We start from the raw sequence: 115343 nt of genomic DNA on the forward strand, positions 1-115343 counted from the left end.
TAGATCATCAAATTAGAAACGCTTACAATTATATTATAAAGGGTTCAAAATAAATGTCTATACTTTATATAAATTAGAATAGACATTTAAGTTTCATCCTACTTCCAAAGATGTATGCTGAGACGTATAAAGATGCCAATATTGTCCTTTTCTTTCCATTAATTCATCATGTGTGCCTTCCTCTGCAATTCGTCCCTTATCAATGAACAAAATTCTTGTTGCACTTTGAATGGTAGAAAGGCGGTGAGCAATAATGAAGGACGTTCTTTTTGCAAGCAGTGTTCCTAAGCCTTTTTGGAGAGCAAGCTCTGTTTCTGTATCAATGGAAGAAGTTGCTTCATCTAATATTAAAATTCTTGGGTCTGCCAGCAGTGCTCTTGCAAAGGAAATAAGCTGCCTTTGTCCTGCAGAAAGCCTTGTTCCTCGCTCATTTACCTCTGTTTCATAGCCATCCTTTAATGTCATAATGAAAGCATCGGCCTGAACCGCTTTTGCTGCTTCTATTACTTCCTCATCGCTTGCATCGAGACGTCCGTAGCGGATATTATCCATAATTGTTCCCGAAAAGATAAACGGATCCTGAAGCATAATGCCCATTTGCCTTCTGAGTGAAGGGATTGTTACTGTGCTGATATCCACCCCGTCTATTTTAATTTTGCCTCCATTCAAGTCATAGAAGCGGCTGATTAAACTAACAATGGATGTTTTCCCAGATCCTGTCGCCCCGACAAGCGCAATCGTCTCTCCAGGCTCAGCCCTGAAATGCACATCCTTCAAAACCCTTTCCTCTCCTTCATAACCAAACTCAACATGCTCAAACTCGACTTTTCCGTTAATTTGCTGAAGCACTTTTCCATCTGGATTATTGCGCACTGTCGGCTTTTCATCCATCATTTCAAAAATTCGCTCCAAATAAGCCATTGCATTAATGATTGCATTATAGAAGTTGCCGATATTGGAGATCGGCGTCCAGAACATCCAAATATACCCGACGAACGCTACTAAAGCACCGACGGTTACTCCTTGCCCAATCATTGAAATCCCTGCAACATAGATGAAAGATACTGTCAAAACAGAGATGTTTTCAATCGATGGCCAAAGAAGAAACTGAATATAGACAGCTTTCATCCATGACTTTTTGTAGCCTTTAGATACATCTTCAAAGATTTTCTTGTTCTCTTCCTCCCTTGCGAATGCTTGGGTTACCTTCATGCCATTGATGCTTTCATGGATATAGGCGTTCATATTAGACTGTTTATTGCTTAAGTCCTGCCAAGCCTTGCGTTGAGCATTTTTTATAAAAAAGATAACAATGGCTAACAGAGGGAAACCAACCATTGCATAAATAGCCAAACGTACGTCGATGGCAAACATAAACCCGATAATGACAATCAAGCTAAATATATCCGTAATCAAGTTGATAAGCCCATTAGAAAGAAGATCACTAAGTGAATTCACATAATTGACGACCCGCACCAATATTTTTCCGTGGGGACGATTATCATAAAAGGAAAAGGACAGTGATTGTATATGTGTAAACAAGTCCTTGCGAATGGTCTTAATAACATCCTGACCAATCTGGGCCATCATCCTGATCCGGTACTTCATACAAATTCCTGTGATAATCAGCGCTCCTAAATATATACCTGCAAGCAGCGACAGTCCGCCGATATTCCCTTCTGGAATTTCTTTATCGATTGCCTGCTTGATGAGATAAGGACCAATTAGATTAGCACCGCTTGCCACAAGCATGATAAGAATCGTGACGATGATTTTTTTCTTATATGGCTTTATATAACCAAACAAGCGCTTTAGATGAGCAAAACTAAACGGTGTTTCTAACTCCTCATCCACATCGAACTTATTCCGTGCCACTAGATCACATCCTCATCTCTGTGCTTTTGTTCGAAGTTTCCATATTGATTTTTATACACATTAAAGTAATAACCCTTCTTTCGCAGGAGTTCATCATGTGTGCCTCGCTCCATAATTGCGCCATTATTCATCACCAGTATTTGATCTGCATCTTTTACAGAAGAAATTCTATGGGCAATGATAAAGCATGTTTTGTTTTTTTGAATAGATTTCAATGTTTGCTGAATTCGGTGCTCTGTTTCCATGTCAAGGCTTGATGTTGTATCATCAAGAATCAGGATGGACGGATCTTTTAAGATAGCTCTTGCCAGTGCAATCCGCTGCCTTTGTCCGCCAGACAGTCCGACACCTCTTTCCCCGACAATGGTGTCATAGCCTTCTGGCAAATCTTTAATAAAATCATGGGCATCTGCTAATTTTGCAGCAAGTTTAACTGCTTCATTAGATGTATTGGGATCACCGTAAGCAATATTGCCTTCAATCGTATCAGAAAACAGGAAGATATCTTGCATAACCATTGCCATTCCTGTGCGGAGCTGCTGCAGCTCCCAGTCCTTCACATTTCTGCCGTCAATCTTGACCTCACCGCTTGTCGCATCATAAAAGCGGCTAAGCAAATTAACCATTGTTGACTTGCCTGCTCCTGTCGGTCCAATGATGGCTAGTGTTTGACCTGGCTTCACTTTAAAGCTGATATCCTTCAAGATGGGTTCCTCACCATAGCTAAAGGACACCTTATTAAACTCCACGACGCCTTTATAGTCGCCAATTGGAACAACGTTATCGAGACTGGCTATTTTTGGCTTTGTCTCTAGGAGATCCTCCACCTTTTCGGCAGATGCTATAAAGCGCTGTACATCATTTAGCAGCCAGCCAGCCATTTTCATTGGGTTGCTTAACGCCCATATGAATGAATTAAACATTACTAGCTCTCCAAATGTGAGTGTGCCTTTAATAACCATCACACCACCGGCAAAAATCATCAGCACTGTCAGCACACCAGCCAAGGAATCCAAAATCGGCAAGTATTTTTCCCAAATTTTTGATGATTTTAAGTTCTTATCTTTAAATCCTTCATTGGCAATCGAAAATTTAGCGATTTCATAATCTTCTTTCGCAAAAGCCTTTACTACCCTGTTTCCACTGATATTCTCTTGAACGACTGAATTTAATTTCGCAAACTGGTTGCGAATCTCCGTAAAGGTCGGCCGGACATCCCTTGTCAGCCTGAAAGCGAAGAAGCCAATCACTGGTGTTACAATCAGGAGAGTAAGCGCCAAGGGCGGATGTATATAAAACATAAAGGCAACTGCAAACAGTAAAATGGTGGCGTTTTCAAAAATCATGTAAATCGTCCATGCTGTGAAATGCCTGACCGCTTCCATATCCCCTGTCATTCTTGCCATAATATCGCCTGTTTTAGTACGGTCGTAAAAGCTGAAATCCAATCTGTGCAGGCGGTCATACAATTGTTCTCGTATATTGTAAATAACATTTTGTGAAACATTCTCAAAAATCATCTGATACGTATAGCGGATTATCGTCCTAATAAATGTTCCAGCAATCATGATACCAAGTATCGGCCACAGCAAATGAAGCTGCTTGCCATACATAACATCATCCACCATCTTCCCAGCCAAATAAGGGTTTAACACACTTAAAGCTGATACGATGACTGCGCAAAAAAGGCCGATAGCTATCTTAAGACGATAAGTATGTAGAAACCCCCATATCCATCGCAGACTATGCATCTAGTCGGCTCCCCCTTCTATCTTTTTTTCCTTTACAGCATCATGTATTTTTTAGCTCCCTCCCTTAAAACAAACATTACCGAATAATCATATTAGCGTTACTTGCTTTCTATGTATGTCCTCCAAATAAAATCTATCATTTTTTTAATAGACCAAATTACACAGCAACCTCTGCTTTCTTTTTCTTCCATTTAAATGCAAATATAAATCTCGCACACGTCCCGTAGATGGCAGGAGCGAAGAATAGGAAAAAAATGAAATTAACATAAATCAACAAATAGATAATTAAAATCACTAAAAGCAAGATAAAGGAACGAAAGGGTTTCTTCACAACTAGAAAAAGACTGACCAGCACAGTGCTCTTTATTGGCAATTGCAGGTGCACTAAATTCCAAGCTAAGTAAGTAAAGAAAATAATGGATAGCAAAAAAGCATATATGCACACAAATTTAAGGACTGCTGCCGCAAACGAGTCAATTGTTTGTGGAAACGGCAGAATGATGAAGGTTCCGATATAGATAAATAAACCAAACATAATCGCAGACAGTCTTTTATTGTTGGCATATTTAGGGCTGATCTCTTGAAACAGCTTGCGCACAGAAGTGCCGTTTCCTTTGAATATCTCATCAATAACCGCCAGTAATGTGGATGTGGAAGAAATCAATCCGCATACAAAAAAGCCTTTTCCTGCATAAAACCAAAATAATAAACTTGCCCTGACTAAACGGTATGTAATGTCCATAAAAGAAAAAAACTTGCTGTCGATGAATCGGCTTTTATACAAGATACTCCCTCCTTATAAAAAAAGGCTGCCTGAAACCAGGCCGACCAATACAAGGTTTCCCGTATTAGGTCAAAGCATTTCCAGACAGCCTCTTTATTGTTATTTCAAGCCATATTCTTTGCGGATTTGATCTGCTACTTCCTTCAGCCGTTTCTCTGCATCCTTGCTGCCATTAAGATTGATGTTATCAATGACAGGCTGGATTTTACTTACAATTTCAGCATACTCAGGAATGTAAGGAGCGTTCATAACCGTTCTGCCTTCTGCTAAAATTGTTGACAATGCTTTCGCATTTTCAGGCGCATTTGCCATTGACTCAATTTTATCTGCATTCCTTTTTACGACAGGCACTGCTGATATTGTGTCTACCTGCAGGTCTTGACCTTTTCCAGTAGTCAAGAATTCAAGAAGCTTATATGCTTCGTCAGGATGCTTCGTCTTTGAGCCAATTCCGATTGGAAGATAAGAAGCCGCTGCTACATTTCCTGCTTTTCCTGCCGGAAGTGGAACAACATCCCATTTGAAGTTAGCGTTTTTCGATGTATCAGACCAATCCCATGGTCCCATCATTTTCATTGCTGCTTGACCAGCGAGGAACATATTGGATAAACCTTGGCTTTGAGCAGAAGTTGGCTGCACATGATATTTATTGATCAAGTCTGCCCCAAATTTAATTGCCTCAATAGATTCAGGCGAATCAACGATAACTTCCTTGCCATCCTGGCTGACAAAACCTCCGCCATTTTCAACAAGCAATTCATTTGTATAGAAGTTTTCCATACCGAACTGAACTGTTTTGCCGTTTTTCTCGACTGTCAGCTTTTGAGCTGCTGCAAGGAAATCATCCCATGTCCAGTCATCCTTAGGATATTCAAGACCAGCAGCATCAAACATATCCTTGTTGTATCCAAGCATGAAGGCAGATGCATCACGAATAAGTGCATACTGTTTTCCATCCACTTGGCCTAGTGAAAGAACATTTGGCATATACTCTTCTTCATTGATTTCTTTATCAGATAAATCCATCAACACATCTTTACCCACAAATTGACCGAATGCAGAAGGCTGAAGCCAAACTAAATCAGGCTGATCGCCGCCAGCAGACATTGTCAGGAATTTATCATTGAATTTATCATATGGTGCATAGACTTGCTTTACTTTAATTCCAGGGTTCTCTTTTTCAAATTCCTTAAAAATTTCCCCTTCCAGCTTTGTTCCTTCTGGATTATTATTCCATACGAGAATGCGCAGTGTTACATCTCCTGATTCCCCGCTAGCAGACTCAGAATCTGAGCCAGAACAGCCTGCTAAAAATGCAGATAGAGCTAATACAAAAGTTAACAGTAAAGCACTTAATTTCTTTTTCTTTCTCACGTGATTTACCCCCTTAGGTAATGTTTTTGTATGGATAACGGATAAATGAGATTCATTTATCCAAGTGATACCATAGATTAGCCCTTTCCGCCTGTTGTAGCAATTCCTTGGACAAAGTACTTTTGACCAACAAAGAAAATGATAATAAGCGGTAAGATAATAAAGACGCTCGCTGCCATCATCGGTCCCCATTGAATTAAGAGAGCCCCTTTAAATTGCAGAATTCCCAGTGCAAGCGTATATTTGGAATCATCATTTAAATAGATTAATGGATTAAGAAAGTCATTCCACGTCCACATAAAGCTCAACAAAGCGACAGTAATAATAGAAGGAACTGATAACGGAACGATAATTCTCCAGAAAATACCGAAAGGACCACAGCCATCGAGATAGGCACTCTCTTCTAGCTCCTTTGGGATTGTCTTAAAAAATTGACGCAGTAAAAAGATGAAGTAAGCGCTACCAAAGAAAGATGGAACAATTAGCGGCAGGAACGTATTAACCCACCCCAGCTTAGAAAAAATCATATAGACAGGAATCATCGTTACTTGTGGCGGAAGCATCATTGTTCCAAGCAAAAGCACAAACCAGAAATTCCGTCCTTTCCCTTTTATCCTTGCAAAACCGTATGCGACGATTGTAGAAGAAACAACTGTCCCAATAACTACACATACAGTGACAATAATAGAGTTCATGTAATACTGCCCAAAGTCCACTAATGTAAATACTTCTTTATAGTTCGCTAAATCCCATTCCTTTGGCAGCAATGTCGGTGGAAATGCCATTGCTTCATTTTCCGGTTTTACAGAAGTTCCAATCAGCCACAAAAAAGGGAATAAAAAGAGAATAGAAAGTGCAATAAGTAAAAAGTAAGTAAGTGCCTTTTCCGCTTTTCTTCCTTTCTTCATGCTGCGCAGTTTCTTTGCTTTCATTGCAGCAGTCGGCTTCGCAGGTGTTATTTCCATAACTGCCCCTCACTTTCCTTATTCATCGTATTCGTAATACACCTTTTTCCCAAATACTTTAAACTGAATTAATGTGAAGATAAGAATGATAATGAATAAAATCCAGGCGAGTGCAGACGCATACCCCATCTTAAAGAACTTAAAGGCATCCTGGTATAAATAGAATACATAAAACAGAGATTTATAGTTTGGTCCGCCATTGCCGCTGCTGACAACATAGGCTTGTGTGAATATCTGAAAAGAACCAATCAGCCCCATAATCAGATTGAAGAAGATAACATTAGAAGTCATCGGGATGGTAATATTCCAGAACTTATGGAATTTACCTGCCCCATCCAGTTCGGCTGCTTCATACAGAGATGCGGGAACACTTTGAAGTCCTGCGAGATAAATAACCATACCGCCGCCAGCACCCCATAAGCTCATAATAATCAGTGTGGGCTTTACCATGCTTTCACTTAACAGCCAATTTGATGTCGGCAAATGAAAAAAGGACAGGATGCTGTTCGCAATACCGAAATCCGGCTGAAAGATTAATATCCATAGCAACGAGCTGGCAACTGTTGGCACTAAGGAAGGTAAATAAAAGATTGTCCGGAATACCCCCATAAATCTCACCTTTGTGTTCAGCAAGACAGCAAGCATGTAACCGACAACTAAACCAAGAGGAACGCCGACAATTGTATAAAAGAAGGTATTCCATAATGACTGCCAAAACAGCGGATCTTCAGTAAACAGCTTTTTATAGTTTTCTAATCCGACCCAATTCGCTGCCCCAAGTCCTGAGTAATCAGTAAAGGACATGTATAGGGAATACACCATCGGGCCAGCCGTAAAGACGAAAAAGCCGATCAGCCATGGCAAAATAAATAAGTAAAACAATAAAGTTCTCGATTTATTCATTTGCTTCACCTTCCATTTGATAAAATCACCAACTGCAATTCTTGCTTGCTAAATCACTCCCCCCTTTTTCTTTATCTTAAAAAACGCAATACTTTAACCATCATGTAACTACTTTTTGTCAGTTATTTAACTTACAAATAAAGTTATGTAAGCCTTTTCAACTACAATTACATATTAACTTCTTAATTCAAAATTATCAATATATTTTTAAAGTATTTTACCTAAAATTTTTAAACTTATTAAGTAATTAAATTAGTTTAGTAACCTAAAATAGTCAGTACAACCCTCGTACTTCGCCAACATGCGTATTTATACCTATAACAAAAAAGCTTTTATATATAGGAGATTATCTATACACTTAAGCCAATTTCTACAGTTAAGTTAATGATACTTTCTATAAGATTACCGATTACTTAAATTAATTCAAATACTTATTGTCTTCCATATTTATAATTGATACAATCAAACATATAATGTTGTAAGGGTTTTCATTCCAAATGGCGAGGTGCAGTGATAATGGCAATCCATGTAAATCTAGAAACGAAGGAATTTCATTTGTGTAACGACAAAATCAGCTATATTTTCAGAGTGCTAGAGAAATCCAACCAGCTTGAGCATTTGTATTATGGAAAAAGAATTCGTCACCGTGCGTCTTTTAGGCATTTAATTGAAAGGGAGATACGGCCATCCTGCAATTTATTTGAACATGATCATACTTCCTCCTTCGAGCATATTAAGCAGGAATATCCGAGCTTTGGAACAACTGACTACAGGCAGCCAGCCCATATGATCACAGATAACATCGGCAGCAAGGTAACAAACTTTTGTTATGAAAGCTATAAGCTTATCAAAGGTAAACCAGCACTTGAAAACCTCCCTGCTGTGTATACAGAGGCAGAAGCCGAAGCAGACACATTAGAAATAACTCTTTACGACAGCGTGCTTCAGGCAAGTCTCATCCTCAGCTATACGATATTTCGTGATCGCAATGTTATTTGCAGAAGTGCGAGGTTCCATAATACATCTGGCAGTCCCTTCTTTCTCGATTCAGCGATGAGTGCATCTGTCGATTTGCCTGATGACCAATTCGAGATGATTAGTCTTGCAGGTGCATGGGCAAGAGAGGCACATATGGAAATCCGTCCTTTATCCCCCGGGATTCAATCGGTGTACAGCTCAAGAGGTGCAAGCAGTCATGCCCATAATCCCTTTGCCGCATTTAAGCGCTTCGACACGACAGAGCATACAGGGGATGTTTATGGTTTCAGCCTTTGTTACAGCGGTAATTTCCTTGCACAAGCAGAGGTTGATACATATGGAGTTTCCCGTATTATGATGGGCATTAATCCGTTCCAATTCAGCTGGAAGCTTAATCCTGGCGAAACATTCCAGACACCAGAATGTATTATGGTATATACAGATGAAGGCTTAAATGGAATGAGCCAAACATTTCATCAGTTATATCGCGAGCGTCTGGCGAGAGGTTATTGGCGGGATCGTGCCAGACCTATTCTTATTAACAATTGGGAAGCTACTTATTTTGATTTCAATGAAGAAAAGATTCTTTCTATAGCTGAAACAGCCCAAAAGTTGGGTATTGAGCTGTTTGTCCTTGATGATGGCTGGTTTGGCAACAGGAATGACGATACCTCCTCTCTTGGTGACTGGTTTGCAAATGATCAGAAGCTTCCCGGCGGTATTAAAGGATTGTCTGAGAAAATTAACCTACTGGGAATGAAATTCGGTTTATGGTTCGAACCAGAAATGGTATGTAAAGATACTAAGCTGTTTAAAGAACATCCTGACTGGATTATTGCAACACCTGGCCGCATGTCTTCACATGGGCGCAACCAATTTATTCTAGATTTCAGCAGAGATGAAGTGGTGCAGCATATTTTCAAACTCATGGATGAGATAATTGAAAATGCTGAAATTAGCTATATCAAATGGGATATGAACAGATACATGACAGAAGCCTACTCAACTAACCTGCCAATTGATCAGCAAGGAGAAGTGAGCCATCGCTACATCCTTGGTGTATACAAACTGTACGAGATGCTTCTGGCGAAATACCCAAAAATCCTGTTTGAATCTTGTGCCGGCGGAGGCGCCCGATTTGATCCCGGTTTGCTTTATTACGCACCGCAAGCTTGGGCGAGCGATAATACAGACGCTGTCGAGCGTTTAAAAATTCAGTATGGCACAAGCTTCGTCTATCCGCTCTCTTCCATTGGCAGCCATGTGTCTACTGTTCCAAACCACCAAGTTGGACGGATGACACCATTGGACACACGGGCGAATGTCGCTTACTTTGGCACATTTGGTTACGAATTGGACATAACCAAGCTTAACGATGAAGAGAAAGAAAAAGTCAAACAGCAGACTGCTTTCATGAAAGAACACAGAGACTTTATCCAAAAGGGAAATTTCCACCGTATATTATCACCGTTTGATTCCAACGAGGTATCTTGGATGGTTGTCGCAAACGATAAGAAAAAAGCAATTGTCGGCTATTATAAAATCCTCGCTAAGCCAAACGAACGTTATCACAGGCTTAAGCTGACAGGACTTGATCCTGACAAACTATATTCCATTGAAGGCAGAAACACACAGCATTATGGGGATGAGCTCATGAATGTCGGCATTCTGCTTTCCGAGGATTATACTGACCGTGCACAAGACTACTGGCAGCGGGAGAAGCCTAGCGACTTTGCTTCCTGCTTGTTTATCTTGACTGAAGCTTAAAATAAACAACTCGATTTTTAGGAGGACATCACATGACGAATTATATGGTTTTCGACGTTGGAGGCAGTATGATTAAATTCGCTGTTATGAAGGACGATGGCGAATTTATCGAAAAAGGCGAACTGCCAGTTTCCGACTCAGATTTCAGCCTGTTCCAGGAAACAATCATTGAGACAGTGCTGGAGAACAAGGTAAAGCATCACGTTGCAGGGATTGCCTTCAGCTGTCCAGGTGGAGTCGAAAGCGATACAGGCATTATCGGCGGTTCCAGCGCACTTCCCTGTATTCACGGACCTAATTTTAAAACCATTTTCAGTGAGGCGACAGGACTTCCTGTTGAGCTGGAAAATGATGCGAATTGCGCTGCATTAGGAGAAGTCTGGAAGGGTGCGGCAAAGGAAAACGAAAATGTGCTGTTTACAATCATTGGCACAGGGATAGGCGGAGCGATTATTAAAAACCGCCGCATTCATAAAGGCGCCAATCTCCATGGCGGAGAAATAGGCTATATGGTGCTGCAAGTAGTAAAGGAAGACGGAAAAACAGCCTTCCAAACATGGAGCCAGCTAGCTGCCACAGGCGCTTTAGTTAAAAATGTCGCCAAACGCAAAGGCATGAAGCCAAGTGAACTGAATGGAAAATTAATCTTCGAGAAAGCTGCAGAAGGGGATGAGATTTGCCTAGAAGAAATTGATGAATTTTATCTCCGCTTGGCGCAAGGTATTTATAATATCCAGTATGTGTACGATCCAGAAAAGATTATCCTCGGCGGAGCCATCAGCAATAGAGATGATTTGATTGAGCAAATCTACAAAAAAATCGATCTTCTGCTCGAATCTGTGCAGGCTGCAAAAATTAGACCAATCATTGAGTCCTGCCAATTTAAAAATGATGCTAACCTGCTTGGAGCACTATATCACTATTTGCAATGCCAAGCACCTGAATCGGTGGAAGCATAACAAAAAGAGGGGGTTTATAAGCGATAGCTTACAGACTCCCCTCTTTTTGTTTACTTAAGGCTTTTCACTGAATTGCGATGAATAATCTTGCCATTAATTAAGGTTCTGCCGTATTTTTCATTAGGATTATGAAGCTTTTCCATTATTATTTTTACAGCAGCCTTTGACATTTCTTTAATATTTACCTCAACCGTTGTGAGCAGCGGCTCCGTTAAAGCAGCGTAAATCGAATTATCAAAGCCGACAACTGAGCAGTCATCCGGTACTTGATAGCCGTTTTTTTGCAGGTTGTTAATCAGATTATAGGCAATCTCATCATTATTGCATACAAACGCTGTCGGCATGTCATCAGGAAAGCTTATATCAATATATCTGCCTCGCTCATCACGATCATTAATAATATAATCCTGCCTCAATTCAATTCGATGCTCTAACAGCGACTTGTAGTAGCCTAGAAATCTGTCTTGTATGCTGCTAGTCGCATATATGTTGCCGACATAGGCAATTTTTTTGTGGCCGTTTTCCACAAGGTAATTCGTTAATTCAAAACCGCCGAAGAAATTGTCTGTCAGCACAGAATCAATTTCGTTTTGATCTGTGTAAAAGTCTAAAAAGATTACAGGACTGTCAATCTTCTGTATCTCTTTCACATAATCGTTGCCGATCTGCCCAAGAATAATGAAGCCGTCGACCTTTTTCTCACTGTAGATTCGCGGCAATACTAGCTGGTCCTCATCCTCCTGACCCAAAATATAAAGGATGCCAGAGTAATGATAGCCATCAAGGATTCTTGTCAACATTTGATAAAATTGCAGATAGAATGATTGTGTCTTCCCTGTGAAGCGCTCTGGAATGACAATACCTAAATTGTAAGACAGCCCATCCTTGATTGACTTTGCATGTGTATTAAAACGGTAGCCCATCTCATCTGCCAATTGCTTTATTTTCTCTTTTAATTCTTCACTGACCCCATCTTTATCATTTAGCGCTTTGGAGACAGTCACACTGCTGACACCTAATTTATTGGCGATGTCACGCATCGTAACATTGCTTCTCACAAAAATTCCTCCGATATAAAATAGTTCTAACAACATAATACATTCATGGAAATACTATACTATAAGATTCGCATTTTCTACATCCAAAAGCAAATCATGCAGACTACATATCCGCAAAAAAGGCATGTACTTTGTCTCCTAATGTCCTTATATACTCATGGCCATACTCAAAATAGATCAGCATCTTCTTATCTGATTGAATTTTATTGTAGGCTGCAAATTGCGTAGAAGGCGGACAAATCTCATCCTCCATCCCTGTTGCCCACAATACATCCGCCTTGATTCTGTCAGCAAGATGCTGGATATCTATATACCCTAATTTTTCGAATACCGCTTCCTCCCGCTCATGATTAGGATCAATAAATTTGAAGTAATAATGAATTTCTTCATAAGCAGAACTCGCTATATCAAGCTCCCATGCCCTTTTAAAGTCGGAAAGAAACGGGTAGACAGCAGCTGTTTTCCTGATTCGAGGCTCAAGACTTGAACAAGCAACCGCCAGGGCTCCGCCTTGTGAGGCACCGTAAGCGCCAACTCTTGATTCATCAACCTTCTCCATCGCAAACAAAATTCTAGCTGCCTGAACCGTATCTAAATAAACATTGCGGTAATACAGTTTGGCTGTATCCTCTTCGTCTATCCCTCTGATGATATGCCCTTTTAATGTTGTGCCCTTTACTTGAAGAGTATCTTCAGAAAGCCCGCCTTGTCCGCGGCAATCCATCGCCAGAATCGTATAGCCTTCAGCAGCATAGCCGATTTTATCAATCCAGTCACCGCTGTTCACATGATAGCCATGAAACCAAAGCAAACCAGGACCTTTCTCTGTTTGCCCTTTTGGTCGGACAAGCTGGCAATGCACTTTCGCACCATTGATACCTGTAAAGTATAAATGATAACATTCTGCCACCCTGCTTTCGAATGCAGCTGGGATTAACTCGTATTCTAACGAGTGCTCATTTAATTCTTGCAGGCCTAAGTTCCAATAAGCATCAAAATCAGCTGGCTTTGGATTTATTCCTTTGTATTGATTCAGTGCATCCAAGGGCATATCGAATTTCATCAGGCATTCCTCCATTTTATTTTCGCGATTTTATGTATGCGTTATCATTTTGTTTAACTTAAACGATAACTTAATTATAAAACGTTATGAAGTTAACCGTCAATAGAGAGAAAGTTTCCTAGAATGCAAAATAAAAAAGTGATTTCTATGTGAAATCACTTCTGACTGCCGACAAACCTAGTGTTTTTAAGTTATTTTTATTTTAAAGCGGTTGAGAGTTCTCCGAAGTCTACGCTCGCTTTCCGCGGATAAGCACCGCTTCTCCGCAAACTTTCTGCTTCAAGGGGCCTTTTTTACTTCATTGTGCATTCTATTATTTTTTCCCTTTAAATCGCTCTAAAATATCATTTCCAAATAATATAGCTAGGATAAAACTACAAACATATAACTCAATATTTTTAGGCAAAAATTTCAATACCCATATAGACATCATAATAGTAGATATGGTTAGAAGATTAATTTTTTCCTCTTGTTTAAGTTTTTTTAAATTTGTCACCAATACAATATAGCCAATTGGTGGCGTAAGAATGCAAATGCAATATAGAAATTTTTTTCTTAAATACCAAGGAGATTTTCCCACCATGCAAATCCTTCCAATAAACTATATTTTATTAAAAATTAAATGGGAATAACCATCGTTAACGTTTTTGCAATTTCCGTTTGCCACCCAATTAGGCATACTAGATACCAATGTATTGATTCCACGGTATGCCTTATTTTCAATAGTATCAGTAACTCCTATAAAATTATTTGTTACTTTAATTAGAAGAAATACTTTAATAGCTTTTTTCCATTTCCTTATTGACTCTTTCATATCAAATAGTTTCTTTCTCTCCCTACCCAAATCCTTTGCGTTCACAAAAAGGTCATAATGTTTCGTAAGCTTGATTTCACAAATAAGTCATATTAAATTAGACCAAGGCTGGATATAAATTAATCACTTTAACATGTTATATTTTAATACCGGTCAATAAGATTAAAAGAACTTCCATTTATGACATAATACACCTGTTTGGATTTTAGGCTTAAAGCTAAAAAGCCCCAGTCGAATGTTTAATTCGACTGGGGCTTTGCTACTCAACCATATTAGAAGCCGTTATTTTCTGCGACTGTTTTAAACCATTGTCCACTCTTTTTAATTGTGCGTTCTCCGTCTTTTTCAAGATTAACAGACACAAAGCCATATCTGTTCTTGTAAGCATTTGTCCAAGACCAGTTATCCATGAATGTCCATAGATGATATCCTTTTACGTTAGAACCTTCCTCGATTGCTTGATGAACCCATTTAAGATGGCCTGAAATGAATTCAATCCGGTAATCATCCTGAATGATTCCATTAGGATCACGGAACTTTTCTTCTCCTTCAACACCCATCCCATTTTCTGAGATAAAGCATTCAATATTGCCGTAGTTATCTTTCAAATTAATAAGAATATCATATATTCCTTTTTCATAGATTTCCCAGCCGCGGTGAGGATTCATTTTTCTGCCTGGCATCACATAGTTATCAAAATAGCGATCTGGCATAAACGGAGCTTCTGGATTTGGAAGATGCTCTTTTGCTTTCACTCGTCTTGGCTGGTAGTAATTGACACCAAGCAAGTCGACTGTATTGTTGCGGATGATTTCCAAATCTCCATCCTCTATTTCAGGCATAAAGCCTTCCTCTTTAAGAATATCAACAAGCTCCTGCGGGAATTCCCCTTTCACAGACGGATCAAGAAACGATCTGTTAAAGAAAGCATCAGCAAGCACAGAGGCTTTTACATCTGCCGGATTTTGGCTGCGCGGATATGATGGTGTTAAGTTTAGAACGATACCAATTTTTCCATCTTGTCCTTGTTTTTTATAGGCTTGAATTGCTTTTGCACTTGCAAGTATTGTATGATAGCCGACTTGGACAGCCTTCTTAAAGTCTACTTCATTTGGATAGTGGAAGTCATACAAATAACCGCCTTCTACTGGAACGATTGGTTCATTATGAGTAAACCATTTTTTCACACGGTCCCCAAACAGCTCGAAGCAAGTGCCAGTATAAGCTACATATGCATCAACCACTTCTCTGTTTGCCCAACCTCCGATTTTCTGCAGTTCCATTGGCATATCGAAGTGAAACAAGCCGACAAATGGCTCTACGCCATTTTCAATGAATTCATTAATAACATTATTGTAGAATTCTACTGCTTTCGGGTTTATTTCTCCTTTACCCTCTGGGAAAAGCCTTGACCAAGAAATAGACATGCGGAAGGAGTTATGGCCAATTTCCTTCATTAGTTTAATATCTTCCTTATACTTTACATAAAATTGTGATGTATCTGATGGCCCAACTCCATCAAAAAAACGTTCTGGCTGTTGTTCGTACCAGTAATCCCATATATTTTGTCCTTTTCCGTCAACATTAGCTGCTCCCTCTGTTTGTGTTGCAGATGCAGCAGATCCCCACCAAAAATTATCTGGAAAACGATATTTCACTTCATTATTTACAGTCATTGCGTAATTCCCCTTTCAAAAACCTATCTAAGATGTATTGCTTATAGGAAAAAGCAGGAATACTGCGCTTTGCTGCCGCTAAAGCCAATACTCTGCTTCCTCCCTTCTACAATTGAGTTATATTAAGATGCTTTATTCATTTCTTCTTCTTCCTTCTTCACATTGACACGGTCAATGACTTTCAGGAATGGGAACCAGATTGCAAATACAATCGCCATATTGACAAGCTGCATCAGTCCTCCTGCAAGGGAGTTAGTAGCCATGATGCCGTTGATGAAGAATGGCACAGTCCATGGCACGGTAACGCCAGTAGGCGGCGGAACAATTCCAGTTGACATTGCAAAATAGGTTACTAATGTAACAATCATTGGCGAAATAATCCAAGGCACTACAATCAATGGGTTCATAACTATTGGCAAACCGAAGATAATCGGTTCATTTACGTTGAAAATACCAGGTCCAAGTCCAAGTTTTGCTACTTGCTTCATCTGCTTGCTCTTCATGAATACAAGGATTGCAAATACTACTGCAAGTGTCATACCTGTACCACCCATGCCGACTGTATAAATCTCCATGAACGGTTTTGAAATGATATGAGGGATTTCTTGTCCGCTCGTATATGCAGTCAAGTTTTCCACTTGAAGTGTGTTCCAAATTGGATCCATTACAGAGTTGATGATAATTTGACCATGAAGACCAAAGAACCATAGAATCTGAATGAAGAATACGGCAATAAGTGTCGGAATGATGCCGCTGCCCAAGCCTACAAGCGGTGCTTGAATTGCTTTATAAATAACATCATGCAGATTTGTATCGAAAGCTGCTGTTACAATAACATTCACAAGCAAGAAGAAAGTCAATGTAAGAACGGCAGGAATCAATGCTGCAAACGATTTTGCCACTGCTGGCGGTACACCAGGAGGCATCTTAATTGTGATATTCTTTTGCACGATTGTACGATAAATTTCACCGGCAATAAATGCTGTAATCATACCAAGGAACATGCCCTTCGCACCGAGGCGATCGACAGGAATAACCCCGGAAATAGCATCACCTGTCTCAGGCTGAACGACGAATGGCGTTAATAATAAGAAAGAAACAAGTGCGATTGCACCGCCAAACACAGCCTCCACATTATAGCTTTTGGACAGGTAATAACCGATACCAAACACGACGAACACAGACATGATGCCCATTGTTGCAGAGTTGGCAATTCCAAATAATGATTGGAAGGTTGCAATAGAATCAGCACTCATGAATTTTTTCAAGAATGGCAGGTTTGTCAGTACGACAAAAATGGAACCGAAAATTGTCAACGGAAATGACAGCATAAATGCGTCACGCAGAACAGTTAAATAACGGTTGTTATTTAATTTCCCTGCTATTGGCACCAAATATTTGCTTAATTTTTCAAACACAGGATTCTCCCCCTTTGGATATACAGTAATGTTTATAATTTCTTTTCTTTAAAAATTTCCAGCAATTCCTTAACAAGCTCCTTCATGGAAAGCGTAGACATTAAATGGTCTTCTGCATGCATTAGAAGAAGAGCGAATTCCACCTTGTTTCCAGATGCCTCCTGCTGAACAAGCTTAAAGTGAATTTCATGAGCAACACTTAAATCTGCCTCTGCCTGTACAAGCAGCTCGTCTGCTGCTTCCGGGTTACCAGAACGATACTCACGGAGTGCTTCAATGATTTTGCTTCTTGCATTGCCGCTGTGAAGGATAAGCATGAAATTGATTTGTTCTGCCGTTAATGTATTAACATCAATCTTTTCCATTACTTATCACCCATTAAAGCAAGTGCTTGTTCATACGCTTTTTTACCGTCTGCCAAGCCATATGCCATCATGTCGATAACATCTACTTTAATTCCATATTGATCTGCTGCTTTTTGAAGTTCACCCTTCAAGAAGCTCATTTGCGGCCCAATCAAAACTACATCTGCTTCAGCCATATCTTGCTTAGCTTTGTCCTGACCGACAGCCCAAATTTTTGCATCTTCTCCAACTGATTTTGCATGTTCTTCCATCTTTGTAACTAGTAAACTAGTAGACATTCCTGCACTGCAAGCTAGTAATATCTTTTTCATATCGATCATGCTCCTTTATCTTTTATATATTCTATTTCACTAAATCGTTTTCAAAAACCGCTTACATTTATTATTATAATCATTTAATACTATTTGTCTATACATTTAAAAAATAAAATGTAATCATTTTCATTATTTGAAAATAGACAAAAAAAAGATGCCAAGATGGCACCCTTCTGTAGTTCTCTTTCTTCCTATTGTATCTGCTGCAGTCCTTTTATCATCACCCGTAAACTTAATAGGAAGTCATCCTTTGACTTCAAACCTTCATTTGGCGAAAGGAAATGGTGATAAATATATGGAGCTTCTTCTTTTGAAATTTCGGCAATAGCTTGGGAGAACTTCTCTTGGATTGCTTCAAATCCAATTTCTTCAAGCAGTCTTTGCTGTTTTTGCTCGTCGAGTACGTATGCCGTCACATATGTATTGATATTGTTAACGGCCTGAAAAATTTTGTCCTCTTGCAAGCCTGCTCGGTGAAAAATGGCGAATGTCCTGTCAATCAGCAGCAACCGCTGCCTTGTTACAGGCAATGTATCCATCATTATTTCTGCTCCATCGGGAACAGACAATAATACTCTCCTTAATTCAAGGGAGAATAACTCAATTTCTTCCTCCCAGCTTTTGCATTCTTCCGGAAATTCAAATTGGCTTGATATGTATTCAGCAAGCAGCTGCAATAGCTCCTGTTTATTTTTTATATACCAATATAAGGCTGGGGCCTTTATTTTCAGCTTAGCTGCAACATTTCGCATCGTCACATGCGATAAGCCGTTTTCATGAAGCAGCTCAAGGGCCGCATCTGTTATCGTTTCTTTGCTGACATTTTTTCTCGTCATGAAAGTCACCTCTTATACTTATATTGTATATTATTTGTGGCAATAATTCTTTACTAACCTATTTAACCATGTTAAACTGCATATTGTTCATTTAACACTGTTAAATAAGAAAAGAGGGTTATACTGTATGTCTTCTAATCAGACAAAATTAGTTCCTGTTATGATTGCTTTAATGCTTGGTATTTTTGTTGCGTCTCTTGACAACACAATCGTAGCCACTAGCATGGGTTCCATTATCGGTGACTTAGGCGGAATGGATAAATATGTTTGGGTTACTTCCGCTTATTTAGTTGCAGAGATGGCAGGTATGCCGATATTCGGGAAATTATCAGATATGTATGGCAGAAAGAAGTTTTTTGTATTTGGAATTCTCCTATTTCTAGCTGGCTCTGTCCTTTGCGGAATGGCAGACTCGATGATACAGCTATGTATTTACAGGGCAATTCAAGGAATTGGCGGAAGCGCCTTGATGCCTATCGCTTTCACTATTATCTGGGATGTCGTGCCTCGTGAGGTCCGCGGTAAAATGAGCGGTATTTTCGGAGCTGTCTTTGGGTTATCGAGCATCGCCGGTCCTTTATTAGGATCCTTTATTACAGAGCAATTCGATTGGCGCTGGATCTTCTTTATTAACATTCCAATCGGAATTATCGCATTAGCATTAATCGTTATTTTTTATAAAGAATCTAAAACACATACGAAACAATTCATTGATTGGTTCGGATTCATATTTTTGCTCGGCTTTACAATAGCTTTAATGTTTGGACTGGAACTAGGCGGAGAATCCTATTCATGGATTTCATGGCAAATCATTTCCCTGTTTTGTCTATCTGCTGTCTGCTTTATCATCTTTCTTGTAGTGGAAAGATTGGCGAAAGATCCGATTTTGCCATTCAACTTATTTAAAGAACGTCTTTATACAACAACTGTATTAACAGGCATGTTTTACGGCGGTGTATTTATGGTCTCAACTATCTATATCCCCCTTTATATCCAAGGAGTAACTGGTGGAACGGCTACCAACTCAGGGCTGCTTCTTTTGCCAATGATGGTAACATCAAGTATTGCAGCAGCACTTGGCGGATCACTTGCCAATAAATTCAGCTATCGATCCATCATGCTTACTTCCGGAATCATCATGGCTGTCGGAACATATTTGTTAAGCACCCTTGAACCAAGCACACCACGCTTAGCTGTTACTATCTATATGATGGTAATTGGACTTGGAGTAGGACCGTCATTCTCGGTGCTTGGGATGGCTGCGCTGCAGAAAGCTTTACCGCAGCAGCGCGGAATTGCCAGCTCGACAAGCAATTTTCTCCGGTCACTTGGCATGACACTGGGAATTACTGTTTTCGGAGTAATTCAAAGAAACAGCTTTACAGACGGACTTCCGGCAGCAATGCAGGAAGGAGCAGGCAGCGCAGAAAGCGGAAGTATTCTCTCACCTGAAGCAAGAGCACATATCCCTGCAGATATTCTGAAGCAGATTACAGATGTACTCGCAGACTCAATCAGCACAACTTTCCTGTGGACCTTTGTTCCCCTGCTGCTGTCATTTGTGTTTATCCTGTTCATGAGCAAAGAAAAAATTACCGATTCGAAATTAAATCAACAAGGCTAAAAAGCAGAAAGGGACCACTGTACAGAAACAGTGGTCCTTTTGCTGTTAAATCTTTTTCTCTCTTATTGACACTCGGTGGATATGAATCATGAAGTAGGCAAGCTCATCCTTCGTCATTTTCATGGAATATTCCTTTTCCAAGTAATCGGCAACCTTCATTGTACATTTATATGCTTCGGCATATTGTCTTTTGACTTGGTTATAAAGAGCGTCATTATGCTCATCATTTATTTCTCCGCGCAGCATACGGTAGGCAAAATAGCGCAAATGTGTAACGAACCGGCTGTAATTGACTGATTCCTCATTAAAGTCTATTCCATAATGATATTTAACGATATTCGTCACATCTTTAACGATATTTGTCATCGTTACGGTTTCTTCCAAGCCAGTATTATCTTGCCTTGCATTAAAGATATGCAGTGCGATGGAGGCAACCTCATCTTCCGGGAGCTCCATACCTGTTCTTTCCTTAATCAGTCCAAGAGCAATGCGGGCAACATGATATTCGGCTTTATAAAACTTCTTCACTTCCCACATTAATGCGTTTTTGATGGGGATGTCATTTTTAATTCTCGTAATGGCAAAGTGGATATGATCCGATAACGATAAATACAACGAATCGTTCAGCTCTGTATGCAATTCCCTCTCTGCAAGCTCAATAATGTCTTTTGAAAGTGACATAATCTCATAAGGAATTTCATTTAAAAGCTCAGAAAGCTTGGCCGCGAAGTTTTCCGAAGGCGAGACAAATACCTTTTGCACTTTCTCTTCATCTATTTCATCTCCGACCTTTTTCTGAAATGCAAGTCCCTTGCCCATCACTACCATTTCCGTAGAATTAAGGTCTCTAGTCAAAGCGACGTTATTATTAAATACTTTTAAAATTTTCATTCTAATCACTTTTCCTTCGAATTTTATCATAAAAAAACCCGAACCAAATAAACTCATAGATAAACTGCTTTGCTCCATAAGTTTAGTTGATTCAGGTTTTGCCTGCCTAACAGTAACAATCCTTACTAAACCTATTATAGATGATAACGTTTTCTATTGCAAGAATATTATGCATCAATATTACTAGAAAAAACCGCTTTTTCCCTTCTAAATTATTCCACTAATCATTTAGAAGAACGCAAAAAGAATTTCAAAAAGGTATTTCTTTTGGTGCGTCGAATAAGTTACTTAAAACAATCATTATCCTTAAAAAAAAGCAAAGTGAGGGTTTGTTTTGCTAATAAACGACCAACAAAATAAGCTTATGTTATTTCTAATAGAACACCAGTCTACATTTATCAATGAATGGATTAATATGTCCGTCATTGAAAACGATGATCCTCATAAGGCGGAAATTGAGAAAAATGCTGTGACGATGTATGGACTTCTCATAAAGGCATTGTCAGATACTTATTCCGAAGCTGAGCTCCAAGAGTTTGCCTATAAGGTTGGCAAACAACGGCTTGAAGCCGGCATTAATATTGGCGATTTCATCTTTAACGTAAATACAGGCAGAAGCATTCTGATTAAATATTGCTTTCAGGCACAGCTGCCGCACCATGAATTAGAATCTTTCGTCAACAATCTAAACAGTCTATTTGATTCTTTCTGCTATCATGCAGTGAAAAGGTACACCCAGCTAAAAAATCGGGAACTGCATACGAAAACTAAATATATCAATGAAAACCATATGGATAAGCTTGCGATTCTTGGACAAATTTCCTCCAGCTTTGTTCATGAATTTAGAAACCCCCTTACAGCCATAATCGGGTTCAATAAAATCTTGCGCGACGAATACCCTGATTTAAAATACTTGGATATTATTCAACATGAACTGAACGAATTGAATTTCAGAATTACACAATTTCTTCATACCTCCAAAACGGAAATCGTTAAAAAAGGGAAGGAGAATGTTGCGATTGATCTGCTTTTTGATAATTTAAAGCAGCTTTGCTATGCGAGCACAGTTGATAACAAAATTAATCTGACAATCGATAAAGCGAAGCCGCTCTTCCTTTATACGTTTAAAGACGAATTAAAACAGGTGTTGCTCAACCTGATAATGAATTCAATTGATGCATTAAAGCAAAGGTCCTCCAGCAGAGAATTAAGGATAAGCACCACAAAGAATGCTAAAGAAGTAATCTTTGTTATTTCCAATAATGGCCCGATGATTGAAGAGGAAAACACAAAGACTATTTTCGAACCGTTCTACACAACAAAAGAGCTTGGGACAGGGATTGGCTTATTCGTATGTAAACAAATTATTGAAAAAATCGGCGGCACTATTTATTGTAAGTCTGACGAGAATTGGACCTCTTTTTTCATTCATCACCCGATATCATCTTAAAGTAAGAAGCAAAAAAGTGTGCAGAGACTCTGCACACTCTTCTTTTATTATTTGTAGAATTTCACACGATCTTCTAATGGCTTGAATTCTTTTTCACCTGGTTGTGCAGTTGGTTTACCGAATGGCATTTGAGCGATAAGCTTCCATGTAGAAGGTATATTCCACTCTGCTGCAACAGCTTCGTCAATCAATGGGTTGTAGTGCTGCAAGGATGCACCAAATCCAACCTCTTCAAGCGCTGTCCAAATTACTAATTGATGCATTGCATTTGTTTGGTTTGCCCATACTGGGAAGTTTTCTGCATACAATTCAAATGCTTTTTGCAAGCCTTCAATAACTTCTTGGTCTTCGAAGAACAATACTGTTCCGTAGCCAGCCTTAAAGCTGTTCAGCTTTTCTTCTGTTGATGCAAAGTTCTCTGCAGGTACAATTTTCTTTAGCTCTGCTGCTGTAATATCCCAAACTTTATCATGATTATCGTTCAAAAGAACAACCACTCTTGTGCTTTGAGAATTGAAAGAAGAAGGAGTATGAAGTACTGCTTCATTCACAATTTGTTGAATTTTTTCATCAGATACAACCTGTTCTTTGCTGATTGCATAATAAGAACGGCGGTTTTTAATTGTTTCTAAAATACTCATTTTGATTACCCTCCAAAAGTTATTTCGTTACTACCTTTAACTATGTAAATGTAAATAACGGTTATCATTCATAATTACTCAGCGAGATATCTCAACATAACATATCTCTACTTCAAGATAAAATTATTATAACACTCTAGAAAATAATGTCAACTTTTTCTTCTTACAGACAGAAAAAACCTGAAAAAATTTTTCTTTCAGGTTTTTTACTCCCTTAAAAGTCTATTTCTGCCAACAGTTCATAAGATCTCACCTTATCTTCAAACTCGTAAACATTAGTCAAAACCATAAATTCCTCTGTGTTATAAAGCTCACTAAGACGAAGAAGCTCTGACCGAACAGTTTCTTTAGTACCGATAATCATTCTCCGGCGATTTTCCTTTATCGCTTTTTTATCGTCTGGTGACAGAACTTTGCGGTTAACCTGTTCCGGACTGAGAATTTCTGCATTCGCTTCCCCTTTACCAAGTGCCAGCAGCCATAAATCTAGACTCGCAGCCATTTGTTCTGCTTTTTCAGTAGTATCTGCACATATAACAAAAGTGCAAATATTGGCTTTCGGCTTGCTTGCATGAACAGACGGCTGGAAATATTTGTAATAATAATCCATTGCCCTTCTTCCATTCAATGGTGCAATGAAATGACCAAAGGTAAAAGCTAACCCCAGTTCTGCTGCTAGTCTTGCACCGCGATGGGACACTCCAAGCATCCACATTTCAGGAAAGCTTTCATGAACAGGGTAAGCAGTAACAGTATGCTTATCCTGTTGATTTCCGACAATGAATTTCTGCAAATCCTGCACTTGCCTTGGGAATTCATTTAAGCTTTTCCGAATGCCATCCGTTAAGGCTAGCCGTGTCTCAGGAGATCCTCCTGGGGACCTGCCAATTCCTAAATCGATACGATTTGGATACAAAGCTTCGAGCACCTTAAAGTTCTCTGCTACTTTATAAGGACTGTATTGGGGCAGCAGTACACCGCCTGAGCCTACTTTAATGCGCTTTGTCTTTGCGGCTAGATGGGAAATCAGCACTTCTGGTGAGGTGCCTGCAATGCCGTTCGCATTATGATGCTCTGCCACCCAAAAACGTTCAAATCCTAGTTCTTCCGTTATTTGTGCTAATGCTGCTGTATTCTTTAAGGCAGTATGAGCTGTCGACCCACTGCTGATCACGGATTGATCTAATACACTTAATCTCAATCTCCCTGCTCCTCCGATCAACTTTTATTTGCTTCTATTATTATAAACTGATTTGCAGGGATATACTTAAAACGTGCTCATGTAAAAAAAACCCTTAAGCAGGCCTGCTTAAAGGTTTAAACTTTTTCTTATTTCTTTTCGACCGCATGCCCGCCGAACTCATTGCGAAGTGCCGCTACAACTTTACCTGTAAATGTATCGTTCTCAAGTGAACGGTAGCGCATTAGAAGCGACATGGCAATAACAGGAGTTGCTGCTTGTAAATCAAGTGCTGTTTCAACTGTCCATTTTCCTTCTCCTGAAGAATGCATAATCCCTTTAATCTCATCTAATTTAGCATCTTTAGAGAATGCATTCTCTGTCAATTCCATCAGCCATGAGCGAATAACAGAACCGTTGTTCCAAACCTTTGCAACCTTTTCATAATCGTAGTCGAATTCACTTTTCTCCAGTACTTCAAATCCTTCTCCGATAGCTGCCATCATGCCGTATTCAATTCCATTATGGACCATTTTCAAGAAGTGTCCGCTGCCGGCTTTACCAGCAAAGAAATAGCCATTTTCAACAGCAGTATCACGGAATATCGGTTCAACTACATCCCATGCAGCTTGATCGCCGCCAATCATGTAGCATGCGCCGTTTCTTGCTCCTGCCATACCGCCGGATGTACCAACATCCATAAAGTGCACACCAAATTCCTTCAGCTCATTATATCTGCGGATTGATTCTTTGTAATGGGAATTTCCAGCCTCAATTACAATATCTCCTTTAGCTAATAATGGAGCCATCTCACCTATTACAGAATCGACCACATTATGAGGTACCATAATCCAAAGCACTCTCGGTGTTTCCAATGATTGAACAAGCTCTGTTAAGCTAGTCGTTCCATCCGCACCATATTCCTTCATTTCGGATACAGCGCTTGGATTTAAATCGAAGGCTGAAACTTGATGTTTATTATCCAATAAATTTTTCCCTAAATTTAGACCCATCTTCCCTAAACCAATTAAACCAACTTTCATTATTAAACCCCTCCTGATTAACTGTGAAAAAAATGTATTATTACGAAGCCTAACATATTGGCAATGTTTGAAACCTTATACGAACAATGTGAGACAGTTGATAATACCTATATCATGTTCCAATTCCAATGCCGCTATGTTATGTCATCGAAACTAATTTACTTAAGCTTTCCGGCTTGCTGTCCAACCACCATTTATATCCATTTTCGGCAAGCAGTTTATCAGATGCTTCTGGTCCATTTGAGCCAGCTGGATAGAAATGAAGCGGAACCTCATTTTGTTCAAATGCATCTAAAATCGGCTGTACCCATTCCCAAGATAATTCCACTTCATTCCAATGAGCAAAGAAAGTAGAATCTCCCTTAATTGCATCAAAAATCAACCGTTCATATGCCTCTGGAACGTCTTTTGGAACATCTGAGAGATCAATTTCAACCTGATCCATTTTTCCATTTTCGAATGGGCTCTTGCTGTTAAGTGTTAATTTAATATTTTCATTCGGGCTGATTTCAATAATCAACAGATTAGGTGCAACTTGATCCTTTTTCTCTTCATAGAGATTTTTAAGGGTATCCTTGAATTCAATGACAATACGGGTTGATTTTTCCTGCATCTTCTTCCCTGTTCTAATATAGAATGGGACCCCTTCCCACATCTCATTGTCAATCCAAATCCGCGCTGCTATAAATGTATCTGTATGAGAATTTTCTTTAATATTCGGCTCATCTCGATAGCTCACAGAAGCTTGGCCATTCACTTCGCCACTGCTGTATTGTCCCCTGACAATATTTTCGGCAATATCCTCTCCCTTGACTGGACGAAGAGCTTCCATTACTTTTCGCTTCTCTGCACGAATTTGCTCTGGACCTACCTTTTCTGGAGTATGCATAGCAGTCATCATCAGCATTTGCAGCATATGGTTTTGCACCATATCACGAAGAGCACCGACATGATCGTAATAGCCAGCCCTTTCTTCTACTCCTACCATCTCACTTGCTGTTATTTGGACATTTGCAATATGCTGTTTATTCCATAATGCCTGCAAAACAGGATTCGCAAATTCCAATGCTTCAAGATTTTGAACCATAGGCTTCCCTAAATAATGGTCAATGCGATAGATTTCTTCCTCTTGGAATGCTTTACTCAATCTCTCATTCAACTCTCTAGCTGACGCAAGGTCATGACCGAATGGCTTTTCAATAATCAATTTCTTCCATCCAGCCGTATTACCCAAACCGCTTTCCTTCAGGTTTAAGGCGATGAGATCAAAGAACTCTGGCCCAACAGACAGATAGAACATGCGATTTTGTGGTATGTTCCGTTCAGCTTCCCGCTTTTCCACCTTTTCCAACAGTGTTTGATAATCCTCTATTTTCGTTGCATCCAGGATGCTGTAACGGAAGCTTTCAATAAATGCCTCCAATTGTTCTTCGTCCGCAGCTTTTCTTCTCGAAAAAGTTTCGATTGAGTTTCGCACATGCTCTTGGAAAGTAGCATCCGTGAATTCTTTTCTTCCTAATCCGAAAACGGAGATGGCCTGCGGCAGCTTATTGTCTAAATATAAATTGAAAAGTGCAGGATATATTTTTCTCTTCGCAAGATCACCTGTCGCACCAAACAACACAAATGTCATTGATTCCATCACTTAAACCTCCATATCTAAAACCATTGATTGGTTATATGAGTTACTTTTTATTACCTTAGTTATTTATCATAACAATAATAAGCCTGTTAGTTTTTCATGTCAATTACAACAACTTCGCTACGCGAAGTATTTTCCCCAAACGGACACTTCCTCATTCTTGGTAAGATATTGCTTACTTATCAAGTATTATTAACAAATAATTCCCATTAGAAATTAAAGGAAGTTTTTTTACGGCAAAATGAAGCTGCTTTCTAACATAGTTTCCGTTTAAGTCACTTTTTTAATAATGGTTATTAATAGTAACAATTTATGTACAATATAAAAGAACGGCTTTTAGGAGCCGCTCTAATCATTATTTGTCTTTACTCTTAACTTTAAATTTATTTACCTCTGCAGTTAATTCTTCTGCGAGCATTTGCAAGTCTTTTGAAGAGGCAGCAATCAGCTCTGTGGATGCTAGCTGTTCTTGACCTGAAGCAGATATTTCTTCTGTATTAGCAGCAAATTCCTCGGCTGTGTCCGTCATCTGCTGGATTTGCTCTGAAATACCTCTCGATTTGCTATTTATTGAATTTATATGAGCAGCTGTCTGCTTGAAGTTATGAACAATCCCGTCATAGGTGATTTTAATGTTAGTGAATGCTTCTTCCGTTATCTTTAATGCATCTTTTTGCTCATCAATTAAAGTATGTGCTTTATTAATATGTGAAACAGCTTCGTTTGTTTTTTCTGTTGTATCATGAATAATACCTGTAATTTCCTTCGCTGCTCTTGAGGATTCCTCGGCTAGATTTCTGATTTCCTCGGCTACTACACCAAACCCTCTGCCAGCTTCTCCTGCTCTTGCTGCTTCAATGGCTGCATTCAGTGCAAGCAAGTTCGTCTGTTCCGCAATATTCCTAATGACTGCTACGAAATTGCCAACTTGTCCAATCATTGTGCTTAATTCATGGATAGAGGATGTTGCTTCTGCTGACACAGAGATATTTTCATCCATCTTATTGCCTTGCAGTTCAACAGTGTTTTGACCTTCGACAATCGAATCAATGGATGCTGCTGCCTTATCGGCACCTGCAGAAGCCTCCGTCGTTATAGTTTCCATCAGACCGACCACCTCAAGCAATGTCGAGTTCACTTCACTTATTGTTTGAGCTTGACTATTGTTTCCAACTGCAATTTCTTCAATAGTTGCCACTACTTGATTAATATTTCTCGCATTTTCCTCTGTGTTTTTCGTAAGACTGCTCGAATGAGCTGCAACTGTTGACGAAACATACTTCAATTGAGTTGCCATTGACTTTAGCGAATTTCTGGTTTCAAGCAGGGCTCTTGCCATTTCTCCGGTTTCATCCTTTGATGCAAGTGTACGGCCAAAAATACTTTCATCCTCACTCAATTCAAGCTCTGATGTTTTTTGGGCTATTTCTGTCAGTTGGACAATTGGCTTCGAAATCAATTTCCCTAAGAAGTAAGACAAGATAACACCAAGCACGATAGAAACGGCAAGTCCTATGAGTACTTGCGTTGGCGGCAAATGGCCAAGCAGCCCGCTTTGCGCTTGCTCAGCACCTGTTCCCTCTGTATTGCTTCCTTGGCTGCTGCTCATAAAGAGTGAGGCACAAACATTGATCGCTGCCACAAACATCGAATTAATTAATGATAATATAATAATTTTTGTAGATATCTTTTTCACAGTAATTTCCCCTAATCTTTTTATTGTCGGTTTGTTATAGGACTTACTATAGAAGAGAAATCTTAAAATTCCCTTAAGCTAGTTATAAACTCCTGAATAAAAAGACCTGCAACTAACTTTTTTTCTTATAATCCTGTTTTTTTGTTATAGTTAATGAAATAAACTTTTTAATAGCTTAATACAGGAGGGTAACAAATCGTGATAAGACCTATTCAAGAAAAGGATTTGCCCCAGATTCTAAACATCTATAATGATGCAATCCTTAATACAACTGCAGTGTATACATATAAACCAGATACTTTAGAAAACAGACGCATATGGTACGAACAAAAGATGAAAGACGGCTATCCGGTGATTGTGTATGAACTTGACGATAAGGCAGTTGGTTTCGCAACCTTTGGACCATTCCGAGCTTGGCCTGCTTATAAGTACTCTATCGAACATTCGGTATATGTTGACAATAATTATCGAAGAAAGGGTATTGGCGCAGCACTATTGAAGGAGATTATCTCAATTGCTACTGAAAAGGAATATGCCACATTGATTGCGGGTATAGATGCAGCGAACGATAAAAGCATAGCATTGCATGAGCATTTCGGTTTTGTCCACTCAGGCACGATTGAGAAAGCTGGTTTTAAATTCGATAGATGGCTGGATCTTGCTTTCTATCAATTACACCTGCCAGGACCAAATAATCCAGTCGGCGAATAAGACATAATAACAGGCTTTTAGGATAAAAATTCTTAAATGGAGGTTAAGTCCATGTTAATAGGTCATATTGAAGAAATTGTCCGTCATCCTGTCAAATCCTTTCGTGGCGAAAGTGTACAAGCAACAAATGTGATGGAATACGGCTTGTATGGGGACAGGAGTCACACTTTTAGAGATGACACAAGAAACGACAAATATTTAACCATCACGCAATTTCCAGAGATGGTCCGTTATGCAGCCAAATTTGCAGGCGTGGAATCGACTCAAGAGTACCCAAAAGTGGAAATAACAACACCTGAAGGAAAAGTGTTGGAATGGGGAGACCCAGCTCTTCTCTCTGAACTGGAGGAGAAATCCAAACGAAAGGTTTCTTTTTTATCCTATACACCTGAGAATGTCCCACTAGGAGCCATTGAAGAGGAGCATATTCAGCTTGTGACAGACGCCTCCCTTGATAAACTCCATGAGCTATGGGGAGAATCAGTTGATCAGCGCCGCTTCCGTCCTAATCTTGTACTTTCTTTGAAGGACAAGATTCCGTTCATTGAAGAAAGCTGGTTCGGCAAACAGATAAAAATCGGCTCAGAGGTCGTACTGAGATTGAACAGGCATTGTGAAAGATGCATGATTATTACAGTGGACCCTGACAGTTCAGAAAAAGCTCCTTCTCTTCTTAAAACCGTTTATAAGGAAAGAAAAAATAATTTTGGCATCTATGCTTCTGTAATTAAAACAGGAAAAATTCATGTTGGAGATGAAATATATTTGGTTGATTGAAGGCTAACAAACTGCATCTATCTAAAAGATGCGGTTTTTTTGTGTCTTTCCTTCCAATCCTGTTCATATCTTTAATTGATTATGTCTAAGGGAGGGAAATGAATGAAAGCCATTGTTTCAAACAAATATGGTACACCAGATAGTCTCCAATTATTAGAAGTAGAACGAGCTGTTCCTAAGGAAGGGGAAGTGCTTGTAAAGATTCAAGCTGCCTCTCTCAATTACGGCAATCTTGTTTTACTGAGTGGCACTCCCTTTCTTGCCCGCTTCGCCTTCGGTTTGTTTAAACCAAAATATACGATTCCTGGGGGAGATATTGCAGGGATTGTGGAAGCTGTTGGCATGGGAGTTACACAATTTAAGAAGGGAGATGAAGTATTCGGCGATCTTTCTCAAAGTGGTTGGGGCGGCTTTGCAGAATATGTCTCAGTTTCAGTCAAAGCATTGGTACATAAGCCAGCAAATATCTCCTTTGCGGAGGCTGCAGCTGTTCCGATGGCAGGAACGACCGCATTACAGGCGTTGCGACATAAGGGAGTAATTCAGCCAGGGCAAAAGGTGTTAATTAATGGGGCATCTGGCGGTGTAGGCACCTTTGCTGTGCAAATCGCCAAAGCATTTGGTGCAGAAGTTACAGGTGTATGCAGCACTGGAAATGTGGAGATACTCCAAGCAATTGGTGCGGATCATGTTATTGATTATAACAAGGAAGATTTTACTCAAAGCTCCGACAAATATGATCTTATCCTTGCAGTAAATGGATATCAGCCAATTCTTTCTTATATGCGGGCATTGAAGGACCATGGTAGATATATTATGGTCGGCGGCCAAGGGAAACAGATGAGTGAAGCCATGATGCTTGGTCCTTGTCTTTCCGTCACAAGCAGTAAAAAGCTGGGCAATATGCTGCAGCGGGCAAACCAGGAAGATTTGCATTTACTCAAGGAGCTTCTTGAAGAGGAAAAGCTGCAACCGATTATTGATAAACAATTTAAGCTGAGCGAAGTACCTGAAGCATTTCGGTATTTTGCAGAAGGTCACGCCAAGGGAAAAGTTGTTATTACAATGTCAGAAGACTAGAGAACGCTGCAAAGCGTTCTCTTTTAAAAAAAGATGGAAATAGCACTGTAAACAAGCAGCAATGCCATCACGATATTGAACTGGCTCTTATATTTGGACAAGAACCTTTGAAACATGCTGCCAAACAAACTCCAGCTGAATGTGCTTAAAAACCCAACAAAAGCAAGTATCACAGCAAACAGCAGCAAACTAAGCTGAGATTGATAGTATGGAAGAATAAATGTTGCGATGACCGTTATCCCGTACAGTATCCCTTTTGGGTTAATGAACTGCAGCAGCATTCCTGCCAGGAAGCTGTTATTCTTGTCTTCTTCCTTTTCACCTCCATTATCCTTGCTGGAAACAATTTTATAGGCTAGATACAACATATAGACTGCACCAAGTATCGTCATTACAAACTCAATCTTAGGCATAAAGCTTTTCAGCATTAAATTAAAATAGCTGCAGATAAGCATAATCACAAAGAAACCGGCACTTACACCTGCACAGAAGCCAATGGTTTTCTTCAGCCCATATTTGTTGGCAAAAGCCATTGCCATTATATTATTAGGGCCAGGAGTAAAACTAGTTACAGTCACGTACAGCAAAAACGATAACAACGGCATACTTTTTCTCCCCCTTTATATGTATGTTATAATGTTCATATTAGACAATATAACGATTTACGTTTTATTGTACAATATGGTCGCTATATTGTACATATGACAGGAGTGTTTTTTATGGAAGAAATTCAGCTTATTTTGGCAAAAAACTTAAAAGCGATTCGGGAAAAGAAAAAGCTTAGTCTTGAAAAAACCGCAGACTTGACCGGAGTAAGCAAAACGATGATTGGCCAGATTGAAAGAGGGGAATCTAGTCCAACACTTAATACTATTTGGAAAATCGCCAATGGCTTGAAAATCTCCTTCACCTCTCTTATTCAGCACCAGCAGCCTGAAGCAAAGGTTGTAAAAAGAGACGAAGTGCAAGTCCTATCAGAGGATGATGGCAAGTACAACATCTATCCTTACTTTCCATTTGAAGAAGATAAACGCTTTGAGATTTACTCAGTAGAAATCAAAAAGGGCGGCTATTTAAGTGCCGAGGCACATCAGGAAGGTACGGTAGAGTATATTACCGTTTTTGATGGAGAGCTGACAGTTCGGGTAAATGACAATGATTACTTAATATCTGCCGGTGACTCCATCCAGTTTAATGCAGACAAACCTCATACGTATCATAACTCAGGAGATAAGCTGACAAAGCTCAGCATGACTATATACTATCCTGGATAACCTAGCCGCCTCCTTATTGGGATGCGGTTTTTTAACATAAAATCCATGCTTGTCCTCCTACAGCTACCCATGTCATTCTTTATTACTTGAATAAAATGATAAGTGAATAATGAAAAAGGAGGATTTCTTATGAGCAAAGTATGGTATCCAGGTGAAGGGGATAATGACCAAAGCAATAAATCCAAATCTCGTTCTGGTGACAGTGACAGCCGCTCTGATGCGAATGTGGATTTCGAAAGTGACAATCGCTTAAAATCAGACACAAATGTAGACAACGACAATGATTTAAAAAACATCGACAAAAATACGAATGTCGCTAAAGTCAGCCGTTCTGGCAATGCAAAAATTGATCTTTGCATTGATGTTGAATCTGATTCAAAAGCTCGCGTTCGTTCTCGTTCAAAAGCGAATGCTGATTCTGATCAGGATCAGGACAACGATCAAGACAACAGCCAAGATCAAGACGAAGATTAATAATTGTGAGACGAGAATGGTCAAGCCCATTCTCGTTCTTTCGCAGTAAAGGAGGGGTAATCATGTATCCAAACCGCAAGCCAAGAGGCAGAGATAACATGAACTATGAGTTTCGCAACAACGGTCATACAGAGCTTGATGCGAATGCGGCGCAAATTGGGGAAAGCGGAAACTCAGATGTAGATGTTTATGTAAATGTTGAGGTTAATACAAACCCGATTGCCTACGCAATGCTATGTTCCTTATTGGCTACTAGACAAATAACAAGACCAGAATTTGATGAAGCAATAAAGCATTTAGACAGACTGATGAAAGAAACAAACAACAGCAATAACAGTACAGGAAGACTGCAAGGTCCTCCGCCGAGAAACCGCTAATGAATATCTCATAAAAAAAGAATTAACCTGTCACGAAATAACGTTAATTCTTTTTTTATTTGCTTTATAAGTTAAATTTAGTAGCCTCGTCGATTTCCTTTTTTGACGTTCTCCCAATCTACCTCAATATTTTCTCTGACCTTTTTCAGGAGTTCATAAAGAACCTCTGTTTGTTCATGAGACAATCCAGCAAGTGCAGTTTTGTCTGAATGATCTGCCTCCCTTTTTAGAAAAGGATATACCTCCATTCCTTTTTCTGTAGGAAACAGCAGCTTGTTTTTTTTATTTGTCTCATCCTGTCTTTTTTCTATAAAGCCGTTCATTTCAAGCTTTTTAATAGCTCTGGCTGCAGTCGTGCGGTCAACTTTTATCATTTCTGCCAGCTTTTCTTGAATGATTCCCGGATTCTCGTATATTCGGACAAGGTATAAATATTGGCCCTTCGTCAAATCGTATTCCTTAAATTCAATATTGCTGATAGAATCAAGTGCTCTGGCAATCATGCCAACTTCACGAAGAATTTCCTTCATAAAAATAATAAACCTCCAATAATTGTTGTATTTACAACAATATATTTTTCCTATACACTGTTTAAAGATGATAAATAAATTATGACTTGTTTCTCATAATAAATCCAGAAAGGAATGAATAGCGATGGAAGCAAAAAAAATTACAACAACAGACGAACTAGAGCAGGCATTACATATAAGAAGGACAGTATTTGTGGAGGAACAGGGTGTTCCGTTAGACGACGAATACGATGAATTCGATAAACTTGATGGTAAATGTGAGCATATTCTTGTTTATTATCATAATGAGCCAGTCGGCACTGGACGGGTTAGATCGGTTGAAGGCTACGGCAAACTAGAAAGAATCTGTATCTTACAGGAATACCGTAAATTTGGTCTTGGGAAAGTTATTATTGCCAAGCTTGAAGAAATCGCCGCAGACCGAGGAGATTTAAAGGTAAAGCTGCATGGCCAAACACACGCAGAGGGCTTTTATAATAAGCTAGGCTACGAAACTTCTTCCGATGTATTTATGGAAGATGGCATCGCTCACGTGCTGATGGTGAAAAATATCGCAGAAAAGAGCCAGTCATCATGAACTGGCTCTTTCTTTGCTAGTTAATTTATATTTTACAGCCTGTATGTCTGTTTTCCCGTTATACGCAAAAAAACGGATATCCTGACTGTTTTGATCTGGGAATATTCTTGCAGTGAACACTTCTGCTCCGTCGTTCACAAATACCTCAACAGAAGAAACATCCACAAATATTCGGAAGGAAATTTTGTCTGTTTCTACTAAACATTTTCGGACCGCTCCATATTGTATGCCTGCTGCTTGCCCAGACTCGCTTCTGTCAAAAATCACTTTTTTCTCCTGCGTGTCATATTTCAGGACTGTTTTCTCCTTGTCACTAGCTCGAAGCTCTATACCGAACTGCTCTGCCGTAAAATTGGAAAACTCTGCAGATAATTCATAGACATCACCAGCAAATCCTTCTATCCCCTTCGTCTCGTTATCTATTGTTATATGAGCTTCTGTTTCTTCCCCTCTAAGCAGCTCCAATTCCTTAACTGGATTTTGCCATAGTCGCCCGTTCTTAACAGTCAGTTCGCGCGGCAATGTTAAACAATGGGCCCAGCCGTTACTGTCTGTCGGATACTCTATTTCAGGCAGACCCATCCACCCTACTAATATTCTTCTGCCGTCAGGTGCTTCCATTGTCTGTGGTGCATAAAAGTCAAACCCTCTGTCTAATTCATGAAACCCACTGTGCACAAGCGTCCGCTCTTGAACATTCAGCCTGCTGCCGAGCACATAGCCTGATTGATAAATATTATGATAGCTGTCTCTGTCTCTCTCCAAGCCCTGTGGACAAAACAGCAGCACACCATGATTATCTAATTCGAAATAATCCGGACACTCCCACATATATCCGAATTCATTAAGGCCTATATCTACTTCGCCTTCTAAGTCCCATTCCAGCAAATTCTGCGAACGATACAGCATAATTGTACCTGTCTCGTTTTTACGCTGTGCTCCAATCACAGCAAAAAAACAATCATTATCTTTCCAAACCTTAGGATCACGGTAATGATCCGTATACCCGTTAGGAACTGCAGGAATCACTGGTTTTTCAAGCTTTTTAATTTGTCCCTCCTTATTCATGACAGCTAGTATCTGATAAGGATGTCTTACCCAGTTCTCGTCACGGTTGTTTCCAGTATACATAAGGAATAATTCGCCGTTATGCTCGATTCCGCTGCCTGAGTAAACACCGTGACTGTCAAACTCATTTGTCGGCTCAAGCGCAACGCCGACATTTTCCCAGTGAACGAGGTCCTTTGATTTAGTATGATACCAGTTTTTTAATCCATGAACAGGGCCAAGGGGAAACCATTGATAGAACAAATGATATTCACCATTATAATAGGAGAAACCGTTTGGATCATTGAGAAGCCCTGTCACAGGCTGAATATGAAAGGTTTGTCTCCAGTTACACTGCTTGACGAGATTTTCAAGTTTCCTCCGTTCTGTCTTTGAGGCATCCTCCCATCTTCTGTACCGTTGTTCTCTGCTCCAATTCATTGATGCTTCACTCCCTAAAAAGAAAGGAGACAAGAGTCCCCTCCTATGCTTATCGATTTTTTATGCAACGATGCCTTCTTTTTTTACACTCGCTTCCTTTTTAGCCGCTCTTTTCGCCAATACGATGGTTACCGTAAATCCGACTACAAATGCGACTGCCATTCCAATAATATAAGGCACAATTTTATCTGGACGAATGGAGATGATGCCAGGCAATCCAGCAGCACCTAATGCGACTGCCTTCACTTTAAACAAAGTAACAAAACCAGAACCAACTGCAGACCCTACGATAGCACCAATAAACGGATACCTTAATTTCAGGTTTACCCCAAACATCGCCGGCTCTGTAATACCAAGCAATGCAGAGATGCCCGCAGCAGAAGCTGTTCCCTTAACTTTTGCATCCTTTGTTAGCTTCAAGACAGCCAATGTTGCTGCACCTTGAGCGATGTTAGACATGGTAGCAATCGCAAACAAGAAGGAGCCGCCTGTTTTTGCGATATCTGCTAACAGTTGAGTTTCAACAGCAATAAAGCTGTGATGCATGCCAGTGATAACGATCGGTGCATACAAGAGGCCGAAAATTAACCCGCCGATTACTCCTGTTGTGTCATACATCCAGACAATGCCATCAGTAAGAAGATTTCCAGCCGTTCTTGTTAACGGGCCGACTAACGTAAATGTCAAAAAACCAGTAATAAAAATAGATAAAAGCGGTGTCAATAAGTTATCCAAAGCCGAGGGCACAATCCTTCTGAGATATGTTTCAATCTTAGCCAAAATAAACGATGCTGCTAGTACAGGCAGCACTGTTCCTTGGTAAGCTACCTTCTCAATCTCCAAACCGAATATATTCCAGACAGGCACTTCATTTTTCAGCATGGCATCTGCATAATTATAGCCATTCAGCAAATCCGGATGAACCATCAGCATACCAAGTGCTGCTCCGAGATAAGGATTTCCGCCAAACCGCTGGGTAGCAGAAAAGCCAATCAGAATTGGCAGAAATACAAAGGCAGCGTTTGCAAAAGTATTAATAAGTGCAGCTAAATCTGCCATGTTTGGATATGCATCAACCAATGATTTGCTCTCTATAAATAAATCTTGAGCAGTCAGGACATTATTTAGTCCCATTAGTAAACCGCCGGCAACAATAGCTGGAATAATCGGCACAAAGATATCAGACAGCATTTTCACAAATCGCTGAATCGGATTAAGCTTCTTTGCTCCAGCCTCATTTACTTCCTTCGTCGACATTTCTGAAAGACCTGTCATCCCTGCAAAATGCTTATACACTTCATTAACAGTGCCTGATCCTAAAATAATTTGATATTGACCGCCTGTAGAGAATGTTCCCTTCACCACATCCATCTTATCAAGCACATCTTGATTAACTGCTGATTCATCATGCAGTACTAAACGAAGCCGTGTTGCACAGTGAGCTGCTGCAGACACATTCTCTTTTCCGCCGATTGCCGCGAGAATTTCTTCTGCGATTTTTTTATGGTTCATTTTACGTTCCTCCCTATTATATCCGGCAATATAGAACCGGTTCCAAAATTACTCAAAAAGTAAAACCGTTTAAGGAACCGGTTCCAAATAAAAGCTAAAAAAATATGATTCTAACGAAACCGATTATAAATTTAATTGGAATCGGTTTCATTAGAATTATAATTCATCATGCTAGATTGTGTCAACGCTTTCTCTTTTAATTATTTCAAAATTCATTGTTGTCAGTATTTCTACTGGCCGCTCATGTACTAGCTCCACCATATTAACTGCGGCCTTTTTCCCTGCTTCTTTATAATGAAATTTTGCTGTTGTAATGCCAGGATGAATGGCTTCCGTGACATCATAACCGCCAAAGCCAGTAACAGACAAAGTATCTGGTACAGCTATCCCCAGTTTGTATGCTGCCTTCAGACAGCCAAGGGCAATATTGTCTGTAGCACAAACGACAATACTCTGGTTGGAATTTCTTAAGATTTCCATGGCGGCAGCTTGGGCAGCAGGAATATTAAATTCTGTCTCATAATAATGGACATCAATATCTTCCTTCCCCTCCAATGCTTTTGTAAAGCCTTGTTTTCGTTTTATTCCAACAGCAATATCAAGCTCTGTCACTCCTAAGTAAGCAATGTTGCGATGCCCCTTTTCCAGCACATATTGCCCTATTGCCATACCGGCATGATAATCATCATGAATAACACTATGAATCTCTTCATGCTCTTGACCAATCAGTAAGACTGGAATATTAATATCAGCTATTGCTTGAAGATGCCTGTCCGTAATCACGGTCGCAAGCAAGATAATACCCGCCATCTTCTGGTTTGCCAGGCTGTATATACTCTCAATTTCCCTGTTTAAATCTTGGCTCGTATTGGATATTAACATCTGATAGTTCAGTTCTTTCAAGCGCTCATCGATTCCAATCAACGTCTGTGATGACGCAAAAGAATCCAGCCTTGGAACAATCGTGCCAATGATATTTGTCTTTTTTGCTTTTAAACTTTGAGCAAAAGGGTTTGGCGTGTAGCCAGTCTCTTGAATTGCCTTTTCAATCTTCTTCCTTGTTGCCTCTCCGACAGAGCCTCCATTCAGGTAGCGGGATACCGTGCTTTTGGCGACTCCGGCGATTTTAGCAATATCCGCAATGGTCCGAATCATTAGTTTACCAACCTCATAATTGTATTTATGGTTATATTATATACTACTCATTCAAGCTTTTTGGGCAGCTGTTTCAAATTTAAGCCTAGACCCCTACATTACTGCCTGTTAATTGATTCACGAAATCTTTTTATATCACTGACTGGAGGAGCTCCAAACATTCTGCTGTATTCTCTGCTGAATTGGGATGGACTTTCATAGCCGACTTGAAAAGCCGCTTCACCTGCTTCCATCGGTTCAGATAACAAAAGCTTCCGTGCTTCCTGCAGCCGAATCATCTTTTGATACTTTAATGGGCTCATTGCTGTCACTTGTTTAAAATAATGATGGAAAGAGGAAACACTCATTTTAGCTATTTTTGCAAGCATATCTATCCGCAGCGGCTGGTTATATTCCTCATTGATTATGCGGATTACCTCTTTGATTGCCTGCGCTTGACTTCCCATTACTGCAAACTCTCTCATTTGATCTCCGTCTTCATTATTCCAAATTCTATAAAGAATTTCTTTTTTATAAAGAGGTGCCAGTGCTGAAATGTCTTGGGGCGTATCAAGCAAGCCTATCAGCCTGATAACTGCATCGAGTATATTGGATGTTGTCTTATTCACCATGATGGCTCTTTGTGCGGGAAATGAGTGATCTTGCTTCATCTTAATAACATCGAGAATCTCTTCTGTTGTGAAGCGGAGTTTGACTCCTAGATAGGGGCTGTCACTCGTCGCCTTCATGATTTTCCCTGTTATCGGCAGATGGACAGAGGCAATAAGGTAGTGATTGGGGTCATAATGAAAGATGTCATCCTCCAGCATCACGATTTTTGAGCCTTGGGCAATAAAGCAGACAGACGGCTCGAACAAGGAATGAAGAGGCTCTGATAAAGTCGATGAGCGGATAAAGCTCAATGTATCAATTTCCGCATCAAATGTCCCATCCCTATTTGTATGTTTTTCAATTAAAGTCACTAACTGCTGCTGCCTGTCTTTCATGCCATTCACCGCCTTTTTTATATATTTTAACGTTTATTTGGAGAAATAGGCAAAAATAATAGACGATTCAGCTATCTCGTTATTCGTAACTTTATTTATAATTTAGAGGAAAATAGAGCTTGGAGGAATAAAATGATGACAAACTTACAGGATAAAGTCGCAATAATTACAGGCGCATCAAGAGGAATAGGCGCTCAAAGTGCAATAAAATTAGCAGAACTGGGAGCTAAGGTTGTTGTTAATTATGCTAACAGCCCACAAGCAGCAGAGGCAGTGACCTCATCTATCATGGAAAAGGGTGGCCAGGCGATAGCTGTTAAAGCAGATGTGAGCAGCCTTAAGGAAATAGAGTATTTATTTGAAACGACCATTAGCCATTTCGGCAAGGTCGATATCCTTGTGAATAATGCAGGTATCATGCATACCATTCCAATCAGTGAAGTGACAGAGGAACAATTTGACCAACATTTTGCGATTAATGTTAAAGGCACCTATTTCGCCTGCCAACAAGCCTTTAAGCATATGGCACCGAACGGACGAATCGTTAATTTCTCTACTTCTGTTGCAGGAGTAATGTTCCCAGGCTACAGCATTTATGCAGCTACTAAAGGGGCTGTTGAACAAATCAGCAGACAGCTGGCCAGAGAATTCGGACCAAAGAATATAACGATAAATACAATCGCCCCAGGTCCGACAACAACAGAACTATTCTTGGAAGGAAAAACTCCCGAACAATTGCAGGCATTAAAAGGAAACAACGCCTTCGGAAGATTCGGAGAAACAAACGATATCGCCGATGCATTAGCCTTTTTAGTAAGTGACGAATCCCGCTGGATTACAGGACAAACAATCCGTGTTAATGGCGGTATGATCTAGAATATTGAAAAGAAAAGATAGAGGTAGTGCTCTATCTTTTCTTTATACAGACTTCCTCTTCTAATTGAAAACAATTCTCATTTATGATACGTTTGTTGTAAATAATTTGAAGAGAAGGTGTCTAACTTGTATTACGTTGAAACATACACAGCAACGAAAAAGGAATCTAAGGAACTTATCAGTAAACTGCATACATACTTCCATCAATATAATAGTCAGTTCTTATTCAATAGAATTTACCGGCGGAAACTGACTTTCTCCACTGAAGAAAAGAGTCAGCTATGGAATGTCCTTGTGATGATGAAAGCAGCAGATGGGAAGCAATATGAACATTTCCAAAATATTTTCAAGGACTATCATACACTGTTAATCAGACAAGAAAACATGCTGCCAACACCAGGCTCCTTCCTCCCTTCTAACGAAAAGAACGGCTTCATACATATCGTTGAATACGTTCATGTTCAACCCGATTATCTAGCAGAATTTAAAGAAATAATGATTCAAAATAATGGCCCTGCTATGGAGCATATTATCCAATCAAAAAAGTGGTGCAAGGAATTTATCGCCCTTGAAACGGCAGAAGTAATATTCCATAAGGCTGATTATCCCGCATGGAATCAAATCCATCTAATCGCAATGCTTCCATCTGGAGTTTTTCACTTCAAAAAAGACTTTAATGAAGGGTTAATAAAAGTAAACGCTCCGAACTTTGCCGAAAACTTTGAAAGACTTGGACAAATTCGGAAGTTTACTTCAAAGGTAAGTGCAGCCCGCGAGTTATAATTAATTACGTCAGCTGCCCTCCATATTTAAAATTCTCCTGTACGCTCATTAAATGCTATAATTTAATATATTGCTATTTTCATTTTGACAAGATAACAGGAGTTTTTGTATGAATGTAAACAATGTATTGCCTCATTTACATAAAGAACTGCTTCACGGAATGTATTTTGACTATGATGATACCAGCACGAAATTTCTAGACATTATTACGATTACAACCAGTCTATTCTTATTTGCGCCCGAGATAAAAAAAGGTCAAAAAGATCTTTCCATTTCCATTCCCGTTTTTCATTATTCTGTTTGGGAGAAGGAAAAAGCTGCGGCAGAAGCGTTTTTTTCCTGGATGACAGACACGCATGTGTCACTTCAATTTACAAATAACATTCCGCCAGATACGGAAGAAGGATTTTTATTGTCATTGCCAGCCTATCAAAACATTGCATTGTTCTATGATGATATCGAATCAATTGCCGGCATAAATCACCAGTTAGTATGTGATTATATACGCATTCCCAACAAAAATAATGAAAAAACAAAACAGCAGAAACTAGCTGCTTTTTTAAGAAAGACAGCATCCGATTCGAGCGAAATAATAAATATAGATATTAAATTACTCAACAAAAGAAAATCCAAAACTACTCCTGCGGCCATTTCCTTAGTATTGGCGATAGCTGCTGCCAAAGCCTATTTTAACGGCGGAACAAAAGTATATTATTATCAAAGCCAAAAGATAGATGCAGATTCTCTAAACCTAGCTAAGACTGCTCATCCGAAAACATATCAACTGCTGAATGCACTTTATCAATGCATTTCTGCAGATATGCAGATTGAGACACCCCTCTTGCATAAAACAAGGGTAGCTATCCTCAAAGAAATGCCTAAAGAGCATAAATTACAAATTAAAAATACAAATGAATGTTTGAGAATGAAAAGAAAAACAGCATTAGCGGCTGCAAATACTCCTTGTGGCATTTGCACAGCTTGCTTCCAACGAAAGATTGCCTTAGCTGCAGCAAACAGTGAAGTATATGATGGTTTTTACCAATATGACTATGGCCAAAAGATAGCCGAAATAACGGACGAACACGATCAACAAATTTATCGAGACACTCTGGAATTAATGGAAACTCTCAGTCAGGAACGAAAAACCACAGAAGAAGACGAGTATTTAGCTGATGATCTTAGGTCAGCTTTTGCGTGTTTTGTTGATAGGTATAATCCGTACTGAAACCACGAAATCTAATAAACTCAAAGACCTCCTTTTTCGGAAGGTTTTGTTCTAGGCTTCCTTTGCCCTTAAAAAATGTAAATCTAGCAAAAAAGAGCCGCCAAACGGCAGCTCTTTTGTTTAAAAAATGGTCGGAACCATTCCGCCATCCATACGGATTGGTGATCCTCTAAATGCAGATGCATAGGGACTGCATAGGAATGTGGCTAATCGTCCTATTTCAATCGGTCTGATAAATCGCTGTATTTCTGATTGAGGCAAATTAGTGACCATAAATTGTGTTTCTTTTTCTGTAAAGGTCATGTTTTCATCACTGTAAATACCCTCAATTATGGCTTGCACATTCTCAGAAAGTGTTGGTCCAGGCATAATGGTATTGACTGTAACTTCTGTACCTTTTGTTAGAAAAGACAAGCTTTTTGCTAATGATAGCAGCATTGATTTTGTCATACAATACTGAGGCATTTGTCCAGAAGGCATTACGGCTTCTTCACTAGCAATAAAAATGATTCGGCCATCATTTTTATTCAGCATTTTTGGAAGATAATGTTTACAAAGCCCATTTGCAGCTAATACATTCGTTTCAAAGTATTTTTGCCAGACTTCATCTGTAACATCTTCGTATTGCATGATTTCGTATATCCCCATATTGTTAACTAAAATATCGACATTAGGATATTTCCTAAATAGTTCCTCTCTTTGTTGCACATCGACAATATCAGCTGCAGCATTTTGAGGGGAAGTTAACGGGAATTCTGATTTAATTTCCTGTACAGTTCGTTCTACCTCGTCATAGTTGCGGCCATTGATGAGAACATTAACTCCTTCTTTAGCCAATTCTTTTGCTATTGCTTTCCCGATTCCTTTTGTTGAGCCTGTAACTAAAGCGGTTTTATTTACTAATTCCATTTCCAAGATACATTTCTCCTTTAAGTAGGTTATCCTTGTCGTTCGTCTATAAGTGCATGTTCAGTACGCCAATTTAAAGGAGTGTCACCTTCCCAACAACGGAAGGCACGATAGAACGAGCTATGGTCTTTATATCCAACGAGAAAAGCGACTTCTTTAATATCTAGGTCAGGATCAGCCAAGTACTGTCGTGCCTGTTCATGACGGACTTCCTTTAAGAGATCCTTAAAGCTGGTTTTTTCATCAGTAAGCCGTCGCTGTAAGGTACGTTCGCTCATGCCCAACTCACTTGCAACATCTTGTATGTCAAGTCGTTCTCCTGTTAAATTGCGTTTTAAAATCCACTTAACTATCTCCGTTATTGAGTGACTGTGGCGCTGCTCCTCCAATGTTTGCTCCAATACTGGTGTTAGTATCTGCAGTAATTCAGCATTATAGGAAGTAAAAGGACGATCAAGATCTTCTCTTTGCAATATCAGTCTATTATGTTTTGCTCCGATATGGATCGGGCAACCAAAATAATCTTCCAGTGCTTGGACTTGACCAAAAGAATGTGTAAATTCTACTAAGCTCGCTTTTATAGGATATCCGGTGCCTCTTCGTCCTAGTTCCAGTAAAAACGCAAGTGTTGTTCCGACAAGCAGGGCTGGTCCTGCTTGCTCGGTTTCCAACCATTTCAGTTCAATTACACAATTTGTATCTTGTTCCACAATGCGTAATTTTTCAGGAGGGCACATTTCTTTGTAACGCGCCATTCTGTTAAGCGCATCCCGATAATCACGGGCATGGTAAGCAGCCAGTACAGATGGGGGATACTGTGTTGTTTCAAATACTGTCGGAAGCTGCAACATGCCAGCTTCACTATCACCGATCATATCGGAATATGCTTGCCATAATGCATAATATTGTTCAACAGTGACAACTGATTCACTGATTACAGTCAGCGGCATTTTTGCTTTTCGAACTAAATCCTGCGCATTAAATCCTAGTTTTTTTAATCCAGTCCAAAGTCCATCCGGTATTCTAATACGAGTATTTGCAGTCATATTTATTTACACCTCTCTATCTATCAGCACATTACAGCTAATTCTGTTAACGGGATAGTTATTTCATTTTACTTTTATATTGTCTTACTGTAATTAGCAGGGAACGACAATCAATTAGCCAAAGACGCCAAGAGAAAAAATCTATGTTCATTATATCAATTTCGTTAAAGCTACTTTAACTAAAATTAAGCTCAAACTCAAAAAATGAAGTGTAATTTTAAACTAAATATTACATTAAACTCTAAATCAAGGATGATAAGCGGGAAAATCGTGAACATAAATTTTTGCTTGACCTCAAGAAAACTCTAAGTCATATGATTAAAAAGTACAAAAAAATCTATTATTGGAGTGAAGAACATGAAAGTAAGAAGACTTGGAAATAGTGAGTTGGAAGTATCATCCATTGGCCTAGGGTTGATGGGGATGTCACCAGGAATATATGGTCAGACAAATGATGAGGAATCAATTAGAACGATTCATACTGCAATGGAATTGGGTGTGACATTATTAGATACGGCAGATGTTTATGGAAATGGTCATAATGAAAGTTTGCTCGGCAAGGCTTTGCAAGGTAAACGAGATAAAGCAATTGTTGCTACTAAGTTTGCTTATACAACAAATTATGAAAAAATCGTCGGTCACCCTGATTATATCCAAAAAGCTGTTGAAGACAGTCTGCGCCGATTAAATATTGACTATATTGACCTTTATTATCAACATCGTGTCGATCCAAATGTTCCGATTGAAGAGACAATCGGCGCAATGTCCGATTTAGTTACGGCAGGAAAAGTTCGAGCAATTGGATTATCCGAAGCATCAGTTGATACCATAAAACGGGCACACAACATACATCCTATTTCTGCATTACAAACAGAATACTCCTTGTGGAGCAGAGATATTGAGGAGGAAATCTTACCTGTTGTAAGAGATCTAGGAATTACACATGTAGCTTACAGTCCATTAAGCAGAGGATTTATAACCGGAGAAATAAGTAATTTCAAAGATTTTGGCGATGATGATTTGCGCAGATTTATGCCGCGGTTCCAAGGAGAGAACTTCCAAAAAAATCTTGATATAGTCAGTGAAATTCAGAATATGGCTAAAGAAAAGAATGTTACACCTTCTCAATTAGCTATCGCTTGGACAATTGCAAATGGTGCCCTGCCAATCCCTGGGACAAAGCGTCAAAAATACTTAGAGGAAAATGTCGGCGCTTTAGAAGTCGAATTAACTCCTCAAGATTTAGTACGTCTTGACAGTATAAATCCCAAAAATACGGTCTATGGAAATCGCTATGATGATAATAATATGAAGGATCTTAGTCTGTAAGTTTTTATGGGCACTACTCTTTTACGCAGTGCCCTTTTATTATGGCAGTATCTTTAAATCTTTTTCATGAATATCATAAAAAGCTAATTTATAATTTATTTTCTCCAGATAGCTATAAGTTTCTTGCAGCTGTTCTTCTACTTTTTTCTTATGCTTAAGCATCATTTCTTTTCTTTCCCTAATAGAGTCCTTGCCATACTGTGTTAATTCCACATATTTCTTCATTTCACTCAGCGGCATATTCGTTGCACGCAAACACACCATAAAGCTTAGCCACTCTAAGTGATAATCCTCATAAATTCGAATTCCATTATGATCTCTATTAACAGCAGGAACAAGTCCTTCTTTTTCATAAAAACGCAGTGTGTGCGGAGATATTCCTGTTTTTTCAGCAACCTCGCTTATCGTAAGCCCCATATGGCCCCTCCTCTTATACCTCATTCTATTTTCATGTATTTTACTTTATATCTATTTATTTCCGCAATTAAAAGCATATTCCTATAAATATGTTCATATTGAGAAAAGACCTATTAACGAATAATAGGCCTCTCCCTTTCATTCACATAATAATCTTATTACTGCATATACTTCTCCACTAATTCAAAGCATCTTTCTTCCGTAAGATTTCCTAGCACAGCCACGTATTCCAACTCTTCCATCGTACCGCCTTCATATTTTAAAGAAGCCTCTTTTGCAGTACTATCTCTGTATTCAATCCACTTACGCTGTTCATTTCTCAACTGCTCCATTTCGTCAGAAGGCAGTTGCTTCTGTAAGACACCATAAATTTCATTTACTAAGCCATCCCACGTGTCATATCTGTCACCTTCAACCTTTTTCATGGCATATGTTGAGTCATCTTCTGGATTGTTCCGCCGTTCATCCATTTCTTTTTTTGTATCATTTAATTTCTTGAGATACACTTCCTTTTGACTCTCTGCAGTATCATTAGCAGCTGTGTTTTTTTCCGTTTTATTTGTACCAGTATTTTCTTTAGGTGCCTCACCATTTGCTGTTTGAGAACTGCTGTTATGTTCAGCTTGTTTATCTGCTGAATTGCTTGATTCTGTGGATGAGTTATTACAAGCAGCCAAAATCAGTACCGCAACTAAAGAGAAAATCACCTCAAAAGTTTTCATTATGAAAGTCCTCCTTTTATGGAAGTGAATGACGTTCCTCCTTTTATTCCCTTTATTTAACAATATAACAATTACAATTATTGTTAATCAATTTATATGTATATTTCTCGGTTTATTTTTAGAAGCAAGACAGCAGCATAAATAAAAAAGCACCAAACCCCCAACCGGGAATTTGATGCTTCATATCTCTAAGTATGTGACGTAAACCATAACCTTTCCACCTAATAAAGCATAACCTTTCCACGCTTAGAGCCACTTGGCTTCAAGGCACTTTTCGTGAAAATTTCCACACTTCTTTTCATTAATATTTTTAAGGAATTGAGTAGAATAGCTCCCTTTAAATATTTCTAGGAAAGCTTATGCTTTATTTTTTTGTTCTAGGAAATTTTATGGTTTATTCAATTTTTACAAATGGCTCTGTTATCGTTTGTTGTTGATACTTGTTATTCGCGAACAATTAAAACTCGTTAATAACAAAATCAATCAACGCCATATCATCATCTGACAAATTAAACTTTCCTCGTAACTCTGCCTGCGTATACCCTTTTCTAATCAGTTCAATTGCTTTTTCTAAGGTTTCATCATCACTATAATCGTATTCTTGTACTTCTTGGTTCATTTTAATTTCACCTCAACCTAATTATACAAAAATCAACAATTTAGTTTAACAGAGCCTTACAAATAAAAAAAGCCACTTCTTAACACCGTCGCTATTCTTCTTCTCAATAAAAAAGCTTCTTATTTCTATTTTTACGTTATTGTAAATCCATTGCATTCTTCTGCTTATTTAAGAGTGATTTTTTTATTAACATTGAGCTTTAACATACTCGTATTGAAATAACTCTAACCATTCCATAAAATCAGGTACTAAAGGATCTACTCTATAAAAGCCGGAATGAAAGGAACCTGTTCTTTCTCTTCCACAGAATAAGGTGTAATTATACCTTTTAGTAAGACTGCTATGATAACAAACACCATTATAGCCTTTCAATCTAATATACTCTGATAGAATTTGGGTTGGTATATATTCTATAGGAGCAACCCCTTCATCAACTGGCTTTGATATTTCAGTGCAAAATAATAATAAGAAATCCCTTGCCCAATTCATGTCATGATCATAGTGAGAAGAAAATATAGAGATAGAAGGCATCTTGGGAACCCTACTTAGATCAATAAGTTTCAGACTACATTTAGTGCGAAATTGCCCAAATACCACATTTTCCGTTTCGACAGCTCTGATTTCTTTCATGCAGGTATCCTTATCTTCAGCCCCGTAGAAATATGAGATACCAGCAGGATTCATACGAAAAGATTTAGCATAGTTGGCTGGTGGAGGTCCACACTCTAAAGTTCGCTCCCTCATACTCTCAAACGGTCCTTCTGATTTAGAACGCGCTCTCCAAATTAACGATCCTGTCTCGAGTTCTACTTCCATGAGTTCAAAGAAAACATCAAATATCGATAACATACTTTCTCTGGAATTATTTCTATTTAAATCAAAAAAGCGATTCCCATGTTTAACGGTTTCTTTGAATCCATCCCACGTATAGGCAAATCGATTATTATCTGGGGCATAAAATCCATCTCTAAGAACAACTTCTGCATCTCCATTTTCCCACTCATCAATAGCTCCTTGAGAAATATCTCGCCCTGATGGTCCACTGTATTCAAACAAATCCTCCATAAGCTTTTCACATATATCGTTATTGTCTATTTCTGCTGAAAAAATACATTCTGAATAACGTAAAACATCCTTAATTCTTTCCGCTGAAGCTCGGTGTAAATGGTATGGGATATCATCTGTTGTTGCATTTACATAAGCCCTTGAAAGAGATGCACGAATGAATTCGCCCATTGCTGCTACATCAATGACAGGTAAATCACAGCTCATACAGTAATTACAATCTCCACACTCTTTTTCGCTTTTTATAGACTCAATTATATATTCATCATCAAAACAGTTGATACAACAAAACATATAATCACCTTACTTTTCCTTGAATTCTTTTCTCATACTCCAGAATTTTAAATACTACTATTCCATTATTATTCTTTGAACTAGAAATTCCATTTCTTTATTATAAACCTTTTTATCATATCTTTTTCTAAAATTATTTAATGTTAAATCTTCTCCGTTTTGAATAATAGCTGATTTAATTTCTCGTATTTCATTCTCAATGTCTCCTATACGATTAACTCTTAGCTTTGTTCTGTGGTCTTTATATCTAGAAGTAATAATTTCACAGAGATCTCTAGCATAAGTATAAGCACCATATTCAGATAGACTTAAAGAAGTTAATACAGCAGCCAAGCTTCTAGGAGTCTTCTCATTGTTAATAATTTCGTTCTCTAATGCAGCTCTCAATTTGTTCACATTATGTTGGTTATAGGGTTTCTCTTGGTAAAACAATGATTTTGCCTCACAATTTATATCTTCTAGTAATGTTGTTCTTTTCAATTCTATACTTAGCAACTCAATTATATCCATGTTAAGATAATACGAGAACTTTAATAAAGTTTGAAATGGAATAAACGTATCTCCCCTTTTCCATCTCGCAACGGTTCCGGGATCAAACCCAAATTCTTTTGCAAACTCTGACCTGTTTCCATTTGAAAACATATCTATCAAGTACCCAACGATGTTTGTTAACACTGTTTTAATTGGATAATTCGTCAAACTTGAAGAATTTGATAAAAGTTTACCAACATTATTATTAACTGATTTTATCCAATTAACATCTATTTTTTCTTCGACTCTATAAATTGGATCTTCCCCTAACCACCCCATACAATTACTACAGTAACCTAGAATGATATTCGTTTTAATAATAGGTACTGCTTTGCAACAATGCGGGCAAACCGAACTTAGTGAAACATTATGTTTAAAACAACTTTCTGTTAGATTAATATACCAGTACAAAGGCTCATAGATAGGGTCTCCATCCTCCCGCCACTCATTTAAACAAAGTTTACACCAACACTTTTTTGTTCGTGTGATACCTTTTTGAATAATCCCTCTCCAAGAAATTAAAGTAAGATTTATTAAATCATTTCTACTTGTTAAGGGGTTTATGCTATCTACAAAGTCTAAAGCCACATGATTACCACTATTTATATAGTACGAACTTGCAAAAACACTTTCTCTAAATACTTTTTTCAACCAATCAATGGATAGTTCTTTAGCAATTTCTTGATTAAGTAGTTTTCCTACTGGAACACAATGAGCAAATGCCAATCGAGAAATATAGCTAGTAAGTGATTCAACATAAGGTGTTCCAATGCCTATCGGTTCTAAATTATATAAGTAACTTCTGGAAGATAATAAATTGTCAAGTTTACTCTCGTTTTCTCTAACTCTATCAATTAAATAATTCATGATTGAACCCCCTGTATTTTGAAAAGAAAAAAATTGAGCAGCTTAAAGTTCAAGCCACTCAATTATTTTGTTTTTTAAATCATTATTGACCTACAACATCCCTCTCAGGATTTCGGTTTCCGGGAAGGGAATTTCTTTTTTGTTTTGTAGGTTTTTCTACCTTTTCTTCTTTCTTAGTACCTAAAAGAGATTTTAACTGATCTCTATCTTCTTCTTTTTCAGTAAAAATCGATTCGCCAGTTAATGCTTCCTCAGCTAATGTTAGCAATTTCTGAGTTTGTAAAGCATTCTTTTTCAAATTATCAAACGTAATGGTATTCTCATCATTTTCAATCGCATATGAAAGGCATCTCTGTAGCCAATCTTTTAAGATTCCTGCACATCCCACACAGTTTTCATAAATAAATTCTTCATACTCAGTGAGATTAGGCTCTTCATGGACAGGTAACAATTTTTGAAAAGTTACTAATACACTTCTAAACATTTTCTTCTCTTTTTTATTCCTATAGTCATACCTTGGAAAGTGAACTTCTTTTACCCTTCTTGATAACTGTCCGTCAAGATTTATTACAGCATTTAAGGCATAAGTTCCGAATAAAACTATTTTGGTGTTAGCCATATTTGCAAGTGACTTCAATGAGTTAAATTGTCTTGTAATACCAACCCCTGTCCAGATATCAGCATTTCTTCCATTTACAATCTTGAAAAAATGTTGAGCCTCATCAATTAACAAAGCCTTTGTCTTCCTATAATAAAAAGCCTTCTCTATTGATCTTCTTAGTTCTGATGCTGTTTCAGCTTTTCTTGTACTTATTTTTTCCTTTGGAACTAGGCTGCGAAATTTTTGATAATCGATCTTATGATTAATTAATGGCTCATTTAGTCCCGTAAGAACCCGATAATAAAAATCCTTCCAATTAAATTTACCTAAATCCGGATTTGGAAGTTCAATTCCAGTAATAGGGATAATACTTTTGTCAACTTCCATTTGTTCCGCCATATCCAGATAGACCGAATTTAGTGTTCTTTCAAATAATCTAGATTTTCCATCCCCAGATGGTCCCACAACTAATATAACGTTGCAATCCCCTGTATATATTTCTTTTTTTAATTCCTTTAATACTAACCCCATCTTTGGATGTCCCACAGTATAGTTTTTAAAGAATTCTACACGTTCTTCCTTTGATTTTTCCAAAAGCTCTTCAGGAAATAACCTTTTATCGTTTTCACTTTTCATTATATTAACTCCCCGTAAATCTCTAATTCATCTTCATCTTCTTCTGATTCTTCTAAGTTGATATTAACCACGTTTTTTGTAGCATTATTGTCAACAACCTTTAAAGCTGGTTTAGTTTCTATCGGTTTATACTTTTCCGAAGCAAGCCCTTCTTCAATATTTTCAGAATCCAAAATAAATTTACCAATCATCTTCGCGGTGATTACGCCATTAGTTGAACGAAGTTTCTTCTTTTGTCTAAACTCTTCGGCTATTACTTTAAGTTGCTTTTCCGTTTTTCCATTGAAGATTGAATATTCTTCGGATAGGCATTGCTCCCAAGTATTATTTATTAATGCATATGCTACACCGATATTAAAAGGGGCATACCTTACCTCTACTTGAGAATTTTCGACTTTTGGATCTCTAAATTTTGCACACCAATAATATGAATAAGTTAACTTTATCCCCTTACCCGGATGAACTTTTCTAGTTTTTCCAGATACTGATGGTAGGGTCATTAAAATAAAAGTTTCATCATAAGGAATATACGTATTAGGACGGTTTCCGGACATTTCTAATGATTCCTTAAAAGCTTCTTTTGCAGTTTGATTTAACGATGGATTTTCTAAATTGTCATAAACCTCATTAATCCAGACTTCAAGTCTTTCATACAAACTTTCCATTGTCCAAACAGCATGATTTTTTGGGTTTACAGATTTGGTAACTTGACGAACATTTTTCATAATTTGTGTATTACCTATTAAATTATGAATGAATAGCTTATTTGCCATACCAAATAAACGCTCAACGACATTACCGAATCTTGCTTTTGCTGCTGGCCGCTCCTTCTTATGGACCCCGTATAAAGCAAGAAGGGATTCAAAATAAATACTTCTAAATTCCTTCCCTCCATCAACCACTATATAATTTGGCAGTCGGTTATATTTTTTAACGCATTCCCTAAGCACCATCTTACAAGAGCGGTAGGATGGTGGTTCGAATGTTAAATAAAAGGCAAGTATTCTTCTTGAAAAAGCATCAACCATAAAAGTACACCACGGCCTGATAGTTTCGTTCTTATTAATAACTAACTCTATATCCAATTCAGTATGGTCAATATGGGCAGTTTCAAAAACTCGTTCCCCATGCCTTGGGGTAGTAAGTTCCAATTCCCAATAAAATTCTTCATGTTTATATGCAGCCCGGCTTCCTTCCCTATTCAATTTCGTTTCATATACACTGCGTTTTTTTATTGCTTCGCAAAACGTTGCGTATGAAACGGGATCAAGATCTCTCTCTTCACACTTAACAACAAATTCACCATAAACCGCTCTTGCTGTCTTTAATTTAATCGTCTCATAACTACCTTCGATCATCTCTATCATTAAATCTAAGGTTTCAGGTTGAATTCTTGTTTTACGATTTCCTCTTTTTTTAATAGACGGCAATAAACCAATATAACCGTTTCCGTGCAACACTTCCGCATCTCGATACTTTTTAACCCAGTTCCTTATTGTTCTATCTGTAACATTTTCAATTTCAATTTTTTCTCCGTTTAGATACTTAACTACAACATCATATCTTTCATTTGCAATTGATAAATCAGATTCAGTTGCTTGAGAGATTATCTTATAAATGCTACTATCAATTTCACTCTCAACATCAATTCCTTTGATATATCCATCTGTAATATATCCTTCAAAAATATGAATTGGTAAGGTTACAGGGTTTTGATCATCATTTGAATATAAAAAAATCTCTTTATTACCGTAGTCATAATTTAGAATGCTCCACGTTTTTTCTCCCCATAAAATCCTATTACCACTTTTCAATTCAATTTGATTTGTTTTCCTATCTTGATTTTTGGATTTTGCTACAATCGAAAATACTTTGCTTTGTTCTTTATTTAAAAAAACCTTTACACTCTCTGGTTCAGTTATTACTGAATCGTATAAATCGATATATATAATCTTTTTAGCGATTAAAGCATAAATATCATCGAGAGAATATTGGTCATCCGCATACTGAATCAGTTCGAGCAATGTCAAACCGGGAGATGATAAAATAATTTCTTTAATCCGCGAAATCGTTTGATTTTCAGAAGCATATTCATTTACAATGTAGTCTTCCAGAAAAGTAAGATTCCTTTGAAGCTTCCAATTAATATCTGCTGATGAACTGACTAAGAATTCTAAATTTAGTTCTTTTGCATAATATATTCCCGGAGCAAACATCCATTGCCCATCTTCTTTAAAATACCTATCGGGCCTTTCTTGTGACAACTTAATTAATTGTTCTTCTGTTTTCCACTCAACCCAATAGGCTCTACTTTTTTCAATCACAAAAAAGTCTGGAGTGTACAGATAAGCCATTTTCCTCTCTTTCCCATTTTTACTTTGAAAATAAATCACCTTCAATGAAGGAGGTTGATCGTAATATTCAAGAACATTATCATCAAATTCCATCATATAAATTGCGGGTAATTCAACCTTTTGACTTTCAAACTGTATCGTAACTCCCATTTTTCTACTACTAAACTTTCCGGATACATTGTTTTTCCCACCGCCAACTCTTCTAGATGGTGGAGAATTTCTAATTCGTTGTATTTCTTTTATATCCTCTTCATTAAAATCAAGTCTTTTTGCCCATTGGTCAAATTCTTCTAGATTCATCATGAAAATATCCTCCTTTTTTTTGTAATGAGTTTTAATAGTATGGAAAAATTCCTCTTGAGTTTGTTCTTCCCAGTTAGAAATTGAATAATATCTTAAAACAGTCCATACTGGATTTGAAAATATCCTCAGATTTATTCTGTAAATCCATTCTTAGTTAATAGAGTTTTCCAATAGTCTTGAAGTACTTTTTCTTTTAGCAATCCATTTTTATTTACCGTTTGTTCCATTTTCCTACGACTTGGGTAAACGCCCTCCTTTGTTAAAAAAAGAAAGGCATTATTAATTTCTTCTTTTATCGTTTCAATTCTTTGATTTGATTTATTAACTACAAATTCCCTATATCTTGCTGAGATCTGCTTACACTGATCAGGAAAGTTTCTATAAAGAACGCGCTTATCATGACCAATTTGATTTGCAGCTGAACTCATAGATATTGCTGGTTCGCTTATTAAAAGCTCTTTAAGTTGTTTATCAATATCAACTAAGTTAAGTGGTTTGCGAGACTTTTTTCCTTTATCAACAATCAACGGATTGTCAATTTGAAATATCCTACCACATGTGTTTTTTCTTTCGAATAGTAAATCTAATATATTTTTATTTAATTTAAAACAAATTAAGAGTAGGGTTTCGAGGGTTGGAAAATTTTCACGAGATAACCAGCAGCGTAACGTGGTTTTAGGAATGGTAAGGAACTTGGAGAAGTTTGATACGTTTCCGGCAAAATATTCTTCATTGATTAAATTTAATTGGCTTATTACTTGACCTGAAAGACTATTTGAAGAGATTGATCTCTTTTCTAATGTTAATATGTCTTTAATATTTTGAATTACAAACGTTTGCCACGTTAACTCAAATTTTTCAGGTCTTTCACAATTTGCATTAACAGATAATGAAGCAAAACAATTTGGACAATATCCGCATATCATTTGCCTGCGTAGTATATCTACTTTTTTATGACAAACTTGGCACTCTTCTATGAGGTAACAATTATGTTCTATGCAAACTTTTACTGTTTTCATGTGCCAAATTAGAGGATAGTAAACAATTGAATTAGATTGCCAAATTTTAACACACTCCGGACACCATGAAAGTTTTTCTTTTAAAAGATTTCGTAATGGGATAAAATCTTTTAAGTTATTCAAAGTTAGACCGAATAGATCACTTCTAGATGTTAATGTTTCCACTACCTTTACTAAATCTTCTGCGTTTTCCATATAGCCGTTAATGGTTTTAGCTCCATCATAAAAGCGATTACCCCCATATGTAATACTTCTTAACAAATATTCTTTATTAACTTGGGGGGCTATTAATTTTTTAATTAAACAACCAATAGTAATGTTATGTTCATATGCAATTCTCATTATGTAACTGGTCAGGCTTTCTACATATTTAGTTCCCACACCTATTGGCTTTAAATTATATAAGATACTTCTTTCACTCAATTGATTGGTCAAAATAACCACACTTCTATCTAAATTTTATAATGATGAAACAACATCAACACATTTTTCAAGCCATTTCTTCCGGTTTGCATGGAACTCTGAAAGTATCATTCCTTCAGATTATATTGAATCCAAGACGTTGTATCCCATTGATAATATTTTTTCACCTCAGCCAAAATACCTTTTCTAGACAAACCTTGCTTTTCTAGCTTCCTATATAAATTATAGAATTCAATTGTCTCCTTATAAGCTTCACAACTTAATTCTCCAGCCAAGTAACATTTACATTTTGATTTTTGAATAAATCCTTGGCCAGCTTTGTTCGCATAACAGAAAACAGAGTCTTCAATCGTTTTCTTTATAATATCGATGGTATCTTTCTTAGTTTCCACCCCAAGACACCCCTTCTCATATTTTCATATTTAAGGTACTACCTCCTGATTTTTAAGCAGAAGGTGGTATTATTACACAACCTCCATACCAAACCGAACCTAGCCAAGCATTGCCGAGCGGTATCGTACCCCACTTACTAAATGTGCCATGTTCTCATCAGTGACCAAGCAGCACGACTTGATCATACAAGGGAGAAGAGGTAGGCCTCTCCACCTTGTTTCGAATGTTTTAATCCTCCCACGTTTGTTGCCTCCAGTCAGGAGGAATTAATCCATCTCTAATCGCATTTGCTGTGAGTCCTCTATGTCTATTGCAGTGTCTTAATGAATGATATACAGAGAGTTCTAAGATTAGAAAGCCGATTGCTTCCAAACCTTCCACTAATAATGTGATCTATATGACATTTATCGTGGCTTACTAATTTCGAGCAACTTGTACACCTATAGTTGTCTCGCTTTAAAACTGCTGGCCTAATATTCTGATACCAGACAACATAAGGAAGCCTAGATTTAGGCACTTTGACTGGACAATCTCTCTGCTTTAAATTCTAAAACATCAAACCTTCCAAAACCGTTCACTCTGTTATCACCAATTCCCACAAGCAATCCAGCATCATAACAAACTGACTCCATAAGTTCTTTACCTACAACGGTAGCTTCCCAGATGATAGAAAATTCTAGTTCCCACCCTTTTGATAAAGCTAAATGATAACTAATATGTCTTCCAGATGTTCTTTGTATTTTTAGACTTCTTACATCGATGTAGACATCATGGCTAGGATTTCGTGTAATTGAGTTCAAGTCTTGGCAGAAACCTATTAGTGAAATGAATATAATCGTCAACAGTTTCAAGGGTAGCTGCCAATTGTGATTGGAAACCTCTTTTAGTAAATTTTGCAGCATTAATAAGACAGCGATGAATATAGCTACCACTTATAAATAACTGACCATCAGCAGTTGCGTTAAATGTCTTTTTCCATTCTTCAGGATTCTTCCCTGCGACTCCTTGTCGCTCCTTCTTTTCATGGGGGAGAGAAATTGATTCTTCTGTGAAGCGGTTGAAGATAAATGGGCGAGTCCCTCTAATACGAACCTTCGCTGAATATAGAGCCACTAAACAAACCTCCTTGTATATCACTAATAGTAATAATATCCAATAATAATTATTACTATTCGTTATAAAACTGAAAAAATATTGCTTACTAATAATATGGAGTTGTAGTCTGATTTTAACAACTGCGATAGGAGGGGAGATATGCTTACTATTGAAGACATTGGAAATCGTATACGCACACTAAGAAAAGAAAATAATATAACATCAGTGGAGCTTGCCCAAAGAATCCAAATTTCTCAGCCTTATTTATCAAAATTAGAGCAGGGAAAACAACCTATCTCAGTAGATATTTTAATTGATATCTGTCAGGTATTTGGAATAACGCTTGAACAGTTCTTTTCTCAGAAAACCAGTTTTACTGATATGATAAGTTTAAATAAAGTAATGAAGGCAGCAGGTAAATTAAACGACGAAGAATTAGAAGCATTACATAAGTTTCTTGAAGTAATAACAAAAAATGAAGGAAAGAAAAAAAGCGATTTATCCGTTAATTGATAAATCGCTTTTTATATAAAGTCTAATTTTAAATAAAGTCCCATCAGGGCGAACGAACTTTAACAGAGTACATAAAAAATCCACCTCTACGCTGTAAACCGTTAGGTGGATTTTTTGCCCTGTTTCCACAATAGCCGTACATTAGTAGGATACCCAACTATAATCCAATCAACATAGAATGCATCACTTCTGCCATGTTTTTTACCGCCGATTATCACAATATTTACCACTTTTCACCAACAGGTTTACTATTTGAGGAATGTCAAGAAAACCGCAGATTTACAATGTTAAGGATTTTGAGAGATAAAAAAGTCTAATTCCTCTGCATTTTTACCGAGGAATTAGACTAATGATCTTCCACAATCGCGCTCGTATGTAGAATAAACCATGTTATCAGATTGAATAAAATTCCTAATTTACATCTTTGTTTAGAAACTAGAAGGACATGAAATTATAAAAAACAATCATGAAGAAACCTTCTCTTGAGCAGTAGGTATATGTAAAATCCATTCCTTAACACTTTTTGTTAATTCAAATTCGTCGAATGTATTAATATTCATCGACAGCCTTAAAGATTCCTCTGTCTTAACATCGTCAAAATCATTTCTATTTGTTTTGATAATTGCTGTAATTATTGATATCAAATCATGGCCATTAGTAACTTGCCTTTTACTTTCGATGTCTACATTTTCAATTTCTTGAATTAAATTTTCCAAAGTTAGTCCCTTATTGTTACCTGAATCAGTTAAGTACTTATGGAAAGAATTTATTTCTACAGAGAATTTATCGTTTAAAAACTTTGATAATTTTTTATGCCTCTCTTTTCTATCTTTAATAGGAGATTTCTTTAAAATATTATTAAATGGAATCTTTAATTGACTATTAATAAATCTCATTTTAGTAAGTGGCAACAAAGATATTAATAGAAATTCTCGAAAATATTCAATATCCTTTCCTGGATTAAATCCTAGTTTTTTTATGATTTTATCATGACAAACCAATTCAATAATAAAACTCAAGAAATTTGCTCCAAAAATATAATAACAATCTAAATCGTAAAATTCTGTTTGTTTAAGATTTTTATAACCTAGGGGTTTCAGTTCATTTAAATCCTTATCAACAATTCCTAATACATTTGGATGATTCTGAATTAATGGAAAATAATCAAACAACTTAATAATCTCTTCTCTACTACTATTTTTGCTTTTTTCTCCAATTACAAAAGGAATAACCTCATTGTTTGTTGTAGTCAATAAAACATTAAAAAATAGAAGATCAGATTTCCCCTCAACTATAAGAACTCTTTTTTGGCTATATAAATAAAATTCTAATTCAGCAATATGATCTTCTAATTCAAGTTGGTCAGGTTTAAATTGTTTCATTTTCATAACCCACCGGTAAAACTTTATCTCTATGGTTTCTCAAAATTGAAGGAGAATGTGTTGCAAGCACCAAAAAATCATCACTCAAATTAGTAATATCAATAAGAATATCAACCAAGTTAATTTGCCACGAAACATGAAGTGACAATTCAGGCTCATCAATTAAAATAATTCGTTTTTTGTCTGCATTAAAAATCAATTCAAAAAATAATACTAAAATATGTTGTTCCCCAGAAGACAAATTTTTAAGGGGAACTGCTTCTTCTTTAAGTAATCCTTTTGTCAACTTAAATGAATAGCCATCCTTTTTATTAATTTGTATTTCCTTATTAGTAAAATAATCATTTATTATTTTCTCATATGTATCAATTTTACTTAGTAAATTATTAAATACATCTAATTTTTCTTCATTATCTAAAATATAATAATATAAAAATTGATTTAAATAACTGTTGCCAAATATATCATCACTTTTTATTTCATCAACTGGTATCACATTAGTATCATCATCTGTTAAAATTCCTTTGCTTGATAATTGGTTTCTCTTTATGGATAAATTTTGAAGCCTATTAGCAATGTCTACGGAATCTATTTCATCTATTAGTGTTCTAGATTTAGTTATTATCTTTTTTGGAAACTTTGCATCCAAATCTTTTGAAAGAATAGCATATTTATTTTCATGATTTTTTATTATATCTTTTAAAATTTGTGTATGTTTAACAACTTTTCTTAATTGATTATCAAATAACCTCTCAGCGCTTATATATAAAATATTTAATTCTTGAGAAAACGTACTTACACATTCAGGTATATTACTTATAACAACCTTTTTGTTAAGTAAATCAATTAATTCCTTATAATAGTATACTTCTCCTTCGTATTCGAATTCTCTTGGCCCGACTCTATTGGCCCCAAAAGCTTCTAAAATCTCTGTTACTTTCATAAAGGATTTTGTTTTAACATCTTCAAGTAAACGGATTTCTTCAATCATCTGTATCTCAAACTCATCATTGATAATTAATGCATTATCTTTTTTACTAATACACAATGAGGATTTATAAGTTTCTATAGTAAATTTAGTAAATGGAGTGCTAAAAAAAACGCCAAAATCTAGATTACTAATCCCCTTTATCATTTCAAATATTGTCGTTTTTCCTGATCCATTGGGACCATGTAACAAAATTACATTACTATCTTTGGTAGAAAAATCTATTGGGTAAGTTAAATATCCAAATAAACCTTCTATAACAACTTTTTTCAGCAAAAATAATACCTCCCCTTTTTTAAATAAGCATTTTACTCCATATTAACAAAAAATCGACAAAAAAAATAATAATTTTATAATCCTGAAAAAAATTAAATATTTCTATTATTACTTGTTCAATAATCTGGCCCTATTCATGAAGAAAGGCGCAATTCTTGCTGCAGAATCGCGCCCGTTTGCTGAAAATTTAATCGAAATATTGGTTTGTTTTATGGTGATACACATTATCTGCTAATTCTTCAATTGTATATTTCATTATTTAATAACCCTGGTACTAGTTTGATCATATAGGACGAACAATTCCAGCTTTAATACCAGAAAGCGTACTCCCATATACCTTTCTCGTTACTATATCGTTTTCTAATGCTAGTTCATATTTGGACCTAAGTTTCCCTGCTAAATATTTAAAATATTGGTCTACATGTGCTTCTAAATGTTCCTTATAATCATTAAAAGTTTCATAAGAACTTATATATCTAAAATAAGTTTCAAATAGAAGTGCATCATCAAAATACGTATCAACAACAAAACAGTAGGTTGAATCATTAGGAAAAAAATATTTATTCATCTTTTTCAATAAATCAAATTGCTCTTCATTTAATTGAAACCAATCACTAGACAAAAGTTTCCTTTTTTCTGGATTATTTTTATCATACCTGACTTCAATTGCTAATTTTGAAATATATTTTCCTGCAATTACGACCAAAACATCAGAAATTCGAAGTCCAACATGAGTAGCAGAATCTTCATTTTCTTTTATTGATGGAAAATTTAATTTCTTGAACGGTTCTAAGGGGATCCCTTCATCAAGAATAAGTTCTGCCGACTGCATATTAATTTTATTAATAAGGTCCATTTCTGTAATCCACAAGTCAAGGTTAAAAGACACCTTGTTCCAATCAAATGAGACTACAGCAAAAGGAGTTTCTTGAATTAAATGCTTGGTTTTTTTAATTGCTTGAATTATCTCCTTATAATTCTGTATTTGAACCTTCATTCTCTGGATATGCTTGTTCTTTTCAACGAATGCTATCATGTCTTTTTGAATTTCTGTAAGAACTTCTTTATTTCCCTTATTCGAATCAAAAAAAGATTGAATCACACTATTACTAGCTTCAATCTCCAAATATTTTACAAGAGAATATTTTAAAAGCTTCGCCGATTGTATGAACCTTTTTTCTTCTATTTTAAGAATCCAATCTGACAATCTATTGTCTGCAACTAGAGACATTTTATTAATTGAAAATAATAAATTATCAACTTGATTTTCAAGGAGTAGATCAAACAAGGAATTATAAAAATCTAATTCACGACCTTTTAGACTAGCTATACCATACTTGAAATTCTTGCCCAAAATATCTTTTCCTTTTAATTCTTTTTTATTGTCAAGAAAATTTCTAGAAGACATGTAATTTCTTTCCAACATTTCATATTTCTCTTCAATTTCATGGAGACATTCCTCTTTTATCTTGATTAAGTCAGCAACATAAACATACATGCTATCATTTCCTAACTTAATTTTCTTCTCTCCATCATAGGGAGTCGTTATCCTAATTGTTTCTTGCGGCCCTTTTTCATCAATATATAAGTAATCCATTTTTTCATCCTTTCACTTCTAGTTTGAAATATCTTCTACTATTGCTTTGAAATAAAGTTTGATCAGAAATACTTTACATCAGTATTTTACGATAAATAAAAAGAATCCATTTTGAAAAAAAGATTGATCTAAAAGGATTCTCATTCGGCAGATTTAAATTTGATTTTTTAAAAAAGTTTGATCATTTTCTAACTATGTTGTTCCACAATTGCGCCCGATTGTGGAATATCCTTATTCTATTGCATAGTATCATTGTACTGTGCAGCAATTGAGTTTGTTTTGTTTGTTTTACCTCCTAAATATAGGCTCCCGTTAATTCATTAGGAATTATGAATAGCTATATAACAAAGTAAATTTAATCTATGTATTAAAAAGTTTAGTTCTCATCATCGGGCCTTAACCAATCCATAAAATCACTAAATATATTATTTTCTAATTCTTCAAACGGTACATCATATTCATCACCAGGATACTCTACTAAGTTTAGATATTTATAAGCCTGATTAAATACATTAATTTGACTGATTTTATTTTCTTCTGCTATATAATCTACCCATTCTTTACTATATCGCTGTATCCAATTCCAAACGTCATCTGGAGCTGACATGTCTTCATATTTCATATTCCAGTAATGTTGTATTAAAAAGTAGGCAGGGGATACATTAAATAATTTTGCCTCCTTTTCAAAATCTGAAAGTTTATTTTCATTATATATACAGGGCTTCTTTACATACTCTTCTTCTCTGGTTTTATAAAGAGTTTTATCCTTATTGAAAATAGGAAACAATGTATTTATAAGAAGGAACTCCATTGTTTCCCTTTTCTCTTGCTCATCTATTAAATATGTATCAATCCGGTAAATATAATCTTTAAATCTGGAATTTATGATATGGTCATTTAGACGGGTATTTAAAGAACTCCAAGTACCCTCGTTATTAATTCCGACATACAGAACAGTGTCATTTTTATCATATAATACATATAATCCTTTTTCACCTGGGGGTATCTGAACCGGACCATAGAACTCAAGATGTTTTTTATCGTCTTCAGTTACTTTTTTTATGTTCCAGATAGCATATGTCATAAAAGGTTTCGGAAATTTGAAATCTAATTTTATTGAAATTTCCCCTTGGTTCTCAGAAGTAGAGAAAATTTCTATACCTGATTTTCTTTTCACCACTACTACACACCTCATTTATAATTATTGTATTTGAAGTCAGCAAACGCAAAATAGTTTTCAAAATAATTATTTACTATTTAACTAACCTGCTTCGTTCTTTAAGTACATTGTTCCACAATGTCACTTTAAAACTAAAGAGATTTATTGCATAGTATGAGTCTACTACGTAACATACGAGTTACTCAACAATATGGTCCGTTTACGGAAAACTGATCTTATTGAAAATCAATCAAATTTGTATAAAAACCATAACGGGGCTGTCCGGAAAGTGCTATTTCAGCCGAAATCTTTATAAAAGCCAAACCCAAGAATGTTATTAAATCAACATACTTGAAAAATAAACCTAACACCAAAGGATTCCCGTAGATTTTTAAAAATCTTAAATGATGATTATCTACAATCTGAAGTCACAGCAGAGAGATATGAAAGCATTTCAAAAAGAAGAGGAAAACGTACATAATGAGCAAAGACAAGTTTACTGCTTGCCTTTGCTCATTTCTATTTGTTGGGTGTCATTTCTTTTCGTTAACAAATGCTTTTCATAATGGATTTCACAATTAAGTAGAGAACTCAAAAAAACTCCTGAACCACTTTTTCAGGAGTTTTACATTTTTATTTTCCAGTTAGATACTTGTCAATATTTATTTTAGGAATAGTTGGTTTATTAAGATTTAAACCTGTCACTTTATTAAACAAATCCCGTTGAAATTCTACTGAACCAATTATGTCAGATAATTGAAGAAGCTCGTGCATCTCCATACTAATTAAAGATGAACCCACTATAGTTTCACCCATTTTCTTCATTTCAGGAGTAATTTTTTTGTCCAAAACTATACTTGACGCAAATTTATTAATAAAACTCGCTAAAAGGTCCGCCGCTTGTATCATTGGGGTTTCAACCGATTTTAGCATTTTGAAGTATTTAATTGAGCGAAATCCCATAATAATTGACATTCCGTTTTCAAGGATAAATTCTGCATTCGGAGCGTTCTTATATAAACTAAATACTTCGGGGTAAGCTTCTTGAAACTGTTTGGTTTCATCGTGAAACAATCGTGCTTTATATCCAGCAGCACGTGTTGCTTTCTCAACTAACTGAATAAATGAAATAAATGTAGGTAGATTCAGGCTATGCATGGCTTTTCTAGCCATAGCGATTTGGCTGTAGGTTTCTTCCCAAAGGATATCCTCAATATATTTGGATGATCCGTCAATCACATCAGCTAACTTTTCATTTCCGCTATCTTTCAATTCATTCATTAAAGATAACTGTGCTTGTTTAACGGTTTCAATTGAAGGATTTTTATGCATTTCAGCAAATTGTTCTATGGATTGGTTAGATATGTTATAAATGAGTTCGGCAATGTCTTTTTTGATGCCGTTCATCCAAGAAAAGACCGGTAGAACTTTTTCATTGTTTTCCGAATCGAAAAATGCTTCAACGATTTTTCCTGCTACACAATATCGTTTTTCTGCGATTATAAAGAACGGCATGCATCCAACTTTTCCTAAATCCTTAAACAATTCGTTGGTTATCCTTTGACCTTCATTGCTCTTTAAGATCTCAGTTCCCTTCAGTTCCCGCTTGTCTGGAAAATACGTTTGGGTATACCGTTCTATAATTTTGTCGGCTCGGAACCGCTGATTTTTTTCAATAGACCAACCAGCTAATACATAAACCGGTTGTTGAGGATCTAGGTAATTTCCTCCACTGTTTCCTGATTCATCACAATAGATGTCCATATGGCGCATAGTTTTCCTCCGTTAATGTATTTTACGTTTATTATAAATAAAAAAGACAGATAGGTATTTTTAGAAGGGAATTTTCAGAGATCTGCAACTACTTTTTAACGTTTCTCTTGCAAACTCCCTGACAGGACAGATTACTGTAAATTTTTTATTGTAAAATGGAGTTGATATCCAAACGTAGTTTAACAGGTTAAAATTGTTGAAGAAATAAAGTAGCGCATTACTGGACTGTTTTTTTGTTATATCAAAAAGAGGGAAATGTTGTTAGGTTAAAATTACGCATTTTAAACAATTGGAATTTAAGATTAGGAAATGTATTGCACTATTAGATGCTGAATATAGAACTATAGACTTCACGTTGATTTTTATAAAAATAGAAAAAGACTAGAGCAGGAGCGAAAAATAATTCTAAAATGAATGAAGAGCAATATGAAAAAATTTTAACAGTTAAGAATCTAACTTCAGGAATAACCATTTCTGATAAGAAGAAATCAAAATTTTCTTATTTCTATTTGAAAAAATTGAATATTATCTTAGACTTCCATCTGAGAAAGATGCGTATAAATTTCAACAAGAAAATATGGATAAACACCAACGAAAAATCTTGGAGAATTTCAGTTTTACAGTTAATAGAAATATTCCACCTTATCGGCTGTTAGATTATATCAGGAAAATAATTTATTCATAAAAATTAATGAGCAGCATAGATCCAAAGAAAACACATCTGCATCGAATAGATGTGTTTTCTATTATATAACTAATACACTTTCGCTATTATAAGTAAGCAATTATTGAATTTATTTCATCATAAGCAGCTGAATCGGGATTCAAATTTTCCATTAATCTATTCTTATTTATGTCAATTAATTTACCATTTTTTGTGATTAAACAATTTTTATGTTCACTCACTAAATAATTTGATGTATGCCTAGAAAAACCAATATTCTGTAACGTGATTACAATAGTATCTTGGGTACCGAACTCAAGAAAATTGGCCCAATTGACTCCTGCTTGATTTTCTCCAACTACCTCATTTAGTAAAGAGTAATAATTATTAAAATATTTTTCAAATGTGAATCGTAATACATGCTCTACATCGCCAATCAGTGAGTTAATTTCGTAATTAACATGGCGTTGGTTTCCACTATTAAAAGTTTCAATTATTTGTTCACCTTTTTGATAGTACCTTATGTCTAATTTGTTTTTATGTTTGAATTTTAGTGTTTGATTTATTAGCCAATTTAAACTGTAACCATTAATCCAGTTGTTCATCAATTGAGCATAATACCTCATAGATTTGAAGTGTTTTAAGTTTTTTTCTGATTGTGACCAGTCATACAGATCGTAGAAAAGTTCTAGGATTTTTAGACAGTTATCAAAATTCACGACACTTGGGAATTTTATAATATCTGATCGGTATCTATTCTTCTTTATATATTCATAAACCTTATTCTGCTGCACAATGCTTATGAACTGATTTTTCTTTAGAACTTCCTCTGGAATTTTATTTTTTTTAATAATCTTTTGAGCATAGTTAATAATCTCATATTTATTTTCATTTATAAGTTTATCAATGATTGGACTTTTGTATCCATTCTTCAATTCAAGAGTATCGATACTTATAATGTTTGCAATAAATTTAATTAACTCTTTTTCATCATGTGATCCCTTTTTTATTTGTTTGTTTTGCAGTGCTTGTTCAATATCTTTCAGTTTTTTCTCAATTTTAACGTTAACACTTGTTTTTAGTTTAATATCATCTTTACTGTTAAGAAAATCAATTTTTTTCCAATCTTTTATATCATCTCGAATACAAAAAATATTACCAGATAACTCAACGTTAAGCCTTCCCGCTCGGCCTGCCAAGTTCCAAAAATCAATCTTAGATATATTTCGAAGTCCTTTTTTATTTTTCAATATAAACACGTTCTTTGCCGGTAAATTCACACCTTCAAGTAAAGTTGATGTACAAAAAAGATGTTTAATTATACCTTGTTTAAACAATTTTTCTATATTATCTCTAACGATTTGTGGCAAACTCCCAAAATGATACGCGATACCATACTGCAAGCATTCAATAAGATAAAAATCATTATGGATAAGTTCCTTTATATTGTGAATGGCTTTCTTTAGCTCTTTTCTTTCTTCATATGTCATCTGTATATTATTTTTAATGAAAAAGTCTTTAAATCTCCTAGCATTTTCTACGGTATCTGCAATCGAATTGCAGTAAATAATATTAGAATGATTAGCCGCTAATTTATATATAACCTCTAGTCCTGATGATACATTCTTAAACAAATCGGGAAAGAAATCATATTCCTCGAATTCACTAAATTGCTTTACACTTTTGTTTACCAAATCAACAAAAAATAAATTTTGCCCTACAGGAGCTTCCTTGGTTCGATAAGACAGTCCTTCTTTTATATTAAACAACTCTAAAAATATCTCCGGGTTTGAAACATTAGGAGATGCAAAATAAACATTTACTGAACTAAATTTCTTTAATGTCCTCTGAATGGCGAGATATAATGTGACGCTACGATAATCGTCTTCAGCAGTTAATTTATGTGCTTCATCCACTAACAGGTAATGAATTTCTGGACTATCCTTTTCTGATAAGTAATTTAATAATCTTTCTGGGGTCAGAATAAATATGTACTTATTATCATTAGATACTGTGATTTCCGATAGCGTAGAATTAGTTAATACTTTATATTTCTCACTTTCTAGAACACTGGATAACTCCTGTTTTATATCGATGGAAAACTGATTAATTAATGCTCGTGTAGGAACAACAATCACAAAATTACCTGTTTTGCGTGCAGTGATTATTTCATGAATAAATGCCTTCATTATAAAAGATTTGCCCATGGATGTCGGACCAGCAAAACTGTGAAAATTAGACTCCTTTAATTGTGAAAAAAGATCATATTGTGAATCAGTAAAATACTTATTTTCAGTTCCTTTAACCCTCTGCCTAACTTCTTTTAATCCCTTTTCTAAACTTCTATCAAATGGCAACTCCACTTCAAACTTTAAATAATCCATAGCAGGAAAATTACCTAATTTGGTTAGAACAGCAGTGGAGTATGTTCTATAAATTGGGTCTTCCTCATAAGCAGAACTCAATAAAGATACAATTTTATAAGCTAGATTCCTTGCTTCTGGTTTGTTAGAGTTTGACAAGATATCGGCAAATCGCAAGAGATGGACAAACTCCTTGTTTGTAATTGTTTTCTGAGATGGGTTTAAGAAAATTTCATTCGCTATCTTTTTGGACATTTTATTGTATAAATTTTTAAAATAATCATCCTGAAAAATATCTTCCGCCAACCGATCAAAAATCATTTTGAGCCACCTTTAAATTTTTTATAACTCTTTTTCGAGTTTCGTCTAGGTTAATAAATGGGATAGTATAAACATAAAATGTATATCCAAATAATTTATAATCCTTAATTTTTTTTTGAATGTATTTTATTTCATTTTGTACTGTTTCTTTAATCTGTTGTCTTACCTTTGTTCTAAATTCTAAATTCGATAATTTCGTTAACTCTGGGTCTAATTTCAAATCAAATCCAACAAAGATCCCAAATGCGTTATCCTTATTTATTTCCTCATCCGTTGCACTAGGAATAATAATTTTTTTTAGAAATTTATACATTTCATCACTAACACCTTCTCGCTGAAGATGAGTATTAATCAAGCCAATTTCATGATTTATATTATTATTCTTACGTGTGATAAAATCATTTATCGATTTAAAGGCTTCATATAAACCCTTCTGTAAATCCGCATTTAACTTGGATTCTCCAAAAATTAGTTGATAATTTTGTTCGTCTAATTTTAATAAGTGTACGCCGTCTGAACCTTTAACATAATCATTTGTAGATGTTTTCAATTCCATTTTAGTCATTATTTTCGGAGCATTTAAATTTGACTCTAAGAGGCAGAATAATAAAATCTCACCTAATTCCCCATCATTTGATTCGTAATCCCTTAATTTTTCAACCGCCATTACATAAATACCATAATTATTCTTAAACTCTTCTAATTCCTTATTAGATAAGCAAAACGGCACAATACAATGGGTTAAGTTTTTCACAAGTTGATGATATGTAAACTGATTGTTTTCTATTTTTAATGTAAAAAGGTTCAATTTTGAGCTAGAATCATGTACTTCATGATTTTGGATTTCATGGTAAAAAAGATTCAGGAAATTGGATCCAATCTTTGTTTCGAGCATCTACAGTTGTCCCCCATAGTAATTAAATTGTTTAATTTTAACAGTTTATCTATTTATTCTACCATCCCGTTTCCATTATTGTAAACGGAATCTGAAAATTTGGATTTAGATTCAATATTTCTTACAACCGAGTGAATAAGTTGACGATTTTATTGTCCTGTTTAGTAAAAACACCGGAAAAGTATAGATAGAAATAAAAAATCCTGCTAGAACCTCTAAGATGATACTTGGTGCAATCATAATAAAAAGACCCATCTCTGAACCTTGCTCTCGACGAATTCACATGTTCATTAATTTTTATAGTTCTAGTATAAAGTCATTCTGTGGTTAATGGGGAATAAAGCATAAAATTTCCTAAAAAAAAAAATAAAGCATAAAGTTTCCAAACGGAAATTTTATGCTTTACGTTATAAAGTAGTAAAAAACCACCAAACATATGTATTTGGTGGAGACGGTGGGAGTCGAACCCACGTCCAGAAACATCGGCACTTAAGCTTCTACGAGTGTAGTCAACATATTCGCGATTCGCTCATTCTTATGCCTGCTGACGGGCGTCCGATGAGCTAGCCTGGTTGTTCTCTTCCTTCTTCCTCAGACGGTGGAATCCGGCGTAGCCCACTTAAAGTGAGTCCCTTACCCTACCACATGGGCGATGGAGGGAGGAACCGCTAAGCGCTATTAAGCAGCTAAAGCGAAGTTGTTTTGTTGTTTGCCAGTTATAGGCTTTGACGTTTTAACGAGGCCGATCCCCTCGACTCGCAACCTAAGCTCGAACTATCCCTGTCGAATCCGTAACGTCCCCATAAGGATAAAATCTAGTGATTGTTACATCACTGGATTCACGCTATTTGCGTTAACGTTAGGAAGCTCAAAAATAGGAGCTTTAAGTTATGCTTGTCTTAACGACATAATTTATTATAACATAAACATCCTAGATTTCAATTGTAAGTTTTTGGATTACATTTTTTGTCTATCTCTTAAGGCACGCTCGATGCTGCGGTTTGCTTCTTTGCGCTTTAATGTCTCACGCTTGTCATAGTTTTTCTTACCCTTACCGAGCCCGATTAAAACCTTGGCAAAGCCGTTTTTCATATAAAGCTTCAATGGAACTAATGCATAACCGATTTCCTTCGTGTCGCCAATCAGCTGGTTTATCTGCTTTTTGTGAAGCAGCAGCTTGCGTGTTCTCAGCGGCTCATGATTATAACGGTTTCCTTGTTCATATGGGCTTATATGCATGCCATACAAAAATACTTCACCGTTATGAACACGGGCATATGATTCCTTCAGGTTAACCCTGCCAGCACGGATTGCCTTAATCTCTGTTCCTTGCAGCACGATGCCTGCTTCATATGTTTCCTCAATAAAATAATCGTGGTTCGCTTTTTTGTTTTGAGCGACTACTTTCCCTTCACCTTTTGGCATTAAAATCCCCTACCTTTATAACCTAATTGTATCAAATTATCTCTGTTCGGACAATTTTGATGAAGTTTATCAAAGGGAAGCAAGATATGCTTCCCTTTCTCAAAAACATTTTAGCGTTTCTTTTTCTTTCTTTTTGCTTTTGGGGCATTTTCATAAAACTTTCTTTCTTTTTTGCCCTTGCGTTTTCCTTCCCCGTTGCTGCCATTGCCATTGCCATTGCGTCCATCTTTGCCGGCCCCAGACTTTCCTTTCCGTGGCGCGCGAGATGTGCTGCCAGTTGAAAATACTTTGCCCTCTTTTTTCGGATCTCTGCGGCGAGTTCCTTTCATGCCGACAATTTCGAAGTCAATGGCACGCTCTTCTTTATTAACATTAACAACACGAACTGTGATCTCATCACCAATACGGAATACTTTGCCTGTTCTTTCACCAATCATCGCAAAATGGCGTTCATCATAGCGATAATAGTCGTCTGTCATATAGCTGACATGTACAAGACCTTCAATTGTATTCTTAAGCTCCACAAACATTCCAAAGTTTGTGACAGAGCTGATAATGCCGTCATATTCTTCGCCGATTTTATCCAGCATATATTCTGCTTTTTTGAGTTCGTCAGTCTCACGTTCTGCTTCAACAGAGCGTCTTTCCATATTGGACGAATGCTCTGCTATGTCTGTCAGCTTGCTGTTCCATTTCTCTTGAGTAGGAGCGCTAATATCACCTTCTACTAGATATGTGCGAATAAGTCTGTGCACAATTAAATCGGGATAGCGTCTGATTGGAGACGTGAAGTGCGTATAGAACTCTGTTGACAACCCGAAATGCCCTAGACTTTCTGGATAATATTTTGCCTGCTGCATGGAGCGGAGCATAACAGTTGAAATAACCATTTCTTCTGGTGTGCCTTGCACCTCTTCAATAATTTCCTGAAGAGCTCTCGGATGAACTTCATTCGCAGTACCTTTCACGATATAGCCGAAGTTTGTAATAAACTCAAAAAACCTGCGCAGCTTTTCTTCTTTCGGGTCTTCGTGAATACGATAAATAAACGGTACTTGCAGCCAGTGGAAATGTTCTGCTACTGTTTCATTGGCAACAAGCATGAACTCTTCAATAAGGCGTTCTGCAACAGAACGTTCACGAAGGACAACATCCTTTGGCTTTCCATTTTCTTCAACAAGAACCTTTGATTCTTTGAAATCAAAGTCGATTGCTCCTCGGCCCATCCGTTTTGTGCGAAGAATCTGCGCAAGCTCTTCCATTCTCTCAAACATTGGAACAAGCTCAGCATATCTTTCTCGCAGCTCTTCATCTTTGTCATTTAAGATTGAGTTAACATCGGCATAAGTCATTCGTTCTGTTGTCTTAATGACACTTTGGAATATCTCATGGCTAACCACTTCACCGCTCGGGCTGATTTCCATTTCACAAGACAATGTCAGACGATTTACTTTTGGATTTAAAGAGCAAATCCCATTTGACAGGCGATGTGGAATCATTGGAATAACTCGGTCTACTAAATAAACACTTGTGCCTCTGTCTTGTGCCTCTACATCAATTGGTGAATCTTCCGTCACATAATAAGAAACGTCTGCAATGTGAACCCCAAGCTTGTAGTTGCCATTTTCCAGCCTTGTAACGGTTACCGCATCGTCCAAGTCCTTTGCATCAGCACCATCAATTGTGACAATCTGCTGATCCCTTAAATCACGTCTGTTTTTGATTTCACTTTCATCAATTTCATCTGGAACACTGTCAGCCTGTGCCATCACTTCGTCAGGAAAAGCAAGCGGCAGTCCATGCTTATGAATAACAGATAGAATATCCACACCAGGATCATTTTTATGGCCCAGTATCTTGATAATCTCCCCTTCTGCATTCTTTCTTCCTTCTGGATAAGCAGTTAAGTTTACAACTACTTTATGGCCTTCTACAGCACCCTTTGTGCTGCCTTTAGGAATGAACACATCTGTGGCAATTTTTTTATCATCGGGAATAACAAACCCAAAATTCTTGCTTTCGGAATATGTACCGACAATTTGCTGCACACCTCGTTCCAGAATACGGACGATGGTTCCTTCCCGTCTTTGACCAGAGCTTTCTGAAGTGACACGGGCAAGCACGATATCGCCATTCATCGCTGTCTTCACTTCATTTGGCGGGATAAAGATATCGTCTAGACCAGGCTCCTCTGGAATAACAAAGGCAAAACCCTTTGCATGGCCGGATATCTTCCCTTTCACTAAATTCATCTTTTCAGGCAGACCGTAACGATTGCTTCTCGTTCTTACAACCAACCCTTTTTCTTCCATCTGCACTAATGCCTTGACGAACTCCTTAAAGTTAGAAGAATCCTCAATTCCAAACGCTTCCTCCAGCTCCTGTACTGTCAGGGGCTTATACGCCTCGTCCTTCATATAATGCAGCAGCTTTTCTATATGCTCTTGAATTATATCCAAACAAACAACCTCCTTTTAATTAATTAATCCAATCTAATCGATCAATAAACTGGTAGAAGTCCTCAAAAACCTCGTCCTTTTCTTTATCATGTGTAATAACATGGCCAGAATTCTCATACCATTTGATCTCTTTATCATCACTTTCCACTTCATTATAGATAATATTTGCACTATCTGTATTAATCATGTGGTCATGTCTTGCTTGTATAACAAAAACAGGGGAATAAATTAAATCCACTGATTGACGGACATCTGCAATCAAGCCTTGCAGCTCTTTTAACGTATTCATCGGGGCGAATTCTGCCATTTCTTGTTCAATGACTTCCTCCGATTTTCCTTCCCTAACCTTATAGTTACGAGCATATTCAAGGACGCCCTCATACATGACTTCTTCGCTTTTAATATACATTGGAGAACACATTGTTACGATACCCTTTACAGGTACAGTGTAACCTAACTTAAGAGAAAATACCCCGCCTAGAGAAAGTCCGCCCACTGCAATTTCTTCATAACCTTTTTCTTTCAAGAAATTATAGCCTGCCTGAACATCTTTCCACCAATCTTCTGGCCCATACTGCACAAGGTCCTCTGGCGGCACTCCATGGCCTTTATACAACGGAATATAGCAGCTGTATCCTTTAGTATTCAAATAGCGTCCAAGCATTCTTACATCTGATGTGTTGCCTGTGAAGCCGTGCAGCAGCAATACAGCACGTTTATTACTTCCTTCAAAATACAACGGCTTTTGTTCCACTAATTTCATTTTAAAAACACTCCTTGCCTTATCTTTTCCCATTTCCATCGGATTAACATATGTATAGCTGATTTTCTTTTTAGTAAATCTCATCCTATTTTAGGCAGAAAAAAGGATAAGAATCCAGCAAAAAGATTCCAAAGCCCCTCTTGCAGAAAAAAAACCTGACCGCATCCGGCCAGGTTTTTCATCTATACCGTTCAGCTATTAAATATCGAAATAGCTGACTGCAATCGTTAAAGCAAAGAACAAAATTGACAGTACGATTGTTGTATTATGAAGTATTAAGTCTAAACCGCGAGCTTTTTGTTTACCGAAAAGCTGTTCTGCCCCACCTGAAATGGCCCCGGATAGACCTGCACTTTTTCCTGATTGCAGAAGCACTACTACAATAAGAGCAAGAGCAACAATAATCAGTAATGTTAATAAGATTGTGTGTAACATACAAGCACCTCCATTAAAACGAACATACATTACTCTTAATGTACCATAATTTATCTTGTCCCACAATAGCATTACAACGGTTTTATCCAAGTTGTGGCAACAAAAAAGCACCTGACACAAAAATGTCAGGTGCTTGAAGTTCAAACCTTATTTAGTAAGGTTGTAGAAAGATTTAAGACCATCGTATACAGCTAGGTCGCCAAGCTCGTCTTCGATGCGAAGAAGTTGGTTGTACTTAGCAATACGGTCTGTACGAGAAAGTGAACCAGTTTTGATTTGGCCAGCGTTAGTAGCAACAGCGATGTCAGCGATTGTTGCATCTTCTGTTTCACCAGAACGGTGAGATACTACTGCAGTGTAACCTGCACGTTTAGCCATTTCGATAGCTTCGAAAGTTTCAGTCAAAGTACCGATTTGGTTAACTTTGATAAGGATTGAGTTAGCAATTCCTTTTTCGATACCTTCAGCCAATTTTTTAGTGTTTGTAACGAATAGATCGTCACCAACCAATTGTACTTTAGAACCGATGCGGTCAGTCAACAATTTGTGACCTTCCCAGTCGTTTTCGTCAAGACCATCTTCAATAGAGATGATTGGGAATTCGTTAACTAGCTCTTCGTAGAAAGATACTAGCTCTTCAGAAGTTAAGCCAGTGCGGCCTTCTCCAGCAAGATCGTATTTACCAGTTTCTTTGTTGTAGAACTCAGAAGAAGCAACGTCCATTCCAAGCAAGATGTCTTTACCAGGCTCATAGCCAGCTTTTTTGATTGCTTCGATGATAACTTCAAGAGCTTCACGGTTTGAACCAAGGTTTGGAGCGAATCCACCTTCGTCACCTACAGCTGTGTTCAAGCCTTTTGCAGATAGAACTGATTTAAGTGCATGGAACACTTCAGCACCATAACGCAATGCTTCTTTGAATGTTGGAGCACCTACTGGCAAGATCATGAACTCTTGGAAGTCCACGTTGTTGTCAGCGTGAGAACCACCGTTGATGATGTTCATCATTGGAGTTGGCAATTGCTTAGCATTGAATCCGCCAAGGTAACGGTACAATGGAAGACCAACAACTTCAGAAGCAGCGTGAGCTGCAGCCATAGATACACCAAGGATAGCGTTAGCACCTAATTTACCTTTGTTTTCAGTTCCGTCAAGCTCGATCATAGTTCTGTCGATTCCAGCTTGGTCAGTAACGTCCATACCGATGATAGCTTCAGCGATAACTTCGTTTACGTTTTCTACTGCTTTAAGAACACCTTTGCCAAGGTAGCGTGATTTGTCGCCGTCACGCAATTCTACTGCTTCGTATTCACCAGTTGATGCACCAGATGGAACAAGTGCACGACCGAAGAAACCTGATTCTGTTAAAACTTCTACTTCTACTGTTGGGTTACCGCGTGAGTCTAATACTTCGCGAGCATATACATGTTGAATGTATGGCATAATAAATTCTCTCCTTTTAATAAATCAATTATTTTTTAATGATAGATGTACCAGTCATTTCTGCTGGTTGTTCAAGTCCTAATAACTCAAGCATAGTTGGAGCCAAATCTCCAAGCTTTCCTTCTTGAAGCTCGACACCAGGCACTGTCACAATGACAGGCACAGGGTTTGTTGTATGTGCAGTCATTGGTTTTCCATCAAGTGTTACCACTTCATCTGAGTTACCATGGTCTGCTGTAATGATAGCTTTGCCGCCTTTTTCTTCAATCAGTGTGATGATTTTGCCTAAGCATTCATCAACAGTCTCGATAGCCTTGATAGTAGGTTCAAGCATTCCGGAGTGCCCAACCATATCAGGGTTTGCAAAGTTTAAGATGATAGCATCAAAATTATCTGCTTCAATCTCTTTTAGAAGTGCATCTGTCACTTCATAAGCGCTCATTTCTGGCTGCAAGTCGTATGTTGCAACTTTAGGAGAGTTGATCAAAATACGCTTTTCACCAGGGAATTCCGCTTCACGTCCACCGCTCATGAAGAACGTTACGTGTGGGTATTTTTCCGTTTCCGCAATGCGGAGCTGAGTTAATCCATTTTGGGAAATAACTTCACCTAATGTGTTATCCAAGTTTGTTGGCTTGAAAGCAACATACCCTTTTACTGTTTCACTGAAATGAGTTAAGCATACGAAATATAAATCTTTCGGATGATTTTCTCCGCGATCGAATGAACGGAAGTCCTCATTTGTGAATACATTAGAGATTTGGATTGCACGGTCTGGACGGAAGTTATAGAAAATTACTGCATCTTCGTCTTGAATGGTTGCAACCGGCTTACCGTCTTCTTTAGTAATAACAGACGGAAGTACGAATTCGTCAAAGATACCGTTTCTGTAGTTATCTTCTACAACATCCAATGGGTTGGAGTAGCTAGGTCCTTCACCATAGGCCATTGCACGGTAGGATTTTTCAACACGGTCCCAGCGCTTATCTCTATCCATAGAATAGTAGCGTCCTGAGATTGTCGCAAATTCACCTACACCGTATTCTTCTATTTTTTCTTGTGTAGCCATAATGTATTTTTCCGCAGTCTTTTGACCGACGTCTCGGCCGTCTAGAATTCCGTGAATATATACATTTTTTACACCCTCGTCTTTTGCAAGGCGAAGAAGGGCATACATATGTTCAATATGGCTGTGAACTCCTCCATCTGATAAAAGACCGAACAGATGAAGATTCTTGCCTTTTTCCTTCACATGCTTGATGGCATTTACGAAAGTTTCGTTCTTAGCGAACTGACCTTCTCTGATTGCCACATTCACTCTTGTCAAGCTTTGGTAAACAATACGTCCTGCTCCAATGTTCAAATGGCCAACTTCAGAGTTACCCATTTGTCCTTCTGGAAGACCTACATCTTCACCGCTCGCAACAAGTGTTGTGTGAGGATATTGATTCCAGTATTTATCAAAGTTTGGCTTTTTTGCTTGAGCAACAGCATTTCCCATACGTTCGTCTCTCAATGCAAAGCCATCCAAAATGATCAATGCTACAGGAGATTTACTCATGCCTTACCTTCCTCCAATAATTGCAGGAAGCTTTGTGCTTCTAAGCTAGCTCCTCCTACAAGAGCACCATCGATATCAGGCTGTGCCATATATTCTTTGATGTTCTCAGGCTTAACGCTGCCGCCGTATTGAATGCGGATGCTTTCTGCCACTTCTGGAGAAAACTGTTCGCTTACTGTTTTACGGATATGTGCGCAAACTTCATTAGCATCAGCTGATGTAGAAGATTTGCCTGTTCCGATTGCCCAGATTGGCTCATAAGCTACAACTGTTGCTTTAGCTTGCTCATCTGTAAGACCAGCTAGAGCTTTTGAAACTTGAGAAGCAACGAATTCGTTTGTTTCGCCGTTTTCTCTTTGCTCAAGCGTTTCACCACAGCAAACGATTGGAGTTAAGTTGTTTTCAAATGCTGCAATCGTTTTTTTGTTAACAGCTTCGTCTGTTTCATTGAAGAACTCACGGCGTTCAGAGTGTCCAAGGACAACGTATTTAGCACCGATGTTTTCCAAAGCTACAGGGCTGATTTCACCTGTGAAAGCTCCATTTTTTTCGAAGTGCATGTTTTGTGCACCAATTTTCACTTCTGTGCCGTCAGTCAATTCTACTAATTGACCGATGAATAGAGCAGGAGCGACAACTACTGCATCAACCTGTTCACTAGAAGGAATTGATTCTTTAATTTCTTGGATAAAGTCCACTGCTTCAGGAAGTGTTTTGTTCATCTTCCAGTTTCCAGCGATAATAGGTTTGCGCATGTATAACATCCTTTCATGCTTGGTTAATTATTATTTATCGTTAAGAGCTACTACACCTGGAAGTTCTTTGCCTTCCATGAATTCCAACGAAGCACCGCCACCTGTTGAAATATGGCTCATTTTGTTTGCAAGGTCAAACTTCTCAACTGCTGCTGCAGAATCTCCACCACCGATGACAGAGTATGTATCTTGTGATTCAGCAAGAGCTGTTGCTACTGCTTTTGTTCCTTTAGCAAATGTATCTAATTCAAACACACCCATTGGTCCGTTCCAGATAACCAATTTAGAGTTTTTGATAACATCTGCATAGATTTCTCTTGTTTTTGGACCGATGTCCAACGCTTCCCAATCAGAAGGGATTTCTTCGATGGAAACAGTTTGTGTGTTAGCATCGTTAGAGAAGTCGTCTGCAACTGTTACATCTACAGGCATGTAGAATTTAACACCTTTTTCTTTCGCTTTTTCCATATAAGATTTCGCTAGTTCGATTTTATCTTCTTCAAGAAGAGACAATCCGATTTCATGGCCAAGTGCTTTTACGAATGTATAAGCTAATCCGCCACCGATGATCAAGTTATCTACTTTATCAAGAAGGTTATCGATTACGCCGATTTTGTCTTTTACTTTAGCTCCACCGACGATAGCTGTGAATGGACGGTCTGGATTTGAAAGTGCTTTTCCTAATACATCAAGCTCTTTTTCCATTAATAGACCAGATACAGCTGGGATATGGTGTGCAATACCTTCAGTTGAAGCATGTGCACGGTGTGCTGCACCAAATGCATCGTTTACAAATACATCAGCTAGTTCAGCATAGCTTTTTGCTAGTTCTGCATCGTTTTTCTCTTCACCAGCATTGAAACGTACGTTTTCAAGCAATAGCACATCGCCTTCAGACAGCTTGCTGATTTCAGCTTTAACAGCTTCACCATAAGACTCATCTGTTTTTACAACATTTTTGCCAAGTAGCTCAGAAAGACGTGCAGCAACTGGAGTTAAACGCAATTCTTCTACCACTTCACCATTTGGACGGCCTAAGTGACTTGCTAAAATTACGATAGCACCTTTTTCTACTAACTCGTTAATAGTTGGTAGTGCTGCTTGAATTCTTGTTTCATCCGTGATTTTTTGATCCTTCATCGGAACGTTGAAGTCAACACGAACAAATACTTTTTTGCCTTTTAAATCGATATCGCGAATCGTTTTCTTGTTCATTAAATGAGACCCTCCACTTGCATTATTTTAAGCTTTTAATCCGTATCCACTAAAGATTGCAAAGCTATTTTTAAAAGAGCGGAAACAAAGCTGTTTCCGCTGTTTGATTAAGGGCTTTAGCTTAACAAAATTATTTTGTAGCTAATTGTGCAAAGTGTTTAACTGTTCTTACAAGTTGGTTTGTGTAAGACATTTCGTTGTCATACCAAGCAACAGTTTTAACCAATTGCTTGTCGCCAACTGTCATAACTTTAGTTTGAGTTGCATCGAACAATGAACCATAGCTGATTCCGATGATGTCAGAAGAAACGATTTCGTCTTCAGTGTAACCGTAAGACTCGTCAGCAGCTGCTTTCATTGCTGCGTTAACTTCTTCAACTGTTACTTTTTTGTCAAGAACTGTTACAAGCTCAGTTAATGAACCAGTTTTAACAGGTACACGTTGTGCAGCTCCGTCTAATTTACCGTTAAGTTCTGGCAATACTAGACCGATAGCTTTAGCAGCACCAGTTGAGTTAGGGATGATGTTTTCTGCAGCAGCACGAGCGCGGCGGAAGTCACCTTTTGGATGTGGAGCGTCAAGAGTGTTTTGATCTCCAGTGTAAGCATGGATAGTTGTCATTAGTCCTTCAACGATACCGAAGTTGTCTTGAAGTGCTTTTGCCATTGGAGCTAGGCAGTTTGTAGTACAAGAAGCACCAGAGATAACTGTTTCAGTACCATCAAGAATGTCATGGTTTACGTTGTAAACGATTGTTTTCATTTCACCAGTTGCAGGTGCAGAGATAACAACGTTTTTAGCGCCAGCTTGGATATGAGCTTCAGCACTTTCTTTAGTTGTGAAGAAACCAGTAGATTCGATAACTGTATCTACGTTAAGCTCGCCCCATTTAAGGTCAGCTGGGTTTCTTTCAGCAGTAGTTACTACTTTTTTACCGTTTACTAGGAAGTAACCTTCGTGTACTTCGATTTCACCTTGGAAAGTACCTTGAGATGAATCATATTTTAAAAGATGTGCCAGCATTTTAGTATCAGTTAAATCATTGATAGCCACTACTTCCAATTCTGGGTTTTCCATGATTTTTCTGAATGCTAAACGTCCGATACGTCCAAATCCGTTAATACCAACTTTTACTGTCATTATTATTTCCTCCTCTAAATTTAGAGATAATTATATATAAAGGGATTTCCCATTATATCAAGTTTTTTGCCGCTCCTTCATCTGTGATCAGAATGGTAGAGGGTGGCGCTTTTTTTAAATAGGCTCTAATAGCCTTTGATTTTGACGATCCTCCGGCAACTGCGATTACATTTGGAACAGTAGAAAGATTTTCAAGTCTAAGGCCGATCGTCTGAACCTTATGGACAACCTCTCCGTCTTCATTAAAGTAATAACCAAATGCTTCACCGACAGCATTTGCCTGCACGATTTTTTCCAGGTCACTTGCACTTGTACTGCGGCGTTCTGCCATTGTAATGGCATCTCCAATTCCATGAATAAGCAGGCTAGCTGATTTAATCAACTGTAAAACTTCATTGATGCGGGCATCTTTGACAATGCTTTTGTACATCTCCTTGCTCACTTCATCAGGAGCATACAGGACACGATGCTTGCTGTCTGTGCGATCAGCCATCATGGAACAGATCGTATTGGCCTGGTTTTTAACATCTTCCCCAATGCCGCCACGCGCCGGAACAAACAGCCATTCACCGTCCACTATGTTAGGCGTAAGCATCTCTGCCACTGCAGCCATCGTGGTTCCACCATTAACTGCGATGATATTATTGCCTTTTAATAGTGATTTCATACTATTAGCTGTTGCAAGTCCCAGTTCTTTTTTCAACCATGGAGAATGATCGCTGTCTCCAGCTACAATAATCACCCTTTTGATATGCAGCTTCTTTTCAAGCTCTTTCTCCATTTCGTTAATACCCGTTACTTCCCTCATTACACTAGAAAGACTTTCCAAAGTTTCTTCGCCAATTGGAGTGAGTGTCATGCCAATGTTCGTAATATGTATAAGCTTCTGATCTTTTAAGAACTCCACTTCGCTCCTGAGCACTCGTTCCGTCAATCCAAGGCTTCCCGCCAAGCTTCTTCTGCCGACAGGCTGCATATTGCTGATGTGATGAAGAATGTAATATCTTTTTTGCATAATTACGAGTAAATCAGGCAATAATCTTTTTTGAATCTCGATAAATGAATTCATTCTTGGTGCCCCTTCACTTACAGTGGTCATTTGAAGTCCCGCATAGACATATTATGTCCCACAATCTCCAAAAAAAATCATTTCCTGCTACAAACTCATTCTATCACCAGCGAATAGCAAATTCAACTTATAAACGTCCATTTTTCAAGAAATTTGACGAAAATTCGAAGATGGTCCGCATGTGAATTTCATCACGTTTTCATTGCTTTCATTCTATATAAACAGGAACAGCAGCAAAAAAGGATAAAGATTTAGAAATGGTTAGATAGCTTGTCCCCGTAATAGGAGCGGAATTCTATATCCTCACTCTCAAAGGAATTCAAACAAAAAAAGACTGTCGAAAAGCCCATAAAGAGATTGTCAACAGTCTTTTTTTCAAATAGCGCCCTCGAAGGGAATCGAACCCCTATTTCAAGAACCGGAATCTTGCGTGCTATCCATTACACCACGAGGGCAGAATTTTTTAAAGAACGTTTTGATTATATGATATGTTTCGCTTTAATGCAAGGAATAATTGTTTAAAAATATCCAGTCTGGGTATCATGGTAAGGATAAAATCTTATTGTAAAAACATGAATGGAATGACAGTGACATAAAGTGTCGAAGGATATTTTGCCTTATCCGAACGTAAACGTTTGACCTTAATTGACCATCCGTGTATCATTAGGATTACATACAGTAATGAATTTATTTCACTACTGAAGAAACACATACTTATAAAGCAAAATTTATTTTTAAAGGAGGATTTTTTTATGAACTTAATCCCTACAGTTATCGAACAAACGAATAGAGGGGAACGCGCTTATGATATTTATTCCCGTCTGTTAAAAGACCGCATCATCATGCTTGGAAGTGCGATTGACGATAATGTTGCTAACTCTATCGTTTCACAGCTCTTGTTCCTAGATGCTGAAAATCCTGAAAAGGACGTTTCCCTATACATTAACAGCCCTGGCGGTAGCATTACTGCCGGGATGGCTATTTATGACACAATGCAGTTCATCAAGCCGAATGTACAAACAATCTGCATCGGTATGGCTGCTTCTATGGGTGCTTTCTTGCTTGCAGCTGGTGAAAAAGGCAAACGTTATGCCCTTCCAAACGCTGAAGTTATGATTCATCAGCCACTTGGCGGAGCACAAGGTCAAGCTACAGAAATCGAAATTGCTGCAAAACGCATCCTGTTCTTGCGTGACAAGCTGAATGGTATCCTTGCAGAGCGTACTGGCCAGCCAATCGATATTATCGCAAAAGACACAGAGCGTGATAATTTCATGACAGCAGAAAGAGCGAAAGAGTATGGTTTAATTGACAATATTATCACTCGCAATGAACTGTCAGACAAAAAAGATAAATAATAAAAAAAGGAACACCTCGCAATAAAGCGCGAGGTGTTTTTATAATAATTTTTCTAATGTTTTAAGCGCTTCCAATTCATCGCTGCCATCAATAATAAGTTTAATGTCCGCACCTGAGTGTATCGCCAGGCCCATAATTCCCATGATACTCTTCGCGTTTACTCTTCTTCCTTCTTTCTCAATATAAACTTCAGAAACATAGTTTGTCGCTTCTTGAACAAATATCGCTGCAGGTCTTGCTTGTAAGCCTGATTTCAATGTTACTTTAATATCTCTTTCTACCACCTGAAATCTCCTCCCCGATTTAAAATATACAAGGAGGATAATATACCCTTACAACTTAAAGTTTTAAGATATATTATCCCTCTATACTTATTATACTTGTTCTCCTCTGCGTAGCGCATCAGCAATTTCATCTATTTTTCTCAGCCTGTGGTTAATACCGGATTTACTGATATTCCCGGAGGAAACCATTTCGCCAAGCTCCTTTAAAGTCACATCCTGATAAGCTACTCTCAGCTCGGCAATTTCACGCAGCCTGTCTGGGAGCACTTGAAGTCCAACCGTCCGTTCAATAAAGCGGATATTTTCCACCTGTCTCAATGCGGCGCCAATTGTTTTGTTCAGGTTGGCAGTCTCACAGTTAACAAGCCTGTTAACAGAATTTCTCATATCCCTGACAATCCGGATATCCTCAAAGCGAAGCAAAGCTCCGTGAGCACCGATGATATTTAGGAATTCTGTAATTTTTTCCGCTTCTTTCAAATATGTGATGAAGCCTTTCTTTCTCTCCAGCACTTTGCTGTTTAAATCGAAAGTATTCATCAGATTGCTCAATGCAACAATATGCTCTTTGTAAAGTGATGTTATTTCCAAATGATAGGAGGATGTTTCCGGGTTATTGACAGAGCCTCCCGCAAGAAAGGCCCCTCTCAAATAGGAGCGTTTGCAGCATTTTTTCTTAACAAGGTCTTCTGCAATTTCATGTGTAAACATAAAGCCCTCTGTTAAAATGCTCAAGCTTTCCAAAATTTCCTTCGCTTTCGTGGAAAGTCTTACAATATACACATTGTTTTTTTTGAGTCGCATCTTCTTTCTCACCAACAGCTCGACAGGTATGTCGAAATACTTTTTGATGAGTGTATATATTCTTCTTGCAATCGCGGCATTTTCTGTCTGAATGTCCACCACCAGCTTTTGGTTGGAAAAGGATAAAGTGCCATTCATCTGGATCAGGGCAGACAGCTCTGCCCTGCCGCAGCAATCTTTAACTTCAATAGTCGTTAATTCTTTTTTCGTCTCTGAAGCGAAAGACATACCTTCACCCCCATTTTAAAACGCAAACCCTATTCCCTGTTATTGATCGGCTTTCAGTTCTGGATCAAGCATAGAATAGAGGATTTTCGCCACTTCCAACGTGTTATGGCGGATGACCTTTTCCTCCAGGCTGATAATTTCTCCAAGAATGACTTCTAGTCCAAGCTTCTCTAATTTCTCTGTATCAAAAAAGACAGGTTTTGCTTTCTCTTCATTATACCGTTCCAGAACGTTCGCTGGGATATTTTCTTTATTTACCAATATTGTGTTTAAAAAAGGCTCTGGCATATGCTCATAAATAGCCTTAACATGATCGCTCGCTGAGTAATCAAGAGTTTCGCCGGCTTGTGTCATGATGTTGCAAATATAAACTTTCTTTGCAGCTGCTGTCATGATTTCCCTGCTTATTTCAGGCACAACAAGATTTGGAAGGATGCTCGTATAAAGACTTCCCGGTCCAATCACAATCAAGTCTGCATGACGGATTGCCTGAATTGCTTCAGGCAGCGGCGTCGCATGTTCCGGTGTTAAAAACACCTCTTTTATTTTCTTCCCGCTCTCGGGAATTCTTGACTCACCTGTAACGATTGAACCATCTTCCATTCTTGCATTTAAAACTACACTGTGGCTTGTAGCCGGCAATACTTTTCCGCGCACATTAAGCACTTTGCTCATTTCCTGAATGGCATAGGTGAAATTACCAGTAATCGATGTCATCGCTGCAATAATCAAGTTGCCTAAAGAGTGTCCATTTAAATCCTTGCTGTTCGAAAACCGGTGCTGAAACATTTCCTCCACCAACGGTTCGACATCGGATAATGCAGCCAGTACATTTCTAATATCACCTGGTGCAGGAATGTCCAAATCATCACGCAGCCGGCCCGAACTTCCTCCATCATCTGCAACAGTGACAATAGCTGTAATGTCCAAAGGATACTTCTTTAATCCTCTCACAAGGACAGACAAGCCGGTGCCGCCACCGATAATTACAATTCTCGGATGCTCCACTTCATTCATGCTTTTTGGTCCTTTCTCCTCTCCATGTCACGATGAGTTATTTCGACATGATAATCACCTTCGAAATGTTTGCCAATATACTCCGATAAGGCAACAGAACGATGCTGGCCGCCAGTGCAGCCAATTGCTACAACGAGTTGGGACTTCCCTTCCCTTTTATACTGCGGAAGCATAAAGGTAAGCAGATCAATGACTTTTTCAAGAAATTGGCCTGTTTCTGTCCATTTCAATACATAGCTGGACACATCAGCATCTAATCCTGTTTTTGGTCTCATATGCTCAACGTAATGAGGGTTTGGTAAGAAACGAACATCAAATACTAAATCAGCATCAATCGGGATGCCATGCTTAAAGCCGAAGCTCATGACATTCACCGTAAAAATCGTATCTTTATTCGCTGAAAACTCCATTAATATTTTTTCTCGCAATTCTCTTGGAGAGCTTTTCGATGTATTGTAAATGATTTGTGCTCTGCCTTTTAGCTCCTCAAGCAATTCTCGCTCCATTTCAATTCCTTCAAGGGGAAGGCCTGAGGGTGCAAGAGGATGCGATCTTCTTGTTTCCTTATATCTTCTGACTAAAGTGCTGTCATCTGCATCCAGAAAGAGCACTTTCGGCACTACCCAGGATTTTGCCAAATCATCCAATGCACTGAATAAATTGTCAAAAAACTCTCTGCCCCGCAAATCCATCACAAGGGCAACCTTATTCATCTTATTCTCTGATTCCTTCATAAGTTCAAGAAACTTTGGCAAAAGAGTAGGCGGCAAGTTGTCTACACAGAAAAACCCTAAGTCCTCAAAGCTTTGTATGGCCACTGTTTTACCAGCCCCAGACATACCTGTAATAATAACAACTTGCGGCTCGTTCACCACACTCGCACCCATGCTCATTCCCCCTTTAATGTTTTAGCTTGGATCCAACCGGTAGCTAATCAGTTCAAAATCAGGCGTATATGTGAATGTTCCATATATAATTCCATTGCCGTGAATCATATAATCCAAGATGTGATAGTCTCCTTCTGCCATCGGCAGATTTTTGATATTTTCAATATCATGCCAAACTATTTTTCCTTCTTCAGACTCATCCACATGAACTCCGTCAGCGTTTGTGGAGAAGAAGGTGAACATCATCCATTCAGAAGTTATTTTGTCGCCATCCTTGATAATGAACGTGAATATTCCTTTAATATTGGGATTTCTTAAGTATATACCTGTTTCTTCTCGGAATTCTCTGATGCATGAGTCTCTTACAGACTCCCCTGGCTCCATCTTACCGCCTGGAGCAACCCACCAGCCTCTTCTTGGCTTTTGCAAAAGGAGCACCTTATTATCCTTCAGTAACAGGCAGTTCGTCACACGCTGCACTATTATCACCTCAAACATTCTGTAATCTCTATGTAGCATGAAACTACTGCTTAGTTCTTATATTATACTATTATTGTGAAACACCCACAATAAAATGCCTTCTTCAAATAAGTTCTGCTATTTCTCTTTAAATAAAGCGCAAAAAAAAAGCATAGGCGTTATGCCTATGCACCAAAATATATATCTTAAAAGGGGGTCAATTTCTATTATTATGTTACCCGAATTATATTTCACTACTGTTACAGTACAATTAAAAGAGAGTAACACTTTGAAAGCTTTTTCATTACGCCTTTTGTTGTAATGATTCAGCAAGCTCTTCCACATAATGCTGTGCAGCTTGAGCAGCGATACTGCCGTCTCCCGTAGCTGTAACGATTTGACGAAGTGTTTTTTCACGAATGTCTCCTGCCGCGAAAATACCTGGTACTTTCGTTTCCATACGGTCATTTGTTTCGATATAACCATTTTCGTTCGTAATGCCTAAGTTCTCAAACGGTTTAGACAGAGGCACCATTCCGATATAGATGAACACACCGTCAGCAGCAAGTTCCTGCTCTGTGCCGTCCGTTGTAGAAACAAGTGTTACACTGCCGACTTTTCCGTCTTTTTCATTAATTGCTTTAATTGTGTGATTCCAGATGAAATCAACTTTATCGTTAGCAAACGCTCTGTCTTGCAGAATTTTTTGTGCTCTTAATTCATCGCGGCGATGAACAATTGTTACTTGTGAAGCAAAACGTGTTAAATAAACGCCCTCTTCTACAGCTGAATCTCCTCCGCCGATGACGAACAGCCTTTTTTCTTTAAAGAATGCACCGTCACAAACTGCACAATAGGAAACTCCGCGGCCGCCCAATTCTTTTTCGCCAGGAACACCGACTTTTTTGTATTCAGCACCAGTCGAAATGATAATGGATCTTGCTTTATATTCCTTTGAACCTGCTTTGACTGTTTTATATTCTTTCCCGTCAATAATTTCCTTAATATCGCCATATGCATATTCTGCACCGAATTTTTTTGCATGGTTGAACATTTTATTAGAAAGGTCCGGGCCAAGAATGCTTTCAAATCCAGGGAAGTTTTCTACTTCTTCTGTATTTGCCATTTGTCCGCCTGGAATACCTCTTTCAATCATCAATGTGGAAAGGTTGGCACGGGAAGTATAAACAGCTGCTGTCATACCAGCTGGACCGGCACCAATAATAATTACGTCATAAATTTTTTCTTCCGCCACTTTTAAACACTCCTTTATCTAAACACTCTATATTCATTAACGCACGCGTCAGGACCGCACGCTTTAAATACTAGCTCACTCTTTGTAGTATTACCATCTAATACTATCCTATTAGACACAGTCTCTTTAGTCCAAATATTTGCTCACAAAAGAAAAACTTCCACCATTGTCTCTCCAATGGCGGAATTCTCTTTATCAATCATTATATTTTTTAATGATTTTAATATATTTTTGCAACGTTGCTGTAGACAGACCGTAAAGGCTTGCCATTTCTTTTTGGGAAGTCTTTTCATTTCTGTACTTGCTCCAAATATAATCCATTGCCGCTGCCAAAGCACTGCTGTTATCCATTTTCTCACCTGCTTGAAAGATTTGAATGAAAACAGAAAACCACATTAAATAAAGGCCAGCCTCAATCGTTCCAATCGGGCGGTGCTTGCTGTAAATAATCTCAGCAATATTGTGTGCATTCAGCAGGATAGTATTAGTGCTTGCACCTGTCTTTACAAATGAAAGATACTCGTTCTCTAATGAAGTGAACGTACTGTTGTCTTTCATTTGTTCCGAAGAAAGGATTGCATCCTTATTTTTCGAAATGGAAGTAAGGAACACAGCAAACAGTCTTTCCTCTTGGTGTATGCTGGAATATCTCTTTAAAATGGAAGGCATATGATCTTCGAAGCCGTTAACTCTGTCTTCTTTTTCTTTCCAAGGTTCATGTCCCGCTTTTTCCGGATTCAGCTCAAGGACTTTTGCCCACACCGTTTGTGCAAATTTCGTCCTGCCGACAAAGTAAGCGGAGGCAGACAGCCAATAATAAAAAGTAGCATCTTCTGTATAACCTTGTTTTTGCAGCTTTCTCAGTAGGAAATAAGCTGCTTCATATTCCCCTACAAGAGCAAAAGTCGTGCCAAGCTTAAATTGATGGTCGACAGAAATCGGTTTGATTTTCTTCAAAATCTCCGTAAGCTGACTGATATTCTCACTATTGCCTTCATAATAAGCAAATACTAGCTTATTGCATAAGGCGTGCAGATTTCCAGCATTCTTTTCGAGCACATCCTCTAAAATGCCATTCGCCTTTTTTACTTCACCTAGATAAAAGTAAGCCAGTGCCAGGTTATTATAAGCAGACCAGTATTCGGGGTAATCAGAAATCACTTTATTCAGCATTTCAACAGCTCTGTTGAAATTGCCTGATTCCAGAAGTTCTCTTGCCTGTTCCTGCCTGGTGATTAGGTCTTCCTCTTCATAAGGCTCCTCTTCTTCCAGATCATCAGACTCTAATGTTAGCACCTCAAGCAAATCCTCTGTATCTTCCCGGAACTCTCCGTCCGGTTCCAGCTTTAAATATAATTTCGCGTGATAATAAGCATCTTTGAAAAATCCTAAATGCGCATAATTATTTGCAAGGAAATAATAACATTCCACCATTTCTTCATCCAGTTCTTCAATAATCAGATGAAGCAGTTCATTGGATTTTTGATATTCTCCAATATCTGCATAAACAATCGCAAGCTGACAAAGAATTGTCGGTTCTCCTGGGTCAAGCTGCATCGCTCTTTGCAAATATTTCAATGATTTATTATAATCTCTTTGATGATATGCTTTAATGCCTTTGGAAAAATAATATTCGCCTGTAGGATTAAATGTAATAAGTTTACCCATTGGTTGTAAAGTATTTGAGTCTTTATTCATATAATCCTCCACAATCTATTTAAACTCACGTAGAGCAATTCTTTTGCTTCAACTTATGTAGTATACCATACTTCAAAGGATGCGGAGAAGGCTGTTTCTAGAAAATACATATACATAACTGGAAATATGACACTTCTATGTTTCTTTCCATGATACCGAAGCAATTATTATTCTAACATACAAAAAACTGCCCTCAGGAATAAAGCTGAGTGCTCAAAATCCATCAGACAGTTGTATGATTATTTCTCTTGATGACGATTTTCCAAAACCTTCAGTATTTCGGCAAAAGGAAGATTTTGTTCCCTCAGCAATACAAACAGATGGTAGAGAAGATCAGACGCTTCCCATTTGAGTTCCTCTGTATCACGGTTTTTGGCTGCAATGATAACCTCAGCTGCCTCTTCACCGACTTTCTTCAGGATCTTGTCGACCCCTTTTTCAAACAGGTAAGTCGTGTATGCTCCTTCAGGACGATTTAATTCTCTTTCTTGAATAACAGCTTCCAAGTCTTTCAAAATTTGATAGTTTGCCAATTCCTCAATCGCGGCTTCCTTATTTTGATATAAACTTTCAGCAAAGCAGCTAACCGTTCCATTATGGCAAGCAGGCCCATTTGGTTTAACTAGCACTACAAGGGCATCTTTGTCACAGTCAAATTTAATTTCGGCAATTTGCTGTGTGTTTCCGCTTGTTGCTCCTTTATGCCAAAGCTCATTCCTTGATCTGCTGTAAAACCATGTTTCTCCTGTTGCTAATGATTTTTCCAAAGATTCTTTATTCATGTATGCCAAAGTTAACACTTCTTTTGTTGCGGCATCTTGAACAATTGCTGGTATTAGTCCTTTTTCATCAAACTTCAGCTCGTCTACTGTCATCTCACAAGCACTCCTCTTTCATGTAAATATCCTTTGACTTCATGCACGGAGGTTTCTTTATAATGGAAAATACTAGCAGCAAGTGCTGCATCTGCATTTGCTTCTTGGAACACATCAAGAAAATCCTCTGCATCACCGGCACCGCCAGAAGCAATAACAGGAACAGAAACCGCATCACTTACGGCTTTCGTTAAGGCTAAGTCGAATCCCTTTTTCTCTCCATCTGAATCCATGCTCGTCAGCAATATCTCGCCTGCTCCAAGCTCTACCGCTTCTTTCGCCCATGAAATAACATCTTTATCAACAGGGGTGCGTCCGCCATGTGTGTATACTCTCCATGTTCCCAATTCTTGATCATATTTTGCATCGATGGCAACAACGATGCATTGAGAACCGAAAAAGTTTGCTCCTTCTTTGATAAGGCTGGGATTTGTAACAGCTGCTGTGTTCAGTGAAACCTTATCAGCTCCTGCACGCAAAGTCCTTTTCATATCATCAAGAGAGTTAATTCCTCCGCCGACAGTGAAGGGAATTGCAAGCTCAGAAGCAACTTCCTTAACCACCTCAACCATCGTCTTGCGGCCTTCATGTGATGCTGAAATGTCGAGAAATACCAGCTCGTCTGCTCCCTGTTCATCATAAAACCGAGCAAGCTCAACAGGATCGCCAGCATCTCGCAATTGCACGAATTGCACACCCTTTACGACACGCCCGTCCTTAACATCCAGGCATGGAATGATTCTTTTCGTCAGCATTATCTTTCCACCTCATTAAGCGCATCTCGCAATGTAAAGCGCCCTTCATATAATGCTTTGCCGATAATTGCTCCAGCGACACCGTCCTTGGAATATTGCTTTAGGGCAACTAAATCCTCCAAGCTGCTGACTCCTCCAGAAGCAATAACATCCTTCTTCGTCACTGCCGCCAATTCTTTGACTGCTAGTAAATTAGGACCACTGAGCATTCCATCTGTAGCAATGTCTGTAAAAATAAAGGTTTCAGCACCTGCATCGGCAAATCTTTTCCCTAAATCAACTGTTCTTATTTCAGAGGTTTCAATCCAGCCATGTGTGGCGACAAAGCCATTTTTTGCATCAATGCCAAGGGCGATGGCACTGCCGTATTTCTTTATCATCTCTATTGCGAAATCAGGATTGGAGATAGCAATGCTGCCGATAATGACACGTGTAACCCCATTATCCAAATAATGAACAATATCCTCCTCAGTACGAATCCCTCCGCCGATTTGCACAGAAACACCAAGTTTTTTTGCTGTTTCTATTACAAAGGAATCATTCACTCTTTTGCCGTCTTTTGCTCCATCCAAATCGACCATATGTATCCATTTTGCTCCTTGGTCTGCGAAGCTTTTGGCCATATCAAAGGGAGAATCGCCGTAAACAGTTTCCTTATCGTAATCTCCTTGAAGGAGACGGACACACTTGCCGCCTCTCATATCAATGGCAGGATATAAGGTAAAGCTCATATTGTTCATCCTTTCTTTATAAGCTTCGTAAAGCCGCTCAATAATTCCATCCCAAGCTTGCTGCTTTTTTCTGGGTGGAACTGCATGCCATACACATTGCCTTTTCCGACAACTGCTGGTACTTCCTTGTCATACTCACTGCTGGCGATAATGATTTCATCATCTGTTTCTGCATAATAAGAATGAACAAAATAAACATAGTCATCTTCTAGACCTGTTGTAGCATCAGAATTCTTTTTGAAATGGAGACGATTCCAGCCCATATGAGGCACTTTATACTTCACACCTTCTGCCGATTCCCCTGGAAAACGAACGATTTTCCCTGGCAGTAAGTGCAATCCTTCTGCATGGCCATGCTCCTCACTTTCTTCAAAAAGCAGCTGCATGCCAAGGCATATGCCGAGCAGCGGTTTATCACTTTTCGCATATTCACGGATCATGTCAGACAGGCCAGTTTCGTTCAGCTTCACCATCGCATCCTTAAACGCCCCTACACCAGGAAGAATTAAAGCATCTGCTTCCATCAGCTTTTCTTTGTCCTCAGAAATAAAGTAAGGGATGTCCAATCTTTCCAGTGCTTTGCTCACACTAAATAAGTTGCCCATGCCATAATCGATGATTCCAAGCATTTACAGCATTCCTTTCGTAGATGGAATTCCTTTTACTCTAGGATCAATGGTTGTCGCCTCATCAAGGGCTCTTGCCAACGCCTTAAAGATTGCTTCAATCATGTGATGCGTATTTTGGCCATAGTGAAGGATAACATGCAGATTGATACGTGCTTCTAATGCAAACTTCCACAGAAATTCATGGACAAGCTCTGTATCGAATGTACCTACCTTATTGCTTGGGAATTCTGCCCGAAACTCCAGATGCGGGCGATTGCTTAAATCGACAACTACTTGAGCCAATGTCTCATCCATCGGCACAAAGCTGTTACCGTAACGTTTAATGCCCTTCTTGTCGCCAAGTGCATCCTTTAGTGCCAACCCAAGGCATATGCCGATATCTTCTGTTGTGTGGTGATCATCGACCTCTATGTCTCCATTAGCCTGAACGGTCAAGTTAAATTGGCCATGCTTCGTAAAAAGATCAAGCATATGGTTCATAAAAGGTACACCTGAATCAATTTCGGAGATGCCTTCGCCATCAATATTGTAGGACAATTGGATATTTGTTTCTCCTGTTTTCCTGCTTACCGCTGCTGTTCTTCCCATTTTTAACCCTCCTGTAAAAGATGCTACCTGTTTTTATTTCTTGCTTCGATTGCTCTGGCATGCGCTTCTAAGCCTTCCAGACGGGCAAAGGCAGCTATTTTATGTCCATTTTGTTCAAATGCTTTTTCACTGTATGAAATAATGCTGGATTTCTTCTGGAAATCGTCGACATTCAACGGACTGGAGAACCTAGCCGTTCCATTTGTTGGCAACACATGGTTTGTACCGGCAAAATAATCTCCAACCGGCTCTGAACTGTAACGGCCGATAAAAATAGCGCCTGCATGCTTGATTCTGCCAAGCAATTCAAAGGCATTGTCTGTGATAATTTCTAAATGCTCTGGGGCAATAGCATTAATAGATTCAATCGCTTGATCCATTGTATCTGTTAATACAATTAAGCCATAATCATTGATTGATTTTTCAGCTATTTCCTTGCGCGGCAAGTCACTTAGCTGCTCTTCCACTTCTGCTGCTACTTGTTCAGCAAGCTTACGAGAGGTTGTCACTAACACTGCAGATGCTCTTGTATCATGCTCTGCCTGTGATAATAAGTCTGCAGCTACTTCATTTGCATTTGCTGTATCATCTGCAAGAACAGCAATCTCACTCGGTCCTGCAATCATATCGATATCAACATCGCCATATACTTCTCGTTTAGCTAATGCGACAAAAATATTGCCAGGTCCCACAATTTTATCAACACTTTTAATCGTTTCTGTACCATACGCAAGTGCAGCAACTGCTTGTGCTCCGCCTGCCTTATAAATCTCTTTCACACCGGCAATATGAGCAGCTACTAAAACTGCACTTGGCAGTTTGCCGTCTGCATTTGGAGGTGATACCATCACGATTCTGTCGACTCCGGCAACTTGGGCAGGAACAACATTCATCAGTACAGAGGATGGATATGCTGCTGTTCCGCCGGGAACGTAAACACCAACAGAATCCAAAGATGTTATTTTCTGACCGAGAATGGTGCCGTCTTCCTTTGTTATCATCCAAGATGTTTTAAGCTGGTTTTGATGATATGCACGAATATTTTCGGCGGCCTCTTGGATGATCTGGACCATGTCTTTGTCAACATCTTCATACGCAGCCTCTAATTCCTCTGTGCTGACTCGGAGGTTAGATAAATCTGCTTTATCGAATTGGAGTGTATACTCCTTTAATGCGCTATCGCCTTCGCTTTTCACTGTAGCTATTATGTCTTTTACAATCTGTCGCTGTTCCTCTGTTCCTGCGTCAACTGAGCGCTTTAAATAGGAACTGTCTACACCATTTACTATTTTCACCTTCGGGTCTCCCCTCCAAAAATACTAGTTTTGCACTGTTGCTTTCACTACCCTGCTGACACGATCAACTAACTCGCTTATTCTCTTATCCTTCATCCGGTAGCTTGCTGGATTGACAATAAGACGGGAGGTGATATCAACAATTTTCTCGTACTCGACAAGCCCATTTTCCACAAGTGTTTTGCCAGTGGATACGATATCGACGATTCGGTCTGACAAGCCAATGATTGGAGCAAGCTCAATGGAGCCATTTAGTTTAATGATTTCTACTTGTGAGCCTTGTTCCCGAAAATAGGCTGCTGCCACATTCGGATATTTCGTTGCAATTCTTGGGGCAATTTCATTTAATTCCGTATTCGGCAAGCCTGCCACTGCCAAATAACAGGCACTTATTTGCAAATCTAAAAGCTCATAAACATCTCTTTCCTCTTCGAGCATAACGTCCTTGCCCGCAATGCCCAAATCAGCTACACCATGTTCAACATATGTCGGAACATCCATTGGTTTCGACAAAATGAACCTAAAATTTTCTTCCTCCACGTCGATGATCAGCTTTCTGGAGTCGTCAAATTCCTGAGGAAGCTGGAAGCCTGCTTCCCGCAACAGCTTTGCTGCTTCTTCAAAAATTCTGCCCTTTGGCATGGCAATTGTTAAAACATCGTTCATTTGACAACCTCCATTCCTGCTTTCCCGACAAGCAAAGTAATTTCGTCATACTGCTTAGTACATGCATCCACATTGCCGACACCATTTATATCTTGGGTAATTACTTTAAGACCGTCTGCTCTTTTTTGTTTAGCTAATTCAAATGCTTCTTTTCTTCTGTCCGCACTAAACAGAATGCAGTGAATATCGCTTTTGTTAACAAGGCTGCCTAAAGCCTCGAGCAAGTGATCCATGCGGATAGCAAATCCGGTAGCACCGGTGTTTTTGCCGAACTTGGCAAGAAGTAGATCATATCTGCCTCCGCTTCCGATCGGAAACCCGACTCCTTCTGCATAAGCCTCATAAAGGATACCCGTGTAATAGCTCATATGACTGACAAGCGTCAAATCAAACTTCACTTGATTCTCCACTTCATAGTCTACAAGAATTTCCCATAGCTGCTTTAAGTCATCAATCGCTTTGCTTCCACTGCCATTTTCGATTAAATCGTATGCAAGCGGGATAATTTCCTCTCCACCCCTCAGCTTGAGAAAGTCATTCAGTCTTTGCTTATCAATGCTGGATAAGGAAAGACTTGCGACATGCTGACGATAGCCAACATAATTCTTTTCATATAAGTATTTAGTCAACGCATCGGCTCTTTCCTTCGTTCCGAGAATTTGTTCAAAGAACGCTTGAACAAAGCCAACATGGCCGACAGACAGTTGATATTTTTTCAGACCTGCCTTTTCTAATGAAGAAATCATCAGGGCAATACCTTCACCATCTGCACTTACAGTCTTGTCGCCGATATACTCAACACCAATCTGTTCAAACTCTGCCGGTCTGCCGCCCTCTCTTTGCTGTGCTCGGAAAACCGAAGCGTTATACGCAAGGCGCAACGGCAAGTCTTCATTCAGCAGCTTTGAAGCAGCCACCCTCGCAATCGGTGCTGTCATGTCCGGTCGCAGCACTAATGTATGCCCTTGCTGGTCCAACAGTTTAAAAAGCTGCTGATCTAAAATGGCTGAGGCTGCACCGACTGTTTCGTAGTATTCCAATGTTGGTGTTTCAATGAATTGATAGCCCCATTGCTTAATCTCTTTATCCATTTTTTGTTTTATCATATATTTCGTTTCATAAATTTCAGGTAAGCTGTCTCTCATGCCTAACGGCTTTTCAAACATAAATAAGCTGCTCATTATATACACCTCATAAAGAAGAATATTCCGAATGCTTTAGTTCGCTAATATGCTAACAAATTAAAGGTTATTTGTAGTTTACTCTTCCATTTCTTTTTGGTCAAGTAAAAAAGCCGTTTTTTCTGACTTTTCCGCTTATAAAAAAGGCAACTCTAGCATATGATTCTTTTTCAAAACAACATGACGGTTAGCCAATATCTTTGAAATAAGACTCATCATTAGAGTCGCCCTGCCTTATTCTTCTACTACATAGCTTGGACTATTTTGTTTCCGTTGCTCCATCTCTTCTGCTGTATAGATGATTTGCATCGGATTGCCGCCGACAAAGCTGCCGGCAGGAACATCTTTATGTACAAGTGTACCTGCTGAAACAACAGCATGAGAGCCGATCTCCACGCCGGGGAGTATCGTCGTGTTCGCACCAATCATGACTTCATCACCAATAATGACTTCGCCAAGCCGGTACTCCTCAATCAAATACTCATGTGCCAAAATCGTGGTGTTATAACCGATGACCGTATTTTTGCCCACTTTTATCTTTTCCGGGTACATGATATCCAGCATAACCATCAAGGCAAAGGAAGTTTCTTTGCCAACTGTCATTTTCAATAATTTTCGATACATCCAATTCTTCATTTTCAAAAAAGGAGTGTATCTAGCAAGCTGGATGACGATAAAGTTCTTAATTACCTTCAGAAAAGGGACTGTCTTATAGACATGCCATAAAGAGTTCGGCCCGCTCACCGGATAGCGCGTCGTTTTTCTCATTTTACTTCCACTTCAACGATAGAGAGCAAATCTCTCATATTATCCAAAAGATAATCAGGCTCCAATGATGCCAAGAACTCTCTTCCCTTTAATGTCCATGCTACCCCTGCCGTTTTTGTTCCGGCATTTTTCCCTGCCAGAATATCATGAGAATTGTCACCTACCATAATTGCTTCTTCAGGAGAAGAACCGAGCTTCTCCAAAGCCATTAAAACAGGCTCTGGGTCCGGCTTCGCTTTTGTTACATGGTCAAGTGCGACAATCACATCAAAAAACTCATCCAGCTTCGTCAATTTTAGTCCCATATCAACTACATCAGACAGCTTTGTGGTCACAATCGCAATCTTATAGCCGTTTTCCTTTAAAATCTTTATCGTGTCATAAACACCTTCAAATATTGTCACGATTCTATCATGGTTTTCTAAATTATACGCCCTGTATTTAGCTGCCATCTCTTCTGCTCTCTTGGCATCAATACTTCCGAACGTTTCCATTAACGTTGGACCCATGAAAGGAATAACATCCTCACGAATGTATTTGCCAGGATAGTAGAAATCCAATGTATGCAAAAAGGAGGATATAATTAGTTCATTTGTGTCGATAAGTGTTCCATCTAAATCAAACAACAGTGTATTAATTTTTCCGTTCATCTTATCTTCCTTTCTTCACTTCTAATTACTATTCTCCAAATAACGCTCGCTTGCCAATCCTGATTTTCTTCTGTAAACAACGACAAGTGCCGACAACACAATGAGCGCCAGGGAAATAAGCTGTGCCATTCTAAGGTCGCCAACCATTAAGCTGTCTGTTCTCATACCTTCAATAAAGAAGCGGCCGATTGAATACCAAATAACATAGCTTAAGAAGATTTCGCCTCTTCGCAAGTTAACTCTTCTTAAAACAATTAAAATGATAAATCCAACGATATTCCATAGCGATTCATACAAAAATGTCGGATGGTAATACGTACCATTGATATACATTTGATCAATAATGAATGGAGGTAAATGAAGTCCTTCTAAAAATGATCTGCTGACTTCCCCACCATGAGCTTCCTGGTTCATAAAATTGCCCCAGCGGCCAATTGCTTGACCTAAAATAATACTTGGAGCTGCAATATCCGCCATTTTCCAGAAAGAAATGCCTCTTTTCTTTGTAAATATGTATGTGGTAACAACTGCTCCAATCAATGCACCGTGAATAGCAATACCGCCATTCCAAATTTTCGGTATATCGCCTAAATGGTTACTATAGTAGTCCCATTCAAAAATAACATAATAAATACGTGCTGATATGATAGAAATTGGAATGGCCCATAGCATTAGGTCAGGGAAATCATCCTTCCCAAGCCCTCTTCTGCTTCCTTCGCGAATGGCCAAAATCAAAGCCAGAACGAGTCCGGTACCGATGATTACTCCATACCACCGGACATCAAGGCCTCCTATTGAAAATGCAATAGGATCAATTGGCTGTATATTCTCCACTATTATTCCTCACCTTTCCCCTGTGTATTTATCTCTATTAGGCTATCATTCATTTTCGTGAGATATCACGTTTGCAAGCTTATTCGTAAATTGCTGTGCAGCATTAACACCCATTCGTTTCAGGCGGAAATTCATCGCAGCAACCTCAATGATAACTGCCAAGTTTCGTCCAGGACGTACAGGAATTGTCAGCTTTGTCACATCTGTATCAATGATTTTCATCTTCTCTTCATCCAAGCCTAAACGGTCATACTGCTTGTTCTGTTCCCACAGCTCAAGTGACATAACGATGGAGATCTTTTTGTCGCTTCGCACTGCTCCAGCCCCAAACAATGTCATAACATTAATGATACCAAGTCCGCGGATTTCTAGAAGATGCTCAATTAACTCAGGTGATCTTCCAACAATTACACCTTCATCCTCCTGGCGGATTTCAACACAGTCATCAGCTACTAGGCGATGCCCTCTTTTAACAAGTTCCAGAGCTGTTTCACTTTTACCAACACCGCTTTTTCCAGTTATCAGTACGCCCACACCATAGATGTCAACGAGTACGCCATGAACGGCAGTAGTCGGTGCAAGCTTGCGCTCTAAGAAATTAGTCAGTCTGCTTGAGAATAAAGATGTTTTTTGTTTTGAACGCATAACAGGCACCGCATTTCTTTCCGATGCTTCAATTAGTTCAGCCGGAACCTCTTTATTTCTTGTAATAATAATTCCCGGCGTGATGTCATTACACAGTCTTGTAAGTCTTGTTTCCCGCTCTTCTTCACTTAGCTTTTCCGCAAACGTAAGCTCCGTTTTGCCAAGAAGCTGCACCCTTTCTGCAGGATAATAATCAAAATAACCTGCAAGCTCCAGTCCAGGTCTAGATATATCGCTTACCGTAATCGGTCTATTAATTCCTTCTTCACCGCTGATTAGTTCTAAATCAAACTCTTCCATTACTTCTTTTATTAATACCTTAGCCAATGGGGTTCCTCCTTCAAAGGTTCAATGCTGTTATATTAAATACATTTTCGCATCATCTTATTTTAGCATTATTCTTTAAATTTATGCTAGATTCTGACTATGTTAATTATCGTTTTTCACAAGCCTTTTACAAATACTAAAAAACAAAAAAAGGCCGGTGCATAAGCACCGCCTTTTTCGTTGCTTTCAGCTTTTTTTCTCGCCACTTTTAAGCATCGTGTTCTGAATAATAATATTAAACAGGGAAAGCAGAATGCTCGCTAGAAGGCTCATGCCAAAGCTTGAAATTTCAAAGCTGTCTCCCATTAGACGATCTGTTAATGAGAGTGTGATCGCATTGATCACAAATAAAAACAAACCTAACGAAAGTATTGTTACAGGGAGTGTCAATAAAATCAGGATAGGCTTCACCACAATATTAAGCAATGACAAAATGATACTAGCCCCAATTGCAGCTCCTATGCCTGACAGATAGAAAGAATCTTTGAACAAACCCGCCAATGCAATAAAAAACACGGCATTTATAACAATACCTAACAACCACTTCATATTTTCCTACACCTCATTTGGAAGAACAAATGTCATAATCAAATAAATCAGCACTAGCGAAAAGCCAGTTGGAATCAGTGCTAGAAGAAAGATTCCTCGCAACAGATTTGCATTAATATTGATACTTTCTGCAAGTCCGCCGATTACTCCTGCCAGTTTCCGATTATTTGTTGAGCGCATCAATTTCTTCATTTTATCTCCTTTCGAAGATTACTGTTGCTCCCGTTTCTTAATTTTGATGGAACCTGTTTTTGTGTTCGCTTCTATTCTTGTTCGTTTATCCAACGATTGAATAGACTGAAATTCCATCACTTTTTGGAGCACATCATTTTTTTCTTCTATTATTTGTATACCCTCAAGTTCAACATTAAATCCGCCAAAATTAGTCTTTAAGCTACCTGTTACGGCAAGCTCCTCTGGAAGCTGAACTTCAATGCTGCCTGTTGTCCCTTTTAACTCAAGCACCTCAATTTCTTCCGAATGGTCGATGCAAAGGATATTGCCATTAAAGGATTGAAGATCAACTTTTTTGAAAAAGCCTTCAGCCTTTATAGCTCCATTCAATGTTTCCCCGTCCAGCTCTTGAATCACACTGTTTTCAATTACTATACCGCCGTTTGCTGAATCTGCTTCCAGCTTTTCACTTTGCCCGGCATTTATTGTAATTTTCCCGTTTGCTGTTTTCGCATAAACCTGATCTGCGAAAAGATCATATGTTTTAATGGATCCGGTAAACAGTCTTACTTTTGCGATGTGGTACGTATTTTTTGGAACATATAGCTTCGTCTGCAGCTTCATCCATTTATGGTTCACCTTTATCTCTAGAGCATCTTCTTTCGCCTTTACTTTTACCTCTTTTAAAAATAAATCCTTCGCCTGCTCACTGGAATCGACCCTGTAGATTTTCGCTTTGCATTCAATCCGAATCTCCTGCTGATCCCAAGGAATAAGCTCTACTTCACCGTTTGGAATGTCAACATCGATATTTTTCGGGAATACCTCTGTAAACTGAAAAATATGCGATACTTCTTCATGTCTCGTAATATTTAACTGATCGAGATCCACTTCCTTAACCTTCTTTACGGCAGTATCTACAAAATCAAACAGTTTATCTTTAGCTGACTGGAATTTAAATGCCGATTGCTGATATGGTTCTTTTTTCTTTTCCTGAAATACAGACTCATCAAAACTCTCATCGTCGGTTTTTAGTGTTTTAGCTAAATCTGCTTCCTCTGCCTTTTCTATTAGCGACAACGCCTCATCAATTGTCAGCTTGCCTTCCTCTAAAAGCTGCAGTATTCTTCTTTTTTCATCCGCCATTAATATTGCCTCCATTCTATCCCTAAGTGGTATATGTTTCCCTACTTGAGTAAAACTTTAAGCATAGCTATAAATGCAGCTGCTTTTTTCTGTCTGTGTATTTCTGTTTAGAACGTTAAGTAAATGTAAAACTAAGGAAAGCTGTGATACCTCTTGTTCTTCCCTTTCCTATTATTACGAATGAAACAATCTTAAAGTTTCATCTAAGCTGGGAATTGAGCATTTCTTTCTATCGTATGAGCATTATATAAAATTAAGAATAATGTCCACCTGGAAGTTAAGTATTAAAAAACCGGCCTCTGGAGTAATATCCAAAAGCCGGTAGGGCAGGATGCCTTATCCTGTTGTTATTTCCTCTGCATCTTTAATGCTTTGCTTCATACGCAGACGGTCTCTTTCCAGAATTGGTTTTAAATACTTTCCTGTATAGGAGCCTTCAAGCTCAGCGATCTTTTCTGGTGTGCCGCTTCCCAAAATAGTGCCGCCTTTGTCTCCTCCTTCTGGACCAAGATCGATAATATAATCTGTCGCTTTAATAACGTCAAGATTATGCTCAATTACAAGCACAGTATCTCCATTGTCGACAAGACGCTGCAGGACACCTAGCAGCCTTGATATATCATCAACATGCAAGCCTGTTGTCGGCTCATCCAATATATAGAAGGTTTTACCCGATGATCTTTTGTGCAACTCAGAAGCAAGCTTAACCCTTTGAGCTTCACCGCCTGACAGTGTTGTTGCTGGCTGTCCTAATTTGATATATCCTAACCCTACATCGACAATCGTTTGCAGCTTGCGGTGAATTTTCGGGATATTTTCAAAGAAGGAAACAGCATCCTCGACTGTCATGTCAAGCACATCGGAAATATTTTTCCCTTTGTACTGCACTTCTAGCGTTTCCCTGTTATATCGTTTTCCATGACAGACTTCACATGGGACGTACACATCTGGCAGGAAGTGCATTTCAATCTTGATGATTCCATCTCCGCGGCAAGCCTCGCATCTTCCGCCTTTAACATTGAAGCTGAATCTGCCCTTTTTATAACCGCGAACTTTCGCTTCATTCGTTGTAGCATAAACATCCCGGATATCATCGAATACGCCAGTATATGTGGCAGGATTGGATCTAGGTGTGCGGCCGATAGGAGATTGGTCGATATCAATTACCTTTTCAAGCTGCTCAATTCCTTTTATTTCTTTATGCTCACCCGGTTTTGCCTTTGCCCTGTTCAATTTTTGGGCAAGGCTTTTATGAAGAATTTCGTTTACGAGCGTGCTTTTTCCCGATCCGGAAACGCCTGTGACTGCTGTAAACACCCCTAGCGGTATTTTCACACTGACATTTTTGAGATTGTTTTCTTTTGCTCCGATAATTTCCAGAACCCTGCCGTCATTTTTTCTGCGCTCAAGCGGCAGTGGAATAAACTTTTTACCTGATAAATATTGACCGGTTATGGAATTATCATCTTCCATTACTTCCTGTGGAGTTCCCGTTGAAATTATTTGTCCGCCGTGAACCCCTGCTCCCGGACCGACATCGATTAAATAATCTGCTTCCATCATTGTATCTTCATCATGCTCTACAACAATTAGCGTATTTCCGATGTCCCTCATATGCTTCAATGTATCAATCAATTTGTCATTATCTCTTTGATGTAGCCCAATAGACGGTTCATCTAGTATATAAAGTACGCCAGTCAGCCGTGAACCGATTTGCGTAGCAAGTCTGATTCGCTGCGCTTCTCCGCCGGATAAAGTTCCTGCAGCTCTGCTAAGTGTCAAGTAATCCAAACCAACATTATTAAGGAAACCAAGACGCTCTGAGATTTCCCGCAGAATTAGATTGGCTATTTGTTGTTCCTTTTGTGTTAAAGTAAGATTTTCGAAGAAGTTCTTCCCTTCAAGGACGGATTTTTCCGTCACTTGGCCGATGTGCAAGCCGTTCACAAATACTGCCTGAGCTTCCCTTTTTAAACGGTAGCCTTTACAAGTCGGACAATCTTGCTGCCCCATATACTTCTCCATTTGTTCCCGGATGAAATCGGAGCTTGTTTCCTTATATCGTCTTTCCACATTGCGAATAACACCTTCAAACTGGATATCATTTTCCCTTACTTGGCCAAAATCATTTTCATAACGGAAATGGATTTTTTCTTTGCCTGAGCCGTAAAGAATTTTATCCAGCATTGGTTTCGGAATATCTTTAACAGGTATATTCATGTCAATGCCATAATGGTTGCAGATACTTTCCAAAAGCTGCGGATAATATTGGGAACTGATAGATTCCCATGGTGCTATCGCGTTTTCCTTTAATGTGAGATTCGGATTAGGAATAACCAGTTCAACATCCACCTCTAACCTCGATCCAAGACCGTCACATTCAGGACATGCCCCAAACGGACTGTTGAAGGAGAATAATCTCGGTTCCAGCTCTCCGATGGAAAAACCGCAGATTGGGCAGGCATGATGCTCGCTGAACAGGAGCTCTTCCTCTCCAATCACGTCAATAATTACTTTTCCGCCGCCAAACTGAAGAGCAGATTCAAGGGAATCAGCAAGACGCTGAGAGATCCCTTCTTTAACGACAAGGCGGTCAATTACCACTTCAATATTGTGCTTTTTATTCTTCTCAAGCTCAATATCATCGCTCAGCTCATGCATTTCTCCATCTATTCTGACACGAACATAACCTTGCTTCTTAATATCCTCCAGCACTTTCACATGTGCCCCTTTTCTGCCGGAAATGACAGGTGCAAGCACTTGAAGTCGGGTTCTCTCAGGGTATTCCAATATGCGGTCAACCATTTGTTCTATTGTTTGCGAAGTGATTTCAACCCCGTGCTCCGGACAAACCGGCCTGCCGATTCTGGCATACAGCAACCGCAAATAGTCGTATATTTCTGTAACCGTGCCGACAGTCGACCGCGGATTTCGGCTCGTTGTCTTTTGGTCAATGGAAATGGCAGGAGACAAACCTTCAATTGAATCAACATCCGGTTTATCCATCTGCCCAAGGAATTGGCGTGCATATGCTGATAAAGACTCAACATAGCGCCTTTGTCCTTCTGCATAGATAGTATCAAAAGCAAGAGAGGATTTCCCTGAGCCTGACAGTCCTGTGATTACAACAAGCTTATCTCTTGGTATAGTAATATCAATATTTTTCAGATTATGTGCCCTTGCACCTTTAACAATCAATTTATCTTTTGCCATTTCAGCCTTCACCCCTCTGCCTTAAGCTCAAGCAGCAAATCGCGGAGTTCTGCAGCTCTTTCGAAGTTGAGAGCTTTTGCAGCTTCCTTCATTTCTGCTTCCATTTGTGCAATCATTGCTTCTTTGTCTTTTTTCGTCAACTTTTCCAGCTTAGCAGATGCTGTATACTCTTCCGGCTCCTCTGCCGCCTGTGTTGCTCTTATTGTGGCTCTGATTCCTTTTTGGATCGTCTGTGGCGTAATGCCGTGCTTTTCATTATATTCTTCTTGGATAGCGCGGCGCCGTTTTGTTTCATTTATCGCTATTTCCATCGAGTTTGTCATTTTATCTGCATACATAATGACATGGCCATTCGAATTTCTCGCCGCACGGCCGATTGTTTGAATCAATGAACGCTCAGAACGGAGGAAGCCCTCTTTATCTGCATCCAGAATAGTAACAAGAGATACTTCCGGTATGTCCAGTCCTTCCCGCAACAGGTTGATTCCGACAAGTACATCATATTTGCCTAAACGAAGCTCCCGGATAATTTCAATCCGCTCTAAGGTCTTTACCTCAGAATGGAGATATTGAACCTTTATGCCGATTTCCTTCAAATAATCCGTCAAGTCTTCGGACATTTTTTTCGTTAAGGTAGTTACAAGTACCCTTTCGTTCTTTTTAATGCGTTCCTGAATTTCACTAATCAGATCATCTATCTGTCCTTCAATCGGTCGGATATCAATCGTCGGATCAAGCAAGCCAGTCGGTCTGATAATCTGCTCAATCATTTCCGGAGTATGCTCCAGCTCATATGGTCCAGGAGTTGCTGAAACACAAATCATCTGATTGATATGCTCCTCGAATTCACCAAACTTTAATGGCCTGTTGTCCATGGCTGACGGCAGTCGGAATCCATGTTCAACAAGCACACCTTTGCGCGCTTGGTCTCCGTTATACATCCCTCTGATTTGCGGCAATGTAACATGGGACTCGTCAATAACTAGCAAGAAGTCCTTCGGAAAGAAGTCTAATAATGTATATGGTGTCGAGCCTGGAGGTCTTAATGTTAAATGACGGGAGTAGTTTTCAATTCCCGAACAGAAGCCCATTTCCCTCATCATTTCCAAATCATATCTGCAGCGTTGTTCAAGTCGCTGTGCCTCTAACAGCTTATTGTCCTCCCGGAGCTTTTCAAGCTGCTCTTCCAGCTCTTTTTCAATATTTTCTATTGCTATTCTCATTTTCTCTTCTCGTGTAACGAAGTGGGAAGCTGGGAAAATGGAAACATGATTTCTTTCTCCAAAAATCTCTCCTGTCAATGCATCCACTTCACGGATGCGATCGATTTCATCTCCAAAAAACTCCACTCTAATGCAGCGCTCGTCACGGGATGCTGGGAAGATTTCGACGACATCTCCCCTTACGCGGAACGTTCCCCGCTTAAAGTCAATGTCATTACGGTCATACTGGATATCAACGAGCCTGCGAAGGAGCTGATTGCGTTCAATCTCCATACCTGCTCTCAGAGACACCACCATTTCCTTATACTCTTCAGGAGAACCTAAGCCATAGATGCAGGAAACACTAGCAATGATGATGACATCTTCCCTCTCAAACAGCGAGGCAGTCGCTGAGTGACGAAGCTTATCAATCTCATCGTTTATGCTGGCATCCTTTTCTATGAAAGTATCTGTGCTCGGCACATATGCTTCAGGCTGATAATAATCATAATAGCTGACAAAATACTCAACCGCATTGTTCGGAAAAAACTCCTTGAATTCACTGTAAAGCTGACCTGCCAATGTCTTGTTATGTGCAATGATCAATGTCGGCTTTTTTACTTCCTTAATAACATTGCTGACAGTAAATGTTTTTCCTGTCCCTGTTGCACCAAGGAGCGTTTGGATTTTTTTGCCCGAATTTATTCCAGAAACGAGCTGTTTAATTGCCTCGGGCTGGTCCCCATCAGGGGAATATTTAGAAACTAATTCGAATTCTTGGGTCACTGTAATCCTCCTGTTTCTTCCTTCTGTACTATAGGTTTCATTGATTTTCCTAATGATTAATAGGGGCTGTATATGTAAATGTAATTCAAAAATCTATTTAAGACACATCTTATAAACTATCCAAATTTAAGATTTGATATATCACCATTCTACCACAAACTTCCCTATTCAAACCAATAATATGCGAACGAATATTCCCCTTTTTTTATTTTTTGTTGTTTTTTAAATAAAAAAAGAATGCCCTTCCTTAGGATGATTCTCCGCGAAGGAAACATTCACCTGTTTAAAGAAGGTCATTCTTTTCATTATTTATTCAGCGGCTTTAGCACTCTGTTTTTTCAGTCTGCCGCTAAGCCAAAACCCCACAGTCAGGGAAAATGCATCAATCACAATCAGCAAAAAGGAATTCGTATATCCCTTATACGCGGAGGCAGCGATCAACGCAACCGTAAGCACTAAAGCAACTACTCGATTGTAAGCCACCCTTGTAAAAAGCATAACTAATAATCCGGGAAAAATAAGTGCAGCTAAATAGATCATCTTATATTGATACACCTCTTTTTTGCTTGAGCGTTATTATCCTTCAATAACCGTAATGCCAAGTCTGGATAAAGCACTGGCAAGATTATTAAAGATTGGAATCCTGCTGAAGTCTACACCGAGCTGAATCGCAGTCTGTGCCACTTCTGGACGCAGGCCTGAAAGGTAAGCTGTAACACCAATCAGGTTTAAAGCATGGATAACATGAAAAATTTGCTGTGCTACCATTGTATCAATAATTGGTACGCCAGATAAGTCAATGAACAGCTTTTCCATATTATTATTATTACACTGCTTCAATGTAGTTTCCATAATAATATTAGCTCTTTGCGTATCGATATCCCCTAACAACGGCAGCACTCCAATTCCCTTTGTAATCGGGATGACAGGGCTGCTCAGTTCATAGATGGTCTCCTGCTGTGCAGAAAGCTGCTGATGCTTAAATTTATCGTAGTATTCTATAAAAATATTTGTAAAAATATCAAAGGCATAATTTGTTAAACGCAACCAATTGAACATGTTGCTGATACTGAAATTCTCTTGAGACTCCTCTGCGAATTTCTGAATATATTTAATTAAGATAGATTTGACGCATGTCAGCTGTTCAATCGACTCTAGTATCGGTACAGCGTCCTGAGATCTTTGTTTGGCGACCTTTACAGCCCACTCCGAAATACTTGCTTTATAAACAGTTTCCTCCGAATGAAAGACATGCAGTACATTCTTTACAAGCGTATGATAGCTGTTAACCAGCTCCTCTTTAATCGGCTGGCCCTCTTCAATCCTGTAGAATGCTGATTTATTTGTACTTAACGTCTTTAGCCATTCCTCTGCCATACTTTCTATCTGTTCATTTAAATAATTATATAATTCTTTTTTGCAGTCAGACACGTAATTCTCCTCCTAAAGGTAAGCGACAGTTCAATCTCTCAAAATAACAAGCTTTTAATTCCGCCAGTTTCATAGCAGCCTGTGCATTCACTATGTGGAAGGATATAACCAATAGCAATTGTACTATATATGGGCAGTATCTAACAGCAAAGCAGCTTGACTATCAATGAATCAAATGGCAGCTTTATTAAGCTATTGACCAAACTATTAGAAAGGGAATCCCTAGAATGCAGCTTGCAGCTTTATATCAAACAGGTAGGTTATGTGGAACTATTTTTCCAAAAGACCTGTCTTTAGTTTTTTATCAGTCCAGTGGCAATTACTTGAAAAAGAGGCTTCACGGACGAAGATCTTTTTTTGGCATTGCTCACCATCACAATTATTTCATTCAATTCTTGCGGAGTAAGTTCTTCTATGATCCATTCCGCCAATTCATGATGGCTTATAGATATATTCTTATACGGAATTTTAATTGTCCGACATTGCATTAACTCTTTCCTCAGAATATTTACATGATATTCATATCTTGATAATCCACTTTGTCTAGTATTCATCCCTTGTGTCCAATCCTCTTTATACATAGTTGCACCTCACTTTAGTTACAAACACTTGCAGACCTTCAAAATTAGAAACTTTTTATTTAAGTGTAAATATATCTACTTGATTAGTAGAGGTCAATCACGAAAGGCATTATCCTCCTATTATGGAAGGAAATTAGGAACAATGTCGTATACATGCTAGGGAAATAGTCTATTCCACTTCCCCGTTTTGTAAGGTAAAATTTACTACATAATGTATATACAAATATTTACCCCGTTTCCCATTTCATACACTGCTAAATGCTTCGTGATTTACTATGAGGAGGAATCAATATGGATATTGAAAAAATAAAAGCACAATATATCGGAACCCAATTAAAAGAAGATATCTTTTCAAATTCCATCGAAGGTCTTTTGCTGCTAAAAAAAGGCGCTGTTTTGGAAGATACCCATATTGATCTTCTTTTAAACCACAAAGTTGATGTTTCTAGTTTGACTTCTATTTCCGAAACTAGTGAGGCTTTGTCTGCTGAACAAGCTTACTTTGCTATTTTTACACAAGTGGAAGAAACTTTTGCCTCATTAATCAACAAAAGTGAAGAAGGTCTTGAGGAGTTACTCTCTGACTATAGGATTCTTATCGACCTTGCCTTACATGACATTACCATTCTAGACTTTATTCTCGATGATACGCATACCAGCAACTCTATCTACAAGCACAGTATCAATGTCGGCATTATTTCCGCGCTCATTGGACAAATACTAGGCTATTCTAATAGAAACTGTCACTTACTAAGCCAAATGGGTTTATTTCACGATATTGGAATGCTCCTAATCAAAGATGAAATTCTTAATAAGAAGACAAAGCTGACTCATTCAGAATATAAAGAAATCCAAAAACATACGACTTTAGGAAAAAGTATTCTATTCTCGATTAACTCATTAGATATCATCATCTCAAGAACAGCTCTGCTTCATCATGAAAAAATAAATGGCAAAGGATACCCACTTAACCGGCAAGAAAAGGATATACCATTTATGATTCAAATTATTTCCGTTGCCGACATCTTTAATAGTATGTGCTCAAGTACGTGGCATCAAAAGAAAAAGACATATTTCGAGGCCATCAATGAGCTAATTGATGAGGCCCATGGAAATGCCATCAATCCCGCAATCGTCATTCCTTTTGTTTCGTATCTTATGCGAAAGCAGCTCTTTAAAAAGGTGAAACTAAATACAGAGCAAACAGCGGAGATTATCTTTATTCATCCAAATGAGCCCCATTTACCTCTTGTCCGTATTGAGGATGACTATTTGGATTTGCGTAAATCAGCTTCTACTAAAATAATAGATAGGCAGGCATAACAAAAGACCACAGATAAGCTGTGGTCTTTTGTCTTTACTTATACTCCTTTATACGCTTTTCGATAAATATCGGCCAAGTCTGCAACTAATGGCAGCTTAGGATTTGCTGTTGTACATTGATCTTCAAAGGCTCGATCTGCCAAATAGTCCACCTTTTCTTCAAAGGCTTTTGCATCAACTCCATTAGCAGCAATGCTCATTGGGATATGGAGCTCTTTTGCCAAACGGATGACTGCTTTAACAAAGCTGTCTACTCCTTGTTCTGTTGTGTTGGCAGGAAGCCCAAGTATTCTTGCCAATTCAGCATAGCGCTCATCTGCCTTGAAATACTCATATTTAGGAAATGCTGTGAATTTTTTTGGTTTTTCCGCATTATAGCGAATAACATGCGGCATTAGTATCGCATTTGAACGGCCATGGGCAATGTGGAACTCTGCCCCCAGCTTATGGGCTAGGCTGTGGTTTATTCCTAAAAATGCATTTGCAAACGCCATGCCCGCAATGGTAGAGGCATTATGAACCTTTTCACGCGCTTCCTCGTCAGATCCGTTGCGATAAGCTCTTGGCAAGTATTCAAAAATTAATTGCACCGCCTTAACAGCCAATCCATCTGTGTAGTCATTAGCCATATTGGAAACATAAGCCTCTACCGCATGTGTCAGTACATCCATGCCTGTATCTGCTGTAACAGCAGGAGGAACTGTCATTACAAATTGCGGGTCAACGATGGCAACATCTGGTGTTAACTCATAATCTGCCAGCGGATATTTAATATTATTTTCTTTGTCTGTAATAACGGCAAAGGACGTGACCTCAGAGCCTGTTCCAGATGTTGTCGGTATCGCTACAAATTTTGATTTGCCTTCAAGACTTGGATACTTGTAAACTCTTTTTCTTATATCAAGGAATTTCTGCTTAAGTCCGAAGAAATCCTCATCGGGATGTTCATAGAACAGCCACATTCCTTTAGCCGCATCCATCGGTGAACCTCCGCCTAATGCAATGATGCAGTCAGGCTGGAATTTAGCCATCATTTCCGTTCCTCTGACAACAGTATCTAAAGATGGATCTGGTTCAACATCAGAGAATACTTCGACTTGAACAAGGTCTGATCTTTGTCTTAAATGATGAAGCACCTTATCCACATAGCCAAATTTGACCATATAGGGGTCTGTTACGATAAAGACACGTGAGATATCCTTCATTTTTTGTAAATACTGAACAGCATTTTTTTCAAAATATATCTTTGGCGGAATTTTAAACCACTGCATATTCACATTCCTTTTAGCAAGTTTTTTTACATTCAATAAATGCACATCTGTTACATTAGTGGCAACTGAGTTTTTCCCATATGATCCGCATCCCAGCGTTAAGGACGGCATAAACGCATTGTATATATCCCCGATTGCTCCTTGGGAAGATGGCGCATTGCAGATAATGCGGCATGCCTTCATTCTTAAGGCAAACTCTTTCGTTACATCTTCATCCTCTGAATGAATGACAGCAGAATGCCCTAATCCGCCGAACTCAAGCATCTCTTCAGCTCGCTTCAGTCCCTCTTCTGTTGATTCAGCTTTATAGCATGCAAGGACAGGACTTAGTTTTTCTCGGGAAAGAGGATATGCTGGTCCGACTCCTTCCAGTTCAGCGATTAAAATTTTTGTATCTTTATGAACTTGCACTCCAGCCATTGCTGCAATTTCATAGGCAGGCTTGCCAACAATATCCGGGTTTACTGCACATGTATTTACATTGATAACTAGGTTTTCTACCTTTTTTTGCTCTTCTGGATTTAAGAAGTGGCAGCCATTTTGGATAAGCTGACCTTTCACTTCCTCATAAATTTCCTGATCGACGATAACCGCCTGTTCAGATGCACAAATCATTCCATTGTCGAAAGTTTTGGATAAGATTAAATCATTGACTGCTCGTTTTACTTTAGCTGTTTTCTCTATATAGCAAGGTACATTCCCAGCTCCAACACCTAAAGCTGGTTTTCCGCAGCTGTATGCGGACTTAACCATGCCTGGTCCGCCTGTTGCTAATATCATAGAAATTCCTGGATGATTCATTAATGCCTTTGTCGTTTCAATGGATGGTTTTTCAATCCATTGGATGCAATTTTCAGGTGCACCTGCTTTAACTGCTGCATCCCTTAAAATTTTTGCTGCTTCACTGCTGCAGCGCTGTGCAGATGGGTGGAATGCAAAGACTATCGGATTGCGTGTCTTAATAGCAATAATGGCTTTAAACATCGTTGTGGAAGTTGGGTTTGTCACAGGTGTGACACCTGCAATAACACCGATTGGGTCAGCAATTTCAAAGATTCCGGCCGCATCATCCTCACTGATTATTCCGACCGTTTTGTCATATTTTAAACTGTGATAAATATATTCAGTGGCAAAAATATTTTTCGTAATCTTATCCTCATAAATCCCTCTTCCAGTTTCTTCAACTGCAAGCTTTGCCAAGTACATATGCTTATCGAGTCCTGCCAATGCCATTTCCTTGACTATATGATCAACCTGAGCCTGATTAAGCTTATAAAATTCATCCAGCGCCTGTTTGCCTTTCTCAGCAATCTCATCAATAATTGCCTGCACATCTGCAGCTTCCTGCTTTAGCTTTACATCCTTTTCGACAGTTGACATCTTTTAATCCCTCCAGAATTTTTCCTTTTTCGAAACAAATATATTTTGTGAATAATTTCACAAGTTAACTTTAAAAGAAAAACCGAATTGTCAGCTTTATGACCCGGTTTATCTTTTAAAGGATAACCACAAAGAACTTGGATATTTATCCCTTTAGAACCAATAATTTTTACTTACAAGCATATCTTAATCACTTTCCAATCAAACTGCAATAGGTTCTCTTTGATTTGTTCAGCATTTCACAAACTTGTTCACCTATTGTTCACAATTGCATATTTTTTAAATTTCTCTTATACTTATCGAGTGATAAATCATTTTATTGGGTAATAGAAAGGAAACAAAATGAAAAGGGATCACGAAGAGCTGCAGTCACAGACAATGGATACACATCATTTGATTATTAAGGCAGCGACTACCTTATTTATGGAGCTTGGTTATCGTGCTGTAAGCACAAGGAAAATTGCAGCAGCCTGTGGCATTACTCAGCCTGCTTTATACCATCACTTCCAAAATAAACAAGAGATTTACATTGAGGTTCTGAAAGCTTCCATTCTTCAGACAGAAAACTATCTTTACAAAATAGCCGCCGATTATCCAGATATTAAGCAGCGCATCTTTCATCTAGCCAGCTATTTCATGCAGAATTACGAAGAAGATTTAATGCAAATGTTTCATGATCTTCATCATGAAATGCCGGAAGATGTCAAAAAAACCATTAACTCCCATTGGCAAAAAGGCTTTCTTGCACCTATTATGAGAATGTTTGAGGAAGCTGTCGCTAATAAGGAAATTGGATCATTTGAAAAGATAGACAGCAGCAGCTTTGAAGTATCTCTTCTATTATTGAATATGATAAAGTCTGCTCTTTTGCCTGAATATATGAAACGCTTATCAGAGACTGAGCAAAAAGCTATCATAGATAAAAAAGCTAAGCTCATTGTCCAAATATTTTTAAGCGGTATTGCTTAACCCTATATTCATTGCTGTTTCTTATTCTAACAAGAGCAGCATTATATTTTTTTGATTCCCTTATCAGTTGATAAGCTATTATTTTTCTTCCAGCTTATCAATTGATAAGTTCATCATAATAACAATGATAAAGGAGCTAGAAAAAGTGAAAAATTTTATCCCTACCGTTTTCCGATTTGTTTCAGGGAAAAAAGGAAGATGGATTACACTGTTTGCCTGGATCTGTCTTGTCCTTGTCCTAAGCTTAACACTGCCGCAAGCAAGCTCACAAAAAAATGAGAATGCTGCAAACTTGCCTGAAGATTCACCTTCTCAAGAAGCAGAAGCTATTATTAATAAAGAATTTCCAAATGAACAAGGAACACCGGCCCTGATTACCTTTCATCGAGATACCGGCCTCTCAAATGATGATTTAACGCAAATTCAAGAGCTGGCAGGTAAATTAACGGAGGAACCGGTTGTCCACCAGCAAAGTGTTATCCCACTTCACCAGCTGCCGATTGAAGCAGTTCAGCAGCAAGTATCAGAGGATGAAACAACCATTGTCCTTCCCGTATTGTTCGAGAAGTCTACAACAACAGCAGAGCTGGAAAAAAGTCTGGAAGAGCTACAAACTGCAGCGTCTGACATTTTCAGCACAGATCCTTTTAAAGCAGATATAAATGATGAAGATACACTGTCTGCCAGAACTACAGGTCCTGTGGGGATTGCTGTTGATGCAGCCGCACTATTCAGCCAAGGCGACTTGTCCTTGCTGATTGGTACAGTCGTTATTGTGCTTATTTGTCTTTTAGTTATCTATCGTTCTCCGATATTAGCAATCATCCCGCTGATTGGAGTTGGGATAGCTTATTTAGTAATTAGTCCTGTATTAGGCGGAATGGGCAAAGCTGGCTGGATTGAATTCGATTCACAAAGCATCGCAATCATGACGGTTCTTCTCTTTGGTGCTGGAACTGATTATTGCTTGTTCCTCATAAGCAAATACCGAAGCTTGCTAAAAGTGGAAACGAAGAAGGAAATCGCCATGGCAAATGCCCTGCGCCGTTCAGGTGGAGCAGTTGCAATGAGCGGATTGACCGTTGTGTTCTCCCTGATTATTCTTTTGCTCGCAGAATATGGTTCGATACAGCGCTTTGCTGTGCCTTTCAGTCTTTCCATTTTAATCATGATGGTCGCAAGCTTAACACTTGTGCCAGCAATTTTGGCTATTTTCGGAAGAGTTTCTTTCTTCCCATTCATGCCTAAAACACCAGAGATGGAAAAAGCAAAACCAGTAAAGAAGAAGAAAAAGTCTCGTTCTCTTGGCGAATTCATCGGCAAAATTGCTGTAAATCATCCATGGAAAGTAACCATTATTACAACAGTATTTTTAGGTGTTTTTGCTTTACTGTCATTAAAGATGGAATCCACTTATGACACATTATCCTCTTTCCCTGACGATATGCCATCAAGGGAAGGATTCACGATTATTTCTGAGCATTTCTCAGCTGGTGAACTAGCTCCTGCAGAGGTTGTTGTCCAAATAGAAGGTAGTGATATTCCTGTTGAAGATGTATTAAATGACCTTCCATTTGTTGCAAATGTTTCAGAAGGAGAACAAGCAAAAAATGATTCGGGCTTGTTTAAATACTCTGTTGAATTAAACACAAACCCTTATTCTAATGA

The 115343-nt window shown here is 38.3% G+C and carries 106 protein-coding genes, 1 tRNA gene and 1 other RNA gene (1 of these 108 cut by a window edge); 20 read left to right on the top strand and 88 right to left on the bottom strand.

All coding sequences use genetic code 11. The features are described 5' to 3' along the window. Positions 1–93: 93 nt before the first annotated feature. The 6 genes from MKX82_RS16335 to MKX82_RS16360 all read right to left on the bottom strand — a co-directional run bounded on the left by MKX82_RS16335 (position 94) and on the right by MKX82_RS16360 (position 7652). A complete protein-coding gene (locus MKX82_RS16335) occupies positions 94–1875 on the bottom strand; it encodes an ABC transporter ATP-binding protein (protein ID WP_237941868.1) in 1782 nt (593 codons plus the stop codon). Further along, the gene (locus tag MKX82_RS16340; protein WP_233316558.1) at positions 1875–3626 is read right to left on the bottom strand and encodes an ABC transporter ATP-binding protein; all 1752 of its coding nucleotides are present in this window, start codon (positions 3624–3626) and stop codon (positions 1875–1877) included. Before MKX82_RS16340 ends, MKX82_RS16335 begins: the two co-directional genes overlap by 1 nt. Before the next feature lie 157 nt (positions 3627–3783). Beyond that, entirely contained in the window at positions 3784–4410 is a 627-nt protein-coding gene (locus MKX82_RS16345; RefSeq protein WP_341078458.1) for a hypothetical protein, read from the bottom strand. Between the two features lie 99 nt (positions 4411–4509). Further along, a complete protein-coding gene (locus MKX82_RS16350) occupies positions 4510–5784 on the bottom strand; it encodes an ABC transporter substrate-binding protein (protein ID WP_341078460.1) in 1275 nt (424 codons plus the stop codon). Positions 5785–5861: 77 nt separating this feature from the next. Further along, positions 5862–6749 (bottom strand): carbohydrate ABC transporter permease, encoded by an 888-nt coding sequence (locus MKX82_RS16355; RefSeq protein WP_233316561.1) that lies wholly within the window; start codon positions 6747–6749, stop codon positions 5862–5864. A gap of 18 nt (positions 6750–6767) precedes the next feature. Continuing rightward, positions 6768–7652 carry a carbohydrate ABC transporter permease gene (locus MKX82_RS16360; protein ID WP_233316562.1) on the bottom strand — a complete coding sequence of 295 codons (885 nt, stop codon included), beginning with the start codon at positions 7650–7652 and terminating at the stop codon, positions 6768–6770. A gap of 516 nt (positions 7653–8168) precedes the next feature. On the opposite strand from MKX82_RS16360, the gene MKX82_RS16365 reads away from it, so the two are divergent. Both MKX82_RS16365 and MKX82_RS16370 read left to right on the top strand, forming a co-directional pair. Continuing rightward, complete coding sequence (locus MKX82_RS16365) at positions 8169–10397, top strand: alpha-galactosidase (RefSeq protein ID WP_341078462.1); 2229 nt, start codon at positions 8169–8171, stop codon at positions 10395–10397. A gap of 32 nt (positions 10398–10429) precedes the next feature. Further along, positions 10430–11356: an ROK family protein gene (locus MKX82_RS16370; protein ID WP_341078463.1), complete on the top strand. Its 927-nt coding sequence runs from the start codon at positions 10430–10432 to the stop codon at positions 11354–11356. Positions 11357–11406: 50 nt separating this feature from the next. Here MKX82_RS16370 and MKX82_RS16375 read toward each other — a convergent pair whose 3' ends face one another. The 9 genes from MKX82_RS16375 to MKX82_RS16415 all read right to left on the bottom strand — a co-directional run bounded on the left by MKX82_RS16375 (position 11407) and on the right by MKX82_RS16415 (position 18900). Further along, positions 11407–12414, bottom strand: a complete 1008-nt coding sequence (locus MKX82_RS16375; protein ID WP_233316565.1) for a LacI family DNA-binding transcriptional regulator — start codon at positions 12412–12414, stop codon at positions 11407–11409. Positions 12415–12517: 103 nt separating this feature from the next. Further along, positions 12518–13477 (bottom strand): acetylxylan esterase, encoded by a 960-nt coding sequence (locus MKX82_RS16380; protein ID WP_233316566.1) that lies wholly within the window; start codon positions 13475–13477, stop codon positions 12518–12520. Positions 13478–13790: 313 nt separating this feature from the next. Next, a complete protein-coding gene (locus MKX82_RS16385) occupies positions 13791–14060 on the bottom strand; it encodes a hypothetical protein (RefSeq protein ID WP_341078466.1) in 270 nt (89 codons plus the stop codon). 18 nt (positions 14061–14078) lie between these two features. Next, a complete protein-coding gene (locus MKX82_RS16390; protein ID WP_341078469.1) occupies positions 14079–14336 on the bottom strand; it encodes a hypothetical protein in 258 nt (85 codons plus the stop codon). A 227-nt stretch (positions 14337–14563) separates the two neighbouring features. Next, complete coding sequence (locus MKX82_RS16395; protein WP_233316568.1) at positions 14564–15967, bottom strand: glycoside hydrolase family 1 protein; 1404 nt, start codon at positions 15965–15967, stop codon at positions 14564–14566. A gap of 122 nt (positions 15968–16089) precedes the next feature. Next, positions 16090–17385, bottom strand: a complete 1296-nt coding sequence (celB, locus tag MKX82_RS16400; protein WP_233316569.1) for a PTS cellobiose transporter subunit IIC — start codon at positions 17383–17385, stop codon at positions 16090–16092. 32 nt (positions 17386–17417) lie between these two features. Beyond that, positions 17418–17750, bottom strand: coding sequence for a PTS lactose/cellobiose transporter subunit IIA (locus tag MKX82_RS16405; protein WP_233316570.1), 333 nt, complete (start codon positions 17748–17750; stop codon positions 17418–17420). Continuing rightward, positions 17750–18061, bottom strand: coding sequence for a PTS sugar transporter subunit IIB (locus MKX82_RS16410; RefSeq protein WP_237941875.1), 312 nt, complete (start codon positions 18059–18061; stop codon positions 17750–17752). Before MKX82_RS16410 ends, MKX82_RS16405 begins: the two co-directional genes overlap by 1 nt. 194 nt (positions 18062–18255) lie before the next feature. After that, positions 18256–18900, bottom strand: coding sequence for a TetR/AcrR family transcriptional regulator C-terminal domain-containing protein (locus tag MKX82_RS16415; protein ID WP_233316572.1), 645 nt, complete (start codon positions 18898–18900; stop codon positions 18256–18258). 127 nt (positions 18901–19027) lie between these two features. Here MKX82_RS16415 and MKX82_RS16420 point away from each other — a divergent pair, with 127 nt between their 5' ends. Next, entirely contained in the window at positions 19028–20524 is a 1497-nt protein-coding gene (locus MKX82_RS16420) for an MDR family MFS transporter (RefSeq protein WP_237941876.1), read from the top strand. 45 nt (positions 20525–20569) lie between these two features. Here the strand turns inward: MKX82_RS16420 and licT are convergent, their stop codons facing one another. After that, the gene (gene licT / locus MKX82_RS16425) at positions 20570–21415 is read right to left on the bottom strand and encodes a BglG family transcription antiterminator LicT (RefSeq protein WP_233316574.1); all 846 of its coding nucleotides are present in this window, start codon (positions 21413–21415) and stop codon (positions 20570–20572) included. 364 nt (positions 21416–21779) lie between these two features. On the opposite strand from licT, the gene MKX82_RS16430 reads away from it, so the two are divergent. Continuing rightward, a complete protein-coding gene (locus MKX82_RS16430; RefSeq protein WP_341078481.1) occupies positions 21780–22865 on the top strand; it encodes a histidine kinase N-terminal domain-containing protein in 1086 nt (361 codons plus the stop codon). A gap of 47 nt (positions 22866–22912) precedes the next feature. On the opposite strand, the gene MKX82_RS16435 is transcribed toward MKX82_RS16430, so the two are convergent. The 5 genes from MKX82_RS16435 to MKX82_RS16455 form a co-directional block, all read right to left on the bottom strand. Beyond that, the gene (locus MKX82_RS16435; RefSeq protein WP_233316576.1) at positions 22913–23506 is read right to left on the bottom strand and encodes a nitroreductase family protein; all 594 of its coding nucleotides are present in this window, start codon (positions 23504–23506) and stop codon (positions 22913–22915) included. Between the two features lie 214 nt (positions 23507–23720). Then, the gene (locus MKX82_RS16440) at positions 23721–24707 is read right to left on the bottom strand and encodes an LLM class flavin-dependent oxidoreductase (protein ID WP_341078482.1); all 987 of its coding nucleotides are present in this window, start codon (positions 24705–24707) and stop codon (positions 23721–23723) included. A 128-nt stretch (positions 24708–24835) separates the two neighbouring features. Continuing rightward, positions 24836–25729 carry a phosphogluconate dehydrogenase (NAD(+)-dependent, decarboxylating) gene (gnd, locus tag MKX82_RS16445; RefSeq protein ID WP_233316578.1) on the bottom strand — a complete coding sequence of 298 codons (894 nt, stop codon included), beginning with the start codon at positions 25727–25729 and terminating at the stop codon, positions 24836–24838. A 139-nt stretch (positions 25730–25868) separates the two neighbouring features. Then, a complete protein-coding gene (gene zwf, locus MKX82_RS16450; protein WP_341078486.1) occupies positions 25869–27371 on the bottom strand; it encodes a glucose-6-phosphate dehydrogenase in 1503 nt (500 codons plus the stop codon). 355 nt (positions 27372–27726) lie between these two features. Then, a complete protein-coding gene (locus MKX82_RS16455; protein WP_341078490.1) occupies positions 27727–29067 on the bottom strand; it encodes a methyl-accepting chemotaxis protein in 1341 nt (446 codons plus the stop codon). A 198-nt stretch (positions 29068–29265) separates the two neighbouring features. Between MKX82_RS16455 and MKX82_RS16460 the strand changes: the two genes are divergently transcribed. The 3 genes from MKX82_RS16460 to MKX82_RS16470 all read left to right on the top strand — a co-directional run bounded on the left by MKX82_RS16460 (position 29266) and on the right by MKX82_RS16470 (position 31635). After that, positions 29266–29778: a GNAT family N-acetyltransferase gene (locus tag MKX82_RS16460; RefSeq protein WP_233316581.1), complete on the top strand. Its 513-nt coding sequence runs from the start codon at positions 29266–29268 to the stop codon at positions 29776–29778. Between the two features lie 51 nt (positions 29779–29829). After that, the gene (locus MKX82_RS16465) at positions 29830–30555 is read left to right on the top strand and encodes an MOSC domain-containing protein (RefSeq protein ID WP_237941880.1); all 726 of its coding nucleotides are present in this window, start codon (positions 29830–29832) and stop codon (positions 30553–30555) included. A gap of 102 nt (positions 30556–30657) precedes the next feature. Next, positions 30658–31635, top strand: coding sequence for an NAD(P)-dependent alcohol dehydrogenase (locus MKX82_RS16470; RefSeq protein ID WP_341078494.1), 978 nt, complete (start codon positions 30658–30660; stop codon positions 31633–31635). A 23-nt stretch (positions 31636–31658) separates the two neighbouring features. On the opposite strand, the gene MKX82_RS16475 is transcribed toward MKX82_RS16470, so the two are convergent. Beyond that, on the bottom strand, positions 31659–32240 hold the full coding sequence (locus MKX82_RS16475; protein ID WP_233316584.1) for a LysE family transporter: 582 nt from the start codon (positions 32238–32240) through the stop codon (positions 31659–31661). A 114-nt stretch (positions 32241–32354) separates the two neighbouring features. Here MKX82_RS16475 and MKX82_RS16480 point away from each other — a divergent pair, with 114 nt between their 5' ends. From MKX82_RS16480 to MKX82_RS16490, 3 genes are all read left to right on the top strand, one after another. Then, entirely contained in the window at positions 32355–32909 is a 555-nt protein-coding gene (locus MKX82_RS16480; RefSeq protein ID WP_341078496.1) for a helix-turn-helix domain-containing protein, read from the top strand. Positions 32910–33038: 129 nt separating this feature from the next. Beyond that, positions 33039–33383 (top strand): hypothetical protein, encoded by a 345-nt coding sequence (locus MKX82_RS16485; RefSeq protein WP_233316586.1) that lies wholly within the window; start codon positions 33039–33041, stop codon positions 33381–33383. Between the two features lie 62 nt (positions 33384–33445). Then, positions 33446–33760 (top strand): hypothetical protein, encoded by a 315-nt coding sequence (locus tag MKX82_RS16490; RefSeq protein WP_233316587.1) that lies wholly within the window; start codon positions 33446–33448, stop codon positions 33758–33760. Positions 33761–33837: 77 nt separating this feature from the next. On the opposite strand, the gene MKX82_RS16495 is transcribed toward MKX82_RS16490, so the two are convergent. After that, entirely contained in the window at positions 33838–34290 is a 453-nt protein-coding gene (locus tag MKX82_RS16495; RefSeq protein WP_233316588.1) for a MarR family winged helix-turn-helix transcriptional regulator, read from the bottom strand. A gap of 124 nt (positions 34291–34414) precedes the next feature. Here MKX82_RS16495 and MKX82_RS16500 point away from each other — a divergent pair, with 124 nt between their 5' ends. Then, positions 34415–34867: a GNAT family N-acetyltransferase gene (locus MKX82_RS16500; protein WP_233316589.1), complete on the top strand. Its 453-nt coding sequence runs from the start codon at positions 34415–34417 to the stop codon at positions 34865–34867. Here the strand turns inward: MKX82_RS16500 and MKX82_RS16505 are convergent. The 4 genes from MKX82_RS16505 to MKX82_RS16520 all read right to left on the bottom strand — a co-directional run bounded on the left by MKX82_RS16505 (position 34862) and on the right by MKX82_RS16520 (position 40008). Continuing rightward, the gene (locus MKX82_RS16505) at positions 34862–36355 is read right to left on the bottom strand and encodes a glycoside hydrolase family 32 protein (protein WP_341078501.1); all 1494 of its coding nucleotides are present in this window, start codon (positions 36353–36355) and stop codon (positions 34862–34864) included. The genes MKX82_RS16500 and MKX82_RS16505 overlap by 6 nt on opposite strands. A 60-nt stretch (positions 36356–36415) precedes the next feature. Then, entirely contained in the window at positions 36416–37867 is a 1452-nt protein-coding gene (locus tag MKX82_RS16510; RefSeq protein WP_341078503.1) for a sucrose-specific PTS transporter subunit IIBC, read from the bottom strand. A gap of 171 nt (positions 37868–38038) precedes the next feature. Further along, positions 38039–39022, bottom strand: a complete 984-nt coding sequence (locus MKX82_RS16515; RefSeq protein WP_341078505.1) for a LacI family DNA-binding transcriptional regulator — start codon at positions 39020–39022, stop codon at positions 38039–38041. A 98-nt stretch (positions 39023–39120) separates the two neighbouring features. Continuing rightward, positions 39121–40008 (bottom strand): AraC family transcriptional regulator, encoded by an 888-nt coding sequence (locus tag MKX82_RS16520; protein ID WP_233316593.1) that lies wholly within the window; start codon positions 40006–40008, stop codon positions 39121–39123. Between the two features lie 135 nt (positions 40009–40143). Here MKX82_RS16520 and MKX82_RS16525 point away from each other — a divergent pair, with 135 nt between their 5' ends. The 3 genes from MKX82_RS16525 (at position 40144) to MKX82_RS16535 (ending at position 42895) form a co-directional block, all read left to right on the top strand. After that, positions 40144–40884 carry an SDR family oxidoreductase gene (locus tag MKX82_RS16525; RefSeq protein ID WP_233316629.1) on the top strand — a complete coding sequence of 247 codons (741 nt, stop codon included), beginning with the start codon at positions 40144–40146 and terminating at the stop codon, positions 40882–40884. 126 nt (positions 40885–41010) lie between these two features. Continuing rightward, positions 41011–41667 (top strand): hypothetical protein, encoded by a 657-nt coding sequence (locus MKX82_RS16530; RefSeq protein WP_341078508.1) that lies wholly within the window; start codon positions 41011–41013, stop codon positions 41665–41667. A gap of 109 nt (positions 41668–41776) precedes the next feature. Then, complete coding sequence (locus MKX82_RS16535; RefSeq protein WP_341078510.1) at positions 41777–42895, top strand: 7-cyano-7-deazaguanine synthase; 1119 nt, start codon at positions 41777–41779, stop codon at positions 42893–42895. A 120-nt stretch (positions 42896–43015) separates the two neighbouring features. Here MKX82_RS16535 and MKX82_RS16540 read toward each other — a convergent pair whose 3' ends face one another. Continuing rightward, a complete protein-coding gene (locus MKX82_RS16540) occupies positions 43016–43810 on the bottom strand; it encodes an SDR family NAD(P)-dependent oxidoreductase (protein ID WP_233316596.1) in 795 nt (264 codons plus the stop codon). A gap of 23 nt (positions 43811–43833) precedes the next feature. Next, on the bottom strand, positions 43834–44850 hold the full coding sequence (locus MKX82_RS16545) for an AraC family transcriptional regulator (protein WP_237941889.1): 1017 nt from the start codon (positions 44848–44850) through the stop codon (positions 43834–43836). A gap of 357 nt (positions 44851–45207) precedes the next feature. On the opposite strand from MKX82_RS16545, the gene MKX82_RS16550 reads away from it, so the two are divergent. After that, positions 45208–46179: an aldo/keto reductase gene (locus tag MKX82_RS16550; RefSeq protein WP_341078514.1), complete on the top strand. Its 972-nt coding sequence runs from the start codon at positions 45208–45210 to the stop codon at positions 46177–46179. A gap of 39 nt (positions 46180–46218) precedes the next feature. Here the strand turns inward: MKX82_RS16550 and MKX82_RS16555 are convergent, their stop codons facing one another. The 12 genes from MKX82_RS16555 to MKX82_RS16610 form a co-directional block, all read right to left on the bottom strand. Beyond that, positions 46219–46596, bottom strand: a complete 378-nt coding sequence (locus tag MKX82_RS16555; protein ID WP_341078517.1) for a MerR family transcriptional regulator — start codon at positions 46594–46596, stop codon at positions 46219–46221. Positions 46597–46754: 158 nt separating this feature from the next. Continuing rightward, positions 46755–47318, bottom strand: a complete 564-nt coding sequence (locus MKX82_RS16560) for a lysozyme inhibitor LprI family protein (protein WP_341078518.1) — start codon at positions 47316–47318, stop codon at positions 46755–46757. 457 nt (positions 47319–47775) lie between these two features. Continuing rightward, positions 47776–47937, bottom strand: coding sequence for a hypothetical protein (locus MKX82_RS16565; protein WP_341078520.1), 162 nt, complete (start codon positions 47935–47937; stop codon positions 47776–47778). Positions 47938–48123: 186 nt separating this feature from the next. Next, entirely contained in the window at positions 48124–49296 is a 1173-nt protein-coding gene (locus tag MKX82_RS16570) for an RES domain-containing protein (RefSeq protein ID WP_341078522.1), read from the bottom strand. Positions 49297–49353: 57 nt separating this feature from the next. Next, entirely contained in the window at positions 49354–50694 is a 1341-nt protein-coding gene (locus tag MKX82_RS16575; protein WP_341078525.1) for a helix-turn-helix domain-containing protein, read from the bottom strand. A gap of 82 nt (positions 50695–50776) precedes the next feature. Next, the gene (locus tag MKX82_RS16580; protein ID WP_341078528.1) at positions 50777–51931 is read right to left on the bottom strand and encodes an AAA family ATPase; all 1155 of its coding nucleotides are present in this window, start codon (positions 51929–51931) and stop codon (positions 50777–50779) included. Beyond that, positions 51931–54588, bottom strand: coding sequence for a TnsA endonuclease N-terminal domain-containing protein (locus MKX82_RS16585; RefSeq protein ID WP_341078531.1), 2658 nt, complete (start codon positions 54586–54588; stop codon positions 51931–51933). Before MKX82_RS16585 ends, MKX82_RS16580 begins: the two co-directional genes overlap by 1 nt. 131 nt (positions 54589–54719) lie before the next feature. Further along, entirely contained in the window at positions 54720–56030 is a 1311-nt protein-coding gene (locus MKX82_RS16590; RefSeq protein WP_341078534.1) for a TniQ family protein, read from the bottom strand. 107 nt (positions 56031–56137) lie between these two features. Further along, positions 56138–56422 carry a hypothetical protein gene (locus tag MKX82_RS16595; RefSeq protein ID WP_341078536.1) on the bottom strand — a complete coding sequence of 95 codons (285 nt, stop codon included), beginning with the start codon at positions 56420–56422 and terminating at the stop codon, positions 56138–56140. Positions 56423–56730: 308 nt separating this feature from the next. After that, positions 56731–56940 carry an HNH endonuclease gene (locus tag MKX82_RS16600; RefSeq protein ID WP_341078537.1) on the bottom strand — a complete coding sequence of 70 codons (210 nt, stop codon included), beginning with the start codon at positions 56938–56940 and terminating at the stop codon, positions 56731–56733. Then, positions 56933–57055, bottom strand: coding sequence for a hypothetical protein (locus MKX82_RS16605; protein WP_341078539.1), 123 nt, complete (start codon positions 57053–57055; stop codon positions 56933–56935). Before MKX82_RS16605 ends, MKX82_RS16600 begins: the two co-directional genes overlap by 8 nt. 142 nt (positions 57056–57197) lie before the next feature. Then, complete coding sequence (locus tag MKX82_RS16610) at positions 57198–57536, bottom strand: hypothetical protein (RefSeq protein ID WP_341078542.1); 339 nt, start codon at positions 57534–57536, stop codon at positions 57198–57200. Positions 57537–57677: 141 nt separating this feature from the next. Here MKX82_RS16610 and MKX82_RS16615 point away from each other — a divergent pair, with 141 nt between their 5' ends. Beyond that, positions 57678–58031, top strand: a complete 354-nt coding sequence (locus MKX82_RS16615; RefSeq protein ID WP_341078544.1) for a helix-turn-helix domain-containing protein — start codon at positions 57678–57680, stop codon at positions 58029–58031. A 464-nt stretch (positions 58032–58495) separates the two neighbouring features. Here the strand turns inward: MKX82_RS16615 and MKX82_RS16620 are convergent, their stop codons facing one another. The 19 genes from MKX82_RS16620 to MKX82_RS16710 all read right to left on the bottom strand — a co-directional run bounded on the left by MKX82_RS16620 (position 58496) and on the right by MKX82_RS16710 (position 82170). Beyond that, positions 58496–59413, bottom strand: a complete 918-nt coding sequence (locus MKX82_RS16620; RefSeq protein ID WP_341078547.1) for a DUF4435 domain-containing protein — start codon at positions 59411–59413, stop codon at positions 58496–58498. Continuing rightward, positions 59400–60677, bottom strand: coding sequence for an AAA family ATPase (locus MKX82_RS16625; protein WP_341078550.1), 1278 nt, complete (start codon positions 60675–60677; stop codon positions 59400–59402). Before MKX82_RS16625 ends, MKX82_RS16620 begins: the two co-directional genes overlap by 14 nt. Before the next feature lie 283 nt (positions 60678–60960). After that, positions 60961–62274, bottom strand: a complete 1314-nt coding sequence (locus MKX82_RS16630; RefSeq protein ID WP_341078552.1) for a hypothetical protein — start codon at positions 62272–62274, stop codon at positions 60961–60963. A 376-nt stretch (positions 62275–62650) separates the two neighbouring features. Next, positions 62651–63451, bottom strand: a complete 801-nt coding sequence (locus MKX82_RS16635) for a hypothetical protein (protein WP_341078554.1) — start codon at positions 63449–63451, stop codon at positions 62651–62653. A 615-nt stretch (positions 63452–64066) separates the two neighbouring features. Further along, a complete protein-coding gene (locus MKX82_RS16640) occupies positions 64067–65206 on the bottom strand; it encodes a DUF3800 domain-containing protein (protein ID WP_341078557.1) in 1140 nt (379 codons plus the stop codon). Between the two features lie 771 nt (positions 65207–65977). Continuing rightward, the gene (locus MKX82_RS16645) at positions 65978–68554 is read right to left on the bottom strand and encodes a DEAD/DEAH box helicase (RefSeq protein WP_341078560.1); all 2577 of its coding nucleotides are present in this window, start codon (positions 68552–68554) and stop codon (positions 65978–65980) included. Next, positions 68544–69449 carry a HamA C-terminal domain-containing protein gene (locus MKX82_RS16650; protein WP_341078563.1) on the bottom strand — a complete coding sequence of 302 codons (906 nt, stop codon included), beginning with the start codon at positions 69447–69449 and terminating at the stop codon, positions 68544–68546. The genes MKX82_RS16645 and MKX82_RS16650 overlap by 11 nt, the downstream gene beginning before the upstream one ends. A gap of 443 nt (positions 69450–69892) precedes the next feature. After that, positions 69893–70251: a transfer-messenger RNA gene (ssrA, locus tag MKX82_RS16655) on the bottom strand. Between the two features lie 155 nt (positions 70252–70406). Further along, the gene (smpB, locus tag MKX82_RS16660) at positions 70407–70874 is read right to left on the bottom strand and encodes an SsrA-binding protein SmpB (RefSeq protein ID WP_127738132.1); all 468 of its coding nucleotides are present in this window, start codon (positions 70872–70874) and stop codon (positions 70407–70409) included. A 110-nt stretch (positions 70875–70984) separates the two neighbouring features. Beyond that, a complete protein-coding gene (gene rnr, locus MKX82_RS16665; RefSeq protein WP_233316630.1) occupies positions 70985–73291 on the bottom strand; it encodes a ribonuclease R in 2307 nt (768 codons plus the stop codon). Positions 73292–73352: 61 nt separating this feature from the next. Next, positions 73353–74096 carry an alpha/beta hydrolase gene (locus MKX82_RS16670; protein WP_233316601.1) on the bottom strand — a complete coding sequence of 248 codons (744 nt, stop codon included), beginning with the start codon at positions 74094–74096 and terminating at the stop codon, positions 73353–73355. 198 nt (positions 74097–74294) lie between these two features. Next, positions 74295–74531, bottom strand: coding sequence for a preprotein translocase subunit SecG (secG, locus tag MKX82_RS16675; RefSeq protein ID WP_233316602.1), 237 nt, complete (start codon positions 74529–74531; stop codon positions 74295–74297). A 147-nt stretch (positions 74532–74678) separates the two neighbouring features. Next, positions 74679–75974: a phosphopyruvate hydratase gene (eno, locus tag MKX82_RS16680; RefSeq protein ID WP_233316603.1), complete on the bottom strand. Its 1296-nt coding sequence runs from the start codon at positions 75972–75974 to the stop codon at positions 74679–74681. 28 nt (positions 75975–76002) lie between these two features. Then, the gene (gpmI, locus tag MKX82_RS16685) at positions 76003–77535 is read right to left on the bottom strand and encodes a 2,3-bisphosphoglycerate-independent phosphoglycerate mutase (RefSeq protein ID WP_341078576.1); all 1533 of its coding nucleotides are present in this window, start codon (positions 77533–77535) and stop codon (positions 76003–76005) included. Further along, positions 77532–78290 (bottom strand): triose-phosphate isomerase, encoded by a 759-nt coding sequence (tpiA, locus tag MKX82_RS16690; protein ID WP_233316605.1) that lies wholly within the window; start codon positions 78288–78290, stop codon positions 77532–77534. Before tpiA ends, gpmI begins: the two co-directional genes overlap by 4 nt. Before the next feature lie 30 nt (positions 78291–78320). After that, a complete protein-coding gene (locus MKX82_RS16695; protein ID WP_233316606.1) occupies positions 78321–79505 on the bottom strand; it encodes a phosphoglycerate kinase in 1185 nt (394 codons plus the stop codon). Between the two features lie 130 nt (positions 79506–79635). Next, complete coding sequence (gene gap / locus MKX82_RS16700) at positions 79636–80646, bottom strand: type I glyceraldehyde-3-phosphate dehydrogenase (protein ID WP_127738140.1); 1011 nt, start codon at positions 80644–80646, stop codon at positions 79636–79638. A gap of 52 nt (positions 80647–80698) precedes the next feature. Then, positions 80699–81715, bottom strand: coding sequence for a sugar-binding transcriptional regulator (locus MKX82_RS16705; protein ID WP_233316607.1), 1017 nt, complete (start codon positions 81713–81715; stop codon positions 80699–80701). A gap of 383 nt (positions 81716–82098) precedes the next feature. Beyond that, positions 82099–82170 (bottom strand) — tRNA-Arg (locus MKX82_RS16710). Between the two features lie 297 nt (positions 82171–82467). Here MKX82_RS16710 and clpP point away from each other — a divergent pair. Next, the gene (clpP, locus tag MKX82_RS16715; RefSeq protein ID WP_233316608.1) at positions 82468–83073 is read left to right on the top strand and encodes an ATP-dependent Clp endopeptidase proteolytic subunit ClpP; all 606 of its coding nucleotides are present in this window, start codon (positions 82468–82470) and stop codon (positions 83071–83073) included. Between the two features lie 39 nt (positions 83074–83112). On the opposite strand, the gene MKX82_RS16720 is transcribed toward clpP, so the two are convergent. The 27 genes from MKX82_RS16720 to MKX82_RS16850 form a co-directional block, all read right to left on the bottom strand. Next, entirely contained in the window at positions 83113–83358 is a 246-nt protein-coding gene (locus tag MKX82_RS16720; protein ID WP_233316609.1) for an HPr family phosphocarrier protein, read from the bottom strand. A gap of 90 nt (positions 83359–83448) precedes the next feature. Then, positions 83449–84390: a DNA-binding protein WhiA gene (whiA, locus tag MKX82_RS16725; protein WP_341078585.1), complete on the bottom strand. Its 942-nt coding sequence runs from the start codon at positions 84388–84390 to the stop codon at positions 83449–83451. A gap of 39 nt (positions 84391–84429) precedes the next feature. Next, entirely contained in the window at positions 84430–85407 is a 978-nt protein-coding gene (locus MKX82_RS16730; RefSeq protein ID WP_233316611.1) for a gluconeogenesis factor YvcK family protein, read from the bottom strand. Further along, on the bottom strand, positions 85404–86300 hold the full coding sequence (rapZ, locus tag MKX82_RS16735; RefSeq protein ID WP_233316612.1) for an RNase adapter RapZ: 897 nt from the start codon (positions 86298–86300) through the stop codon (positions 85404–85406). Before rapZ ends, MKX82_RS16730 begins: the two co-directional genes overlap by 4 nt. Before the next feature lie 15 nt (positions 86301–86315). Continuing rightward, a complete protein-coding gene (locus MKX82_RS16740; RefSeq protein ID WP_192486584.1) occupies positions 86316–86774 on the bottom strand; it encodes an NUDIX hydrolase in 459 nt (152 codons plus the stop codon). 283 nt (positions 86775–87057) lie between these two features. Continuing rightward, positions 87058–88008, bottom strand: coding sequence for a thioredoxin-disulfide reductase (gene trxB / locus MKX82_RS16745; RefSeq protein WP_192486583.1), 951 nt, complete (start codon positions 88006–88008; stop codon positions 87058–87060). 195 nt (positions 88009–88203) lie between these two features. Continuing rightward, positions 88204–89706: a tetratricopeptide repeat protein gene (locus MKX82_RS16750; RefSeq protein ID WP_341078593.1), complete on the bottom strand. Its 1503-nt coding sequence runs from the start codon at positions 89704–89706 to the stop codon at positions 88204–88206. 239 nt (positions 89707–89945) lie between these two features. After that, positions 89946–90581, bottom strand: coding sequence for a bifunctional phosphoribosyl-AMP cyclohydrolase/phosphoribosyl-ATP diphosphatase HisIE (gene hisIE, locus MKX82_RS16755; RefSeq protein ID WP_192486581.1), 636 nt, complete (start codon positions 90579–90581; stop codon positions 89946–89948). Beyond that, the gene (gene hisF / locus MKX82_RS16760; RefSeq protein WP_251644738.1) at positions 90578–91336 is read right to left on the bottom strand and encodes an imidazole glycerol phosphate synthase subunit HisF; all 759 of its coding nucleotides are present in this window, start codon (positions 91334–91336) and stop codon (positions 90578–90580) included. The genes hisIE and hisF overlap by 4 nt, the downstream gene beginning before the upstream one ends. Next, on the bottom strand, positions 91336–92067 hold the full coding sequence (gene hisA / locus MKX82_RS16765) for a 1-(5-phosphoribosyl)-5-[(5-phosphoribosylamino)methylideneamino]imidazole-4-carboxamide isomerase (RefSeq protein WP_341078599.1): 732 nt from the start codon (positions 92065–92067) through the stop codon (positions 91336–91338). The genes hisF and hisA overlap by 1 nt, the downstream gene beginning before the upstream one ends. Positions 92068–92072: 5 nt before the next feature. Next, positions 92073–92696: an imidazole glycerol phosphate synthase subunit HisH gene (hisH, locus tag MKX82_RS16770; protein ID WP_192486578.1), complete on the bottom strand. Its 624-nt coding sequence runs from the start codon at positions 92694–92696 to the stop codon at positions 92073–92075. Beyond that, on the bottom strand, positions 92697–93284 hold the full coding sequence (hisB, locus tag MKX82_RS16775; RefSeq protein ID WP_237941894.1) for an imidazoleglycerol-phosphate dehydratase HisB: 588 nt from the start codon (positions 93282–93284) through the stop codon (positions 92697–92699). A 23-nt stretch (positions 93285–93307) separates the two neighbouring features. After that, a complete protein-coding gene (gene hisD, locus MKX82_RS16780; RefSeq protein ID WP_341078602.1) occupies positions 93308–94579 on the bottom strand; it encodes a histidinol dehydrogenase in 1272 nt (423 codons plus the stop codon). A gap of 24 nt (positions 94580–94603) precedes the next feature. Then, positions 94604–95245 (bottom strand): ATP phosphoribosyltransferase, encoded by a 642-nt coding sequence (hisG, locus tag MKX82_RS16785; protein WP_192486575.1) that lies wholly within the window; start codon positions 95243–95245, stop codon positions 94604–94606. Then, positions 95242–96426 carry an ATP phosphoribosyltransferase regulatory subunit gene (locus MKX82_RS16790; RefSeq protein WP_341078606.1) on the bottom strand — a complete coding sequence of 395 codons (1185 nt, stop codon included), beginning with the start codon at positions 96424–96426 and terminating at the stop codon, positions 95242–95244. The genes hisG and MKX82_RS16790 overlap by 4 nt, the downstream gene beginning before the upstream one ends. Before the next feature lie 234 nt (positions 96427–96660). Then, positions 96661–97194: an acyltransferase gene (locus MKX82_RS16795; RefSeq protein ID WP_233316618.1), complete on the bottom strand. Its 534-nt coding sequence runs from the start codon at positions 97192–97194 to the stop codon at positions 96661–96663. Next, on the bottom strand, positions 97191–97844 hold the full coding sequence (gene ppaX / locus MKX82_RS16800) for a pyrophosphatase PpaX (protein WP_341078608.1): 654 nt from the start codon (positions 97842–97844) through the stop codon (positions 97191–97193). The genes MKX82_RS16795 and ppaX overlap by 4 nt, the downstream gene beginning before the upstream one ends. A gap of 21 nt (positions 97845–97865) precedes the next feature. Continuing rightward, a complete protein-coding gene (gene lgt / locus MKX82_RS16805) occupies positions 97866–98681 on the bottom strand; it encodes a prolipoprotein diacylglyceryl transferase (RefSeq protein WP_341079574.1) in 816 nt (271 codons plus the stop codon). A gap of 42 nt (positions 98682–98723) precedes the next feature. Beyond that, on the bottom strand, positions 98724–99650 hold the full coding sequence (gene hprK, locus MKX82_RS16810) for an HPr(Ser) kinase/phosphatase (protein WP_233316620.1): 927 nt from the start codon (positions 99648–99650) through the stop codon (positions 98724–98726). 186 nt (positions 99651–99836) lie between these two features. Then, on the bottom strand, positions 99837–100199 hold the full coding sequence (locus tag MKX82_RS16815; RefSeq protein ID WP_233319465.1) for a phage holin family protein: 363 nt from the start codon (positions 100197–100199) through the stop codon (positions 99837–99839). Positions 100200–100205: 6 nt separating this feature from the next. Next, positions 100206–100391, bottom strand: a complete 186-nt coding sequence (locus MKX82_RS16820; RefSeq protein WP_237941899.1) for a PspC domain-containing protein — start codon at positions 100389–100391, stop codon at positions 100206–100208. An 18-nt stretch (positions 100392–100409) separates the two neighbouring features. After that, positions 100410–101519: a DUF4097 family beta strand repeat-containing protein gene (locus tag MKX82_RS16825; RefSeq protein ID WP_237941900.1), complete on the bottom strand. Its 1110-nt coding sequence runs from the start codon at positions 101517–101519 to the stop codon at positions 100410–100412. A gap of 336 nt (positions 101520–101855) precedes the next feature. Then, entirely contained in the window at positions 101856–104732 is a 2877-nt protein-coding gene (gene uvrA / locus MKX82_RS16830) for an excinuclease ABC subunit UvrA (RefSeq protein ID WP_237941901.1), read from the bottom strand. Between the two features lie 8 nt (positions 104733–104740). Beyond that, positions 104741–106720: an excinuclease ABC subunit UvrB gene (gene uvrB / locus MKX82_RS16835; protein ID WP_233319473.1), complete on the bottom strand. Its 1980-nt coding sequence runs from the start codon at positions 106718–106720 to the stop codon at positions 104741–104743. A 309-nt stretch (positions 106721–107029) separates the two neighbouring features. After that, on the bottom strand, positions 107030–107260 hold the full coding sequence (locus MKX82_RS16840) for a CsbA family protein (RefSeq protein ID WP_233319475.1): 231 nt from the start codon (positions 107258–107260) through the stop codon (positions 107030–107032). A 36-nt stretch (positions 107261–107296) separates the two neighbouring features. Next, a complete protein-coding gene (locus MKX82_RS16845) occupies positions 107297–108151 on the bottom strand; it encodes an STAS domain-containing protein (protein ID WP_233319477.1) in 855 nt (284 codons plus the stop codon). Between the two features lie 293 nt (positions 108152–108444). Then, positions 108445–108732 carry a hypothetical protein gene (locus tag MKX82_RS16850; RefSeq protein ID WP_237941903.1) on the bottom strand — a complete coding sequence of 96 codons (288 nt, stop codon included), beginning with the start codon at positions 108730–108732 and terminating at the stop codon, positions 108445–108447. Positions 108733–109023: 291 nt separating this feature from the next. Here MKX82_RS16850 and MKX82_RS16855 point away from each other — a divergent pair, with 291 nt between their 5' ends. Then, positions 109024–110055 carry an HD-GYP domain-containing protein gene (locus MKX82_RS16855; RefSeq protein WP_233319481.1) on the top strand — a complete coding sequence of 344 codons (1032 nt, stop codon included), beginning with the start codon at positions 109024–109026 and terminating at the stop codon, positions 110053–110055. Positions 110056–110093: 38 nt separating this feature from the next. Here MKX82_RS16855 and adhE read toward each other — a convergent pair whose 3' ends face one another. After that, positions 110094–112706 (bottom strand): bifunctional acetaldehyde-CoA/alcohol dehydrogenase, encoded by a 2613-nt coding sequence (adhE, locus tag MKX82_RS16860; protein ID WP_341078619.1) that lies wholly within the window; start codon positions 112704–112706, stop codon positions 110094–110096. Positions 112707–113048: 342 nt separating this feature from the next. Between adhE and MKX82_RS16865 the strand changes: the two genes are divergently transcribed. Continuing rightward, entirely contained in the window at positions 113049–113675 is a 627-nt protein-coding gene (locus MKX82_RS16865) for a TetR/AcrR family transcriptional regulator (protein WP_233318541.1), read from the top strand. 124 nt (positions 113676–113799) lie between these two features. Next, positions 113800–115343: the 5' portion of an MMPL family transporter gene (locus MKX82_RS16870; RefSeq protein ID WP_396953778.1), read on the top strand. The gene runs 712 nt beyond the window's last position; only the first 1544 of its 2256 coding nucleotides appear in the window; the start codon lies at positions 113800–113802; its stop codon lies beyond the right edge, outside the window.

Origin of the sequence: Niallia sp. FSL R7-0271, from assembly GCF_038005785.1 — a bacterium.
Taxonomy (GTDB): Bacteria; Bacillota; Bacilli; order Bacillales; family Cytobacillaceae; genus Niallia.

Coding starts and splice junctions, on each gene's coding strand:
- MKX82_RS16340 (WP_233316558.1), bottom strand. CDS start 3,626: ATGCATAGTCTGCGATGGATATGGGGGTTTCTACATACTTATCGTCTT.
- MKX82_RS16355 (WP_233316561.1), bottom strand. CDS start 6,749: ATGGAAATAACACCTGCGAAGCCGACTGCTGCAATGAAAGCAAAGAAA.
- MKX82_RS16360 (WP_233316562.1), bottom strand. CDS start 7,652: ATGAATAAATCGAGAACTTTATTGTTTTACTTATTTATTTTGCCATGG.
- MKX82_RS16365 (WP_341078462.1), top strand. CDS start 8,169: ATGGCAATCCATGTAAATCTAGAAACGAAGGAATTTCATTTGTGTAAC.
- MKX82_RS16370 (WP_341078463.1), top strand. CDS start 10,430: ATGACGAATTATATGGTTTTCGACGTTGGAGGCAGTATGATTAAATTC.
- MKX82_RS16380 (WP_233316566.1), bottom strand. CDS start 13,477: ATGAAATTCGATATGCCCTTGGATGCACTGAATCAATACAAAGGAATA.
- MKX82_RS16385 (WP_341078466.1), bottom strand. CDS start 14,060: ATGGTGGGAAAATCTCCTTGGTATTTAAGAAAAAAATTTCTATATTGC.
- MKX82_RS16395 (WP_233316568.1), bottom strand. CDS start 15,967: ATGACTGTAAATAATGAAGTGAAATATCGTTTTCCAGATAATTTTTGG.
- MKX82_RS16405 (WP_233316570.1), bottom strand. CDS start 17,750: ATGGAAAAGATTGATGTTAATACATTAACGGCAGAACAAATCAATTTC.
- MKX82_RS16410 (WP_237941875.1), bottom strand. CDS start 18,061: ATGAAAAAGATATTACTAGCTTGCAGTGCAGGAATGTCTACTAGTTTA.
- MKX82_RS16415 (WP_233316572.1), bottom strand. CDS start 18,900: ATGACGAGAAAAAATGTCAGCAAAGAAACGATAACAGATGCGGCCCTT.
- MKX82_RS16420 (WP_237941876.1), top strand. CDS start 19,028: ATGTCTTCTAATCAGACAAAATTAGTTCCTGTTATGATTGCTTTAATG.
- licT (WP_233316574.1), bottom strand. CDS start 21,415: ATGAAAATTTTAAAAGTATTTAATAATAACGTCGCTTTGACTAGAGAC.
- MKX82_RS16430 (WP_341078481.1), top strand. CDS start 21,780: ATGTTATTTCTAATAGAACACCAGTCTACATTTATCAATGAATGGATT.
- MKX82_RS16435 (WP_233316576.1), bottom strand. CDS start 23,506: ATGAGTATTTTAGAAACAATTAAAAACCGCCGTTCTTATTATGCAATC.
- gnd (WP_233316578.1), bottom strand. CDS start 25,729: ATGAAAGTTGGTTTAATTGGTTTAGGGAAGATGGGTCTAAATTTAGGG.
- zwf (WP_341078486.1), bottom strand. CDS start 27,371: ATGGAATCAATGACATTTGTGTTGTTTGGTGCGACAGGTGATCTTGCG.
- MKX82_RS16465 (WP_237941880.1), top strand. CDS start 29,830: ATGTTAATAGGTCATATTGAAGAAATTGTCCGTCATCCTGTCAAATCC.
- MKX82_RS16470 (WP_341078494.1), top strand. CDS start 30,658: ATGAAAGCCATTGTTTCAAACAAATATGGTACACCAGATAGTCTCCAA.
- MKX82_RS16475 (WP_233316584.1), bottom strand. CDS start 32,240: ATGCCGTTGTTATCGTTTTTGCTGTACGTGACTGTAACTAGTTTTACT.
- MKX82_RS16480 (WP_341078496.1), top strand. CDS start 32,355: ATGGAAGAAATTCAGCTTATTTTGGCAAAAAACTTAAAAGCGATTCGG.
- MKX82_RS16485 (WP_233316586.1), top strand. CDS start 33,039: ATGAGCAAAGTATGGTATCCAGGTGAAGGGGATAATGACCAAAGCAAT.
- MKX82_RS16490 (WP_233316587.1), top strand. CDS start 33,446: ATGTATCCAAACCGCAAGCCAAGAGGCAGAGATAACATGAACTATGAG.
- MKX82_RS16495 (WP_233316588.1), bottom strand. CDS start 34,290: ATGAAGGAAATTCTTCGTGAAGTTGGCATGATTGCCAGAGCACTTGAT.
- MKX82_RS16500 (WP_233316589.1), top strand. CDS start 34,415: ATGGAAGCAAAAAAAATTACAACAACAGACGAACTAGAGCAGGCATTA.
- MKX82_RS16505 (WP_341078501.1), bottom strand. CDS start 36,355: ATGAATTGGAGCAGAGAACAACGGTACAGAAGATGGGAGGATGCCTCA.
- MKX82_RS16510 (WP_341078503.1), bottom strand. CDS start 37,867: ATGAACCATAAAAAAATCGCAGAAGAAATTCTCGCGGCAATCGGCGGA.
- MKX82_RS16515 (WP_341078505.1), bottom strand. CDS start 39,022: ATGATTCGGACCATTGCGGATATTGCTAAAATCGCCGGAGTCGCCAAA.
- MKX82_RS16520 (WP_233316593.1), bottom strand. CDS start 40,008: ATGAAAGACAGGCAGCAGCAGTTAGTGACTTTAATTGAAAAACATACA.
- MKX82_RS16525 (WP_233316629.1), top strand. CDS start 40,144: ATGACAAACTTACAGGATAAAGTCGCAATAATTACAGGCGCATCAAGA.
- MKX82_RS16535 (WP_341078510.1), top strand. CDS start 41,777: ATGAATGTAAACAATGTATTGCCTCATTTACATAAAGAACTGCTTCAC.
- MKX82_RS16545 (WP_237941889.1), bottom strand. CDS start 44,850: ATGACTGCAAATACTCGTATTAGAATACCGGATGGACTTTGGACTGGA.
- MKX82_RS16550 (WP_341078514.1), top strand. CDS start 45,208: ATGAAAGTAAGAAGACTTGGAAATAGTGAGTTGGAAGTATCATCCATT.
- MKX82_RS16555 (WP_341078517.1), bottom strand. CDS start 46,596: ATGGGGCTTACGATAAGCGAGGTTGCTGAAAAAACAGGAATATCTCCG.
- MKX82_RS16560 (WP_341078518.1), bottom strand. CDS start 47,318: ATGAAAACTTTTGAGGTGATTTTCTCTTTAGTTGCGGTACTGATTTTG.
- MKX82_RS16565 (WP_341078520.1), bottom strand. CDS start 47,937: ATGAACCAAGAAGTACAAGAATACGATTATAGTGATGATGAAACCTTA.
- MKX82_RS16570 (WP_341078522.1), bottom strand. CDS start 49,296: ATGTTTTGTTGTATCAACTGTTTTGATGATGAATATATAATTGAGTCT.
- MKX82_RS16575 (WP_341078525.1), bottom strand. CDS start 50,694: ATGAATTATTTAATTGATAGAGTTAGAGAAAACGAGAGTAAACTTGAC.
- MKX82_RS16580 (WP_341078528.1), bottom strand. CDS start 51,931: ATGAAAAGTGAAAACGATAAAAGGTTATTTCCTGAAGAGCTTTTGGAA.
- MKX82_RS16585 (WP_341078531.1), bottom strand. CDS start 54,588: ATGATGAATCTAGAAGAATTTGACCAATGGGCAAAAAGACTTGATTTT.
- MKX82_RS16605 (WP_341078539.1), bottom strand. CDS start 57,055: ATGGAGTCAGTTTGTTATGATGCTGGATTGCTTGTGGGAATTGGTGAT.
- MKX82_RS16615 (WP_341078544.1), top strand. CDS start 57,678: ATGCTTACTATTGAAGACATTGGAAATCGTATACGCACACTAAGAAAA.
- MKX82_RS16620 (WP_341078547.1), bottom strand. CDS start 59,413: ATGAAACAATTTAAACCTGACCAACTTGAATTAGAAGATCATATTGCT.
- MKX82_RS16630 (WP_341078552.1), bottom strand. CDS start 62,274: ATGGATTACTTATATATTGATGAAAAAGGGCCGCAAGAAACAATTAGG.
- MKX82_RS16640 (WP_341078557.1), bottom strand. CDS start 65,206: ATGCGCCATATGGACATCTATTGTGATGAATCAGGAAACAGTGGAGGA.
- MKX82_RS16645 (WP_341078560.1), bottom strand. CDS start 68,554: ATGATTTTTGATCGGTTGGCGGAAGATATTTTTCAGGATGATTATTTT.
- MKX82_RS16650 (WP_341078563.1), bottom strand. CDS start 69,449: ATGCTCGAAACAAAGATTGGATCCAATTTCCTGAATCTTTTTTACCAT.
- smpB (WP_127738132.1), bottom strand. CDS start 70,874: ATGCCAAAAGGTGAAGGGAAAGTAGTCGCTCAAAACAAAAAAGCGAAC.
- rnr (WP_233316630.1), bottom strand. CDS start 73,291: ATGAAGGACGAGGCGTATAAGCCCCTGACAGTACAGGAGCTGGAGGAA.
- MKX82_RS16670 (WP_233316601.1), bottom strand. CDS start 74,096: ATGAAATTAGTGGAACAAAAGCCGTTGTATTTTGAAGGAAGTAATAAA.
- secG (WP_233316602.1), bottom strand. CDS start 74,531: ATGTTACACACAATCTTATTAACATTACTGATTATTGTTGCTCTTGCT.
- eno (WP_233316603.1), bottom strand. CDS start 75,974: ATGCCATACATTCAACATGTATATGCTCGCGAAGTATTAGACTCACGC.
- gpmI (WP_341078576.1), bottom strand. CDS start 77,535: ATGAGTAAATCTCCTGTAGCATTGATCATTTTGGATGGCTTTGCATTG.
- tpiA (WP_233316605.1), bottom strand. CDS start 78,290: ATGCGCAAACCTATTATCGCTGGAAACTGGAAGATGAACAAAACACTT.
- MKX82_RS16695 (WP_233316606.1), bottom strand. CDS start 79,505: ATGAACAAGAAAACGATTCGCGATATCGATTTAAAAGGCAAAAAAGTA.
- gap (WP_127738140.1), bottom strand. CDS start 80,646: ATGACAGTAAAAGTTGGTATTAACGGATTTGGACGTATCGGACGTTTA.
- MKX82_RS16705 (WP_233316607.1), bottom strand. CDS start 81,715: ATGAATTCATTTATCGAGATTCAAAAAAGATTATTGCCTGATTTACTC.
- clpP (WP_233316608.1), top strand. CDS start 82,468: ATGAACTTAATCCCTACAGTTATCGAACAAACGAATAGAGGGGAACGC.
- whiA (WP_341078585.1), bottom strand. CDS start 84,390: ATGTCTTTCGCTTCAGAGACGAAAAAAGAATTAACGACTATTGAAGTT.
- MKX82_RS16730 (WP_233316611.1), bottom strand. CDS start 85,407: ATGAATGAAGTGGAGCATCCGAGAATTGTAATTATCGGTGGCGGCACC.
- rapZ (WP_233316612.1), bottom strand. CDS start 86,300: ATGAGCATGGGTGCGAGTGTGGTGAACGAGCCGCAAGTTGTTATTATT.
- MKX82_RS16750 (WP_341078593.1), bottom strand. CDS start 89,706: ATGAATAAAGACTCAAATACTTTACAACCAATGGGTAAACTTATTACA.
- hisIE (WP_192486581.1), bottom strand. CDS start 90,581: ATGACAGTAGACGAGCTGAAGTTTGATGAAAAAGGACTAATACCAGCA.
- hisF (WP_251644738.1), bottom strand. CDS start 91,336: ATGCTGACGAAAAGAATCATTCCATGCCTGGATGTTAAGGACGGGCGT.
- hisA (WP_341078599.1), bottom strand. CDS start 92,067: ATGAGCTTTACCTTATATCCTGCCATTGATATGAGAGGCGGCAAGTGT.
- hisH (WP_192486578.1), bottom strand. CDS start 92,696: ATGCTTGGAATCATCGATTATGGCATGGGCAACTTATTTAGTGTGAGC.
- hisB (WP_237941894.1), bottom strand. CDS start 93,284: ATGGGAAGAACAGCAGCGGTAAGCAGGAAAACAGGAGAAACAAATATC.
- hisG (WP_192486575.1), bottom strand. CDS start 95,245: ATGAACGATGTTTTAACAATTGCCATGCCAAAGGGCAGAATTTTTGAA.
- MKX82_RS16790 (WP_341078606.1), bottom strand. CDS start 96,426: ATGAGCAGCTTATTTATGTTTGAAAAGCCGTTAGGCATGAGAGACAGC.
- MKX82_RS16795 (WP_233316618.1), bottom strand. CDS start 97,194: ATGAGAAAAACGACGCGCTATCCGGTGAGCGGGCCGAACTCTTTATGG.
- ppaX (WP_341078608.1), bottom strand. CDS start 97,844: ATGAACGGAAAAATTAATACACTGTTGTTTGATTTAGATGGAACACTT.
- MKX82_RS16815 (WP_233319465.1), bottom strand. CDS start 100,199: ATGAAGTGGTTGTTAGGTATTGTTATAAATGCCGTGTTTTTTATTGCA.
- MKX82_RS16820 (WP_237941899.1), bottom strand. CDS start 100,391: ATGAAGAAATTGATGCGCTCAACAAATAATCGGAAACTGGCAGGAGTA.
- MKX82_RS16825 (WP_237941900.1), bottom strand. CDS start 101,519: ATGGCGGATGAAAAAAGAAGAATACTGCAGCTTTTAGAGGAAGGCAAG.
- uvrA (WP_237941901.1), bottom strand. CDS start 104,732: ATGGCAAAAGATAAATTGATTGTTAAAGGTGCAAGGGCACATAATCTG.
- MKX82_RS16840 (WP_233319475.1), bottom strand. CDS start 107,260: ATGATCTATTTAGCTGCACTTATTTTTCCCGGATTATTAGTTATGCTT.
- MKX82_RS16850 (WP_237941903.1), bottom strand. CDS start 108,732: ATGTATAAAGAGGATTGGACACAAGGGATGAATACTAGACAAAGTGGA.
- MKX82_RS16855 (WP_233319481.1), top strand. CDS start 109,024: ATGGATATTGAAAAAATAAAAGCACAATATATCGGAACCCAATTAAAA.
- adhE (WP_341078619.1), bottom strand. CDS start 112,706: ATGTCAACTGTCGAAAAGGATGTAAAGCTAAAGCAGGAAGCTGCAGAT.
- MKX82_RS16865 (WP_233318541.1), top strand. CDS start 113,049: ATGAAAAGGGATCACGAAGAGCTGCAGTCACAGACAATGGATACACAT.